At 61.8% G+C, this 114,851-nt stretch carries 103 protein-coding genes and 1 pseudogene (2 of these 104 cut by a window edge); 43 read left to right on the forward strand and 61 right to left on the reverse strand.

The window, feature by feature from the left end:
• A protein-coding gene (locus tag AB7Z56_RS28170; RefSeq protein WP_084795197.1) for a LysR family transcriptional regulator crosses the window boundary here: on the forward strand, positions 1-259 show its final stretch. 944 nt of this gene lie to the left of the window's left edge; the window shows 259 of its 1,203 coding nt (coding positions 945-1,203); the start codon falls outside the window, past its left edge; the stop codon is at positions 257-259.
• A 4-nt stretch (positions 260-263) separates the two neighbouring features.
• On the opposite strand, the gene AB7Z56_RS28175 is transcribed toward AB7Z56_RS28170, so the two are convergent.
• Together AB7Z56_RS28175 and AB7Z56_RS28180 are read right to left on the reverse strand one after the other, a co-directional pair.
• A complete protein-coding gene (locus AB7Z56_RS28175; RefSeq protein ID WP_441256607.1) occupies positions 264-1,607 on the reverse strand; it encodes a 4-hydroxybenzoate 3-monooxygenase in 1,344 nt (447 codons plus the stop codon).
• Positions 1,608-1,684: 77 nt separating this feature from the next.
• Entirely contained in the window at positions 1,685-2,578 is an 894-nt protein-coding gene (locus AB7Z56_RS28180) for a LysR substrate-binding domain-containing protein (RefSeq protein WP_441256608.1), read from the reverse strand.
• A 103-nt stretch (positions 2,579-2,681) separates the two neighbouring features.
• On the opposite strand from AB7Z56_RS28180, the gene AB7Z56_RS28185 reads away from it, so the two are divergent.
• Entirely contained in the window at positions 2,682-3,584 is a 903-nt protein-coding gene (locus AB7Z56_RS28185) for an NmrA/HSCARG family protein (protein WP_063984120.1), read from the forward strand.
• The gene (locus AB7Z56_RS28190) at positions 3,577-3,846 is read left to right on the forward strand and encodes a DUF2798 domain-containing protein (protein WP_084795198.1); all 270 of its coding nucleotides are present in this window, start codon (positions 3,577-3,579) and stop codon (positions 3,844-3,846) included. The genes AB7Z56_RS28185 and AB7Z56_RS28190 overlap by 8 nt, the downstream gene beginning before the upstream one ends.
• Before the next feature lie 888 nt (positions 3,847-4,734).
• Here the strand turns inward: AB7Z56_RS28190 and AB7Z56_RS28195 are convergent.
• The 17 genes from AB7Z56_RS28195 to AB7Z56_RS28275 form a co-directional block, all read right to left on the reverse strand.
• Positions 4,735-5,436: an HpcH/HpaI aldolase family protein gene (locus AB7Z56_RS28195; RefSeq protein WP_085404127.1), complete on the reverse strand. Its 702-nt coding sequence runs from the start codon at positions 5,434-5,436 to the stop codon at positions 4,735-4,737.
• 16 nt (positions 5,437-5,452) lie between these two features.
• On the reverse strand, positions 5,453-6,256 hold the full coding sequence (locus AB7Z56_RS28200) for an SDR family NAD(P)-dependent oxidoreductase (protein WP_085404128.1): 804 nt from the start codon (positions 6,254-6,256) through the stop codon (positions 5,453-5,455).
• Between the two features lie 7 nt (positions 6,257-6,263).
• Entirely contained in the window at positions 6,264-7,946 is a 1,683-nt protein-coding gene (locus tag AB7Z56_RS28205) for a hydantoinase B/oxoprolinase family protein (protein ID WP_085404129.1), read from the reverse strand.
• Between the two features lie 13 nt (positions 7,947-7,959).
• Positions 7,960-10,026 (reverse strand): hydantoinase/oxoprolinase family protein, encoded by a 2,067-nt coding sequence (locus AB7Z56_RS28210; RefSeq protein ID WP_441256609.1) that lies wholly within the window; start codon positions 10,024-10,026, stop codon positions 7,960-7,962.
• 163 nt (positions 10,027-10,189) lie between these two features.
• Positions 10,190-11,128, reverse strand: coding sequence for a nitrogen assimilation transcriptional regulator NAC (gene nac / locus AB7Z56_RS28215; RefSeq protein ID WP_231145246.1), 939 nt, complete (start codon positions 11,126-11,128; stop codon positions 10,190-10,192).
• Between the two features lie 144 nt (positions 11,129-11,272).
• Positions 11,273-12,481 carry an aspartate transaminase gene (locus AB7Z56_RS28220; RefSeq protein ID WP_231145244.1) on the reverse strand — a complete coding sequence of 403 codons (1,209 nt, stop codon included), beginning with the start codon at positions 12,479-12,481 and terminating at the stop codon, positions 11,273-11,275.
• A gap of 55 nt (positions 12,482-12,536) precedes the next feature.
• Complete coding sequence (locus AB7Z56_RS28225) at positions 12,537-13,277, reverse strand: branched-chain amino acid ABC transporter ATP-binding protein (protein ID WP_085404131.1); 741 nt, start codon at positions 13,275-13,277, stop codon at positions 12,537-12,539.
• The gene (locus tag AB7Z56_RS28230; protein ID WP_085404132.1) at positions 13,270-14,040 is read right to left on the reverse strand and encodes an ABC transporter ATP-binding protein; all 771 of its coding nucleotides are present in this window, start codon (positions 14,038-14,040) and stop codon (positions 13,270-13,272) included. Before AB7Z56_RS28230 ends, AB7Z56_RS28225 begins: the two co-directional genes overlap by 8 nt.
• The gene (locus AB7Z56_RS28235; protein WP_085404208.1) at positions 14,037-15,023 is read right to left on the reverse strand and encodes a branched-chain amino acid ABC transporter permease; all 987 of its coding nucleotides are present in this window, start codon (positions 15,021-15,023) and stop codon (positions 14,037-14,039) included. Before AB7Z56_RS28235 ends, AB7Z56_RS28230 begins: the two co-directional genes overlap by 4 nt.
• A gap of 43 nt (positions 15,024-15,066) precedes the next feature.
• Positions 15,067-15,939 carry a branched-chain amino acid ABC transporter permease gene (locus AB7Z56_RS28240; protein ID WP_085404133.1) on the reverse strand — a complete coding sequence of 291 codons (873 nt, stop codon included), beginning with the start codon at positions 15,937-15,939 and terminating at the stop codon, positions 15,067-15,069.
• Positions 15,940-15,960: 21 nt separating this feature from the next.
• Positions 15,961-17,145: an ABC transporter substrate-binding protein gene (locus AB7Z56_RS28245; RefSeq protein WP_441256610.1), complete on the reverse strand. Its 1,185-nt coding sequence runs from the start codon at positions 17,143-17,145 to the stop codon at positions 15,961-15,963.
• Positions 17,146-17,900: 755 nt separating this feature from the next.
• The gene (locus tag AB7Z56_RS28250) at positions 17,901-18,431 is read right to left on the reverse strand and encodes a flavin reductase (RefSeq protein WP_441256611.1); all 531 of its coding nucleotides are present in this window, start codon (positions 18,429-18,431) and stop codon (positions 17,901-17,903) included.
• An 8-nt stretch (positions 18,432-18,439) separates the two neighbouring features.
• On the reverse strand, positions 18,440-19,693 hold the full coding sequence (locus AB7Z56_RS28255) for a Zn-dependent hydrolase (RefSeq protein ID WP_441256612.1): 1,254 nt from the start codon (positions 19,691-19,693) through the stop codon (positions 18,440-18,442).
• 3 nt (positions 19,694-19,696) lie between these two features.
• Positions 19,697-20,578: an alpha/beta fold hydrolase gene (locus tag AB7Z56_RS28260; protein ID WP_441256613.1), complete on the reverse strand. Its 882-nt coding sequence runs from the start codon at positions 20,576-20,578 to the stop codon at positions 19,697-19,699.
• Positions 20,579-20,589: 11 nt separating this feature from the next.
• Positions 20,590-21,735, reverse strand: a complete 1,146-nt coding sequence (locus AB7Z56_RS28265) for a pyridoxal phosphate-dependent aminotransferase (protein WP_063984123.1) — start codon at positions 21,733-21,735, stop codon at positions 20,590-20,592.
• Between the two features lie 7 nt (positions 21,736-21,742).
• The gene (locus AB7Z56_RS28270) at positions 21,743-22,522 is read right to left on the reverse strand and encodes an SDR family oxidoreductase (protein ID WP_063984124.1); all 780 of its coding nucleotides are present in this window, start codon (positions 22,520-22,522) and stop codon (positions 21,743-21,745) included.
• Positions 22,523-22,590: 68 nt separating this feature from the next.
• Positions 22,591-23,304 carry a GntR family transcriptional regulator gene (locus AB7Z56_RS28275; protein WP_063984125.1) on the reverse strand — a complete coding sequence of 238 codons (714 nt, stop codon included), beginning with the start codon at positions 23,302-23,304 and terminating at the stop codon, positions 22,591-22,593.
• A gap of 228 nt (positions 23,305-23,532) precedes the next feature.
• On the opposite strand from AB7Z56_RS28275, the gene AB7Z56_RS28280 reads away from it, so the two are divergent.
• From AB7Z56_RS28280 to AB7Z56_RS28315, 8 genes are all read left to right on the forward strand, one after another.
• Entirely contained in the window at positions 23,533-24,396 is an 864-nt protein-coding gene (locus AB7Z56_RS28280) for an ABC transporter ATP-binding protein (protein WP_085404137.1), read from the forward strand.
• Positions 24,393-25,178 (forward strand): class II aldolase/adducin family protein, encoded by a 786-nt coding sequence (locus AB7Z56_RS28285; protein ID WP_084795200.1) that lies wholly within the window; start codon positions 24,393-24,395, stop codon positions 25,176-25,178. Before AB7Z56_RS28280 ends, AB7Z56_RS28285 begins: the two co-directional genes overlap by 4 nt.
• 23 nt (positions 25,179-25,201) lie before the next feature.
• Positions 25,202-26,218 (forward strand): ABC transporter substrate-binding protein, encoded by a 1,017-nt coding sequence (locus tag AB7Z56_RS28290; RefSeq protein ID WP_441256614.1) that lies wholly within the window; start codon positions 25,202-25,204, stop codon positions 26,216-26,218.
• Positions 26,215-27,030 (forward strand): ABC transporter permease, encoded by an 816-nt coding sequence (locus tag AB7Z56_RS28295; protein WP_441256615.1) that lies wholly within the window; start codon positions 26,215-26,217, stop codon positions 27,028-27,030. Before AB7Z56_RS28290 ends, AB7Z56_RS28295 begins: the two co-directional genes overlap by 4 nt.
• Complete coding sequence (locus AB7Z56_RS28300) at positions 27,027-27,785, forward strand: ABC transporter permease (protein ID WP_063984127.1); 759 nt, start codon at positions 27,027-27,029, stop codon at positions 27,783-27,785. Before AB7Z56_RS28295 ends, AB7Z56_RS28300 begins: the two co-directional genes overlap by 4 nt.
• A gap of 4 nt (positions 27,786-27,789) precedes the next feature.
• Complete coding sequence (locus AB7Z56_RS28305; protein ID WP_231144546.1) at positions 27,790-29,094, forward strand: LLM class flavin-dependent oxidoreductase; 1,305 nt, start codon at positions 27,790-27,792, stop codon at positions 29,092-29,094.
• Between the two features lie 969 nt (positions 29,095-30,063).
• On the forward strand, positions 30,064-30,717 hold the full coding sequence (locus tag AB7Z56_RS28310) for an Arm DNA-binding domain-containing protein (protein WP_283018614.1): 654 nt from the start codon (positions 30,064-30,066) through the stop codon (positions 30,715-30,717).
• Positions 30,657-31,469: a site-specific integrase gene (locus AB7Z56_RS28315; RefSeq protein ID WP_441256616.1), complete on the forward strand. Its 813-nt coding sequence runs from the start codon at positions 30,657-30,659 to the stop codon at positions 31,467-31,469. Before AB7Z56_RS28310 ends, AB7Z56_RS28315 begins: the two co-directional genes overlap by 61 nt.
• A 433-nt stretch (positions 31,470-31,902) precedes the next feature.
• Here the strand turns inward: AB7Z56_RS28315 and AB7Z56_RS28320 are convergent, their stop codons facing one another.
• On the reverse strand, positions 31,903-32,064 hold the full coding sequence (locus AB7Z56_RS28320) for a hypothetical protein (protein WP_187387746.1): 162 nt from the start codon (positions 32,062-32,064) through the stop codon (positions 31,903-31,905).
• Positions 32,065-32,845: 781 nt separating this feature from the next.
• On the opposite strand from AB7Z56_RS28320, the gene AB7Z56_RS28325 reads away from it, so the two are divergent.
• The gene (locus AB7Z56_RS28325; RefSeq protein WP_080669720.1) at positions 32,846-33,232 is read left to right on the forward strand and encodes a hypothetical protein; all 387 of its coding nucleotides are present in this window, start codon (positions 32,846-32,848) and stop codon (positions 33,230-33,232) included.
• Here the strand turns inward: AB7Z56_RS28325 and AB7Z56_RS28330 are convergent.
• Complete coding sequence (locus AB7Z56_RS28330; protein WP_063984129.1) at positions 33,186-33,461, reverse strand: DUF2934 domain-containing protein; 276 nt, start codon at positions 33,459-33,461, stop codon at positions 33,186-33,188. The genes AB7Z56_RS28325 and AB7Z56_RS28330 overlap by 47 nt on opposite strands.
• A gap of 54 nt (positions 33,462-33,515) precedes the next feature.
• Positions 33,516-33,752 carry a hypothetical protein gene (locus AB7Z56_RS28335; protein WP_441256617.1) on the reverse strand — a complete coding sequence of 79 codons (237 nt, stop codon included), beginning with the start codon at positions 33,750-33,752 and terminating at the stop codon, positions 33,516-33,518.
• 169 nt (positions 33,753-33,921) lie between these two features.
• Between AB7Z56_RS28335 and AB7Z56_RS28340 the strand changes: the two genes are divergently transcribed.
• The 7 genes from AB7Z56_RS28340 to AB7Z56_RS28370 all read left to right on the forward strand — a co-directional run bounded on the left by AB7Z56_RS28340 (position 33,922) and on the right by AB7Z56_RS28370 (position 38,086).
• Positions 33,922-34,131 carry a hypothetical protein gene (locus AB7Z56_RS28340; RefSeq protein ID WP_028160561.1) on the forward strand — a complete coding sequence of 70 codons (210 nt, stop codon included), beginning with the start codon at positions 33,922-33,924 and terminating at the stop codon, positions 34,129-34,131.
• Positions 34,132-34,212: 81 nt separating this feature from the next.
• The gene (locus AB7Z56_RS28345) at positions 34,213-34,482 is read left to right on the forward strand and encodes a hypothetical protein (RefSeq protein ID WP_441256618.1); all 270 of its coding nucleotides are present in this window, start codon (positions 34,213-34,215) and stop codon (positions 34,480-34,482) included.
• Between the two features lie 162 nt (positions 34,483-34,644).
• The gene (locus AB7Z56_RS28350; protein ID WP_245285773.1) at positions 34,645-35,175 is read left to right on the forward strand and encodes a septal ring lytic transglycosylase RlpA family protein; all 531 of its coding nucleotides are present in this window, start codon (positions 34,645-34,647) and stop codon (positions 35,173-35,175) included.
• A gap of 113 nt (positions 35,176-35,288) precedes the next feature.
• Positions 35,289-35,552: a hypothetical protein gene (locus tag AB7Z56_RS28355; RefSeq protein ID WP_063984131.1), complete on the forward strand. Its 264-nt coding sequence runs from the start codon at positions 35,289-35,291 to the stop codon at positions 35,550-35,552.
• Positions 35,553-37,047: 1,495 nt separating this feature from the next.
• The gene (locus AB7Z56_RS28360; protein ID WP_063986488.1) at positions 37,048-37,329 is read left to right on the forward strand and encodes a hypothetical protein; all 282 of its coding nucleotides are present in this window, start codon (positions 37,048-37,050) and stop codon (positions 37,327-37,329) included.
• Positions 37,330-37,400: 71 nt separating this feature from the next.
• Positions 37,401-37,790: an NUDIX hydrolase gene (locus AB7Z56_RS28365; RefSeq protein ID WP_441256847.1), complete on the forward strand. Its 390-nt coding sequence runs from the start codon at positions 37,401-37,403 to the stop codon at positions 37,788-37,790.
• A 14-nt stretch (positions 37,791-37,804) separates the two neighbouring features.
• A complete protein-coding gene (locus AB7Z56_RS28370) occupies positions 37,805-38,086 on the forward strand; it encodes a hypothetical protein (protein WP_441256619.1) in 282 nt (93 codons plus the stop codon).
• 126 nt (positions 38,087-38,212) lie between these two features.
• Here the strand turns inward: AB7Z56_RS28370 and AB7Z56_RS28375 are convergent, their stop codons facing one another.
• Positions 38,213-38,686 carry a nuclear transport factor 2 family protein gene (locus AB7Z56_RS28375; RefSeq protein ID WP_063986489.1) on the reverse strand — a complete coding sequence of 158 codons (474 nt, stop codon included), beginning with the start codon at positions 38,684-38,686 and terminating at the stop codon, positions 38,213-38,215.
• A gap of 1,586 nt (positions 38,687-40,272) precedes the next feature.
• Here AB7Z56_RS28375 and AB7Z56_RS28380 point away from each other — a divergent pair.
• Positions 40,273-40,737, forward strand: coding sequence for a Phasin protein (locus tag AB7Z56_RS28380; protein WP_441256620.1), 465 nt, complete (start codon positions 40,273-40,275; stop codon positions 40,735-40,737).
• 984 nt (positions 40,738-41,721) lie between these two features.
• On the opposite strand, the gene AB7Z56_RS28385 is transcribed toward AB7Z56_RS28380, so the two are convergent.
• Positions 41,722-43,281, reverse strand: a complete 1,560-nt coding sequence (locus tag AB7Z56_RS28385) for a hypothetical protein (protein ID WP_441256621.1) — start codon at positions 43,279-43,281, stop codon at positions 41,722-41,724.
• Positions 43,282-44,813: 1,532 nt separating this feature from the next.
• Between AB7Z56_RS28385 and AB7Z56_RS28390 the strand changes: the two genes are divergently transcribed.
• Entirely contained in the window at positions 44,814-45,245 is a 432-nt protein-coding gene (locus tag AB7Z56_RS28390) for a hypothetical protein (RefSeq protein WP_354248909.1), read from the forward strand.
• A 625-nt stretch (positions 45,246-45,870) separates the two neighbouring features.
• Here AB7Z56_RS28390 and AB7Z56_RS28395 read toward each other — a convergent pair.
• The 6 genes from AB7Z56_RS28395 to AB7Z56_RS28420 all read right to left on the reverse strand — a co-directional run bounded on the left by AB7Z56_RS28395 (position 45,871) and on the right by AB7Z56_RS28420 (position 56,051).
• Positions 45,871-47,475, reverse strand: coding sequence for an MASE4 domain-containing protein (locus AB7Z56_RS28395; RefSeq protein WP_441256622.1), 1,605 nt, complete (start codon positions 47,473-47,475; stop codon positions 45,871-45,873).
• 314 nt (positions 47,476-47,789) lie between these two features.
• Positions 47,790-49,433 carry an indolepyruvate/phenylpyruvate decarboxylase gene (gene ipdC / locus AB7Z56_RS28400; RefSeq protein WP_063984136.1) on the reverse strand — a complete coding sequence of 548 codons (1,644 nt, stop codon included), beginning with the start codon at positions 49,431-49,433 and terminating at the stop codon, positions 47,790-47,792.
• A 247-nt stretch (positions 49,434-49,680) separates the two neighbouring features.
• Positions 49,681-50,295: a tetratricopeptide repeat protein gene (locus AB7Z56_RS28405; protein ID WP_063984137.1), complete on the reverse strand. Its 615-nt coding sequence runs from the start codon at positions 50,293-50,295 to the stop codon at positions 49,681-49,683.
• A gap of 1,722 nt (positions 50,296-52,017) precedes the next feature.
• Positions 52,018-52,599, reverse strand: a complete 582-nt coding sequence (locus AB7Z56_RS28410; RefSeq protein ID WP_441256623.1) for a TetR/AcrR family transcriptional regulator — start codon at positions 52,597-52,599, stop codon at positions 52,018-52,020.
• Positions 52,600-52,699: 100 nt separating this feature from the next.
• Positions 52,700-54,154, reverse strand: a complete 1,455-nt coding sequence (locus AB7Z56_RS28415; protein WP_441256624.1) for an amidase family protein — start codon at positions 54,152-54,154, stop codon at positions 52,700-52,702.
• 673 nt (positions 54,155-54,827) lie between these two features.
• The gene (locus AB7Z56_RS28420) at positions 54,828-56,051 is read right to left on the reverse strand and encodes an OpgC family protein (RefSeq protein ID WP_441256625.1); all 1,224 of its coding nucleotides are present in this window, start codon (positions 56,049-56,051) and stop codon (positions 54,828-54,830) included.
• An 844-nt stretch (positions 56,052-56,895) separates the two neighbouring features.
• On the opposite strand from AB7Z56_RS28420, the gene AB7Z56_RS28425 reads away from it, so the two are divergent.
• Together AB7Z56_RS28425 and AB7Z56_RS28430 are read left to right on the forward strand one after the other, a co-directional pair.
• Positions 56,896-57,873, forward strand: a complete 978-nt coding sequence (locus AB7Z56_RS28425) for an AraC family transcriptional regulator (protein WP_063984142.1) — start codon at positions 56,896-56,898, stop codon at positions 57,871-57,873.
• 97 nt (positions 57,874-57,970) lie between these two features.
• Positions 57,971-58,393 (forward strand): recombinase family protein, encoded by a 423-nt coding sequence (locus AB7Z56_RS28430; RefSeq protein ID WP_441256626.1) that lies wholly within the window; start codon positions 57,971-57,973, stop codon positions 58,391-58,393.
• Between the two features lie 146 nt (positions 58,394-58,539).
• Here the strand turns inward: AB7Z56_RS28430 and AB7Z56_RS28435 are convergent, their stop codons facing one another.
• From AB7Z56_RS28435 to AB7Z56_RS28450, 4 genes are all read right to left on the reverse strand, one after another.
• Positions 58,540-58,782 (reverse strand): hypothetical protein, encoded by a 243-nt coding sequence (locus AB7Z56_RS28435; protein ID WP_187387749.1) that lies wholly within the window; start codon positions 58,780-58,782, stop codon positions 58,540-58,542.
• Positions 58,783-58,866: 84 nt separating this feature from the next.
• The gene (locus tag AB7Z56_RS28440; RefSeq protein ID WP_441256627.1) at positions 58,867-59,241 is read right to left on the reverse strand and encodes a hypothetical protein; all 375 of its coding nucleotides are present in this window, start codon (positions 59,239-59,241) and stop codon (positions 58,867-58,869) included.
• A gap of 289 nt (positions 59,242-59,530) precedes the next feature.
• On the reverse strand, positions 59,531-60,349 hold the full coding sequence (locus tag AB7Z56_RS28445) for a BA14K family protein (protein WP_441256628.1): 819 nt from the start codon (positions 60,347-60,349) through the stop codon (positions 59,531-59,533).
• 251 nt (positions 60,350-60,600) lie between these two features.
• On the reverse strand, positions 60,601-61,395 hold the full coding sequence (locus AB7Z56_RS28450; RefSeq protein ID WP_441256629.1) for a class I SAM-dependent methyltransferase: 795 nt from the start codon (positions 61,393-61,395) through the stop codon (positions 60,601-60,603).
• A 1,184-nt stretch (positions 61,396-62,579) separates the two neighbouring features.
• On the opposite strand from AB7Z56_RS28450, the gene AB7Z56_RS28455 reads away from it, so the two are divergent.
• Both AB7Z56_RS28455 and AB7Z56_RS28460 read left to right on the forward strand, forming a co-directional pair.
• The gene (locus tag AB7Z56_RS28455) at positions 62,580-63,593 is read left to right on the forward strand and encodes an AraC family transcriptional regulator (RefSeq protein ID WP_441256630.1); all 1,014 of its coding nucleotides are present in this window, start codon (positions 62,580-62,582) and stop codon (positions 63,591-63,593) included.
• Positions 63,594-63,762: 169 nt separating this feature from the next.
• On the forward strand, positions 63,763-64,107 hold the full coding sequence (locus AB7Z56_RS28460; protein ID WP_014493348.1) for a hypothetical protein: 345 nt from the start codon (positions 63,763-63,765) through the stop codon (positions 64,105-64,107).
• Between the two features lie 1,540 nt (positions 64,108-65,647).
• Here AB7Z56_RS28460 and corA read toward each other — a convergent pair.
• The 8 genes from corA to AB7Z56_RS28500 all read right to left on the reverse strand — a co-directional run bounded on the left by corA (position 65,648) and on the right by AB7Z56_RS28500 (position 77,424).
• Positions 65,648-66,613, reverse strand: a complete 966-nt coding sequence (corA, locus tag AB7Z56_RS28465) for a magnesium/cobalt transporter CorA (protein ID WP_441256631.1) — start codon at positions 66,611-66,613, stop codon at positions 65,648-65,650.
• Between the two features lie 102 nt (positions 66,614-66,715).
• Positions 66,716-67,576 (reverse strand): DUF4118 domain-containing protein, encoded by an 861-nt coding sequence (locus tag AB7Z56_RS28470; RefSeq protein WP_441256632.1) that lies wholly within the window; start codon positions 67,574-67,576, stop codon positions 66,716-66,718.
• Positions 67,577-68,383: 807 nt separating this feature from the next.
• Positions 68,384-68,638 carry a hypothetical protein gene (locus tag AB7Z56_RS28475; protein ID WP_441256633.1) on the reverse strand — a complete coding sequence of 85 codons (255 nt, stop codon included), beginning with the start codon at positions 68,636-68,638 and terminating at the stop codon, positions 68,384-68,386.
• A 26-nt stretch (positions 68,639-68,664) separates the two neighbouring features.
• Positions 68,665-69,999 (reverse strand): TolC family outer membrane protein, encoded by a 1,335-nt coding sequence (locus tag AB7Z56_RS28480; protein ID WP_441256848.1) that lies wholly within the window; start codon positions 69,997-69,999, stop codon positions 68,665-68,667.
• 83 nt (positions 70,000-70,082) lie between these two features.
• Entirely contained in the window at positions 70,083-73,241 is a 3,159-nt protein-coding gene (locus AB7Z56_RS28485) for an efflux RND transporter permease subunit (RefSeq protein ID WP_441256634.1), read from the reverse strand.
• A 20-nt stretch (positions 73,242-73,261) separates the two neighbouring features.
• The gene (locus AB7Z56_RS28490; protein WP_441256635.1) at positions 73,262-74,491 is read right to left on the reverse strand and encodes an efflux RND transporter periplasmic adaptor subunit; all 1,230 of its coding nucleotides are present in this window, start codon (positions 74,489-74,491) and stop codon (positions 73,262-73,264) included.
• Positions 74,492-75,009: 518 nt separating this feature from the next.
• A complete protein-coding gene (locus tag AB7Z56_RS28495; RefSeq protein WP_441256636.1) occupies positions 75,010-75,735 on the reverse strand; it encodes an outer membrane protein in 726 nt (241 codons plus the stop codon).
• Between the two features lie 66 nt (positions 75,736-75,801).
• Positions 75,802-77,424, reverse strand: coding sequence for an outer membrane beta-barrel protein (locus AB7Z56_RS28500; protein WP_441256637.1), 1,623 nt, complete (start codon positions 77,422-77,424; stop codon positions 75,802-75,804).
• Positions 77,425-77,866: 442 nt separating this feature from the next.
• Here AB7Z56_RS28500 and AB7Z56_RS28505 point away from each other — a divergent pair, with 442 nt between their 5' ends.
• The 7 genes from AB7Z56_RS28505 (at position 77,867) to AB7Z56_RS28535 (ending at position 83,667) form a co-directional block, all read left to right on the forward strand.
• A complete protein-coding gene (locus AB7Z56_RS28505; protein WP_441256638.1) occupies positions 77,867-78,442 on the forward strand; it encodes a hypothetical protein in 576 nt (191 codons plus the stop codon).
• A gap of 437 nt (positions 78,443-78,879) precedes the next feature.
• On the forward strand, positions 78,880-80,481 hold the full coding sequence (locus AB7Z56_RS28510; protein ID WP_441256639.1) for a sensor histidine kinase: 1,602 nt from the start codon (positions 78,880-78,882) through the stop codon (positions 80,479-80,481).
• Positions 80,474-81,199 (forward strand): response regulator, encoded by a 726-nt coding sequence (locus AB7Z56_RS28515; protein WP_441256640.1) that lies wholly within the window; start codon positions 80,474-80,476, stop codon positions 81,197-81,199. The genes AB7Z56_RS28510 and AB7Z56_RS28515 overlap by 8 nt, the downstream gene beginning before the upstream one ends.
• Before the next feature lie 362 nt (positions 81,200-81,561).
• Positions 81,562-81,684: a hypothetical protein gene (locus AB7Z56_RS28520; RefSeq protein ID WP_256376419.1), complete on the forward strand. Its 123-nt coding sequence runs from the start codon at positions 81,562-81,564 to the stop codon at positions 81,682-81,684.
• A gap of 291 nt (positions 81,685-81,975) precedes the next feature.
• Positions 81,976-82,740, forward strand: a complete 765-nt coding sequence (locus tag AB7Z56_RS28525; protein ID WP_441256641.1) for an outer membrane protein — start codon at positions 81,976-81,978, stop codon at positions 82,738-82,740.
• Between the two features lie 130 nt (positions 82,741-82,870).
• Positions 82,871-83,071 carry a hypothetical protein gene (locus AB7Z56_RS28530; protein WP_441256642.1) on the forward strand — a complete coding sequence of 67 codons (201 nt, stop codon included), beginning with the start codon at positions 82,871-82,873 and terminating at the stop codon, positions 83,069-83,071.
• 155 nt (positions 83,072-83,226) lie between these two features.
• Positions 83,227-83,667 (forward strand): hypothetical protein, encoded by a 441-nt coding sequence (locus AB7Z56_RS28535; RefSeq protein ID WP_081369286.1) that lies wholly within the window; start codon positions 83,227-83,229, stop codon positions 83,665-83,667.
• A gap of 252 nt (positions 83,668-83,919) precedes the next feature.
• On the opposite strand, the pseudogene AB7Z56_RS28540 reads toward AB7Z56_RS28535, so the two are convergent.
• From AB7Z56_RS28540 to AB7Z56_RS28570, 7 genes and pseudogenes are all read right to left on the reverse strand, one after another.
• Positions 83,920-84,069 (reverse strand): annotated as a pseudogene (locus tag AB7Z56_RS28540) (DUF3088 family protein); the annotation flags it as partial.
• Between the two features lie 28 nt (positions 84,070-84,097).
• Positions 84,098-84,418 carry a 4Fe-4S dicluster domain-containing protein gene (locus AB7Z56_RS28545; RefSeq protein WP_071915201.1) on the reverse strand — a complete coding sequence of 107 codons (321 nt, stop codon included), beginning with the start codon at positions 84,416-84,418 and terminating at the stop codon, positions 84,098-84,100.
• On the reverse strand, positions 84,415-86,043 hold the full coding sequence (locus AB7Z56_RS28550; protein ID WP_441256643.1) for an FAD-dependent oxidoreductase: 1,629 nt from the start codon (positions 86,041-86,043) through the stop codon (positions 84,415-84,417). The genes AB7Z56_RS28545 and AB7Z56_RS28550 overlap by 4 nt, the downstream gene beginning before the upstream one ends.
• Before the next feature lie 24 nt (positions 86,044-86,067).
• Positions 86,068-86,850: a MetQ/NlpA family ABC transporter substrate-binding protein gene (locus AB7Z56_RS28555; RefSeq protein ID WP_063984161.1), complete on the reverse strand. Its 783-nt coding sequence runs from the start codon at positions 86,848-86,850 to the stop codon at positions 86,068-86,070.
• A gap of 41 nt (positions 86,851-86,891) precedes the next feature.
• A complete protein-coding gene (locus AB7Z56_RS28560; protein ID WP_063984162.1) occupies positions 86,892-87,137 on the reverse strand; it encodes a hypothetical protein in 246 nt (81 codons plus the stop codon).
• 29 nt (positions 87,138-87,166) lie between these two features.
• Positions 87,167-87,964 carry a MetQ/NlpA family ABC transporter substrate-binding protein gene (locus AB7Z56_RS28565; protein ID WP_084795384.1) on the reverse strand — a complete coding sequence of 266 codons (798 nt, stop codon included), beginning with the start codon at positions 87,962-87,964 and terminating at the stop codon, positions 87,167-87,169.
• Positions 87,965-87,999: 35 nt separating this feature from the next.
• Positions 88,000-89,319, reverse strand: a complete 1,320-nt coding sequence (locus AB7Z56_RS28570) for an O-acetylhomoserine aminocarboxypropyltransferase/cysteine synthase family protein (RefSeq protein ID WP_283018604.1) — start codon at positions 89,317-89,319, stop codon at positions 88,000-88,002.
• Positions 89,320-89,568: 249 nt separating this feature from the next.
• Between AB7Z56_RS28570 and AB7Z56_RS28575 the strand changes: the two genes are divergently transcribed.
• Positions 89,569-90,975 carry an LLM class flavin-dependent oxidoreductase gene (locus AB7Z56_RS28575; RefSeq protein WP_063984163.1) on the forward strand — a complete coding sequence of 469 codons (1,407 nt, stop codon included), beginning with the start codon at positions 89,569-89,571 and terminating at the stop codon, positions 90,973-90,975.
• 12 nt (positions 90,976-90,987) lie between these two features.
• Here AB7Z56_RS28575 and AB7Z56_RS28580 read toward each other — a convergent pair whose 3' ends face one another.
• Positions 90,988-91,842 carry a LysR family transcriptional regulator gene (locus AB7Z56_RS28580; protein ID WP_063984164.1) on the reverse strand — a complete coding sequence of 285 codons (855 nt, stop codon included), beginning with the start codon at positions 91,840-91,842 and terminating at the stop codon, positions 90,988-90,990.
• Positions 91,843-91,972: 130 nt separating this feature from the next.
• Here AB7Z56_RS28580 and AB7Z56_RS28585 point away from each other — a divergent pair, with 130 nt between their 5' ends.
• Both AB7Z56_RS28585 and AB7Z56_RS28590 read left to right on the forward strand, forming a co-directional pair.
• Positions 91,973-93,595 carry an MFS transporter gene (locus tag AB7Z56_RS28585; RefSeq protein ID WP_063984165.1) on the forward strand — a complete coding sequence of 541 codons (1,623 nt, stop codon included), beginning with the start codon at positions 91,973-91,975 and terminating at the stop codon, positions 93,593-93,595.
• Positions 93,596-93,806: 211 nt separating this feature from the next.
• Positions 93,807-94,772: an aliphatic sulfonate ABC transporter substrate-binding protein gene (locus tag AB7Z56_RS28590; RefSeq protein ID WP_063984166.1), complete on the forward strand. Its 966-nt coding sequence runs from the start codon at positions 93,807-93,809 to the stop codon at positions 94,770-94,772.
• An 8-nt stretch (positions 94,773-94,780) separates the two neighbouring features.
• On the opposite strand, the gene nikE is transcribed toward AB7Z56_RS28590, so the two are convergent.
• From nikE to AB7Z56_RS28615, 5 genes are read right to left on the reverse strand one after another with little or no spacing between them, the layout of a single operon-like run.
• Positions 94,781-96,490, reverse strand: coding sequence for a nickel ABC transporter ATP-binding protein NikE (gene nikE, locus AB7Z56_RS28595; protein ID WP_283018603.1), 1,710 nt, complete (start codon positions 96,488-96,490; stop codon positions 94,781-94,783).
• Positions 96,487-97,401, reverse strand: a complete 915-nt coding sequence (locus AB7Z56_RS28600) for an ABC transporter permease (RefSeq protein ID WP_084795211.1) — start codon at positions 97,399-97,401, stop codon at positions 96,487-96,489. The genes nikE and AB7Z56_RS28600 overlap by 4 nt, the downstream gene beginning before the upstream one ends.
• On the reverse strand, positions 97,398-98,315 hold the full coding sequence (locus tag AB7Z56_RS28605; RefSeq protein ID WP_063984167.1) for an ABC transporter permease: 918 nt from the start codon (positions 98,313-98,315) through the stop codon (positions 97,398-97,400). The genes AB7Z56_RS28600 and AB7Z56_RS28605 overlap by 4 nt, the downstream gene beginning before the upstream one ends.
• Before the next feature lie 3 nt (positions 98,316-98,318).
• Positions 98,319-99,929, reverse strand: coding sequence for an ABC transporter substrate-binding protein (locus AB7Z56_RS28610; RefSeq protein WP_441256644.1), 1,611 nt, complete (start codon positions 99,927-99,929; stop codon positions 98,319-98,321).
• Positions 99,916-100,293: a hypothetical protein gene (locus AB7Z56_RS28615; RefSeq protein ID WP_187388103.1), complete on the reverse strand. Its 378-nt coding sequence runs from the start codon at positions 100,291-100,293 to the stop codon at positions 99,916-99,918. Before AB7Z56_RS28615 ends, AB7Z56_RS28610 begins: the two co-directional genes overlap by 14 nt.
• Here AB7Z56_RS28615 and AB7Z56_RS28620 point away from each other — a divergent pair.
• A complete protein-coding gene (locus AB7Z56_RS28620) occupies positions 100,252-101,592 on the forward strand; it encodes an LLM class flavin-dependent oxidoreductase (protein WP_063984169.1) in 1,341 nt (446 codons plus the stop codon). The two genes, AB7Z56_RS28615 and AB7Z56_RS28620, sit on opposite strands and share 42 nt — an antisense overlap.
• Before the next feature lie 13 nt (positions 101,593-101,605).
• Here AB7Z56_RS28620 and AB7Z56_RS28625 read toward each other — a convergent pair whose 3' ends face one another.
• Positions 101,606-102,697, reverse strand: a complete 1,092-nt coding sequence (locus AB7Z56_RS28625; protein ID WP_063984170.1) for an LLM class flavin-dependent oxidoreductase — start codon at positions 102,695-102,697, stop codon at positions 101,606-101,608.
• 417 nt (positions 102,698-103,114) lie between these two features.
• Here AB7Z56_RS28625 and AB7Z56_RS28630 point away from each other — a divergent pair, with 417 nt between their 5' ends.
• The 6 genes from AB7Z56_RS28630 to epsC are packed head-to-tail and all read left to right on the forward strand — an operon-like array spanning position 103,115 to position 108,359.
• A complete protein-coding gene (locus AB7Z56_RS28630; protein WP_441256849.1) occupies positions 103,115-103,840 on the forward strand; it encodes an ABC transporter permease subunit in 726 nt (241 codons plus the stop codon).
• Positions 103,837-104,565 (forward strand): ABC transporter ATP-binding protein, encoded by a 729-nt coding sequence (locus AB7Z56_RS28635; RefSeq protein WP_441256645.1) that lies wholly within the window; start codon positions 103,837-103,839, stop codon positions 104,563-104,565. The genes AB7Z56_RS28630 and AB7Z56_RS28635 overlap by 4 nt, the downstream gene beginning before the upstream one ends.
• Before the next feature lie 17 nt (positions 104,566-104,582).
• Complete coding sequence (locus AB7Z56_RS28640) at positions 104,583-105,587, forward strand: NrtA/SsuA/CpmA family ABC transporter substrate-binding protein (RefSeq protein ID WP_441256646.1); 1,005 nt, start codon at positions 104,583-104,585, stop codon at positions 105,585-105,587.
• Positions 105,588-105,602: 15 nt separating this feature from the next.
• Entirely contained in the window at positions 105,603-106,835 is a 1,233-nt protein-coding gene (locus AB7Z56_RS28645) for an acyl-CoA dehydrogenase family protein (RefSeq protein ID WP_441256647.1), read from the forward strand.
• Positions 106,836-106,879: 44 nt separating this feature from the next.
• On the forward strand, positions 106,880-107,452 hold the full coding sequence (locus AB7Z56_RS28650) for a flavin reductase family protein (RefSeq protein WP_441256648.1): 573 nt from the start codon (positions 106,880-106,882) through the stop codon (positions 107,450-107,452).
• Positions 107,442-108,359 (forward strand): serine O-acetyltransferase EpsC, encoded by a 918-nt coding sequence (gene epsC, locus AB7Z56_RS28655; RefSeq protein WP_166352076.1) that lies wholly within the window; start codon positions 107,442-107,444, stop codon positions 108,357-108,359. The genes AB7Z56_RS28650 and epsC overlap by 11 nt, the downstream gene beginning before the upstream one ends.
• Here epsC and AB7Z56_RS28660 read toward each other — a convergent pair.
• From AB7Z56_RS28660 to AB7Z56_RS28680, 5 genes are all read right to left on the reverse strand, one after another.
• Positions 108,356-109,222 carry an ABC transporter permease gene (locus AB7Z56_RS28660; protein WP_441256649.1) on the reverse strand — a complete coding sequence of 289 codons (867 nt, stop codon included), beginning with the start codon at positions 109,220-109,222 and terminating at the stop codon, positions 108,356-108,358. The two genes, epsC and AB7Z56_RS28660, sit on opposite strands and share 4 nt — an antisense overlap.
• Positions 109,215-110,072 (reverse strand): ABC transporter ATP-binding protein, encoded by an 858-nt coding sequence (locus AB7Z56_RS28665; RefSeq protein ID WP_441256650.1) that lies wholly within the window; start codon positions 110,070-110,072, stop codon positions 109,215-109,217. Before AB7Z56_RS28665 ends, AB7Z56_RS28660 begins: the two co-directional genes overlap by 8 nt.
• Positions 110,069-111,127: an ABC transporter substrate-binding protein gene (locus tag AB7Z56_RS28670; protein WP_441256651.1), complete on the reverse strand. Its 1,059-nt coding sequence runs from the start codon at positions 111,125-111,127 to the stop codon at positions 110,069-110,071. Before AB7Z56_RS28670 ends, AB7Z56_RS28665 begins: the two co-directional genes overlap by 4 nt.
• A 22-nt stretch (positions 111,128-111,149) precedes the next feature.
• The gene (locus AB7Z56_RS28675; protein ID WP_441256652.1) at positions 111,150-112,076 is read right to left on the reverse strand and encodes a TauD/TfdA dioxygenase family protein; all 927 of its coding nucleotides are present in this window, start codon (positions 112,074-112,076) and stop codon (positions 111,150-111,152) included.
• A gap of 297 nt (positions 112,077-112,373) precedes the next feature.
• Entirely contained in the window at positions 112,374-113,813 is a 1,440-nt protein-coding gene (locus AB7Z56_RS28680) for an FAD-dependent oxidoreductase (RefSeq protein WP_441256653.1), read from the reverse strand.
• A gap of 373 nt (positions 113,814-114,186) precedes the next feature.
• Between AB7Z56_RS28680 and AB7Z56_RS28685 the strand changes: the two genes are divergently transcribed.
• Positions 114,187-114,851 carry the 5' portion of a class I SAM-dependent methyltransferase gene (locus AB7Z56_RS28685; protein ID WP_441256654.1) on the forward strand. 172 nt of this gene lie beyond the right edge of the window, so only the first 665 of its 837 coding nucleotides appear in the window; its start codon is at positions 114,187-114,189; the stop codon falls past the right edge of the window.

The following is a 114,851-nucleotide window of genomic DNA, read 5'->3' on the forward strand; positions in this document are numbered from 1 at the left end:
CGGGCTCGGCGAGACCCGCGTGGTGGTCGAGACTGCCGATCTCGCCATTACCCGAGGAATCCTGATCGGCAGCAACATGCTGACCGCGGCTTCCGCACACCTGTTCCACGAGGACATCGCGACCAGGACGCTGGTCGTGCTTCCCCTGACGCTGCCGGAAACCAGCCGTCCGATCGGGATATTGCAACGGCAGGCGAGCAGCCCGTCGCTTGCCGCCCAGTTGCTGATGGCCAACATCAGGGCAATCGGACAGCTCTGACGGGTCAGGTCAGGTCCAGAGGCGTGCCGACATATTGCTCGGCGATGGTGGTCTGGGCAGCCCGCGAGCCCAGGATGTACTCCAGCTCTGTAAGCTGAAGGTTTCGCTCAAAGGCCGAATGCTCCGGAAATCTGTGCAGCAGGCCGGTGAGCATGGTCGCGAACCGGACCGTCCTCCAGACGCGATCCAGGCACTTCTCGGAATAGCCGTTGAGCCTGCTCTTGTTGCCGGTCCGGTAGAACTCGATCAGTGCAGCCGCCATCACGCGGACATCGGCCACCGCCAGATTGAGCCCCTTGGCACCCGCGGGCGGCGTAATATGGACCGCATCGCCGGCGAGCAGCAGCCTGCCATATTGCATCGGCGAGGCAACGAACGAGCGCAGCCGCGCGATATCGCGCTGGAAGATCTCGCCCTCGACGATCTCGGTCCGGTCCTCGTCGAACATACGCGCGTGCAGTTCACCCCAAAACCGGTCGTCGGACCATGATGTGTGATCGTCGTTGGCATCGATTTGCAGATATAGGCGAGAGACCGCGTTCGAACGCCGGCTGCACAGCGCGAAGCCACGATCGCTGTTCGAATAGGTCATATCGCCGAGTGGCCTCGACCGCGACAACACGCCGAGCCAGGCAAAATCGTAAACGCGCTCATAATTGATGATGTGGCCTGGCGGCGGCGCCTGCCGGCTCACGCCATGAAAACCATCGCAGCCGGCGATGTAATCGCACTCCAAGACCTCGTCACGGCCATCATGGCTGAAGTGGATCTTGGGCCGGTCGCCGTCGAGATCCGACAGCCGCGAGACCTTCGCCTCGAACAACAGCGGCTGCGACGCCTCAAGCCGGGCCCCGATCAGGTCCTTAACCACTTCCTGCTGACCGTAGATCATCACCCGCTTGCCGGTCAGGCCGGGAAGATCGAGATGGATGTTCTTGCCGCGAAAGCGAATGTCGAGGCCTTCATCAACCATGCCCTCTCGCCGCATCCGCGCGTCCAGTCCGAGCATTTCAAGAGTCTCCATCGTGCCCGGCTCGAGCACGCCGGCGCGCACACGCCCTTCGACATAAGGGCGGCTCTGGGCCTCGACGACGACACATTCTATTCCGGCCCGGTGCAGCAGATGCGACAGGAAAAGCCCGGCCGGTCCGGCACCAATGATTCCAACTTGCGTTCGCATCTTCAGACTTCTCACCGCATTCATCGAACCACCGACCAAATGCACAGCTTGGTGGAACAACCGCCGGTGCAGATTTGTTCGAGAAGGACCCACGGCACAAGGCGCAAAGATCAAATACGCCGATCTAACTACATTATTGCAAGGCGACGCCCCAGTTTCCGCAGGCAACGTCTCGCAAGAATTCCAAGGTCCTCAGCGTAGGTCGCGCAGACCGTCGGCAGGCTGCGATCACCGCCACGAATTCTCTAAAGATCGTCCAGTTTCAATCGCAAAGCCAGCAAATCCGTGAATGCTCGTACCTTTGCGGGCGCAAGTCTGTTTTCCAACCAGAGAGCATGAATGGGAACGGGCTTCGGTTCGAAGTTTTCCAACACGACTTTCAGCTTCGATGTCGCGACCAGGTGCTTTATTTGCCAAAGCGGTGAATAGCCGAGCCCCAGGCCGCTGGTTGCCGCAGCGTAAATGGCTGCCATCGTATTCGACCGAAACGTGCCTTGAACTCTGACGAGGCGAGTCCTTCCGTCGATTTGAAACGACCATTGTCCGACCTGTTGATCTATCGTCCGGACAAGACAGTTGTGTTGTCGCAGGTCTTGAGGATGCTTGGGCCGACCGCGCCGGGCAAAATAGGATGGCGCTCCGAAGACCACACGGCGCAGCGTGCCCAGCAGTTTGCTCTGCAAACCAGAGGCCGGGAGGTCCGCGATGCGGATCGCGAGGTCGAGCCGCTCGACCGCCAGATCGCTAAACCCGTCGAAAAGTTGAAGATCAATCTCCGTCTGTGGAAACTCTTTCATATATTCCGCAATGATCGGGACCAGAAAGTCTGGTCCGAACAGTACGGGAGCGCCAATTCGCAATATCCCAGAGGGCTCCAGCCGCCGACTGGCCGCTTGTTCCCGGGCTTCCCGTATTTCCGCAATTGCTGGCTGAACCCTTCTATAAAATTCGCCGCCAGCCTCGCTGGGGCTACAGTGTCTCGTCGTCCTGTGGATCAGGACAACACCGACATCCTCCTCCAAAGAAGCGAGCGAACGGCTGATGGCTTGAAGCGATCGGCCGAGGCGAAGCGCCGCCTCTGTCAAGCTGCCATGATCGACGACTGAGAGAAACGCTTCCAGGTCTTCCAAACGCGTCATGATTATCTCGCATCTCAAGAGAGAGAGTCACTTTTAACGCATATTGTTTCGACATTCGAGACAACGTAACTTCGTCTGGAAAGAAATCGAAGGAAGAATTCGCATGACAAAAACCGTGCCCGTTGTTCTCGTGGTCGGCGCCACCGGCAAATTTGCCCGGCTGGTGATCCCGGAACTCTTGAGGCGAAATTCAATTGTTCGCGCGTTGGTGAGAGATGCCGAGCGCGGCAAGGTCGCGCGGCTCGGTGGTGCAGCGCAAATCGCAATTGGCGATTTGCGAAATGCGGATAGTTTGAACAAGGCAGCCGAAGGCGTTGACGGCATTTTCCACATTGGGCCGGCGTTCGCGCCCGATGAGGCTGCGATGGGCGTTGCGCTGGTTGAAGCCGGCGAGCGAGCCGGCGTGCGCAAATTCGTGTTCTCATCGGTTATCCAGCCGACGAACACGGGCCTCAAGAACCACGCAAGCAAGATTCCTGTCGAAGACGCGTTGTATTCCTCGCGGCTCAACTATACGATCCTGCATCCCGCAAATTTTATGCAGAACATCGGCTTCGCATGGCCGACGATCCTCAGGGAGGGCAAGTTTGCGGAGCCGTTTCCGAAGGAAAAGCGGATTGCGAGAGTCGACTATCGCGATGTCGCGGAGATCGCGGCCACCGCACTCACGGACTCGAAGCTGGACTATGCGACGTTGGAGCTTTGCGCGGGCATGTTCAGCCGTATTGATATCGTGTCGATCATGTCCCGGAAACTTGGGCGGCCAGTCACAGCTGAGGAGCCCAACTTTGAAGAATGGGCAAAGGTTACGCGCCTACCCTACGACGATCACCAGCTCGAGCTTCTATCGAAAGTCCATAATCATTATCGACAATATGGGTTGGGAGGGAACAGTCTTTTGTTATCCGCCGCGCTCGGTCGTGAGCCGCGCTCGATGGAGCAATATATCGGCGATCTCGTGCATCAATCCGCTTCCGAGAACCCGGCGGAGGCAAGCAATGTCTAGAGCACGGCATCCGCTCCTGCAGCTGAGGAAACTTCCACCCTCCTATGGGCGCCTCGTCACGCCCCTGGTTTTGTCTATCTTCATGTCAGGCATCGTCTCAGCGGTCGTCACCGTCAAAGGACTGGGCCTGGGTCCTGGATTCCTCACCAATTGGCTCAGCGCATGGTTTGCCTCCTGGCTGATCGCATTTCCCAGTCTCATGCTCATTTTGCCGATCGTCCGGCGGATAGTATCCACTATCGTCGAACCATCCGCTCGCTGAGCCGGGATCCCAGGTGCGATGCACCTCCGGGGTCGAAGAGGCCTCGTCTCACAGACAAGAACGCACGCCCGATTGGTCTAACAGGGCGCCTCGCGAAGCACCAGAGAGGAGGAGACGCCCATCGGCAAACGCGACGGGAAAAGAAAAGCCCGTATGCGGCGGTTCGACGGGCACTTATCCGGAGCGACGTGATTTGGATTGTTGCGTTTCAACGCACGATCAGCTCTTCACCCGCGCCATTGCCGCTTATCGTCCATAGCCTCGCCTGCTTCGTCGTCGTTCACTGGCAGGTGCAGTTTTACGTTGAGACGTCGAGCACAGCACTATTCAATGTCGACGTCGTCGGGACTGATCGATGGCATGACGAAAACTGGGCTGCTGCCGCGACAGCCGCTGCCTCGGCTTGTTGGAATGACAACTCCGCGAGCCGCTGGAGGTGTGTGATTGTCCGAGTGGTGTGGGCACACCAAGGCTCGAACCCGGGACCCGCTGATTGAGAATCCGTGGCTGTTCGGCGAACTTCGCATGGTGAATCAGATGCGCCGGGAGAACACGAGGCGCCCCAAGACTATTCTTGTCCTCGCTGCAGCTCACACATCTCCTCATGATCGGCCGACCTCTGAGTTCTGCTGGAGGGAGCGCTTTCAAGCGCCCTCACGCGAGTTCTCCGCTCCTGCGGAGACACACACATGCAGTTGCTCTTGTGGACGTCACATCGATCCAAAGAGAGCCTGCCCACACTTGCCTCACATAGATTTTTCATGATCTCTCGGTGCACACGGCGCGCACACGCCGCCTTCTAACCATCTGAAAAACCTGAACTCTCGCTCCAGTCCATCATGGCGAAGTTTAAGCTAGCTTCAGCCACCGAACGCCAACGCGATCCCATCACCGACCGAGCATCCGTTTGACGCCCATCAGTCCGACGCGAAGAAACGGATCCGAGTGGATGTAGAAATACCGTACCCCATGCTCGAGCCAGGACGGCAATTCGTCCGAGGTCACGAGCGTACCGGCGATCTTGCCGGAAGCGCGGATCTTCTTCACTGCAAGCGCGACCCGCTCCATCACGGCCTGCGGCCGCGGCTGACCGAACGGCGGCGCCGGGGGATAGCCCATGTTCTGCGAGAGGTCGCCGGGCCCGATGAAGAAGACATCAATTCCTTCCACCGCGGTCAGTTCTTCGATGTTGTCGATCGCCTGCGGCGTCTCGATCATGGCGATGACCAGCCGCTTCTCGTAGTCGGCAGGACAGGCGTAGCGCACCGCGTCGACGATGGCCCGGGCCTGGTCGGCGGTATCGACCATCGGCACCATCAGCCCATCGGCACCCGCGTTGAGGTAGCGGATCAGGAGAGGCCGTTCATGCGAGTGCGGCCGGACGATCGCCGCGCCACCCGCGCCGCGAATGGCCTGGGCGGTCACGCGGACATCCTCAAAGCTCCAGGTGCCGTGCTCGCAATCGACAAAGATCGCATCGGCCCCGAGCTCTACCAGGCGGACCGCCAGCCCCGACGAGGCGTGATGCGGTGTGAGCATGGTGACCGCCTCGCCCTTGGCGAGGCGCTCGCGCAATTTAGCTCCGTTCATGGGAGATCCTTCTCTGTCAGGTCTTCGGCTTGTCGCTGAGGCCTTCGGGCGCGCCGACCCAGCGGGCGACCTCGATATCGGCCGAGGTGTCGCGCATGAAGGTCGGGCAGATGTGCAGTTCGGGGATCACGGCGCCCTTTTGCAGGCTGGCGCAGAGCAGAACCGCGCGCGCAACGTCGTGCGGATGGAGCATCACGGCCCGCTCGCCCTCGAGCGGCGGCCGGGCGCGATTGTCCATGATCGGCGTATCGGTCTCGCCGGGCAGGATGGTCGTCGCACGGATGCCCTGGTTGCGATATGTGTTGTGTAGGAAGCTCATGAAGTTCTTCACGCCGGCCTTGGCTGCACCATAGGCGGCGCCGCCGAGCAAATTCGGATTGACCACGGCCAGCGACGACACGGTGATCACTGTGCCTTCCTTCCTGGCTATCATGTCCTCCAGCACGGCCTGGGTCAGGTTGAACACCGCGGTGAGGTTGACATTCACCGTGGCATTCCACTCGGCTTCGCTGATGAAGCGCGCGTTCAGCACCTTGCTGGCGCTGCCGGCATTGTTGACGAGGATATCGATCGTCCCGACGTTGCGCTTGACCCAGCCGACCGTCTCCAGAATCGCATCGCGCGATGCGACATCCAATGCGCGGGCAACGGCCTTGCCGCCGGCCTTCTCGATGTCAGCCACGACGTCCCGCAACGGATCGATCCGGCGGCCAGTCAGGACGATTGTTGCGCCTTCCTGCGCGAGCAGGATCGCAGTCTCGCGCCCAATCCCGGTCCCGGCACCGGTGACGAGCGCTATCTTTCCATCGAGCAGACCCATGATGCTCCTATTCGGCGGCGGTCGCCGCCACGTTTGAGCGCTGATAGCCGTAAATCTGCCTCGCGGCCGCCTGCGTAATCAACCCCTCGGCTAGATCGAGCTCGATTGCGGCCGCCGAGCGCTGGGACGTCCGTCCCCATCCGCCACCGCCGGGCGTCTCCACCTCCAGACGGTCACCCGTCTTCAGGACCACCTTTCCCTTGGGAAATTGCGGATCCCCGTTCTTGTACACCTTGCCGGCACTGCCGGACTTGCCGTCGACGACACCGAAGCAGGGATGACGCACGCGCTCAGACGCCAGATAGATGTTCATCGGATTGCGCCCGAGATTGCGCAGCACGACGCGCTGGCCGAGGCCGCCACGGCACTTTCCGGCACCGCCGGAGTCAGGAATCAGCTCCTTGCACTCGGTGAGCGCGGGGACGGCGATTTCGAACATCTCGATCGCTGTGACCTTGCAATTAGATGGGAAGCTCAGGGTGTCGAGACCATCGAGTTCGGCGCGGGCGCCCTGCCCGCCGTGAAAGTTCTGCACCGAACCATACTGCGTACCGTCATCACGCCGTCCCACGCAGTTGGCGGCCCAGATCGGCGCGCCGCCGCTATCGCCCATCACCTTCTCCGGCACCACGCCTTCCAACGCCTTGAAAATCAGCGATGGGATGACATGCCCGATCAGGTTACGCGAATTTCCCGCCGTCCATTCCTCTGGATTGAGAATCGAGCCGAGCGGCGCCTCGTCCGTGATCGGCGTGATGCAGCCTTCATTGTTCGGCGTGTCCGGGTCGAGCAGGCATTTCAGCGCGTAGACCGAATGGGCGTAGCGATAATTGGTCCGGCAGTTGATCGAGTGAAGAATTTGCGCGGATGTTCCGGTGTAGTCGACGTGAATGGAATCGTCGCGGACGATCACGGCCGCCTTCAGCGTCACATCGGTGTCGTAGCCGTCGAGCAGCACCTCGGCACTATAGGTGCCATTCGGCCATTGCCGGATGGCGCGGCGGGTCTGCGCTTCGGAGCGGGTGTGGATCGCGTCGGCCAGCTCGTCGATGCCATCGAGATCATATTCGTCGAGGAATTTCACCAGTTCGCGGCCCATGACATTGTTGGCCGCGACCATGGATTCGAGATCGCCCATCACCTCGGTCGGAAGGCGAACGGAGGCGGCAATGATGTCGAGCACGTCCTGGTTGGGAACTCCGGCCTTGTGCAGCTTCACGATCGGGAAACGGATGCCCTCCTCGAAGATGTCGCTGGCTTCGGAATGCAAGGGAGCGCCACCGATATCCGGCAGATGCGCGATCGAGCCGGCATAGGCCACGACCTTCCCCTTCTTGAAGATCGGCGTGATCATCGTCACGTCGGGCAGGTGCCCGGTGCCGATCTCCGGATCGTTGGTGGCGAGCACGTCACCGTCTTGCAGGGTCCCGGCCGGAAACTTCGGCAGGAAATACTTCTGTGCGGCAACCGGCAGCGAGGTGATGAATACCGGGATCGACCACGTGCATTGCGCCAGCGCGCGGCCGCGGCTGTCGAGCAGCACGGTCACGTAGTCGTGGTTCTCGCGCACGATCGGCGAAAATGCGGTGCGGCCGAGCACGATGTCGGCCTGGTCGGCGATGAAGATCAGGCGATTCCACATCACCTGCAAGTTGATGGGATCGTTGAAATCGGCGGCGTTCACGGACATGGGTGCGTCGTCCTCAGGCGATGTTGATCACGAGATTGCCGTTGATGTCGACGCGAGCCGTGCCGCTCGGTCCGACGACCGCGGTGGATTCCCGCTGCTCGACAATGGCCGGACCCTTGATCTCTTCGCCGACCGGCAGCTTGTAGTGATCGTAGACCGGCGTTTCGACAAAGCCGCCGCTTTCGCTGAAATAGACCGAACGGTTACCTTTCTTGGCCTCGGCAGCATGCCGCGTGTGCGGACGGGTCACCTGATCCTTCTGACTACTGGAGCGCAGGCGCCAGGTGATCACCTCGACCGATGAACCCGAGACCGTGCGGCCGAACAACTCGCGGTACAGCTTGTAGAAATTGGCGAGAAGCTCTTCGTGGAACTGCTTCGGCGACAGGCTGCGATCCGGCAGCGCGACCGTGATCTCGTGGCCCTGACCGACGTGACGCATGTCGACGGTGTAGGTGTTGGTGATCGTCTCCGGCGCAACCCCTGCAGCACGGACGACATCCGCCCCATGCGCTGCGAGATCGCCGAGCAGGCGATCCATCGCGACAAAATCCCAACTGTCGACCTGCATCGGAAAGCTCGCGGAGAGATCGACAGCCACCGGCGCGATCAGCAGGCCGATCGCCGAGGTGACGCCGGCGCCGGTCGGACAGATGATGCGCTTGATGCCGAGCTTGCGCGCGATGCCGTAGGCATGCACCGGGCCCGCGCCGCCGAAGGCGACCATCGGCAGGCTGCGCGGATCGACGCCGAGGTCGGTCGCGTGCACCGCCGCCGCTTTGCTCATGGATTCATTGACGAGATCGTGGATGCCGAAGGCGCAGCGGGGCACGCCGACGTCGAGCGAAGCCGCCAGCTTTGTCATCGCCGCGAGTGCGGCGTCCTTCGACACCTTGAACGAGCCGCCGACGAAGGATTCGGTGCCCATATAGCCGAGCAGGATATCGGCATCAGTCACAGTCGGTTCGGTTCCGCCGCGCTGATAGGCGGCCGGCCCCGGCATCGCGCCCGCCGAGCGTGGCCCGACATCGAGCAGGCCCAGCGGGTTCTTCGCCGCGATCGAGCCGCCGCCGGCGCCGATCTCGATCATGCGGATCGACTGGATTTTCAGCGGGAAGCCCGAGCCCTTGCGAAAGCGATGATAATGCGCGACCTCGAGATCGGTGCCGACCGCCGGCTCGCCGTTCGGGATCAGGCACAATTTGGCGGTGGTCCCGCCCATGTCGAAGGACAGCACGCTGCCCTCGCCGGCGATGTGGCCGAATTCGGCCGCAGCGACGGCGCCTGCGGCCGGACCCGACTCAATCAGGCGCACCGGCAACTCCGCGGCGCGGCTGCTTGGCACGAGGCCGCCCGACGAAGTCATCCACAGCACCTGCCGACTGATCCCCTTGGCGGCGAACTCACGCTCGAGATGTGCGACGTGTCCCGACATCTGCGGCCGCGTATAGGCGTTGACGACGGTAGTCGAGGCCCGGTCGAATTCGCGCACCTCCGGGCAGACTTCGGAGGATAGCGACACAAAGATATCGGGGTCTTCTTCACGCAGCAGTGCGGCGATGCGCTGCTCATGATCAGGATATTTGTAGGCGTGCAGCAGGCAGACGGCGACGGATTTGATGCCCTCCTCGCGCAGCCGGTCGGCGATCCCGCGGACCGTCTCCTCATCCAGCGCCGTGATGACCTCGCCATCGGCAGCGATACGCTCGACCGCGCCAAAGCTGTTGGCGCGCGTCACCAGCGGGTCGGGATATTTCAGGTTCAGATCATAGAGATCGTAACGGCCTTCGTTACGAATACGCAGCATGTCCTGGAAGCCGGCGGTCGAGATGAAGCCGGTCTTGACGCCCTTGCGCTCCAGCACGGCATTGGTGACCACGGTGGTGGCGCCGAGCACCTGAAGCCCGTCGAGAGCGACGTCGTCTCCGAATTGTTCGAGCAGCTCGGACACGCCACGAACCACGGCCTCGGCTGGGTTGGCCGGCGTGCTCAGCACCTTGTGGAGATGCAATTCGCCCTTGTCGTCGAGCAGCGCGAAATCGGTGAAGGTTCCCCCGGTATCGAATGCGAGCTTGGCCATCTTTGTCCTCGAAGCGATTGCCTTCGAAGGTAGAAAATGCGGTTGCGGCCGACCACCACAACTCCCGTCTGCCGCCATAGGTTTTGTTTATGGCCTGACGAAACCGGCGCGATGCAGCCGCCGCGCACGGCGTTGCCCGGACTCTGGCCTGCAGCCGTGTTGCCTAGACCGCTTTGATGCCCTGCGGGTGGCTGCGCATCAGCTTCTCGACCACGGTCAGAAGCACCGAGCGCGTGGCGAGCGCGGGCTCCGACAGCGGCAGATGGTCCGAAATACACAGGGAGACGGTCGCCTCGATCGCGGGACGTACCAGCCGCCGCACTTCGACCCCGCCAAAGCTCGACGCGGTCGCTGCGACCGAGGCCGGCAGGATGGTCGAGCCGAGGCCCTCGGTCACGGCCGCACCGAGCGCGGAGACGGATTCGATCTCGGAGGCGACATTCGGCTTCACCCGTGCCCGCGCCAGCGATTCATCGATCAAGCGCCGCAGGAAATGCCCCTGGCTCGGCAGCAACAGCTTTACGTCGGCCAGCGCGGACAGCGGCAGCGGCTCGTCGGTCGGCTTTTTCGCGACAGGCCCCGCCGGCGAAACGAGATACAACTCCTCACGGAACAGCGGCTGCAGCTTCACGCCTTTGATCGGGCCGGAGCCGTAGATCATGGCCATGTCCATCCTGCCGGTCATGATCAGCTCGCTCAACACATGGCCAAAGCTGTCGTTGATATGGACGATGATCTGCGGATGCAGCGTCGACATCTCCTTCAAGATCGGCAGCGACAACGTGCTCGATGCCGAATAGGTCGCAAGCCCGATCGACACCCGCCCGGCCAGCGCCTTGGTCGATTGATCGATGTCGATCTGTGCCTGCTCGATCTGCTTCAGCAGCAATTGCGCGTGGCGGTAGAGGATGAGGCCGGCCTCGGTCGGGACGATGCCGTGATTGCTGCGCAGCAACAGCTTGTGCTTGAAGTGAGTTTCAAGGGCTGCGATCTGCTGCGACAGCGCCGGCTGAGCCGTGCGGAGCAGCCCGGCGGCGCGCGAGACGCTGCCGGCATCGACCACCTTGACGAAGCTCTTCAGCTTCCTGAAATCGACGCTCATCTGTGTCGAACGCTGGTCCTGAACCGGACGGGCAACGCCCGCGCGGCCGTTCATGAAAACACGATCTGGATCGACACTATCCTTTATCTACGCCGTTGATTTCAATCGGTTTCGTCGCCTGCGCGCCGATTTGCTTGATTGCCCTCAGCGCAGCGCCCGGCAGGCCTTCTCAATGCGGTCACAGGCGTCCTTGATCGCCCCCATCGAGGTCGCGATCGATAGGCGGAAATACGGCGAGAGCCCATAGGCAGCGCCCTGCACCGCGGCTACGCCGACATCGTCGAGCAGATAGAGCACGAAATCGAGATCACTCTCGATGAGCTTACCATCAGGCGTCGTCTTGCCGATCACCCCAGCGCATCCGGGATAGAGATAGAAGGCGCCATCAGGCACCAGGCAGGACAGGCCGGCGATCGCGTTCAACCGCGCGCAGGCATAGTCGCGGCGCTCCTTGTAGAGCTTGACGCTATCGCGAACGAACGACTGGTCGCTGGTCAGCGCATGCGCGGCGGCCGCCTGGCTGATCGACGAGGGACAAGATGACATCTGCGACTGCAGCTTGTTGATGGCGGCGACCAGTGGCGCAGGACCCGCGGCATAGCCGATCCGCCAGCCGGTCATTGCGTAGGTCTTGGACACGCCATTGGCGAGCAAGACGCGGTCCTTCAGAGCCGGCACCACGGCGGCAAGGGTAGTCGCGGGCTCGTCGCGGTACCAGATCTGGTCGTAGATGTCGTCCGACAACACGAGAACATTGGGATGGCGGAGCAGCACGTCGCCGATCGCCTTGAGGTCTTCGCGGGAATAGGCCGCGCCGGTCGGGTTCGAGGGCGCATTGAGGATCAGCCAGCGCGTGCGCGGCGTGATCGCAGCCTCCAGTGCCTCCGCCGTCAGCTTGAACCCCTGATTCTCGGAGCAGCGGACGATGACAGGCTTGCCGTCATTGGCGATGACCATGTCGGGATACGAGACCCAATACGGCGCGGGAATGATGACCTCGGCCCCCTCCTCCACGCTCGCCATCAGCGCGAGAAACAGAATCTGCTTGGCGCCGCCGCCGACGCAGATCTCGTTGTCCGAATAGTCAAGACCAAGGCGGCGCTTGTAGTCCGCGATAATCGCGTTTCGTAGCGCGACGGTGCCATTGACCGCGGTGTATTTCGTCTCGCCGCGATCGATCGCCTCATGCGCCGCCGCCTTGACGTGATCGGGCGTGTCGAAGTCGGGTTCGCCGATCGCCATGTCGACGATGTCGCGGCCGGCGGCCTTCAGCTCGCGCACGCGCGCGGACGCGGCCGTGGTCGGGGATATCTTGATGCGCGAGACGCGCGCGGCCGGCACGAAGATCGTCACTGTGGTCGTCCTTTGCGTTTTCGATGGTCCACGCCCGTCAAGCAGGCGCTCCTTGTCAATGTTCGACATCGGTCTCGCCGCGCATGCGGCCGGTGAGGAAGAGTTCGCCGAGCTCGTCGTGGGTGATGTCGGCGGGACGGCCGTCCCAGATCACCTTGCCGAGCCGCAGGATGACGGCGCGCTGCGCCACCGCCATCGCTTTCTTGGTGTTCTGCTCGACGAGCAAAATGGTCTGGCCGGCCGCGTTGATCCGCAACAGCTCATCGAAGACGATTCCGATCGCGGTCGGCGACAGACCGACAGAGGGCTCGTCGACCAGAAGGATCTTTGGCCGCTGCAGCACCGCCATCGCAACCTCGAGCAACTGCTGCTCGCCGCCGGACATGTTGCCGGCCAGCGAGTTGCGACGTGTCTTCAGGATCGGAAAGAGATCGTAGACATAGTCGCGCTCGGCCTTCACCCTGCTGTCGCGCAGCGTATAGGCCGCCATCTGAAGGTTCTCGTCGACCGTCATGACCGGGAAGTTGCAGCGGCCCTGCGGTACCCAGGAGATGCCTTCGGCGAGGATCGCGCGAGATTTCAGGGCAGTGATGTCCTTGCCCTGCCAGTCGATGCTGCCGCCCTTGACGGTGGTCATACCGTAGAGCGTCTTCAGCAGCGTCGACTTGCCGGCACCGTTCGGCCCCATCAGGGCGACGAACTGCCCCTGGGGCACGTCGAGATCGACGCCATTGAGGATGTCGAGCGAGCCGTAACCCGCGCGCAGGCCTTTAATTGAGAGAGAAGGTTCAGCCACCGAGATAGGCCTCCCGCACCGCCTGGTTCTGGACGATTTCGTCGGGTGTTCCTTCCGCGAGCTTACGCCCCTGGTCGAGCACGACCACGCGCTTGCACAGGCTCGTGACCACGTCGATGTTATGCTCGATGATCAGGAAGCTGACGCCGAAGGAGGTATTGGCGAGGCGGATGCTCTCGACCACACGCTCGATCAGCTTCGGATTGATGCCGGCCATCGGCTCGTCGAGCAGGATGAGCTTCGGTTCCGGCATCAGCATCGAGGCGAACTGGATCAGCTTCTGCTGGCCGCCGGAGAGCTTGCCCGCGGGCTGGAACCGCACGTCCCAGAGCCCTGCGATCTTGATCAGCTCGCGCGCTCGCTCGCGCAGCGCCGCGACGCGATTGCGGGCCGCGGCGCCGATTCCGAAGGTCGACAAGATACCGGGGAAGGTGAACATCTGGCCGGCGATCACGAGGTTCTCCTCGATGTCGAGCGCAGAGAACACCACGGTCTTCTGGAACGAGCGCAGCATGCGCCCCTCCCGCGCGATGTCGTTCAGCGACCAGCCGGTGATGTCCTGACCGTCGAGCTTCACCGCGCCCGCACTCGGCCTCGCAAGCCCGGTCACGCAATCGAAGAAGGTGGACTTGCCCGAGCCGTTCGGGCCGATGAGACCGCAGATCTCACCGCGATCGACGTGCAGGTCGACGCCATCGACCGCGCGCACTGCGCCGTAGGATTTGCAGAGGCCAGAGATATCGAGAATTGGCAGGCCGGTCATTTGCGCCTCTCGAGGAATGACCAGAACCGGCCGATCAATGGCGCGAATCCGCTCGGGAACCAGAACACGAGCCCGAGCAAAAAGAAGCCATAGGCAATCATGCGCAATTCCGGCGCCACGCGTAGGGCTTCCGTCAGGCCGACAAACATCAAGCTGCCGAAAATGACGCCCGAGATTGTCCCCGCACCTCCGCCGAGCACGATGATCAGCATCGTCGTCGAGTAGTACATCTGGAAGGTCAGCGGGCTGACGACCGTCAGGTAATGCGCATAGAGGCTGCCGCCGAGGCCGGCGAAGGCGGCGCTGATCATGAATACGACGAGCTTGTAGTGCCAGGTCGGGATGCCCACGGATTCAGCGAGCGTCTCGTTCTCGCGAATGGCGATCATGTTGCGGCCGGCCGGCGATCGCACGATCAGATAGATCGCCAGTGTCGCCAGGGCAGCGATGACGAGGACAAGATAATAGAAGCCGACGGTTCCGGAGACCGTGAACGAGGCCGGCCCCAGCGCGAAGTAAGGCTTGGGAATTGCCGCCAGCCCCATATCGCCGCGCGTCAGGCTGATCCAGTTCTTGGCGATGGCCTGCCCGATGATGACGAAGCCGAGCGTGCACATCACGAACGACGTCGCACGCAGCCTCAGGGCTGGAATTCCGAGTGGCGCCGCAACCGCGCCGGTCACGAGGCCGGCGGCGAGGAAATTCAGATAGAACGGCGTGCCGAAATGGACTGCCAGCAGCGCCGAAGTATAGGCCCCGATGCCGAAGAACGCCGCCTGCGCCAATGACAGAAGACCGGTGTAGCCGAGCAGCAGATTGAGACCATGGGCCGGCAGCAGGAAGATCAACGCAATGATGATCGCATGCAGCGGATAATTCCCGAGGAACAGCGGCGCGACGCAGGCCAGCGCGATGAGCGCGAGGCCAAACGGAATACGGAGATCCCGCCCCGTGGCCGCAACCGGGCTTTCGGCTGGTGTCATGGTCTGCTCTCGGACGATCTCAGTCATGTCACATCCATGGCGATCAGAAGCGCGCCTGCGCGGAGAACAGCCCATGCGGACGCCACATCAGCACCAGCATCAGGGTCGCAAAGCCCACGGTGTCGCGGAACTGCAGTCCGACATAAGTCGCGACCAGGCTCTCCGCGATGCCGAGGATCATCGCCGCCACGAACGTGCCGCGGACGTTACCCAACCCGCCCATGATAATGATCGGCAGCGTCTTGAACGTGATGAGCTCCCCCATGCCGCCGTAGACGCTGACGTTCACGGGCGCTGTGAGCACGCCTGACAGGCCGGCCAGCGCCGCGCCGAGGATGAAGGTCCAGAGCGCGATATGGCGGACGTCGATGCCGACCACCGCGCAGCACTCGATGTTCTGCGAGACCGCCCGCATCGCCTTGCCCATCCGGCTATAGGTGACCATCAGCTCGAGGCCGACGAACACGATCAGGCCGATGACGATGATCAGGATGCGCTGCTCGGCCAAAGTGAAGCCGAACAGAGTCACCGGCTCGATATAGCCGCCGGAGAAGAACTTGTAGCCGCCGCCAAAGACCAGGATGACGGTGTTCTGCAGGATCAGGGCGACGCCCAGCGTCGCGAGCACGCCGGCCTCGGCCGGCGCCCCCACGATCCGCTGCATCACGAAGTTGCCGACCACCACGGCGATCACCGCGGTGGCAACCACGCCGATCACGACCGCCACCGGATACGGCAGATCGAAATACTCGATCGCGAACCAGGCCCCGAAGGTGCCGAGCATGTAATATTCGCCATGTGCAAAATTGATGGCGCGCAGCACGCCGAAGATCATCGTCATGCCGACGGCAACGATCGCATAAACCGATCCGGATACGATGCCGTTAACAATCTGCTCGATGATCGTATAGAACATGTGGTCTGCCGTCCCGTTGCCTTACTTGGGATAGTCGATCTCGGCCGAATAGGCTCCTTTGATGGCCGGCTTGCCGTTCTCGATCTCGAGCAGGATCATCGGCAGGCGCGCCTGATTGTGGTCGTCGAAGGTGACTTCGCCGACCGCGCTCGCATAGTGGATATTGGAGAGCGCGGCACGAACCTTCTCGCGGTCGATGCTCTGTGCCTGCTCGATTGCCTTGGCCAGAAGATGCGTCGTCTCCCAGTGCACATAGGCGTGATTGTTGGGCGCTTCGCGATACTCGGCGGTGAACTTGTCGACGAAGGCCTTGCTCTTCTCGGACTCATAGGCCGGAAGCCAGGCCGCGGCCTCGATTGCTCCCTCGAGCGCCTTCGGCGCCGCCTTGATGGAGCTCGCTGTATTGAACTCGGCGTTGCCGATCAGGGGGATCTTGCCGGCAATCCCGGTTTCGATCATTTGACGACCGACGATGGGTGTAGAATCGGCATTGCCATACATGATGATGGCCTGGGCGCCGGAATCGCGGATCTTGGACAGGACGCTGCGGAAATCGACCTCGCCTTCCTTGTAATAGTCTTCCGTCAAGATCTGACTCTTGAAGCGCGGCAGGTACTTCTTGGTAAACTCAATGGCCGCACGCCCGTAGTCGGTGTCGACCGATAGCACGGCGTATTTGGTAAATCCCTTCTTCTCGGCGGCGTATTGCAGCACGACGAGGGCGCGGTTTTCGTCGGTCGGATAATTACGATAGGTCCATTTGAATCCGCCGACGCCCGCCTTGTAGGTGATCTTCGGATTCGACGAGGCGGCATTGAGGAGAAGCACACCGGCGTCCTCCGCGACCGGCTGCATCGCGAGCGTTACCGAGCTCGAGACGTCGCCAATGATGAAGTCGACCTGGTCCTGATCGATGAGGCGCCGGGTTGCCGAAACACCCTCGACCGGGGTGCCTTGGCTGTCGCCGGCCAGGATGTTGATCTTGCGCCCGCCGACGCCGCCAGCGCCGTTGATTTCCTTCGCAGCCATCTGGGCGCCGCGCATCGAGAAGGCGCCGTAGCGGGCGTTCGGACCGCTCATCGGAGCGACAAGACCGAGCTTCACGGTGCCGTCCTCGCTTCGGGCGAAGGCGCCGGAGGAGACGGTCTGAAGTCCGATCAGAGCGGATCCGACACAAAATCCTCTGCGGCTTAGGTAGATCGTCATTTGCCCGCTCCGTTGCTGCTACAAAATAATGCGTCCGCGAACTCCCCCACTTTTGTGGTCTTGCCCTGGGAATTTTTTTGCTGCGGCCGACGGTAAAAAATAGATTTACGTTCGATGACAGGGGAAGCACGACTGCGGTCTGCCGCCATAGCGAATTCTTATGGCGCCCCTGAGTTCTGCCGATTTGCCGCGCTCGATATGCAGCCAGCGCGCGCGAGAGACTGCAAAGAAATGCCGCTTGAATCACGTTTCGCGTTGTGATCGCTTCCGAACGGCCTCTTTCGCCTCGCGCGCGGAACCGGAGCGAAAGGCGCTTCTGCTACTCCGCGCCTCGACCGAAATCGTCGAACAGTACAGGCGGACGAACAGTCCAGTGCCCCGGTGCGGCGCCACCCACATCGAAAGGCCTGATCACGTTAGCTGTGATGAGATTTTTCTTGATCTCCCGGTGCACACGTCGTGCACACGGCGCCATCTAACTAACTGAAAATCTTGAACTCTCGCTCCAATCCATTACTGGCCAATTTCAGCAAGCTTCGGCCAAACGCCTCCAACTAGAGCAAGCTTCAAAAAACAGTCGACGGATGGCTACGGCGTAGTGTGCCGACTTTGCACGTCGATGGTCATTTCTGAAACGGCGATGGCCAAAACGCGGCCGGCAAATACATCCCCGCAAGGGATACGCTTGCTCGGGTGACGAACTCTCTCCAGGACATGGAGGCTGCAGGAACGGTTGGCGATAGCCGCCGGCCCCATCAGGATCGGGCAAGAGCGAATTCGGGTCCAGTCTCGGCTGGATCGGTCACCCCGACCGTATGATAGGCGCGGCCAAAATAGATCAGATTGTCGGTGCAGCCGGATCGTTGCAGGGCCACGATGCGGCAGAGCAGCACGTCATGCGTGCCGACATTGACGATATCGGCAATCCGGCAGTCGAACGCGGCGGCGCAGTCGGCTAGCACCGGCGCACCGGTTTCGAGTGTCGACCACGCGGCCGCGGCAAACCGTTCTTCGGCGGGCACTTTGCCGCCGAACAGCCGGGACAATTGCTCGTGCCGGGCCGACAGCACGTTGACGCAGACCGCCTTGTTGCCGATCACGCTGGCATAGGCCGAGGAGGCGCGATTGATGCAGACCAGCAGCGTCGGCGGATCGTCGGTGACGCTGCAAATCGCAGACGCGGTAAATCCGGCACGGCCCGCGCTGCCGTCGGTCGTGACGACGCTGACGGCGGCACCAAGACAGGCCATCGCGTCGCGGTAGTCCTGAGGGGCCACGTCCTGCATCGGCGTCCTCACGTCTCGATGGCAGGCGCGAACGCCAGCCCGCGCAGCACCTGCGCCAGCACGGAAGCGCCGGCGGCAACATGATCGGGCTCGGCCCATTCGTGCTCGACATGGCTTGCACCGTCACGGCACGGGATGAAGATCATCGCAGCCGGAAAGATTTTTGCGAGATGACGGGCGTCGTGACCGGCGGCGGAGAGGATTTCCATGGCGGAATGCCCCTGCTCTCGCGCGGCCTCTGCGATGCTTGCCCGCAGGCGCGAATCGAAAGCGTTTGACGGTGCATTGACGAGCGGCGTCACCGTGACCATGCAAGGTGCAGCGTTCTCCTGGCAAAGAATCGCGATACGCACACCCGCGGCATCGAGCACCGCATTGTCAGGGTGACGCAGATCGATGCTGAAGCTGACGCGTGACGGCACCACCGACGGCGCATTCGGAACCACGACAACGCGGCCGATGGTGAACTTGATCTCGGCATCGATTGTGCCGATCTCCGCATGGAGCGCCGACGCCATCCGCGCAAAGGCCGCGAGCGCATCTCGCCTCTCCCGCTGCGCCAGTGTGCCAGCGTGTCCCTCGGCACCCTCGACCACCACCTGAAAGGTCTTCTTGCCCTGGATGCCGGTGACGACCCCAATCGTGCAGCCGGCCGCCTCCAGCAGCGGTCCCTGCTCGATGTGCAATTCGAGATAGGCACTGGCGGCGAAACCGAGCGGCCTGTGCGGCATAACAGGAAAAGCCTCGTGGAAGCGATCGAGCGCCTCGCCGACGCTGACGCCGTCGGCATCGCGCGCGGCGCGGATCGCGTCCATGTCGCGCTCGCCGGTAAAGGCCTCCGAGCCCATCATCCCCGGGGCGAAGCGCGAGCCCTCCTCGTTCATCCAGGCGACCACGATGATGTCGCGCGCGGGCGCGTCCCCTTGCTCCGCGAGTGAGATGACCGCCTCCAACGCCGCCATCACGCCGGCCGCACCGTCAAATTTGCCACCGGTCGGCTGGCTGTCGAGATGACTGCCAATGAGAAACGGCGGCGCGGCGCGATCGCAGCCAGCCAGCGTCAGGAACATGTTGCCCGCCGCATCGGTCGACGGTGTCAAATCTGCCTCGCGGGCCCAGCCGATGACGCGACGCCATGCGGCAATCTCGCCGTCGCTCAGCGCCTGACGATTAACCCCGCCGGCCGGCGTCGCGCCGATCTCGGCGAGCGCCATCAGCCGCGTCCAGAGCCGATCAGCGTTGATCAGGGGCTGGCTCGTCATCGACTACTTCGTGCGCATGATCTGGCCCGGCAGCGCGCGCGGATCGCGTGGCAGCCAGCGCCCGACCTCGACCTGGGCGATGAACTCGGCGAGCAGCGCGTTGAACGCCGCCGGCTCTTCCAGATTGAGCGTGTGGCCGGTCTTGGGGAAGACCGAGAGACCACAGGCCGGAATGGTCTTCTTCAGGAAGATGCCGGGCTGGAGGCAGTGATCGTCCTCGTCGCCGACGACGACCAGCGTCGGCACCATCATTGTCTTCAGGCCTTCTTCGAGATCGTAGAATGACGGCCGCCGCGCCTGAACACCGCGCATAGTGTTGGCAGCGCCGCGATCGGAATGGGTGGCGAGGAGATCGGCGAATTCCTGCCAGCCGCGCGGATCCTTGTTCTGGAACTGCACCCGGCTCCCACCGAGCGCGTAGATCTTCGCGAATTCCTTCGCACCCTGCTTCTCGAAATTGTCGGCGACCTCGAGCGAGACGCCGCGAAAATACTCCTCGAACTCCTTCTCGCAGCCATAACCGGCACCGGCCACGGTGAGCGACAAAGCGCGCTCCGGCGCGCGCAGGCCGAAATGCACCGTGCAGAAGCCCCCCATGGAAAGGCCGACGATGTGCGCCTTCTTGATCTTGAGCGCGTCGAGCACGGCGATTGCATCGTCAGCGGCAATCGCCTGCGAATAGGCCTCCACGCTGTCTGGCACATCCGACGGCGGATAGCCGCGCGCTGCGTAGGTGATGCAGCGGTGGCGCCGGCTGAAATAGCGCAGCTGCGGCTCCCAGCTTGCGTGATTGCCGCCGAACTCGTGGATAAAGAGGATCGGCGTGCCCTCGCCCGCCTCTTCGACATGCAGCTTCACGCCGTCCTTCGCTGTGATCATCGTCATCGGCATCGTCCCTAGAATTGCGGCGGCAGGTCGTTGAGCATGCGCGCCTGCGCGACCATCTCCGGCAGCAGTGTGCAGAGTTTTTCGACCCACATTTGCGGCACGGAGGTGCTGATCTTGACGAAGCGGTCGCCGAAGCGCTGCGTATGATACGTGCCCTGGCGGATCATGATGCCCTGCCGGCGATAGCACTCGACCAGCGCCTCGGGACGGATGCCCGCCGCGATGGTCTCCAGCACCAGAAAGTTTCCGTGCGAGGGCATGATCGGCAGCGCCAGCCCTTCGATCGTGGCCGCCGCCTCCTGGATCATCGCCTTGTTGGCGCGGTCGGTGCTGCGCACCTTCTTCATCCATTCGGCCTTGACGGAAAGCCCCGCCTGCGCCGCACGCTGGGCGATGACGCTGGCACCGAGCACGCTCGTGGAGGTCTGCGCCAGTTCCTCGAACAGATCAGGCGCGGCGACCAGAGCGCCGATGCGCAAGCCAGCGAGCCCGAGCCATTTCGAAAAGCTGGTCGAGACCACCGAGCCTTTCGGGGCGACATGGAGCGCCGGCGTGTGGCCGTCGGCAAAGTCGCGGTAGGTGCAGTCATGCACCAGCAGCGCACCGCAATCGCGCGCGATCGCGGCAAAGCTCTCGATCTCCTCGCGGGTGTAGCGGATGCCGAGGGGATTGTTGGGATCGACGAGATAGATGACCGCGGTACGCTCATCAACATTCGCCTTCAACGCCTCAGGCGTCAGGCGGTAGTTGCAGGCGGGATCGTAGATCGGAATCTCGATCACCTCGGAGCCCTGCTGGCGCGCGAACAGGCACGGCCACTTCCAGGTCGGATCGGTCGTCACCAGCGTGGTGCCGGGCTTGCAACGCGCACGGCAGATCATCGCCAGCGCGTTGACGCCCCCCTCGGTCACCAACGCTTCTGCGTCAGGCACACCGAGATCGGCGACGATCGCGGCGCGCAACGCCTCGAAGCCGAGCGGCGGGGCATAGGCATTGAACTCGCCCGCCTCGATCGAGCGTAGCATCGCCTCGCGCACGGCGGGATGGCTCTCGATGTGATTGGTGTTCTGGCCGAGCCAATAGAGCCCCGGCGTCGCCGAGAGCTCGTCGAAATAGCGGTTGCGGACCAGTGCCGTGGATTGAGGCTTCGACATCGATGCCTCAGATCACCGAGCCGCGCGCGGCAATGCCGCCGTCGATCGTCACGACCGTGCCGGTGATGTAGCCGGACCGCGGCGAAGACAGGAAGGCGACGAGATCGGCGACTTCTTCCGAGGTCGCGGGCCGCTTGCCCGGATATTTGTCGAACAGTTCCTCCCAGCGGCCTTCGTCACCAAGCATGTCGATCGCCTTGCGCTTCATGATCTTGAGCATGCGATCGGTTGCAACCGGTCCCGGATTGACCGCGACGACGCGGACGCCGTGATCGAGGCTGCGGCCGCCGAGCGCCTTGGTGAAGGACATCAGCGCCGCGTTGCCGGTGGAGCCTGCAATGTAGCTGGCGTCCCAGTTCTCACCGGAATTGCCGATGATGTTGATGATGACGCCGTCCTTGCCCTTCATGCGCGGATAATAGAGACGCGACAGCGTGATGTAGCCGAACACCTTGAGATCGAAGCCGCGGCGCCAGGCGGCGTCGTCGAGGATCTCCAGCGAACCGGCCGGGATGTCGCCGGCATTGTTGATGAGGATGTCGATGTCGCCGACTTCGGCCGCGAGCTTCTCCATCGCAGCCGTGCTCGACAGGTCGAGCGCGTGGATGGTGATCTTCACGCCAAAGCGGGCTTCCAGGTCGCGCTTGGCCTGGAGCATCGCTTCGCCGTTGCGGGCGGCGAGATGCAAATGACACCCCTCCGCGGCGAAGAGCTCGGCCACCGCAAGTCCAATTCCTTTCGACGCGCCGGTGATCAGGGCGGTCTTGTTCGTCAGCTTCAGGTCCACTCCGGGTCTCCAGGATGCAAGCTAGATATACAAGGTCTAGCAATTTGCATACCAAGCGACATCAAGGGTCATTCGAAGGCGGCCAGGAAGTCCAGGAGGTTGTCGCCAAGCAGGTTGACGTGGTCGCGCATGGTGCTGTGCGCCCGCTCCGGATCATGGGCCAGGATCGCCTGCATGATCGCCTCGTGCTCGCGGACAGTGTCGGCGATCCGGTTCGGCATCCGCGTCACCCGGCGGCGATAGGCGGCCACCTGGTTACGCAGCTTGCGGGTCTGGTCGGCGAGGAAAGTGTTGCGCGAAGCCTCGTAGATCGCTTCGTGGAATTCCTGGTTGATGTCGTAGAAGACGTCGATGTCGCCGGTTTCGCCCGCCGCCACAAGCCGCTGGTGAATCTCGCCAATTTCAGTGCCCCAGGCCTGCGAGACGCGCCGGGCGGCGAGCCGCGCGCAGAGCCCCTCCAGCTCCGCCATGACCTGGAACATCTCGATCAGCGCTTGCGCCTTGATGCTGCGGACCGTTGCCCCCTGCCGGCCGCGCAGCTCGACCAGATTGTTAGCGGCCATCAGGCGGAACGCCTCCCGCACCGGCGTGCGCGAGACGCCGAAGCGCTGGGCGATCTCCTGTTCGTCGAGCCGGCTGCCCGGCTCGAGATGACCCGCCGCGATCGCGCCCTCGAGCTTCTGGCGCAGGTTCTCGGCGAGCGTCATGCCGGGGCTCGGCGCCAGGGACTCCTGCCCGTTTTTCGCGCGTCTGCCTCCGACCTGTGCACCAATATCCGCCATTATGTTTCTCCGATATCAATATAAGTATACAAAACGGCACCCATCCTCCAGCGAAACGTCTGATTTTCTCTCGGAAGCGCGCGGAACTCCGCCATATTCGCCTGTCGATCTCGCAAGTCTTATGCCGGATTTGCCCAGGAATCGCACTGGCACACGAGTTGCTAAGAGATTTCGACGCGGTCCGCTTTCGTATGCGAATGGCCGCCTCCATTATACAAGGACATCCCGGTGCAGGCTGCCCGCCTCCCCAATCCCGGACCGGCCACCGAAGCCCCGCAGGCCCACCCGAAGCCTGAGCCGCTGCTTGAACTGCGTGCGGTCAACAAGACCTTCGGCTCCGTCACGGCGCTTTCGGGACTTGAGGCGAGCGTCGCCTCCGGCGAGTTCGTCACCGTCGTCGGCCCAAGCGGCTGCGGCAAGAGCACCCTCTTCAACATCGTCGCTGGCCTCGAGGAACCGGACGCCGGCGGCATCCTGCGCTTCGAAGGCAAGAGCTGCCATTCGGCCGACCTGCTCGGCCGCGTCTCCTTTATGCCGCAGCGCGATTTGCTGTTCCCCTGGCGCAACGTGGTGGACAACGCCATCCTCGCGCTCGAGGTCGAAGGCATGCCGCGCGACCAAGCGCGCGCCAAGGCGCTGAGGATGTTGCCCGAGTTCGGGCTCGCCGGCTTCGAGAAGCAATATCCCAACCAATTGTCGGGCGGCATGCGCCAGCGCGTCGCCTTGATGCGCACCTTCCTGTTCGAGCGCGACCTGATGCTGCTGGACGAGCCGTTCGGCGCGCTCGACGCGCTGACGCGGGCGATGATGCAGCGCTGGCTGCTCGACGTCTGGCAGAAATACCGCCGCACCATTCTCTTCATCACCCACGACGTCGACGAGGCGATCTTCCTTGGCGACCGCGTGCTGGTCATGACCGCACGTCCTGGCTCGGTGAAGCTCGAACAGGTCGTCGATCTTCCCCGCCCGCGTCGACCCGAGATCGTCACCTCTCAGGAATTCGTGCGCCTCAAGCGCACGCTGCTCGATGCGATCGAGGAGGAAAGCATGAAATCGTTCCAATCCTCCATCGCGCAGGAGAAGACGCCGTGACCGCGATGTCAGCGAGAGAGGCCGCACCGCGCGGTATCGAACCGGCCGAATGGGATGCCCGGATCAAGCTCGCGGCCTGCTATCGCATGGTCGCCAAGCTCGGCATGGACGATTTGATCTATAACCACATCTCCCTGCGCGTGCCCGGCCACGACGACCAGTTCCTCATCAATCCCTACGGCCTGCTGTTCGACGAGATCACGGCGTCGAGCTTGGTGAAGATTGACACCAGGGGTAACAAGCTCGACGACACGCCGCAGGCGGTGAACGTCGCAGCCTTCGTCATCCATGCGGCGATTCACACCTCGAACCACGACGCGGCCTGCGTGCTGCACACCCATTCCGACGCGAGCGTCGCGGTCTCCGGACAGGAGAAGGGCCTGTTGCCGCTCAGCCAGTTCGCGATGCGCTTCTACGACCGCCAGGCCTTCCACGACTACGAAGGCGTCGCCATCGACCTCGACGAGCAGGTCCGCCTGGTGCGCGATCTCGGCCCGCACAAGGTGATGCTGATGCGCAACCACGGCATCCTCACCGTCGGCCGGACGCCGGGCGAGGCTTTCATGCTGCTTTATTATTTCGAGCGTGCCGCGCGGATCCAGCTCCAGATGCAGGCGGCGGCTGCTGCCGGCGCCAAGCTGGTAATGCCGCCGCACGAGGTCTGCCAGAAGGCCGCGCGTCAGTTCTGGGAATTGCAGGGCGACATCCTCGTGCCCGGCGAACGCGAATGGCCGGCGCTGATGCGCCAGCTCGACCGCACCGATCCATCCTATCGCAATTGATTTTCACCGCCTGGAGTATGACCATGTTGAGCCGACGCCACGCCATCTCCGTCCTCTCCGCCATCGCACTGGCGACCGGCTCGCTTGTCACGGCTGCGCCCGCAGCCGACTTGCAGAAGGCGAGCCTGCGGTTGAAATGGCTGCCGCAGGCGCAGTTCGCCGGCTTTTACGTCGCGGCGGCCAAGGGCTATTACAAGGCCGAGGGCATCGACCTCACCATCAATCCCGGCGGGCCCAACCTGCTGACCGAAAACCTTGTCGCGACCGGCGCCGATTCGTTCGGCCTGTCCGGCGGCACCGACAGCGTGTTCGCGGCGCGCGACAAGGGGCTGCCGATCGTCTGCATCGGCGTATCGCACCAGATCACCCCCTTCATCTTCGTCACCCGCAAGGACGGGCCGGTGAAGACGATTCAGGATTTCAAGGGCAAGACGGTCACCACCTGGTTCACCGGCGCCAACCATGTGCTCAACGGCATGCTGGCCAAGGAAGGCATCAAGCCGGATGAATTGAAGATCCAGCCGCAGCAGGTTTCGGTCACGCCGTTCGTCGACGGCAACGTCGACGTCATCACGGCGACCTATTACAACGAGTACTACACCATCCAGTCGCGCATGCCGAAGGATAGCCTGAAGATCTTCGTCGCCGAGGACTACGGCATCACCTTCCCGCGCGACACGCTGATCGTGGCCGAAGCGACCGCCAAGGAGAAGCCGGAGCTGGTCAAGGCCTTCCTGCGGGCGTCGCTGATGGGCTGGAAGGACGCCTTCGCAGACCCCAAGGGCGCTGTCGATACCGTGATGGCCGCAGCCCCTACCCTCGATCGCGCGCAGCAGGAATTCATGCTCACCGAAGTGAAGCGCCTGATGACCGCTGGCACGGCGGCAAAGAACGGCATGTTCTGGATCGATGCCGATGCGGTGAAGACCGCTCACGACTTCTTCCTGAAATATGGCGTGATCTCCAAGCCGGTCGATCTCGCCGCCGCCTATGATGCAAGCTTCATCCAGAGCATCCCGGCGGCGGACCGGCTACCGTGAGCAGTCCTGCCGCCACATCGCTTGGTGATGGCCGCGCGGCTGCGCGGTCGATCGCAATGCCGGATTCGCTGCGCAGGCTGATCCGGCTGCTGGTCGGGCTCGCCATCGCGGCAATGATCTGGGAAGGCGCGGTGCTGCTGTTCGGCATCCGGCCCTATTACCTGCCGCGCCTCAGCACGATCCTGACGGCGATGGCGGCGACGCCGCGCGCCTATGTCGACGGTTTCCTGCGTACGCTCGCGGAGACGCTGATCGGCTTTGCCTCCGGCGGCGCGTTCGGCGTGCTCATGGGTGTCGCGTTTTTCCGCGTCCGCGCGCTGCGCGAGATGATCTTTCCGATTTTCGTGGTGTCGCAGACCATTCCGGTCATCGCCTTCGGCGCGCTGGTGGTGCTGTGGTTCGGCAACACACTGCTCGCCAAGGCGATCATCGCGTTCTACCTGACCTTCTTTCCGGTGACGGTGAACACGCTGCTGGGCCTCGAGACCGTCGATCCCAGGCAAGTCGACCTGATGCGCAGCTTCGGCGCCTCCAATCGCCAGCTCCTGCTTCGTTTACAGCTTCCGACAGCACTGCCGCAGATCTTCGTGGCGTTGCGCCTTGCCGCATCGCTGAGTCTCGTCGGCGCCATCGTCGGCGAATGGTTCGGCGACACCACGGGGCTCGGCGTGCTGCTGCTCCAGGCGATGTTCACCGAAAATGTCGTTGCGATCTGGGCTGCCCTGCTGGCTGCGGCCCTGCTCGGAACCGGGTTCTATGCGGTGGTCGCCGCGGTCGAGCGCCGGCTCGTGTTCTGGAACGCCGAGCAATGAGCCGCGCCCTTGCCTCACCCTCGCTCGCCGTCCAGCGCGGCATTCTGGGTGCCGTCCTCCTGGTCGCATGCTGGGAAGGCGCCGCGCGCGGACTGCATCTGCCGGCCTATGTTCTCCCCGCCGTCAGCGACATCCTCGCGGGCCTCTGGTCCAAGCGGGCAACGCTCATCGACGCCGCCGGCTACACCCTGCTCGAAGCGCTGGTCGGTTACGGGCTCGGCTGCCTGATCGGGATCGGCCTCGCCGTCGCCATCGCACTGGCACCGGCTCTGCGAACCGCGATCCTGCCGCTCGCAACGGCGATCAATTCGGTACCGGTGGTCGGCTATTCGCCGCTGATCCTGCTCTGGTTCGGCATCGGCGTCAGCTCGAAGATCGTGATGGTGGCGATGGCGGTGAGCTTCACCATCCTGCTCTCGATGCTGGCCGGGCTCGACCGGGTCGATCGTCGCGCCGTCGACCTCATGAAGAGCTTTGGCGCCAGTCGCTTCGGCGTGCTGTGGCGCCTGCGCCTGCCGACCGCGTTGCCGCTGCTGCTGGCCGGCATGCGCGTCTCCACGGTGCGCAGCGTGATTGTTGCGATCGTCACCGAAATGCTCGGCGCGCATGGCGGGCTCGGCTGGGTGATCTACCAGGCCGTGCTCCAGATCGACTTCGTCCAGGTCTGGGCGGCGATCTTCGTGGCGTCCGCCGCGAGCCTCGCCTTCTTCGGCCTGATCGGCTTCCTCGAACGCAAGATCCTGTTCTGGACATGACGCCATGAAACGACAGATGCATCTCGGCCTGTTCATCCTGGGCACCGGCAGTCATGTCGCGGGCTGGCGCTATCCCGGCGCGGTCGACAGCTTCCAGGACTTTGCCTCGATCCAGCAGATCGGCCGCACTGCCGAGCATGGCAAGTTCGACCTGATCTTCATGGGCGACAATCTCTATGCCGATGCGGCCGCCCATCCCTCCTACACGCTGCGGCTTGAGCCGCTGACCATGCTGGCCGCACTCGCGACCTCGACCAGCCACATCGGCCTCGGCGCGACCGTCTCCACCACCTACAGCGATCCATTCTCGGTCGCGCGCGTTTTTGCATCCCTCGATCACATCTCGAAAGGCCGCGCGGCGTGGAACGCGGTGACGACCGCCAATCCGGCAACGGCGGCGAATTTCGGCACCACCCATCCCGACCACGCTCGCCGCTACGAGATGGCCGGCGAGTTCCTGGACGTGGTCAAAGGCCTGTGGGACGGCTGGGCGGACGACGCCATTGTCGCCGACCGCACCAGCGGCGTCTACATTGATCCGGCGAAGCTGCGCGCGATCGACCATGACGGCGCGTTCTTCAAGGTGAAGGGCCCGCTCAACATCGGCCGCAGCCCGCAAGGCCGCCCCGTCGTGCTGCAAGCCGGCGGCTCCGAGGCCGGCCAGGCGCTTGCCGCGCGGACCGCCGATATCGTGTTCTCGGTGGTGCAGGACATCGAGGAAGCCAAGGCCGGCTATGCCTCGCTGAAGACGCGGCTGCCGGCGTTCGACCGCAGGCCGGAGGATGTCACGGTGCTGCCGGGCGTGATGCCCGTCGTCGGGCGCACCGACAAGGAGGCGTTCGAGAAGCTCAACGTGCTCCAGAGCTTTGTCAGCGGCAGCAACGCACTCGCCATCCTGTCCGACCGCTTCGGCCAGGACATGTCGGCCTACGATCTCGACGGACCGATCCCGGACATCTCGCCGTCCGACAGCTATCACAGCTTCGCCAGCGTCATGCTCGCCAAGGGCCGCCGCGAGAACATGACGCTGCGCGACCTCTACAATCTCACCGCCGCCGCCCGCGGCCATTGGGTGCTGTGCGGCTCCGCCGAGCGCATCGCCGACACGCTCCAGCTCTGGTTCGAGGAACACGCCGCCGACGGCTTCAACGTCATGCCGCCCTATTTCCACGAAGGGTTCGAGGATTTCGTCCAGCTCGTGGTTCCTCTTCTGCAGGAACGCGGTCTGTTCCGCGCTGAGTATGAAGGCACAACATTGCGCGATCACCTCGGCCTGCAGAGGCCCGGGAATGCGTTCTTCGAGCCCTAGAGTTCGATGCAGATCGCAGACCTTCCGCACCAAGGTTGCGTAGGATCCATTCCCGCGACCTACTTGCGCTTTCCTCTTGGGCCAGACGCGCAACTTCTGCGGAGTCATATCAATACAAGATATCGACCCACACTGGCCTTCAAAGGATTTTTCTTGGTCTATCGGTGCACACGTCGTGCACACACCGGCTTCTAACCAATTGAAAAACTTGGGGTCTCGTTCCAATCCATCATGGGCAAGTTTGAGCTAGCTTCAGACGAACGGCGCAAATCAGAGAAAGCTTCATCAAATAGCTAGTCCGCGCTCCGTCGCTAGCCTTGCATCGACGCCTGGCAGCTTTTTTGGGGATCCGCCACGAGAACGTGCTTGGCAACGGCCGACGGAGGTAGCCGCACGTATGACCACAGGGAAGCAGGCTAGCTGTATCCTGGCGCGAATGAGACACACACCCGCGTTCTCGCGGCAGATTTCTCCCGAGCTTTGCATCTCCGCCTGCCCTCTCAGTCAAGAGGGCGCAGGGAAGGTCGGTGCCGGCTGGCACCCGCGGTCCGCTGCGCGAAAGGACACGCAGGAAGAACCGCACAGCAGCATACAGGTGAAGCCCAACACACAGCCTTCCCTGCGCAGTGGTCGGACGGCTTATGCCGCGCTCTCCCGGGAGCCGAGTTCCTTCTGGCCTCCCTCGCCCCAGCGAAATTCACCGGCATCGCGCCGGTTGACGCGATTGTCGCCTCCGCAAGAGCTTGCAACGACGGCCAGGACCACACGTCTATATTTTGGCGTTCGGTGAAACACGCTGAAACTGGGAAAACTCTTTAAAACGAGTGCTTTTCGACTAGCCTGATGCGGGCTGTTTCAGCGGGCTTCACCAAAATAAGGGCCCGGCCCTAAGCCTTTCAGCGTCCGCACGACAAACTGAAAGCCTCAAAGCCGAGCCCTTTGGTCCCAAGCCTTAGGAGCCGAAACCACATGGATACTACCATTGTCCCCTCCCCCGCCGGCAAGCGGGGCCGCAACAGCAGCGTCATTCTGACCGACCGCATGTGCGAGAAACGCGTTGCCAAACGGACCAAGCTCTACGACCGTAAGTGCCCTGGTCTGTACGTAAGCATCACCACGACCGGGGTGGCAACCTTCTCGTTCAAGTTCACCGACCGGGAGACCGGCAAGCAACGCACCGGCTGGCTTGGCGTCTACAATGCTGAGACCTTCACGGTCGAGGACGCCCGTAGCAAGGTCTACGGCCTCAGGGCCAGGGGTGGCGAGGCGCTTGCCGAGACCTTCCGCGACCAGAAAGCTGCGAAGGCGAAGCGCGGCAAGACCGTCGCCGAGATCATCGACGAGCGCATCGCGTGGATGAAGACGTTGGTCAAGAAGCCCGATGGCGAGATGCGCCCCCGGCTCGAAAGCTGGCAAAACACCGCGAGCCACCTCGACCGCCTCATCCGCCCACGCCTCGGCAAGAAGCTGGCCATGGAGGTCACCAAGCACGACATCGCCACACTCTCGAACGACATCGTCGCGGCAAGTTCGGCAAGCCCTCGGTCAGCAACGCGCGCCATATGCGCAAGGCGGCCTCGGGCCTGTTCACCTGGGCGGCGGAGGCAGGCCGCGACTATGTGACCGCCAGCCCCTGCGTCAACCTGCCAAAACTCGATCCCGAACATCCCCGCACCCGGGTCCTCTCCGAAGACGAGATCAAGACGTTCTGGCACGGACTGGACCGCAACGACCTTCCCTATGACCGCCGGACCCGGCTCGCACTCAAGTTCGAACTGGTCACCATGCTGCGCTCGCGCGAACTGCTCGGCGCGCATCGGGATGAGCTGTTTGACCTCGACGGCGAGCATCCGCGCTTCGACGTGCCGCTCAAGCGGGTCAAGAAGCGGCGGGTGATCCAGCAACCGTTATCCGATCTGGCGGTCGAGATCACCAAGGAGGCGCTCGCCTCGGATGATCAGCAATTTGTTTTCGAGAGCCCGATGTACAAGGGCCAGCCAGTTCACCGTAAAGCGATGGCCGACGCACTGCGTGGCACCAAGCACGAGAAGAACAAGGACAAGTCGAAGACCGCCGGTCTCTGCGAGCTGCTCGGTCTCAAGCCGTTCACGCCGCATGATCTGCGCCGGACGGCGGCAACGTTGGCGGTCGACCTTGGCTTTGACGATGCATGGATCGCAAAGTGCCTCGATCACGCCGCGAGCAAGAAATCGGAGCAGATCGTGCCCACCTTGACGGGGAAGGTCTACAATCACTCCAAGCGGATGAAGGAGAAGCGCGCGGTACTGGACGGCGTCGCGGCCGAGCTGCGGCGGATCGTCGGCGGGCCTGTCCCTAAGGCCCTGGCGCAGGAGGGGCCACGGCTCGCCGCCTGATTGCATCTGCCGACCGATTCTGAGTTAGGTCACAGCTCCCGCGGGCCTCTCTTCCCCTGCGCAGGAACGTACACAGCCAAAAAATGCTTTACAAATCAATGCGCAGGGCCAGTCGTGTATGGTCGGTGTCAAAAAGCGCCGCAAGTCCTGCACACCCCGTAGGGGGGCGGCCCGACGGCGTCCCGCAGCCCGAAATCCGCGACCTACGCCGGCTGCGCCGGTACAAGGCACCGCGCGCGCCGCGCCTGCGCGTGTTGGTGCGATGGGCCTTGAAGTGCAACAGCGCCGAGCAGCTCGGCCATCGTATTCCAGCGCTATGAGCGCCAGCAACGACGCCACGGCATCGAGCCGGCCGACACCCGCGCCGAGGCCAAGTTCGCCGAACAACTCGACAAACCGTTAGCCGATAGGCCAGACCAGCAAGGGGCGAACGTCACTGCAAATCGCGGTAGAGTCCAATCCCGATCATGAGCAGCGAGGCAGCTGCAAGAACTAGCGGGCAGATAAGCGGCAGCTTTTCCAGCACAGCGATAACGGCTGGCCGTCCGATAACAGTTCTTTTCACACGCGCGAAGCGCCAGCCTGCGACACCCATTCGGACGACTCCGTTTGGCCCCCAGCAGCGGCGGTCTGACTACTATCAGCGCGAAAGCGCTCGCCTGGCTAGGACTGGTCGGGCCGGAACCAAAGTGAAGGTAAAGAAATCCTTTCAACTTTGATGCGGGCCATCGTTGGCGCAAGCTCACAAACTTTTGGCGTGAATTACCAAGATAGAAATCGGCCTTTCTATTACGGCGTTCCAGTCGGCCCAACGAGCGGCGACCAAGGATCGATGACCAACCAACCACCATTGCGCGTCTTTTTCAGTTGCTTATTTTGCGGGGCGCTTCATAGCGCGATCCAAATAATGCGGCCGGTCGTGGGAAACGGACGCTTCGATTGTGAAGCGTGTGGGCGGTCCCTTCATCGATGGTGGAGCCGATACGACTTTACAGATTGGAAAGGGCCGCTCGACCCGTAAGGCCTCACCGGGTTACCGCACCTCGTCGGCCCCGCTAAAATGCGCCCATGACCGAACTCGGATTAGAGCCGGAGGTGATCCACTCACAGCCTAGGCGGAAAACCGCTGAACAACCTAACCTACTGATTGGGCCAGCGATTGTGAGCCCCACGACGTGCGTCAACTGTGACGATCACGGCTGGGTACCGGGACAGAACATCACCCTGATCAGATTTGGGCGACACAATCAATGAAGGTTGGCCCGAACGCTTCTTGCAATGCGCGCGAATGCGATCGGCCTTCAAAGAATCAAAAAGAACTTAGGAGCCAGTGAGCCCTTCTCACGTTGTTGAGGAAACAACCCAAGGAGGAACTCATGCGTCGCATCGCACTTGCAGCGATCGTTCTTGCCGCTGGCTTTACGCCGGTCATAGCTCAACAGAGCTCGCCATCGCAAAACCTGCAAAACGAAGCCGATAAAGGCATCAAGACTCACAACTCCGGTGCGTCGGGCTACGTCGGTGAACAGGACAGGCCAGGTTCCGCGGCGCAAGCGCCGGGCAGCAACTCCGGTCGCGCCGATTCCACGGCGACGGCGCCTAGCGCTCAGAATTCCGGGACCGGAATTGCCGGAGCACCTGGTAGCGAAAGCGGTCCCTCTCCCACCGGTACCGTGGGTCAGAACATGTCGACCCAGCAACAGGACTCATCCAATGTCAAAGGTCTGCCGGGAAACAAGAGCGGCCCGCCCGCCAAACGTTGACGGCTCGTTGCTCGAAGGCGCGTGGCGCAATCGCCACGCGCCCTGATTGCTCATATACCGGCAAATTATCGGTCATGCCGGGCGGAAGTTCATCTGCTTGCGACCGTTCCGCCAGAAGCTGTTTCTCGGCTTCAAACCAGAAGGCCTCCATGTCCCCGTTTGGCTCGCCCGCTGCACGCCAAAGCTCGTAGGCACGAATACGAATGTCTTCCTGACTTAAGTTTGGCATCGGTCGCTCCTCCTATTGCGCAAACCTTGCTCTAAAAGTTCTCGCGATCGATCTTCAGTGCCGCCGGAAAAGGTATCGACGCTTAAGTCTTGCGGTTGTCGTCCGAGCGGCATACTCGATGCGATCTATGTCGGCGTTATCGGCCGCAGTAACGTCCAAACGCCAATTCATGTCGTTCGGATAACCTTCGTCGCATTCGATTTCGACCGCGATGACTAATTCGCCCCCCGGAAAGCTCCGGATCTCCCGCAGTGCTATCAGCTCCAGATCCTTCCTTGACACGCTGATCATTGCGAGGCTCCGCCCGCCATTTCCTCCGACAATACGTTGTGTTATTGCCTCGTTCCTAAAGTGTGAGACGAACAGCATGCCGTCTTGTCGCACTGTCAGGCACAGCAGACCCCCTCAGTTCTGGAGGAACCAGGCTCTCCGCGGTTCATTGTCGCTCGAGGAGGACGCCATGACTGACACGCCATCCCAAACCCAAACCTCAACTTTCGCTGCCGCCAACGAAACGGTCCGCGAGGTCGCACGCGATGTCCGCGAGGGGCTCGGCGACGGCAAGCCGCCTGGCCAGTGGAAGGCTATCGTCAGCGACCTAACGCGCGAGGCTCCGCTCGCATCGCTCGGAATCGCCTTCCTGATTGGATATGTATTGGCGCGCCGTTGATCGCTCTCCGCTCTTGGCGTCGAGGAGGAGGAACGTGCGGCCCTTCGAAGCCGAGGCCGCAGCCAACGGCAAGAACGCCGAATGCGTCAAAGCGCGCTGGCCAATTTCCACGATAACCGCGGCACAGCCGCGACGCTGCTCGCTGAGGCCGGCGCAGAGATCGCCGAGGCGCTATGCTGGAGCGTCGACAAGGCGCAGAAGGTGATCGATCTCTACCTCGCCAGACGTGGCGTGCTGGCGGCCAATGCAATTTCGAGATCGAAAGACTGCACCACCGGAGTAGAAGCCAAGCAGCGGCTGCTGGAGGCGAATATGATTTGTGCCTTCGGTTTTGCGGCTTCTACGGCGTGATGCGTCGCAGCGATGGCGTCTGGTGCGCTCTAAACACTCTTGGAACCACCCATCGGACCATCGGTATGCATTCACCTTTGTTCTGCACGTGGATGCGCGTGCAGGAACACAGGCCGATGAGTTCGCATTGTCCATCAGTTTCATTTGTGCGTGAGGCCGATCATGCAAGTTCTTTGTAGAATGATCGCGATTGCAACAATCCCAGCTTGGATGGCGATCTACTCAACTCCTGCTGTCGGACAAAACTTCGATGACAGGTGGTCCATCATTCCAAGAGCTCACGCGGAGCCAGCTCCTGAAGGAAGCGACCAGACAAAGAAGGACGAAACGCAAACGCAACCTTCGACCACACAGCAAACGCAACCTCAGACTTCGGAAGAGCCCTCGAAAGATCGTTCAAGAGCTCAATCTCAGAATCGAGTCTTCTCCGGCACGGCCTCCTACTATTCTTATGCCAAAGGCAAGACAGCGAGCGGTTCATCGTTTGATCGTAATCGGCTAACAGCAGCGCACCGCCGCCTGCCCTTCGGTACCAAGTTGCGCGTCACCCACGGAAGCCGAAGCGTCATCGTCATAGTCAATGACCGCGGTCCGTTCGTCCGCGGTCGTGTCCTCGACCTTTCGTTGGCCGCGGCGCGGAGCTTGGGTATTACGGATCGTGGCGTGGCTCAGGTTCATGCGGAGGTGTTGTGAACATTCGACCACTCGAGGAGTATCGGACAGATCGCTTGTGCAGATAGATAGGTGACGAGCTACCAGCACCGCGCACACATCACCGCCGCGCGGGCGGCCAATGGGATACGCCGATGAAGCACACCGAAGAACGACCCTATGCTGACCCGGAAGCGGCCGCGCGCAAGCTCGTCGAGCTCGCAGCGAGCGTCGACCCTGTCCAGGACGGCCGGATCTATATCGAGAGGATCAACGCGCCCTTCTTGTTCAAGCTGAAGGGCAGCGGCAGCGAATTCGGCGCCGGGCTCAAACACGCGATCGAGCGCGGCTGGCTCCAGATGCACGAGAGCGGGACTTACGTGCGCTTGCTAGGCCCGGGCGGCCTACTCACTCAATAGATCAGGGTAAAGGACAACCAGCCCGAGAGAAGCGCGCAAAAACCAATTCCCACATAAGGCAATGCAAGGCGCATCGGGTATTCCCTCCGAGACGCGAAATATGCCGTCAGTCTTTCATGGCGGTCGGCCGACGACAACGAATCTGAAGTTGTATTCTTGCGCTTCTTGCGCCGCGCGCCACCTGCAGCATGAAAGAGGCCGCCAACCGAGGCGGCCTGCCTTAATGCCTGCTGATCGGCTCAAATCTATCGAGCCTGGTTGCGCCTTCCCAAAGCTCTACCGTGTACCCGTCTACAAGCAATTTGGCTCGCTCCCTAGCCTCCGCCTCATCGTGTACCTCAAGGTCAACTCGGAGCGTTATGTGCCCCTCATCATCGATTATGTATGCGCGAAACTCTCGCATGACTCCGCCCAAAACACCGCCTCGTTCCGAAGCAGGAACGCTATCGAAATTAGGCGACAATTTCAAACTAGGCCACTGAGCCCGGAAACCGGCTAATGAACAAAAATGAGGTACAGGAGGGCTGCCGCCAGCAGGACGCCCAAAACCGTATTGGCATTGGGACCCATCTTTGAATCCTCTGCCCGTGGAGGCCCCAGCATCGGGCCGGGGGGCGTAATGATGCTGGGGCTTCCGGACAGGCTTCTGTCTCGTGGGACCGAGACCGTCACCGCATAACACAAGCCGGGCGCGACATAGACGTTCCCAGCCAAGTTCTAAATCTCCCCTGCGTGTGGCTGTTTCACACAGCGCTCGCTCGGCCGATCGGGGTCCAGCTTGGTGCTACCCCTGCACCGTTGACGTTTTGCGCCGCGGGGATTCTGCCGAGCCAGGAACATCGTGGTTTTTGCCAAGTTTTCCCGACGCCATCGGGCTCGCCGAAGGCAACCTCTAGGCCCCGGCTCATCCCCATTTGGGCTGGGGCCCTTTTTTGGGAATTGTATAGGCGCCCGCACGACGAAAAGTTTCGCAAGAGTTCCTTCACCTTGATCTAGGGATACGGCCGGTGGGCAATAGCGGGAGATCGCTTCGCATGGAAGATGGCGCTCAGCCGTTACCTCGGATGCGAGATACACGAAAATGTCGGGCATAACTTTCGTTGTTTACAATCCGCCCCAGCTGGGGCTCCCGTACCTTGCCGTGATGATTGCACCGAACGGCGAAGTCGTAGCGGTGCCATTCGAAACTCCAGCAGAGGCCGAAAACCACAACATTGAGAGCGCTGCCAAGACTACGCGCTATGCGCCCGCGAGCAGTCGCGAATGACGCCCGCCATCTTGGGGCCAGCGCTACTCGTTAAGCAAACACGCGCAGCCTCGGCTTCGGGACGGGGCCGTGTGGGAGATGCACGGCCTTGTGCTTGGGGTGAGGGCCCGCCAGCTCAGCCAGCCCCGGCGGGCCTTCCCTCACCACGACGCGCAGTGGCTCGCGTTCGTTCCGCGGACCAAGGGATTGATAATTTGCGACGCGCTTGGATGCCGCTTTGATCGCGGCATGCTTTGCCCTACCCGCCGCCACACGCCTACGCACCCCGACGGGCGACCACTCAAGATCACCTTCGGCGAGATGCGCGAGATGGGCTTGCGTGGCGTCCTCATCTATTGCCACTGCGGCCATCACGTTGCTTTCGGCACCGATCGCTGGCCCGACGATGTCCGGCTGTCAGATGTCGAGCCGCGCTTCGTCTGCACCGCCTGCGGCGGGCGCGGCGCAGACGTACGACCGGACTTCAACTGGAACGCCAAAGGGCCAATCGGTGGCATGGGGTATCGGTAGGCACCGTTTGGAACAAAGGGCCATCCAGCTATAATCGCTGACGATTCTTCATGGAGGCTCATTCAGCTGAAATGGCAAAGGCATCTAAGCTCGTTGCAGCCAAACGTGGCAAAGTTCTTTTGGTGAGGCGCCGGAGCGATGGTTTGTGGATGTTTCCCGGCGGCCGGAAGCGGTCGCGAGAAACCGAAAAGGATTGCTTGCGACGGGAGATCAAGGAGGAGTTGCCGCGGCTGAAGCTCGGCCGGCTGAGCCTCTGGAGAGAGGTGAAGATCAAGAACAAGTACTCCGGCCGCAAGATGAGCGACGCGATCTTCATCGCCAAGGGAGCCAAGGGCAGGCTCGAGATCGGCGACAAGAAGGAGATCGACCGCGCCGTTTGGCAAAAGCCCCGTGGGGTGCGCCTGACGCCAACATCACGCTTTATTCGCGACCGGCTATTTCCGAGAAAATCGAAACGGTGAATGACTGGCCGAGGATGGCGTCGGCCTTTCGAGGATCCCATCTGTATCGGCGACCGCGTACTGCGACGCTGCTCGACGCCGGCGAATACATTGCCGCACTGCCGAAGAAAGAGCACGCCGCGCCGGAATGGCAAGCAGCGATGGAAGCCTTGATCCTGGTGGCGGAAGGTGGCGGCCCGACGATGTTTGCCCGCATCGGGGTCGTGCGAGCCCTAAACCGGCACTACGTCCCAGAGCTCAACCCGAAGGGCAAAGAGCCGCACTGGGGGTGGCGGAAGCTGAAGAGGGATCAATGAACCGAGGCCGCCAATTGAGGCGGCCTCTATCCGGATCTTAACGTGAGGCAGAATGGTACAGATACCCCTGCGGGTGTCCTAATTAGGACAGCGCCGTATGACTTCCTTGAGCAAGCGCAACGGATGCTAAAGCCCGAGGTCGGATAGGCTGGGATGATCCGCGGGACGCGGGGCGCTACGGTCCCAATGATACTTGCGCTCCGATGCCTTGATTGGGAGGTCGTTGATGCACGCGAACCTGCGTCGCATCAGTCCATCTTCGTTGAACTCCCAGTTCTCGTTCCCGTACGAGCGGAACCAATTTTCCGAGTCGTCGTGCCATTCGTACGCGAAGCGAACGGCGATCCGATTTTCATTGAAGGCCCAGAGCTCCTTTATGAGCCGATAATCCAACTCCTTAGTCCACTTCCTAGTAAGAAACGCGACGACTTCCGCGCGTCCTTTCGCGAACTCGGCCCGATTTCTCCAATAGGTATCGGTCGAGTACGCCAAGGCGACCTTTTCTGGGTTGCACGAATTCCAGCCATCCTCGGCCTGCCGTACCTTGATGATGGCGGTTTCACGTGTGAACGGGGGAAAAGGGGGGCGGCTCTCGGACATTTGGGGCTCCATTGGCGAGATTAACTAGAGACCTTCACAACAGTTACTGTAGTGGCATCAGGGCGGCCGTCGAGAACCGACCTTGCAAATTTGCACGATCCTTTTTGACGCACCCTGTTACCACATTGTCCCGACTTGGCGTCGGGCACGGTGTGCAATCAAGAAGCTGCTCTGGCGGCTAAGCGGAGCCCTCCTTCAGCACGTGCATTTAACAAACTGCCTGTTTTTCCCGGTGTATCACAACCACGTGCACGAAATTCTTTGATGAGCCCACGAAACACAGTGGAAACACGCCAGGCCTAACGCTCCCCGCTTGGAATTGAAGAGGGGAGTTCCAAATGACGATTTTCGAAGTGATTGCTGTCGCACTTTCCGCCGGCGTTCTGCTTTCGGCATATGCCTCAGACCTGGGCGCTGACGTTGTCCTAGCGATTGTCTCCTGCCTTACGTGATGAGAAGGCCCGCCAGCGTGAACCGGCGAGCGCAGTCACAACCTGTGGCACGCCCATTGCAAAATTAGCGCTAACTGGGATTTCAGTGCTCAGTTTGAGAATGAGACGCTGCCGGGACATGTATTTCGAGCTCGGCAGCGTTCTATTTTGAGACTAGTGGGACAGCCAGCCATGCGTCATCATCCACTGGTGGGCTCCCGGGAGTGCTAGGCCCGCCAGCGTGCACTGGTGGCCCCTGAAACCTTCCTAGGTTTCGTGCGTAGGACCTATATCCGAGGTTTTTGTTAGGTCCCATCTCGGGGCTGGAAATGAACACCGCCGCCGGGACATGTATTTGAGCCCGGTGGCGTATTTCCTTCTCTGCTTCCTTCTTCTCCTAGCATGCCGTCAGTCGCTCCCAGTCACGCTTCCTGTGCGTTCAGCGCCGCCGCTTCATGCTGCCCCTGCTTGAACCCGGCTCCTACGCCCGACTCTACTCGGATCTGCTCCTAGATGCCGGCGCCGGTGAAGGCGGCGAAGGTGTCGCGAACACGCGCGGACATAGCCGACCAAGATCCCGCCGTCTCGATGAAGCTGCCGAAACCAGGCCCTGTCGCTGCACCTCATGCAGGCTGCGCTCTCGCCGACACCGACGTCCAGTTTAGCGAGAGTTCTGAGATCGACGGGGGCGAGATGTTTGCCCATGCTTGCAAGGTCGGGCTCGAAGCCGTCGTCTCCAAGTGCGTGACAGCAATTGTCCGTCGCGAAGCTGAATTGAGGGTCGGCCAAAAGATGCACGCGGCTTTCGAAGCCTCTGCAAGTCTAATGGCTGGAGCTTCGGGCAATGAAATAGTCCGTCAGTATCGACGGCATGTCGCGGCGAATGCGAAGCGACTGGGCGGGCTCAATTCGGGTCGGAGTCGAAAACGTGCGCTCAGGCGGATCGCTGTCCAGACGGAACTAGCTTAACGGCATTAGGTGAGAGAAACTGACGGATTAAAAGCCGTCAAAGACGTTCGAAGTTGCAAAGGTGCGACAGGGGATCAACGAACATGAGATGTCGGCCTCAGTAAGTGGGACTTTCGGAACGTCGCGCTGCATAGCAGGTTGTCGTCTGGCAACGACCTTGGTCGATCGTCATCCTTGGAGTGTCAGATGAGCAAACGTAAACCGGCAACGGCGTCAAAGCACGCCCGCCGCCCGAGAATGGTCGCGAAGGCCCAACGGACTGCGCAAGCTATTATCAGAAGCCCGAAAGCGGGCGTTCCGCCCGTGAGCGCAGATTCGCAGCAAGACGCCCTCCCCGTTAGGAATCCGCTTCTTGTCACGGATGCAGCCCTACAAAATGACTCCAAACAGATGACGGAAAACAATTCAAAGAGAGGGGTTGATATTCTTTCTTCAGCCAACGCAAACGTGCGAGCTTATCAAGCGCAGCTACTGGAAATGGCACAAACCAACATGCAATTTGCTTTTGAATTCGCTCAAAGGCTTGCGATGATTAAGGCGCCCCTTGAATTTCCCGGTGTAATCGCAGAATTCACAAACAAGCGGATCGCCATGTTCCGGAAGCATTCCTCGGAGATGGCTGAACTAAGTACCAAATCGTGGACTTTCTAAAAGCCAAGCTCACCCCAATTAAGGACGTTTCCGCTCTGCACCGATAGCGGCCTTTCGGATAGTTACTATTGGCCCATGCCCGAACCAGCGTGTTCAGAGATGCTTCTGAACCCGAAGCGGGACGACGAGAGTAGTATCAGGCTCTACGTCAGACGTATCCACTGACGCGCAACACCCGCATTGAATAGATCAGCTCTTCAATTCCAGCGAGAAACGACTGCGAGAACTGCGCATGCCGGAAGGCTTTCGGGGTGGAGGTCGACAAGAACGGCTGGCGCCCACTGAGGCGCGTGTACGGGTGAGTGGCCCCAAGCGCCTCCGGGGCTCGAGAGGAGCGGAGACGCCGGGACCGCCACGACGCACCGGCTCAAGGCTGGGCGTCGGTAGATATTCTCCGCCCCTGGATTCATCGCAGGCTCTAACAAATGTTGAGCGTTCGAGATTAACTTTGCCGAGAACTCTTCTCTCATGTCGGCGCACGAGCCAACCGTCTATCTGGTCGCCAACGACTTTGGACAGGCTGGCCGTGCCTGGCGCGAAGCCGACCTTGAGACTACGAATCTTGAAACCGTCATTCAAGATCTCCTCGTCGGCGATATTGCAGGTCGATCAAGGTCGTCGCCGTCAACATGGAGAGCGCTGGTCCGAGAGGGATGTTGCATCGCTGCAATCTGCAACTGAGCGACGTCCCGTCGTATCTCAGGAGTTCATAAGCCTGCGCCTCGTATAGCGATGGCCTTCCAACGGAAAAAGCTGGAAGCGCATGGCATCAAGGCGCCGTTTCCCGTTTCGTGCAGCCGGTACTCGCCTCCGCGATCGAGCGATGGATTCACGAAATCAAGTTCGACGGCTATCGGGCGCAGGTCCAGATGCCCACGAAGTCGTCAAGGTCTTCACGCGGTGCGGCCACGGGCTGGACCTGTCGCATCCCTAGCCGCTTGCGCCGTCGGCCGATCGCGACCATGGTAACGAAGAGGAGCGCTCTCAAACAAACAAAAAGTCATTCGCCGTCATCAAGTCGGTGAAGTTTGCAAGCGTTACCTGATCAGCTCCCGCCATGATAACGGTGCTAGTTCCGCTCTGGGTGATGACAAGGTCACCAAACGAGTGCACACCCGCAACGTCAATGAAAGCGATCCTATCATCCTGGCATTGGCTGAAATCTTGGATGAGATTGTTGGCTCCAACAGTCATTAGACCATTGTCCTTGAATACAAACGTATCGGAACCTCCATGAGCATTGCCGCTCAGTTCACCATCTCCCCACATCTCATTGCTGACTGTGCAACCTTGCCCAGCCGTCCCCGCGTATAGGACATCGCTGCCGCCCTTAGCACGACCTGAAATTTGCGCCGCATCGCCCCATAAGAAGTTGTCGACCCGGCCGCTGTCAACGGCGTGGCCCCCGAAGATAAGATCATCGCCTCCTTGGGTCGCCCCGCCCATGACTTGCGCGTCTCCATAGAGCTGGTTCACAACATCCGTCACCGAACTGTCGCCGCCGCTGAGACTGTCATTACCTCCGCTGGTAGCGTCGAGCATCGTAACAGCATCGCCAACGGCGAAGTTCTTGGTACCCAGCAACGTCGCAAGGTCGTTCCCGCCTTGCGCATGGCCGGACATTGTGGCGCCGGCGTCCCCGTAAAAAGACACCGTGGAGCCGCCCTCGTTTATGAAAGTATCGTTGCCACCCTTGGCAAAGCCGGAGATGTCACCGCCGGCATCGCCATAGAAGGTCTTTGACATGATCGCCCCACCGGAGCCCGTGAAACGGTCGTCGCCTCCCTCAGCATGGCCGGACATGTTGCCTCCGGCATCACCGTAGAACACCTGCGTTGCGAACAAGGCCCCGTTGAAGGTGTCGTTGCCACCTTTGCTGTGGCCGGTCATGTCACCGCCGGCATCCCCGTAGAATGTGTTGCCTGAGTCCGTTCTGGCGGTGAATGAGTCATCGCCGCCCTGGGCGTGACCGGACATGTTGCTTCCGCTATCACCAAAAAAGAGGTTTCCAGCCTGCCTAGAGCCCTGAAAGCTGTCGTCCCCGCCCTTGCTATGGCCAGACATGTCGCCGCCCGCGTCACCGTAAAAGGTGTGGGTGCCGCCCTGTACCGTCTGAGTTATGAAACTGTCATCGCCGCCCTGAGCATGACCCGACATGGCGCCGCCAGCGTCGCCGAAGAACGTATTGATTTGCTGTCTGCCGGTACCACTCAAGAAGGTATCGTTGCCGCCCTTACTTTGGTCCGACATGTCGGCACCCGCGTCGCCGTAGGCAGTGACACTGGTCGCGGTGAGTCCGTTAAAAATGTCATCGCCGCCCTGAGCAGAATCGAAAATACTGCCGACCACGTCCCCATAGAATGTGTAGTTGGAAGGTCCGATTTCATCGAAAGTGTCGTTCCCTCCCTTCGAGAAGTCGAACATGCTGCCACCAGCATCACCGAACGAGGTCGGTGCGCCTGGGGTGCCTATCAGGTTGTCGTCGGTGCCGAATTGATGATTGACCAGGTCACCCGGGGTAAGCGGAACAGGCTGCCTGCGCATCGGAAGTCCTCCTCGGCTGCATCCAATACAATCTTAGGCTGTTTCGTCAGGCCAGCGAACCAACTATAAGTGGGTACATCCTTTAAGCCATCCCGTCCTAGAGGCCGAAGACGTCGCGTCTCGCTTCATCTAACCGGGATGAGGTATGGGCGGCTAGATCCGCTTTGGGTCACACGGCGACATGCCGAGATCTCGCCACGTGACAACTACGTGCCGTAGCTTGCTCTTCCTGGTGCGGCTCCGAGACCCATCAATTCCCGATAGCGCAACAGCACGGCTTCGCGTAGCGCACGGCTTGAGCTCGATACGGAGCCGACTCCTAAGACCATCAGCAGCAAGCCCAACCAGGTCACCGCCCAGCCCCTCCCCTCATCGCCGGCCCCCCTAGGGCCCATGCCCACCGGCAGAACCGGGGGCATCGAGGCAGCAGCGGCGTCACTCGCAGCCGCAAGAAGCTTCTCTACGTCAACTTGGGGCGGCACGGAGAACTCCGACGTGAGCTGGTTGGTACGCCGATGCAGGTCGGGTACCGCTGGTATCGGGGCCGTCGTGCTCGTTCCAAGTTCGGAAGCAGCCTCAGCTACTTTGAATTCAGGGACAGGCGGCTGAGACTGCTCGGCCGGTCTGGGCCGCAGCAACTCTGCGCGCGCGTCAACGACCGGGCTCCGCTTACGACTAGCCACGGGATCTTTAGCTATGCGAGAACGAACGGGCTTCTTCACCGTCGCAATGCCCTCGGCCAGGAACCAACATTTGCGGCGACCATCGACTCGATAGACCCAATGCTGGCCATCGGGGACCGAGTCGCCGGGCCGCGCCAAGCATTCCGCTCGCGCCGGATAGGTCGGAGCACGTGCGCGCGGAGCGATATTGAACAAGTCGTCAAGAGGGTCGGAGGACGCGGGCGTCGTTGAAAGAATTCCAGCGAGAGCAAAACCAGCGAAGCAAAATCTCAAATAACCGGACATCGAAAACTCCCGGCGTATCGTCCCCACCCCCTCGACCCTTCGCGCCGACATGGGCGGCCATACGGCTCAAAACTGGCGGCGCAAGGGATTCATTGTGTTCGTGACTAGTCCGGGTCCGAAGCAGCCGCAGCTGCGAAGTGCAGCAGCCTGCCAAATCTCTTTCGCCGCGGCACTCGGACCGTGGCTTACGACCGTGGATGAGCTGAGGATTTGGCCGATCAGTTGCCATATCCCTTTGCACGTGCGGAAGAATGCGGCCAGGGTGCGAAGGAGTGGATATCCGCAAACGTTAATGGATCGGCCTGCAGGCGCTGTTTTCCGCGTTTACTGTTCGTATGTGCGTTGCAGAGCTACTGCCGTTGGGGCATCAGCGGAGGTGAGTCCTACCCTAGCTAGCCTGCTCAGTCCGCTTCAACCTGGGCCAGGAGCCGACTAGTTGGTAAGATTCGCGTTTGAACTCTCCCGCGCCGTCATTACTGTGACTGGATTGCCAATTGCCTTTCCCGCCGCGCGGATGGTGTCAATGAACAGCTTCGCGGCCGGGTTCAAACCAATCGGACCACCATGTCCTCTAGCTCCAAAGCTAGTATCGCCAAGAAAGCGCGCACGAAGGCTGAAGCGGATTTTGCCACCTGGCTCATGATGGCCAAGCTCGGTGGTTTCGATGACCTGCCGTCCAGCGCCCAAAGCTTTCTGACTAACTATCGAACTCGGCTCGAGACAATGAGCGAGGCCGAGTCCACGGCCCTAGCCGTTCGCGAGGTCTACAGCGCTTATTACAGCGAGATGGGAGGCGTGGGCGCGCCCCCGGAACCAAAGGCTCGCACACCAATGACAGAGGGCAAAGTCGTGCGGCTCAAGAAACGGCCTAATCAGCCCGGTCTATCGGCTGCACTGCATTCGACGAAGCCAATGATCCGAGAACCCCTTCCAGCACTGCTGATTTTCGCGAGCATGGTGGCTCTGATTGTCGCATATAGATTTCTGGCGCAGTAACACTGCCCGCGGATTGTGGGGACGAAGTGCCGCTCACAGTAACCGCGGACATCGCTGCACTTCGCATTTGTGCCAAAGGCGGAAGTGATCCCGACTCGCGGCGTCGCGAAACGGCGATTGTGCGACACATTGAGAATGCGGCCGCCGCGCCGGCCCCTCCCCATTTTGGCTGCGGGGGCGAGCCACGTCCTCGTGTGCCGTCGGAGACGGGCAATGACCATAAGAACCTTTTGCACGCTCGCCGCCGCCATCTTTGCCTTGAGCCCGCTTTTGCAGTTGATCCGGATTGTGATGGATGGTCCGTCACCTTGAATGGCGTCGATGTGCCGTTTTGGGTGAGCTGGATTGCCGTCACCGTGGCGGGCGCGTTGAGCTTCGTCGGTTTCCGCGCCGCCATGCGCAGCTAATTGCTGGCAGAGCCCACCCGGGCCGATCTGTCGCCGGGCAGCGGAGCCACTTCCCTACTCGCGGATATCGCGCCGTCGTGCTGTACCGCGACAGCGGCTTAGTGCAATTCGCGTCGGTTTGGCATACCTGCATCCATGTCCGGTCTTCCCCGAACAGCCGACGCCGAAGTGATGGGTACGCTTCGACGCTAAGGGCCAAAGTCGGACTCAGGCGGCTACTAGGATGGGCTGTCCGAGTCTACCGGAACCGTGAAGTGAAAAATGGCGCCGCGGCCTTTATCGGCGGTCACCCATACTTGTCCTTCATGCGCCTCGATGATCGACCGGCAGATTGACAGCCCCATGCCCATGCCATCCGTTTTGGTCGTGAACATCGGGTTGAATATCCGATCCACGGCGCCGCCGGGCTCTAGACCTTCCCCCGTGTCTTCTACCGATACCATCACGTATCTGGAGTGATGGACTTCAGACCTTATGGATAGGACCCGCTCCCCATTCTTCGTGGCCATGGAGTCAATTGCGTTCGTAATCAAATTCACCAGCACTTGCTGGAGCTGAACCTGTTCGCCTCTTATCCGCGGCAGCCGTTTGTTAACGTCGGCTTGAACGGCGACCCGATGTCTCCGCAATTGGTCACGGACGACGGCCAGAGCTTCCTGGATGACATCGTCGATATCGAGCGAAGTCCGGGTCCGTGCACCCGTCTTGAAATGCACCCGGATATTTTCGATCACGGCGTCCGCACGGTGTCCGGTGGTCACGACGCGCCGAAATGCATTCCTGGCACTATCGAGGTCAGGCTCGACACGATCAAGCCAGCGCAATCCCGCGTTGGCACTGGCTATGATCGCCGTTAATGGCTGTTTGATTTCGTGGGCAATTGAAGCCGAGACGGCGTCGCCGGTCATCAGCCGCGCCTCACGTTCGCGACGTTGCGCCAGGACCGCGCCGAGCAGCTGCGCGTGAAGCGTCGTTATCTCATACAGCAGGACAAAGAGTACAAGAATGCTGGACACGAACCCGAAGACCCGGCCAGCATACCAGCCGGCGCTGAACCGGGCAAAACCGGGAAACGAGACCAGATAGATCTCAATTGCATATGCGCAAACAACCACCATCAGCCACAGATCGAGCACCGAACGCTGGCGCATCCAGAGCAAAGTGAGCGCAACTGCGTTCCACAGGATTAGACAACTGGCAATATAGAGCGCGAGGGTAGAAAAATGGACCGGGTCGAGCATGATGCGGGGCAAGTATGCCTCACCCACTATGACAAGAACTGTCACGGCACACACAACGGCTGACGTCATCGCAACACTCGAAAGAATCGTCGCGCCCACTGAGCCCTCCCACAATCGCTTGGGCGGATCGGCAACCTTCAAAAGGGTATATGCGATGACGAACGTAGGAAAACCGGCGTACCTCAGAGCGTTGAGCCAATCCGTGCTCTGTAGCCCCGCGCCAAGCAGGCCAACTGGCGCGAACGCCCCTGGAAAGACCAGCATCCAGGGGACAAGCATGAGCCCCGTGAAGAGATACCCGGTTGAGATTGCGAGGAGGGCACTCGAACGCAGGGTGGCGAACTGGTTGAACAGCAGGACCGCGGTGATCATGTCATTCACGAACATCGCCGTGCCGTAGGCCGGGACGAAGCTATCGATCCGCGCCAGCTGGACGTTCGAGAGCGCCCCTGCCAAGATTAAGACGACGCCCAGGAAAGCGAGCATGACCGCAAGGGCAAGCCGTTTCTGCGCCCGGCCGGGCGGTAAGGTCGCAAGGGCGAAAGACTGATCCTCCGGGATAATGACGGCGGGCTTCATCATCGGAGCGAATCTTCCCAGCGGCTGGAACGCGCGGCACGAAGCTGCCCTGAGTTTCGTCTGGACGGAGCGTATGTTTTCGAGACGATGTTTTCAACTTGCCGAAGACGCGCTTGCAGGGTTTCAGTGGCCTGCTGCTAGTCCGGACCGGGCGGCACTTAAAGGTCCGCTTCGGGTCAAAAAGCGAAAAACTCAGCGTAAGCAAACCTCGTCCGCTGCGCCCCACTAAGCTGACCACAGTGAGCGGTGTCACCACTTCGCTGATGGCCAAAACCTGATCATTTAGCCGCCATTTTTCGCACTCTTCGTGCAGCCCCTTACGCCTTCGCCATGCGCTCGCGGACGGATTTGAAGCCGGAAACGAAACGCGCCAGCGTGTCCGATGTCGCGCCGCGAGGCAGCATCACCTCGACCAGCGAAAACTGCCCGCGCCGCTTGACCGCGCGATCGAGCGCAGCGGCAAGCTCGCGGCGCGTGGTGACCCGTTCGCCGACACCGCCGATCGACGCCGCGATATCGGCAAAATGCCAGTCATCGAGATCGTTGAAGCGCGATTCCGGCTGGAACACCCGCAGCATCTCCCAGCTCTTGTTGTTGAACAGCACGACAACCGGATCGAACCCGTAGCGGCGGCAATTGCCGAGCTCCCAGCCGGTCATCTGGAACGCGCCGTCGCCCACCAGGATCAGCGGCCGCAATCCCGTGGCCGCGACGCCGATGCCGGCGGGCACCCCAAAGCCCATGCCGGCATAGTAGCCGGGCGCGGCGAGTGCTGTGTTGTCGATCTCCATGCTGGTGAACAGGCAGTCGCCGATGTCCGACGTCATCGACATCTTGCCATGGCGGTCGAAAAGGTCGTTGATCGCAGTCGCGACATCTGATGGCGAGATCGGTGCGTCATCGGCAGGCAGGCCCCGCGGATAGACGGCGCGCTGCTTCAGCGACAGCAGATGGGACCGCGGCCCGTTTGGCTTGGCGCGCGCCTCCAACCCTTCGATCAGGCCGGCGAGCGGCATGTTGCGGAAGCAATGATAACCGATCTGCACCTCGCGGCTTGAGGCTAAAATGGTGCGGTGTGGATCAGGCGCCCGGTTGGAGAGCGCGAAATTGGTGTCCGAAAGGATGACGCCTAGCATCAGCACTAGGTCGGCATCCTCTACCAGCCGGGTGATCGCGGGATCGCCAGCCGCGCCGAGATAGGTGCCGGCTACGACGTCCGGAGCGTGCTCGAGAAGTCCGCGTCCCATGAAGGTGGTCACCAGGGGGAGCTTCAGCTTGCGCGCCAAAATAGCGATTTTGTCCTCTAGGCCATAGCGCCGGATTTCGACATCGACTACCGCGACCGGAGCGGCAGCCGCCTGGATGCGATCGAGGATTTCTTCGACGCATTCGGCGAGCGCACCAGCAACCGCATGCCGCGGCGGCAGCGCTACGATGGGCTCGACCTCGGCCGCCGCCATGTCACGAGGAAATTCGAGATAAACCGGCAGCGACATTTCCCGTGCGCTGCGCAACACCCACGCGATCTGCGCAGGTGCGGTTACGGGATCGGTCAGCACCGCCTGATCGCAGGTGATTTCCTTGAACACGGCTAGCTGCGTATCGACAGTCCGCCCCTGATGATGCAGAAGAAAGCCACTGGTACGCTCGCGCGCGCCTGGCGCGCCCGCAATCACCACTACCGGTGAGCGCTCCGCATATGCCCCCGCGATTGAGTTGACGATATTGAAAGCGCCGGCGCCGTAGGTCACGGCGGCAACGCCGAGGCCGCCGTGATATCGCGCCGACGCATCCGCCGCAAAACCGACCGCCGGCTCATGACTCAGCGTGAAATTTGGCAGGATGTTGCTTTCTTCGATGACCTTGAACAGCGGCAACACGAAATCGCCGGGAATACCGAAAATCTCGTGGGCGCCGTGGTCTTTCAGCGCCGCGAGCAACGCAAGGGCAAGCGTGGGCATGGGGGCGTCCTGGGAGCTAGAATATATTCAAGCATGATCGCCTTCGTTCCGTGATCCCGCAAGACAAGAAGCCGCGATGACCCCTTTGGGTCAGAATGCGAAGAACTCAGAGTGAGCAAAGTCAGTCCGCTCTACCCCACCAAGCGGACCTCAACGAAAGGTGTCGCCACTTCGCTGATGGACCATGAACAGACATAGCCTCACCCGTCGCGTTAGCGCCGAGCTCTGACCGCCGCTGCAAAGCGTGCTAATAAACCAGGCTAGTGCCGGGCGGCTTCTCTAGCGCGGCGGCCAACGACCGGTACTCCTCGCAGCCAGTCCCGCAAATCGTCGCGATTCGACTCAAATGATATTGCGCTTGATCGCGGTTGCCCTGTTCGATCTGCCATAGGCCGTAATATTGCCAGGTCAGCACATGGTTCGGATCTGCTTTCAGGGCGCGCTCGTACCAGACCTGCGAAAGCTTGTAGTGGCCGAGCTTGCGATAGGAGTAGCCGATCAGATTGGCCACATTCGGGTGATCGTCGTGGCCGAGCGTCTTCAACTGCTCAATCGCAGAGGCATAGTCAGTGCGGTCGTAGACCGCCGAATAAGCTGCGCGGTACCCATGAGCAAAGGCGGGGTCGTCGAACAGGGACTGCTTGGCTTTTTTGGCCTTGGGCTGGTGAGTGGCCTTGTTGCCCGACCGCTTCGGGTATGACGAAGGTGGATAAGCGGAGCGTTGCCCCATTCCGCTATAGTCTGCCTCACTGCCACCTGGCTCAGTGCCCGGGGCCGCAACAGCCGGAGTGACCGAGAACGCAGCGATCAGCGCAATCGAACACGTTGCCAGCGTCACAATCCTGATCATCAAGTTGGCCATAGAAATCTCCTGCAAGCTACGCCTTCGAGCTCCCAATCCAGCCGAACATGTTAACTCCGGCTTACCTCATTCCTGGAAAGGTGATTAGAAAAAACGAGATTTGGTGTGACAGCAATGTTGTCTTATGAGCCGGTCAATGTCCGCAGCGGGTCAAAACCGGCTGTATCGGCCAGCCTTGTCGTGCGTCCGGTCTTCCCAGAAGAGCAGACGCAGCGGCCATCCCCCTGAACGGCAGCTAAGGGACAGAAGGTGACGTAGCAGGATGGTGAGCACGAAAGAGGCCGCCAACTGAGGCGGCCTTACTCACTCTTAAATTCCGCAATCTTTCGATCTTGACACCATAGCTCTACGTCGCACCCGTCAGCTAAGGATCTGGCGCGCTTCTTGGCTTCGGTTTCGTCCTCACACATTAGATCGATGCGAACCTCGATATGTCCGTCGAGGCCCATAATATATGCGCGGTACTCTTGCTTCTGCTGCCGTCCAATGCTTGAAGCCCGTATTTTGAGTTACTGCGTGTTTACATACACTCGCGTTCGCAAATCGTTCGATGAGTCGAATTCATTGATCTATTCCTCGGTTGGCCTGAGACGGCCTTATTCCTCCGGGGGTTGTAGGCCCGGCGACGTTAGCCATCCGTCTATATGAGAAACGGTTTCGAGCTGGCGCAGTTTGAGTTCGAGAAGATCACGCTGCGGTCCTGGCGGCGTATTTTTCAGTTCCGCTATGATGCGGGATCTTTCCACGTCCAGATTGTCGTCAATGTGGGATTGTGAGCGTCGTCCCATGGCACTCTCCTTTCCCTGCGTGAATTGGGCGGGAGCGCAACCGGCGTTCTCATCACCGATCAAAGCACGCTGCCGAGCGGTGAGAGAACCAGTGTGCACCCGGAACCAGAGCGACGCCAGAACAAAAGTTAACCCAGTAAACGTCTGCCGGGGTCAGAAGCCGACTTCGGGCCATCGGCCGGGATGCGGCTGCTCTGGGCCTTGGCGGATGACGCGGCCGAGAAGGCACGTGGTGAGACGAGGAAGATCGAGCGGCGGCATACCTGACAAGATTAGCGGAAAAGCCGCCGCCGGGTTGAGCGCGGCGACGGCTTCTTCTTTACGCGCTCAGACGGCCGCGACTACCCGTCGCGTCGCATGAAGGAAACGGTTAGCGGGCGCTGCGACGCCATCAATTGGATGACGCTCCTGTTTGCGCAATTCATCGACTAGACGTTCGAGGTACTGCGGCAGAGGCGAGGCTTCGAGAGATAAGTTCTGTTGCAATCTGTCACCCACCTCGTCACAGATCGACCGGGCAGTCTTATGATCGATGTGGTCCGATATTCTGCTGGTCGGTTCCATATCGCGACCTTTCGATTAGGCCCCACGATTAACTCAAGTTACAGGGATGCGAAAATGTTTCGCGCACCTTCGAAAAATGCCGATGGCTTCATTGAATGGAACGAAGACACTGTGCGTCAGGCCGATTGCCCTTGTCAGCGCTGATACCTGCAACCCGCCGAGTTAGTGAAACTTGGCGCGCGACTTTCAACACTCAGAATGTCCGTTCCGGGTCAATCGCGTCACTTTGGCCGCATGCCGTTCTCTTCCGGTCTACCCCTGTGACCGGACATCGTCAGACCGCCCCGGCATGTCTCACACGGGCTAGAGGCCGACCTCGGATTTTTCGCGGATGACGATCTCCATGCTGAGCCTCTACCGGCTTCCTAGTCTAGGAAGATGCAACTCGTGCCAAGTGCAAGGCGGCCTCAACGCCGCCTTCCAAGATCTGCTCTGCCTGCGTAGCATTGGGCATAGCCCGTGCGAACTGAAGGGTGCCCACCATGAGGCCGAAGATGGCGGTCGCGCGACGGCGGCTCGCTCCTGCATCTGCGTCAGGAAGCAGCGCGGCCAATGTTGCAACGTAGCTTCGCAGCCCTTTCTCGTAGTCTTTCCTGGTGGACAGGGGCTGTCGGGCGATTTCGGGGAGCAATGCCGCCGAGGGGCACCCGCCCGTCGGGTCTTCGAGGTGAGCGCGGTTCAGGTATCTCCGAATCGCGCCCTCAAGGTCCAGGCCCCTCCGGTGATCCTCATCGAGGCGATGTTGCTGGTCGCTGAGCGCGCTCGCCAGCGCCTCGCGAACGAGCGCGTCTTTGGACTCGAAGTGCGGAGAGAATGCGCCCTTGGTCAGGCCGGCCTCGCCCATGATCCCAGCGATCCCGGCGGCGGAGATACCGTCTCGGCGCATGCACTTCGACGCCACATCGATGATGTGCCGTCGCGTCGCTGCCTTATGACCTTTCTCGAAACGCATCTTTTCTCCAGTTCACCAATATCCCGCAGCCGTTAGGCTGCAGCCTCTTCCAACAGGGCCCCCTTCGCCACGCGAAGCGGCCACGACGTTAGATCGCACTCTATTTGGCGCCCAAGATGCCTTCGATGCCGCGGGCGAGGTTTAGAAGCCTCCGGTCGCTACCTAAGGGGGCATCCAGTTCGAGCCCAATCGGCAGCCCCGCGCGAGACAAGCCAACAGGAAGGCTGATACCGGGCAGCCCCACGCTGCTTGCCGACACGGTGTGGTTCGCCAAAGCGAGGTAGCTAACATCCTGCCCCGCTATATGGACGGTCGCCTGCTCCTCGATCAAAGGCGCTGTGCAGGGCGTGGTCGGTTGCAGAATGACCAGCGCCCCATGAGAGACGAACGCCGTGTTGAGTCGGCGCTGGATTTCCGGCCGGCTCACGTCGAGCGCAGTCTGATAGGCCTCTGCCGAGGTAGCACCTGCGCCACCCGGCAGCACGATGTGCCCCCACGCCTGCCGAAGTTGGGGCTTAAGGCCCTCATAAATGGCCTCGAACGTGGTCGGAATGTCATGGCGGCGAAGAAATTCCGAAATTTCGCCCATCGTCTCATGAGCGAAGATGCCCCATGTTGCGGTTTGGACGAGGGAATTGAAATCGTCGCCAGGATCTACTTCAACGATCTCGGCGCCGGCGTCCTGCAAGCGCCGAACCACCTCGCGGAAGCGGGTCTCGACTTCCGAGTCCACCAGATCCAGGAACTGTCGCGGCGCGAAGGCCAGCCGGACTCCCTTCAGGTCGTAGCCGCCGTTGGAGAACTCCGCAGCTTGTTCACCGGTCACGACCTGATCCACCAAAATGCAGTCCTCGACGTTTCGGGCGAACACGCCCGTCGTATCGAGCGTATGGGAGATCGGCGCAACGCCGTCGCGTGGCCAACGTCCAGTGGTTGGCTTGAAGCCCACGACGCCACAGAACGATGCTGGCACTCGGATCGACCCAACGGTGTCACCGCCCAAGGACGCGGGAACGAGGCCGGCGGCCACGGATGCGGCCGAGCCGCTCGAGGAGCCGCCCGACACGCGATCTGGTGCGTGCGGATTCTTCACCTGGCCGTAACGTGCGTTGTGACCGGTCAAGCCGTACGACATCTCGACGAGGTTGTTCTTGCCGAAGACCAAAGCGCCCGCACCCTTAATGACCCGGACAGCGTCGGCATCCTCGCGCGGCACGAAATGAGCGAGGCCTTCGACGCCCAGGCTGGTAGGCAGCCCTTTCGTCAAATAACTGTCTTTCACCCCGAGCGGCACGCCAAGTAGCGGAGCCGCCAATCCGGCCGCACGCGATTTGTCCGCGTCCCTTGCGGCTGCCAGCACCGCGGCCTCGTCGATGGTGATGAAGGCGTTCAGCTCGGCAAGCGCTCGGGCACGCTGTAAAAGCGCCGCGGTGTAGGACTCCGAGGTGATGTCGCCGTTGCGAACCGCTGCTGCAGCGGTTGCGAGCCCAAGCGATTCGACATCTGTGGTTTCTCGCAATGCGATGCGGGGTGAAGCTGTGGTCGTGTCATCCATGAAATCCTCGCAAAGGAGCTGTTGGGCGGCACCCCGCCGCCGCCCAACGGCGGCTCAGCCGAATGCCATTACGGTCATAATATTAAATTACGATCGTACTTCAATGGAAATGTCGGCCTCGCCGGACACATGAGCGTGAGGTGTGAGGTGCCGGCGGACCGATGGATTGCGGGCGCATTGCTTTCAACAGCGACTTCCGCTTCGGGTCATAAGCCGTCGACGACGACTACGGAGGGCGACTGCCGCTTTAGTCCCGATAGCGGACATAGTGAGTGCCCTACCCCATGCGGCAACAGCCCCTTCGAAGAAGATGGGTCACCGTCCGCGATTCGAGAGTCAAACATTTTGCCGCGGGCGTGGCGGAAGTACTGATAACCGCGGCAGGTACTTCTCCTTTCCCTGTTAATAAGCGCTACCAACTCGTTCTGGGGGAAGGACTGCGTCAGTCAGGCTCCCAACGCAACTTGAGCGGCAAGCCGGTCTCGGACGAGAGACGCTCGGCCAGCGCATGCGCCTTGTCGGAGCTGCCGACGACAGTAGCCATGTCCGACCAGCTGATCGATGAGCGCATTGCGGTTATGAAGGCGAAAGGAGCGGGAGACGCTCCGCACCCAGGCTCTCTTAGTCCAAGTCCGAAACGGGTCAAAAGCCGACACCGTGACCAATACGTCAGCTAAGGGCCAAGAGCTTCCCTGCGCGCTCCATCCGCAACCTGCCAGCTAGAAAACACCGGCGCGATCTTCTTGGTCGACTGCGTCCACCCGGGATAATGACTGCGTCTGACGCTGATCCGGTTCAGCAGCATCGCGACGACAATCATCGCGAGGATTCCAGCAAGACTGAGCACGATCTGCATCGCAGGCCGGCCCGAAATGTCAAGCAGCGTCAGGTGGCTGGCCAGCGCCAGGAGGACGCCGAGACAGTAGATTGGCAGCGAATTCTCACCGCAGCACCTCGCGCAGCGCATGACTGGCGTCGATAGCCCGCGCCAATCGTGAGGAACGAACCGTAGCACCACAATTGCAAGAGCCAAGAAATGCAGCAGCCGGAGCGGACTGAGATTCGATTTATCCAGCGGGAAGAGCAGGGTCGTCAAATTTTGCGCGACCAGCGGTTTGCCGCTGCAACTCAGCGTCAGGACCAGGCCAAAAACCAGATAGACAACAGCAAGAGTAAGCGTCGTGCGCGACGTCACCCAGGGCCAGACCCTCTCCCCTTCGATGACGCACCACGCGCCCAGCACGATCAAAAGCTGCCAAGCCAACGGGTTGAAGAACCAGGCGCCGTTGGGCCAGGCTGGAACGCTCCAGCCGAAGATGTGCACGAGCGCATAAAGCAACAGCGAAACACCAAGCGTAACGTTTGGTGCTCGCAGCAGCAGCCACAACAGCGGCGCGAACAACACGTGAAAGATGACGAAAGTCGGCAAGACGTCGGTGTTGACAGGGCGATATTGCAGGATTGCGGCATGCGCAAGCGTCGCGCCCGGATGATCGAGCAGAATCCGCGTATTGCTCTCGTCAGCAAGCCGATCGCTGCCCGCGAGGTAGACGAGGACGGTGCAAGCGAGCGTGAGCAGCAGAAACGCGGCATAGATGTCCCATCCCCGCCGCAGCGAACGACCAATCATGCCGCTCCAGCCCTCGCGCTGACGTGCCCTGCCGTAGGCCAGCGCGCAGGTCACGCCCGAAATGAACATGAATATTTCGGCGGCATCGCAGAAGCCGTAGTTGCGCGGTGTCAGCCAGCTTCCGATGTTGTTGGGAACATGATCAAGAAAGATCCACCATAGCGCGATCCCGCGACAGACATCGATGCGCAGGTCGCGGCCAGCCCCCCTGAACTCCGGCGGAGTTTCGCCGATCAATCGCTTCGAGGTGTGAGTTCGATCGTGCATCTGTTTGACCTGCCGGCGTACTCGCACATCGGTCGATGAGAGGCTCTGCTGCTCCGGGCTGGGGTGCCGAGCGGGGTATCCGACCAAACGATGCGGTTACGAGCCCGAGCTACCTGATGGTTGGAGGCTCTTTCGTTGGCCAGCCGGTGCTTTGATTGCCCGGGCCGGAAGGTTCGCCGTCCTCCCAAAACGTTTGCAATATGTCGTCGCTGGCAACCGGTATCAGAAGCTGCTTCCGCATTTCGGCGAGGCGGGCACGACAATACTCACGGTAAAACATCTCCACTAGGGTGGACATGATCGAACCCTCGCTTGATCATCACCATTGACGATAGATTTCGACCATTTCAACCGGCGGTAAATATCAACGGCGCCGGAGTAGTTTGTGTCCGACGAACTCGGATGACGACGATGTGGCCGACGAGGCGCGACACGAAATCGGTATCAGAGAACGTCTAGTGCTGCAGGACAGTCTGTCCGCGGATCGTTGAGTTCGATCAATCGCGAGAGTCATAGAAGCGGAGCTTACGGGTTCACCCCGCCAAGGATATCTAAACTAGATCCGATAACGGCAATCAGAAATAGAGCCATCACGACCGCCTCCTCTTAAAGGAGATTTTTTGACGCCACGGCCTTCGCAATCACTATAGACCTAATTTCTGGCCGCTAAGTGAACGAGTTCACATCAGCATTGAACTTAGCTGAGCGAGACTAGCAGGCCAATGGCGTAGCTTCTTGGACTCTTGCGCACAGATCAAACAAGTTCGGTGCGCGAACTGCAAAATGCAGATACCGGTGAGTTTGTCGCATTTTATCCCGATGTCCAACAAGGCTGGAGGTCCCCATGTCTATGGACGCAGCCAAATTCGTATCACATCGATTCTCGACGCGGGAGTTTCCGGAGCGGATGCGAATCCCGCTATGGCGCGAGGACTTTGGGCGAGGCATAGTCCACGCTGATATTGAGCCTCTATCGAACGCACCGTTTCAGGCCTACGCAACGCTGCAAGCGATCCGAGGTTTGCGCAGGCTCGCGCTGAAAGGCTCCCCTATGCGTTTCAAGCGCTTGCAGGCGAGCATCGCTGATGGTGATGACTCGATCGGAGTCATCCTCTGTTCTCCCGGCAAAAGTCAACTATCGCAGCGCTGTCAAGAAATCGAGCTTAACGCCAGCGACGCCATCGCAATTCTGCATTCCGAGCCGGTCACCGTCACCTATGTCGACGGATTGCTATTCGGTCTTGCCGTACCGCGCGACGCGCTTGCACAGCGCGTGACGAACGTCGAAAGCCGCGCCATGCGGCCGATTTCTCACCGAAATGAAGCGCTCCGACTTCTCATGGCTTATCTCAAGTCGGCATTTAATGAGAGTGTTCTGGCCACCCCGAAGCTGCGAGATGCAGTCGTGACTCACATCCACGATCTCCTGGCGCTCGCAATCGTCGAGTGCGCTCCCTTGGGCGAGAGCAGTGCGAGCGCTGTCGTGACTGCGCGCCACGGCGCCGCCCTTGATTACATCGAGACACACTTTCAAGAACCAGGACTCAGCGTCGAGATGGTAGCTCGTTGCCAAGGCATCTCACCTCGCTATCTGCAGCGCCTGATGGCATCATCAGGATCATCGTTCACCGGGCACGTGAATGAGTTACGCCTCCAACGAGCGCTCAAACTGCTGACCGATTCCAGCGCCAGCGCGCGGCTAATTTCCGATATCGCCTTAGAGGTCGGCTTCTCGGATGTTTCGCATTTCAATCGCTTGTTCCGAGCTCGCTTCGGCGATTCGCCGCGTGGCGTTCGTTGCGCCCGAAGGGATCCTAGCTGATCCACGTGCCCCTCGGCGAGTGCGAGTGATGGTCGCCCAATGACCGCCTTGGGTCATAAGCCGTCGATGACGACTACGGAGGTCGACTGCCGCTTCAATGCCGAACGCTGACATAGTGGTTGCCCAGCGCAGCGGTCTCGGCCGGGAAGCGCAACATTCTGCAATCAAGGTGTTCTGCGCACAGCACAGCTACAGCATCGCGGCGGAGCACCGCGAAGTCGATACTGGCAAGGGAGCCGACGCTTTGGAGCGTCGGCCTGAACTCGCGGCAGCCATGAATCGAGCTCGTAAGGTCGGTCGAGGTGGCAAGACAAGCGCAGCCCCGATCATCATCGCCAAGCTGGACCGGCTGAGCCGCGACGTTCACCTCATCAGCCGGCCTCATGGAGCATCCGGCCTCATGGTGCATCGCGTGTCATTTCTGGTGGCAGAGCTAGGCGCGGACGTCGATCCGTTTGCGCTAGCCGGTTCGGCGTGTACAGGCGCACTCTGGCCAGAAGGCTCGAGAAGCGGCCGGTGAAGTGATTGCACAGCAATGATTGCGGGTGGGTTAGCCTAACGCCTTCCCACCCACGATTCATGCCTGGTGGATACCGAGCGGCGGGTTACGCGTCCACTTTCGGTCTTCGAGTCCCGGCAGACAATCGCTAACCCGCTCTGCGATTTCTACTGCGTGGCCACGTTCCCGGTCGCATCGCGATCATTCTTCGGGTTGTAACCTGAGTCGTGAAGATTTTTGAGATACATGGCGTGATCGTTTGCGTTCATACCACCCGCCCAGCCCATGGGCGATGGCGATTCCGGAACAGCGGCATGAGTGTTCATCGCGTGGCGATGATGGTGCGTTGCCGAGGCGGCAGTAACGGAGAGAGTGAGAACAGCGAGAGCGACGAGCAGTTTTCTTGTCATAGTTAGCTCCTGTTGGGATTCCCCCCTGGAGTGCTACAACGCATAACATAGTCAGCTCACTTCAGGTAGCATCACCTTCCGTCGTCACCACAACGTGACTTTTTCGGAGCAAGCGTGATTGGCGCGGGCGCGCTCCTCAACTTGAGGCAACACCAAATCTCTAGAGACGTCCCAGCGAACAGACCGAAGCGCGGCCTTGAGCTGCTGCCAGTTCGATCGACGGCTGGTTAAGCTAATGCCACCTTCCTCCTGAACTTGATAGGGCTGAAGCGGCGGTCTCGCGACGATGTACGAAAGCGTCCGCGGTACTTTGATCTCGGAGGACGCCGACAGGCAGCGAGTAAAAGCCGCGATTTCGGGTCCGAGGAAACTCGTGATTGGAGAGAGCACGCGGCCAACTTGGAAAGTGGGATGCTCAGAAGGGCAACGTTTTTCGAGATCACCAACTGGTACGATCATCTCATTCGCATAAGCATTCTTTTCCGCAACTTTTCCCTCCCCTCCCCCTCGGTCAAAGAACGCCTTGGCTCGCTTGTGCGCAACGCAAAACCTTGGCCTCGTGCCACGGCGCGCGCATCCAGACATCGCGTTCTTCAACGGTGGTCAGGATCACCGGCTTCGGATGGATCGACAAGACGACACGTTCGGTGACGTCGTCAGGAAGCCGCAGCAGACGAGTGAGGGCGGCTGCATCTCGCTGCCATAGCGGCAGGTCAGCTAGACTTGTTGCCGAAACACCGCCCCGCACTTATGGGCAGGAACGCCGCCGTCCGTCATAGCCGATGTAAGTTCCGGATGCAGGATCGTAAGTCTGAAAGTGCTGGCAGCCGTAGCCCCCGCGCGGTTTGTGTTCAACGCGAGCTGGTTCGCCTGGTTTAATTGCCGATTTGCTGTTCTCCGTGGCCACGTCCGGTTGACCTGCGGTCCGGGCGGGGTTCACGAAGGCGGCGTAGCTGTTTGCCCAAGCAGGCAAGGAGACACCGGGCGTCTCTTCCACAACGGCAGGTTTCTGTTCCATGGAGCGCCGCGCGTCCGCCAGTTCGGTTGCAAGCGCTTCGGCCCTGTCGTGCTCCTGCTGCAGAGACTGCCACAGTACCGCCGTCGCGCTGTCGACCGCTTGGCTGAACTGGTGCGCCTCGCCGTTGGGCCTCGACAGCAGTTTCCCGACGTACCGCCATGCCTTCACAAGTTCTTTTTCGAGCGCCTCAGCCCTGGCGTGCTCTTGCTGCAGAGACTGCCGCAGTTCCGCTGTCGCGCTGTCGATCGCCTGCTTGAGCTGCGCCGCCTCGTCGTCCTTCGACAATGGCGTCTGTTGCGCCATGACCGGCGGGACGATCGTGATGAGCTTAGACAACTCCTGCTGAGTGGCGTATCGCGCCACATAGGCGACGACGTCGGCGTTGAGACAGAACCCGATGAGTGCCGCCGCGACGAGGGTTCGGGCGATCCAGGAAATTGCAAATCCCCGCCGCGCGTGTGACGCCTCGAGGATGACGACGTTTGGTGCGGTCTTAATCGTATGGCGCATGTAAACCACCGCCGGGATATCAGGCCATTGCTTCTTCACTTCGCCGGAAGCCTAACCCCACCCGTTGTGCCCCTCAAGTTTGGTGTTACTCCTCGGTGATAGCTCCGGCTGCGCGGCGATGCGCCGCCCCGAGCGGGAGAGGCAAGCCGCTACCGATTGCGGTGGACAACGTGCCGGACACAACGGAGGCCCCCGCGTTGACGCGCTCGCGTCGAGGTCGATGATGGGACGCTTGGTCGACTGCGGATGCGTTGCGCAGGATGGCTGATGGGCACGCAGTGCCGGGTGCGTTATTTTCGAGTTCCAATCGTACAGAGATAGTCGCGCGGCAGGGCTAACCCGACCGGCGAGCGGTGCTTCTCATGCATCGCGATGAAGTCTCGTTGAAGTGCCGTGCGCCTTTCAGGGTCGAGCGATGCGGCCAGCGTTTTTGTCGGACCATAGCCAGTCACAAATATGTCCCATACCGTTTGGCCGCTCGGCATGCGGAGTACCGTGGTGCCAGGTTCAAAGGCCAGATCGAATGTATCGCCAAGCAATTCCCGAACGCGGCCTTCCCGGCCCCACGCAAATGGCGAAGGAGGAGGATTGTCAGGCGGTGGCGGCATGTATGGCCGCATTGTCTGGAATATTTCTTCAACCGCACTGCCAGGCAGCCAAGTGACCAACCCCAGTCGCCCGCCCTTGCGCGTGACACGTGCCAACTCGGCAGCTGCAGCCTCGGGGCGCGAGACAAACATGACACCGAACGTCGAAGTCACACAGTCAAAGCTTTGATCCGGAAATTCCAGCGCTTCGGCATCGCCGACCTTGAAGTCGATCTCCGGTGCAATCAGTTTCGCCGCCTCGATAACGCCTTCACCAATATCGATACCAGTCACCTTTGCGCCTCGATTAGATAACCGCCGCGCAGTCCAGCCCGTGCCTGTCGCAACGTCAAGGATGCGCTCTCCCGGTTGCGGCCAGATTCGATTCACGACGTGATCAATGGCGTCTGCTATACTTTGGCTCACGGTATCGTAGGACGCGCCGCCGGAACCCCAAGTCGCGGCGGGTTTGAGGTTATGAGCAAGAATTTGCGCCATGAAATTTACTCCTCGATCTCGATGGAATAATCAGCTCAGTCGCTTGAGCCCGGCGTGATGAGAACATTGGCACGCAAGACGAACCTCAACCACAGTTTACAAATCGGTTGCGGCACAATGTCTCAGTTCAAGGTAGACCGCCTAGCGCGATGATATGAGCGCGCGTCCGAAACAGATGCATGTCCTCTGCAACTGCAACCACGGATTTTCTCGCGCCAGATATTCTCGATAGGTTCGGTCGCACGGTCCCCGCGCTTTTCGTCGCCCTCCATAGGACCCTCGACCATCCTGTCGTGTCCGTGCGATGCACGACGTGGAAGCTATAGCGTCCTGCGAGGACATCAGTTTTGACGCATCCGCTAAATTGGGTCTGGATCGCTGCTTCATAGTTGGTGACTGCTGCGTTATAAAGGGACGATCCGCTACGTGCGGCGAACTCCCATTCACATACCCATTTGCATGCGAAATTGATTATAGCTGCGCACGCGCGCGTCATTGGTTGTGAGGGGTTCAAATCATGACGAAGCACTTTTCGAGGCGCATCATGACTGATGTGCTCGTAGTCCTAGTATCTGTAGTGATGATCACGATTGCAGTAACATTTTTGGGCGATCCCATTCGGGCCCGCATCGCTGCTTCTATCCCAACCCCATTCGATCTTGCGATGGTCAAGACACTCGCAACCGCTGAACCGAGCAAACTGAGCCTTCCGCGCGCGCAACCGAGTTGCCGGCTTCGTTCCGCTCCTCTGCAATGGAACGTAGACTGGCTTTTCCGGCCGCCCGCAGCTCGCGGATGATGTGGGCTTGCTAAAGAAGCAAGCCGTCTCGGTTGGCGGCCTTTAGGCACGGCGTTTTCTTCACCTTTTGAGGAGGGACGCCAGTCGTATCGGCTATGGATCACACATGCGCATTCTGAAAGTTGCACACGCAAATTCTTCGTGCCCTTGCGGCATTTCGCGCATCATAGCAACCTCGATGCGAACCGTGTCAGCATCGAAAGCCTGACGGGAAATTCCTCATCATTTTCTTGAGGTCCCTACCTCCATTTGTAATCCACCTCACACCTGCAGCGAAGCTGCGGTCCGATATTGTCTCAGTCTTGGCGTCATTCGAGGAATTTACAGATTTCGTTCGGGCGCTCGGTCGTTCTTGCGTGGTTGGGCACCGAAACGGGAGGCCGGCATGCCAACGTCATCTCCCCTTGTGCGATGGTCGACTGAGATGCTGCCGGAGCGAACAAGGTTCTCCACGTTCCGTGAAGAGTTTACGCGGCTGAACCTCGCCTTGGACGTGATAGATCACAGCGGCGGCCGCCCGCGTATCAATGTCACCTACTTGCCGCTCGGCCCGGTTGGCGTTTGTAGCATTGTCACCACGCCGGTGGAGTTTATCCGTCACAAACGCCACCTCAAGGATAGCCGTGACCAATTCGGACTTAACATCGTCGAAGCTGGCCCGGTCCAATTTGCAAATGCTGGCCAGGAACATGTCTATGATGCCGGCGCCGCTTGTTTGGTTGACCGGGGAAGGCTGCTGCGAGTATTTGGGTCGCGTGGCGCCAGCGTCAAATTCGTGACCGTGCCGGCTGCCGCCCTTAGGTCGCTGGTTGCACAGCCGGAAGATCTATCAGGTCGGCCGGTGCGTCCTGGACCGGCGCTTCGCCTGCTCCACCTCTACCTGCAATCGCTCGCATCCCTCAAAGAACCTCCGTCATCAAAACTCGCCTCCACCGTCGGCACACATCTCCTCGATCTTGTGGCCGCGACGCTCGGGCCGACCGTCGAAGCTGCAAACCTCGTTACGGAGCGTGGTGTGAAGGCAGCCAAGCTGCAGGCGATCCTGGCGGAGGTCGCGCAACGCTTCGGCGATCCCAATGTCGATCTGAACAATGTTGCTGGAGCGCTCGGTATGTCGCGGCGATACGTGCAAAAGTTGCTCGAAGAGACCGGAAAGTCGTTCACCGAGCACCTTGCAGCGTGTCGGCTTGAGCGTGCCTTCGCGATGTTGACTGACCCGCACCATCTGCATTTGGCCATCATCGATATCGCGTTTGCAGTCGGCTTTGGTGATGTTTCTCATTTCAATCGCTCGTTCCGCCGACACTTCGGCGAGACGCCATCAGGCGTGCGCGCCGCATCGATGGTGCGGCAGAAGTCATCCTGCGCCCCCTCACAATGCGCGGGCGACGGCCGTTGAAAACGCGGACTGTTCGGCCTCGCGGGACGGCAGGCAGCGCGCACCGGGCTACAGGGCTGAAAGAGTTCCTTCACCTTGATCTATGGAACACGCGAACTGGCCATAACCGGGACCGCTTCGCGCTGAAGAATGATACCGTCGCTGCTGGGGGCCAAACGGAGACAATCCGATGAACACTCGGACACTTGCTGCAGCGCTCGTGGGAGCAACTCTGTTCGGCCTTACCGCCGCGCAGGCCGCGCCGAAGCCCAAGGCGAAACAGGCGGGCGCGGTCACCGTCACCGTGACGAACTCGCGCAAAGCGGATCTAGTCCAGCTGGAGGCGGCCAAGTCCGGGTCGCCAGACTGGAAGGAAGTACTGGGCCCGCTGAAATCCGGCAAGCAAGCGTCGGCTAAACTGCCACAGGCCAGCGATTGCCGCTTCGATCTGCGCGGGACGTTCGACGACGGCCAGTCGACGGATGCCTCCGGCATCAACGTCTGCGCCGATAAGACGCTCAACCTGACCGATTGACACAGGCTCTTTTATCGCGCTCCGCATCAGCACGACGCGGCAGGCGCAAGGCCACACGAAGGCCGCACAGCGCAACCGGGCTACAGGGGACGGGACCGGCCCGCGCCAGCGCCATGTGAAACTAGGGCCTATTAGGGCCCGGCCGGTTCGAGGGGGCCGTTCGCTAGCCAGGCGACAACCGAAATATGCTTTTATTTTCCGTCACTTCGACGATTTCAACAGGCCAAAAATACTACTTGCAGCAAGGACCACACGGTTTTGCCGTACGCGCGGCTCGCCATGTTCGCCGCAGATTTTCAGCCCTGTCGACGGAGCCCGAAAACTACTGGCGAGACGGGCCTGTCAGCGCCGTTCGTCCGCACGAAGCCTCGGGCTCACGCAGAGCAATCCGGCCCGCCTTTTGCCATTCGCACCCGACGCTGCCGCGTCCACCGCAAGCCCGGCTCGCGACACTGACGACCACATGATCATCCCTCAAGGATGAACCTGGATGGGCGACACATACGCCATTTTCTGAATTTCGGTAACGTGGAATATTTTGTACGATGGGATTGACATGTTTGCGGTGTTTTGCGCGACGGAAATTCTGTAGCCGACGGAGCATATTTCGCCGAGAATGCCTCGTTCGTTTCCGCCGCCGCTGCGGCGCTTCGGGCGTGCCGCCGCGATGCGTGTGAAGAACCGGCTGCAACAACGGCTCCAGGCGTGCGGCGATATCTTTAGCGAGCCCAGGAGACTAACGCTACCAGCGCTTCTCGGCAGCGACAGGCAATTGCCGTCGTTGAGCGCAGCCACGACGAAGCTCGAAACGCGCTCAATGGGGGCACGTTGCTTTGGTGGCCTGAGCGCGGCTGACGGCCGCGTGTCGGTCGATCCAGAGACTTTTCTCAGACCAGAGATCGTCCCCTCCTTCGGCAACGACCGAATAATTCCCCAGCGTCTGCCCCATCCATTCGGCCTGACCTGCTTACAATCTCACATTGGCCGTGATGAGATTTTTCTTGATCTCCCGGTGCACACGTCATGCACACGCGTCCCTCTAACTAATTGAAACTCTTAAACTCTCGCTCCGGTCCATCATGGGCGCCACGGAAAATTTCCAACGCAAGTCATTCATTTTATTGAACTATTTTATCTAGGATCGACCCCCGTATGTGACTGGATCGACTGAGAAATTTGGCACGACGAGGCTTTCGCAGATTGCTCCTTCTAGGCTCATCTATGTCCGAATTGGAAGCGAAAATCTGGCCTTCGGATTCTCACCACGCACACGAAAACCCCATGTACACGTCACTCGCGCAGCGCTAACCCTTTACGCGGGTCACATTGAAGGCGAATTCGCGCAAACCGGGTCGACATTTGGCCGGCACGTTTTGCGGGAGATCGCAAGTGGGAAGAGGTGGTACGCAGCACTCACGGCGATCTTGTGTTGGTGGCAGATGTCTACGAGTCGCGAGCTCTCCGAATTTCCACAACTAAGCTTTGCCGCGGTGCGATCTTTGAAATGGCCCAACTCGGCAAATGCGACGAGCCACTAGCGTCAGAGCCATCGAGCGCGCTTGAAACGCAGGTAAAGCACACCGCACAATACGACGATAATGCCAACGACGACAAAGTAGCCGTATTGCGTCTTCAGCTCGGGCATATTTTCGAAGTTCATGCCGTAGATTCCGGCAATCGCGGTGGGTACGGCCAGTATGGCGGCCCAGGCGGCCAACTGCCGCGTGATCACGCCCTGACGCTGCTGCTCCAACAGATTGCTCACCTCGAAAACCGAAGTCAGAACGTCTCGCAGGGAGTTCACCATCGCTTCGACGCGCCGCACATGGTCCAGGACGTCCTGGAAATAAGGACGAGCGTTGGCGTCAAGACACGGCGTCTCGAGGTGCACGAGCCGGCCACAGACCTCCGTCATCGGGCCGATAATTCGCTGGAAGCGGATCAATTCTTGGCGAAGCCCGAAGAGCCGTTTGACGTCCGCGCGGCTAAGAAAGCTGTCGAGCGCGCTTTGCTCCATGTTGAGAACGCGTTCCTCGATCGTCTCGACCACCGGAAGATAGCCGTCGACGATAAAGTCGAGGATGGCATGGAGAACGTAGTCGGGGCCATAGCCCAGCAGGCTGGGGGCTGCTTCGAGCTGGGCGCGGAGATTGCTATGCGCGCGCGCCGAGCCATGCCGAACCGTGATGATGAAATTCTTCCCGACGAAAATTGCGGTTTCACCATAGGCGATGCGGTCGTGCTCGAGATGGGCTGTGCGCGTCATCACAAACAGCTGGTCGCCATAAACGTCGACCTTCGGCAATTGGTTCGCTTTCAGCGCATCTTCAATCGCAAGAGGATGAAGCCCATAGTTCTTCTCGAGCTGTTCAAGCTCTCGTTCCGGAGGCTCGAATAACCCGATCCAGACAAACTCGGATTTGCCCTTGCAATCGATGGGCTCGTCCAATGAAACGGCTTTTGCCTTCTTGCCATGACGATACAAATGGGCTGCTACGACGCTCACAACGAGCTTCCTCCAAACCTGTTGAGCGGTGTGCACCACCCCGTCACCTTAAATCGCCTGCCTTCATTTTGTTGCAGGCTTGGAGCGCGGGATGATTCGGATTCAATCTGACGGTCGGGCATCGCGTTTGGCCCGCGCATGTTGACGGTCAAGCACCAAGGCTAAGATGCGCACGACGACGTCGATCTGCGCATCCGGTGACGAAGGGCGTTCATCAGGGTCGAATGCGATTCCAACCACGGCATTCCGGCCTTCGTCCGTCTCCACGGGCCAGAAATCAAAGCGGGAGGCCAGATTGGGGTAGATGCCACTGCGTATGACAGTTCCAGTCGCCAGGGACGATCGTGCCGCCTCCAACTCGGCCTCCTGCGGCTCCACGTCTCCGACTTGCTCGAGGGAAACCACCCTGCCCTCCGTAACCAGCATCACGATGACGGGAACCTGGAAGAGCGTTGCCAGTGCCCGGGACGTAACCGAGACGATTGCCTTCGTATTGTCGGCCGCGACGACATCACGGCAATAGCCTTGCAGCAAGGTCGCGCGCCTTCTTGACAGCCTCGCTTCGGTCGCCCTCTGCCAGGAGGTGAAGGCAACTGCACTCACGATGACCCCGACCACGAACAGCAGTCCAATCGCCCAGATGTTCGCGGGGTCATCGACCGCCAATGAGTAGCGTGGCTCGGTCAGGAAGAAATTGAATGCCAGAGCACCTAATATCGCCGAACAGAGTGACGGAACGAGGCCGAGACTCACACCTGCGATGACCACTGGAAGTACGAAGATAAGCGACAGGTTGGGGATAGTGACGCTGCTGTCAATACCGACAGCGATGACCGTTGCGGCGGCGGTCATGGCGATTGAAACAAGGTAGCGCGCCAGTTCCGATGCTACCGGACCCAGAAGGGGCTCGGCATCAGGCGCCGGCGTGATGTCCTGCGGCAGCTTCGATTCAACATCCGTCACCACTTGAACTCCCGCCTGGCAGGCGACACACGTCGGCCGAAAAGCAAGCCCGTCAGAGTGCGCTCGCAGCGCTGATGGCTGACCGAGCATACAACAACTCCATCCACATGTGAGCCGCATGAAAGGCAAATTCAACGTCGCGCGAAGCGCGCCGTCGCCCAGACTGTCAGGTATTTGATCTTCCGGCTGGCTGAGGCAGCGCCGCGGGTCAGCCATGAGCGCGCGATCATTCCTGTCGAGGACGCGAAGAGGTGATCGACCGCGTGGGGGGAGAGACAGACTCGGCCAGATATTTTGCACGCCATTTCGGCCCTGGGCCGCGCATGTAATGATTTTCCGGCCGGTATCTGGCGGACGGTCCGTACCAAGCCGGAAACAGGAACGTCATCAGCACCTCAAGGGCGCGATAAGTGAGGAGCATCAGCCTAGCGAACGCTTCCCTTGCCATATTGCCTCCGAAGATTCGCCAGACGCCGCCGATACCCGCGTTCGCACTCTTGGTTCGCACTCCTGGGAGTGAGATCGCGGTCAATCCGGAATGAATTGGTTCGATCCTCGAGAGCAGACCGGCTGCGATGGTGATCGCCACCTAGCCATTAGTCTCCACGAACGGATATCGCATGGAAGCATGTAGGTGATCGGATAGGAAATCGAGATAGACCGGCGTCCGCTCATATAGGCGCCGCATAGTGGGCACGACTGGCCGAGAACCGGAGTTTCATCAGTTGCCGTCGCGAGCAACGGCAGACGTTTAGCGGCCGTGACGGTCGTCGCAATGCTGGCAAACGGTCGTCGGCCGGCGGTGCGCTAGTTCTTCTTCTTGGACGCCTTTGTATCCGTGGCGCGAGCGCCACCCCAGGGATCGTACTTCTCGTCAGGGACCGGAATCCTGTCCAGCGCGGCCTTGTAAGCCTTCTCGTCGACCTTTGGCCGGCTTTCGACGGGCGGACCTGAGTTGCCGCGGCCTCGGCCAAAACCCTGTGCGTGGGCCATGAAAGTGGCGGCCAACATCGCCGCGACGGCAACAACGAGAGCCGGGAGTGCGCGCCTTCCGCCGATCATGCTCATTCCTCCTGCGGCGCGAACGCCTATTGTCCGGATGGTGTGCGGACGCCGTGCCAAGCGTCGCGCACCTGGTGATAGTGGGCCTCCGGCAGATAATCCGGCGTATCGAGATTGAGCGTGCGGACATCCAGCCGGCCGACGGCGCTGAGCAGCGTGTAGGAAGCGATCACCCGGTCGCGCTGCGCCTGGATCTGACGCGAACGGGCCGCGGTGAGGTCCTGCTGGGCGTTAAGCACGTCGATCGTGGTGCGCTGTCCACCGGCCGCCTCGCGGCGCACCCCCTGCAATGCGACGTCTGCTGCCTTCGCCTCCGACCCGGCCGCTGTCAGTGCGACCTTGGTGCCCTCATTGGACACCCACGCGCCGACAACGGCCGTCCGCGACTGGTTCCTGACCTGCTCAAGCACCAGACGGCTTTGCGAGGCGAGTTCCTTGGCCTGGCGCGTCTGGGAGGCCGCGGTACCGCCGTCATAGATCGGCACATTGATCTGGCCCAGGATCGAGGCCTGATTGGTCGCAAACGTGCTCAGCGTCGAATCCGAGTCCTTGGAGCGGCTGGCGTTCGCCTGTACGGCAACCGTCGGGAGCAGACTGCCTTCTGCGACCTTGATCGTGGTCTGCGCGACATCCACATCGTAGCCCGCACCGAGCACCGCCGGATGCTCGTGATTGGCGGTCTCGATCGATGCCGGCATCGTCACGGGTGATAACCGATCGACTGGCGTGGCCGGCGTCAACTGACCGGGCGCCCCGCCGATCACCTGGACGTAGGTCGCCTTGCTGATGGCAAGCGTCACCTCAGCGGCATTGAGATCGGCAAGGCCCCGACTGAGGCGCGCCTCGGCCTGGGCTGTATCGGTCGGCGTCACATCGCCCGCATCGAGACGCTTCTTCGTCGTCGCCTGGATCTCACGCAGCACTGCGACGTTGGTGCGCTGCGCCTCAACCAGGGCCTGATTGGCCAATACGTTCATATAGGCCGTGACGGCGTCGAGCAGCACGCCCTGCCCGGTGTTACGCAGCGCCTCGCGCCCCGACAGAACCTGATACTCGGCGACGCGCACGCTGTTGGCGGTCTTGAAGCCGTTGAACAGAACCTGGCTGACGGTCACGCCAATCGTCCACGGACGCAGCGTCGCGCCCTGGATCGTATTGTCGGGCAGCGTATTCCTGACCGCCTGCAAACCCGCGCTGAGGCTCGCGACCACCTGCGGCCGGTAGCCGGCGAGCGCCTGCGGCACGTTCTCGTCCGTGCCGCGCTGCCGGGCACGATCGGCGTTGAGCTGCGGGCTCGACTGATAGGCCCGGACCAACGCCTCGGACAGCGTTTCCGCGCGCGATGGCACGCAAACCGTCATCGCCGCCCCGGCAAGGAAAAGTACCAGTGACCGGCCGGACGCTCGCACAGCCCCCCTGACGATCTTGTTACGCACGCCCCACCTCATTCTGCCGGCGCCAACTGAGGCTGCGCCGCCAGGCCCGGCCGGGTCCGCCGCGAGAACATCGAGATCAGCGCTGGCAGCGTGACCAGAATGACGATCGGCGCCAGCATCATTCCCGCGACGACCACGACCGCGAGCGGCTTCTGCACCTGCGAGCCGATGCCGCTGGAGAGCGCCGCGGGCAGGAGCCCAATGCCCGCGACCACGCAGGTCATCAGCACCGGACGAAGCTGAAGCTCGCCGGTGCGCAGGATGGCGGCACCGCGTTCCATACCCTCGTCGATCAGCGCGTTGTACTGGGACAGGATGATGATTCCGTCCATCACCGAGATGCCGAACAGTGCAATGAAGCCGATTGCCGCCGAGACGCTGAAGGGAATGCCGGTCACGAGCAGGCCCAGGATGCCGCCGAGCACGGCCATCGGGATCACACTCATGGTCAGGACGGTGTCGATGATCGAGCCGAAATTGAACCAGATCAGCATGGCGATCAGCGCGAGGCTGATCGGCACCACGATCGACAGCCGTCGGATCGCATCCTGTAAATTGCCGAATTCGCCGACCCATTCGAGATGCGAGCCCGCCGGCAATTGCACGTTGGCCGCAACCTTCTCCTGCGCCTCCTGGATGGCGCTGCCGAGATCGCGCTCGCGCACCGAGAATTTGATCGGCAGATAGCGTTCCTGCTGCTCACGATAGATATAGGCGGCGCCGGACAGGACCTTGACTGTCGCGACTTCGCTGAGCGGCACCTGCGTGACGCCGTTCGGCCCCTGCGCCCCAATTCGCAAATTCTGGATTGCCTCGGCGCTCTTTCGGAACTGTGGCGCAAGGCGGACGATGATCGGGAAATGCCGGTCGGAGCCCGGCTCGTAGAGGTCCCCGGCGCTGTCGCCACCAATCGCGGTCTTGATCGTCGCATTGATATCGCCCGGCGACAGCCCGTACCGCGCGGCGCGGGCACGGTCGACATCGATCTGGATGGTCGGTTGGCCGAGCGAGGTGAAGACCGCAAGGTCGGTGATCCCCTGAACGGTGGCGAGCTGCGCCTTGATCTTGTTTGCGGTGTCCGTCAACGCCTGGAGGTCACTGCCATAAAGCTTGATCGAGTTCTCGCCCTTCACGCCCGACACCGCCTCCGAGACGTTGTCCTGGAGATATTGCGAGAAGTTGAACTCGACGCCCGGAAACTTTTCCTGAAGCTGTCCCAGCAGTATGGCGGTCAGCGCGTCCTTGTCCTCGCCCTCAGGCCATTCCTTGGCGGGCTTCAGCGGCGCAAAGAATTCTGCATTGAAGAAGCCGGCTGCGTCGGTACCGTCGTCTGGCCGGCCATGTTGCGATACCACCGACTCGACCTCTGGCCGGGCAGCGATCACCTTGCGCATCTGGTTGACGTAGGAGTTACCCTCCTGGAGCGAGATGGTCGGCGGCAAGGTTGCGCGGATCCAGAGATTGCCCTCCTCCAGCTTGGGCAGAAACTCGAGCCCGAGCAATCGTACGGCGACGACCGTGATCAGGACCAGGACGGCGCCGCCCGCCAGAACGACGCGGCGATGCGCGAGCGATCGCGCCAGCACCGGCATATAGAGCCGATGCACCCAGCGCATCAGAAACGTCTCGGTCTCCTCGACATGGGCCGGAAGGATGAAGGCGCTCAGCGCCGGCGTAACTGTGAAGGTCGCAAGCAGGCCGCCTGCAAGGGCATAAGCATAAGTCCGTGCCATCGGACCAAAAATATTGCCTTCGACGCCGCTCAAGGTGAACAGCGGCAGAAAGGCCGCGATGATGATGGCTGCGGCGAAGAAGATCGAGCGCGACACGTCGGAGCCAGCCGTCAGGATGGCATGATGCTTCATGTCCATGACGGTGCGCGACGAGATCGTCGCCCGCTCGCCCGGCGTCAGCCGCTCGGTATGCGACAGGCGCCGGAAGATCGCCTCCACCATTATCACGGTCGCATCCACGATCAGCCCGAAATCGATCGCCCCGACCGATAGCAGATTGGCGGATTCGCCTCGCAGCACGAGGATGGTGACCGCGAAAAACAATGCAAACGGAATCGTTGCGCCGACGATCATCGCGCTGCGCAGGTCCCCGAGGAAGATCCACTGCAACAGCACGATCAGGCCGATTCCGACCACCATGTTCTCCAGCACCGTGTGGGTCGTGGTCTGGATCAGGTCCTTGCGGTCATAGATGCGCTCGATGCGCACGCCAGGGGGCAGGATCGACGAATTGTTGATGCTGGCGACGAGCTCTTCGACGCGCGAAATTGTCGGCGAGCTCTGCTCTCCGCGGCGCATCAGGACGATGCCCTGGACGATGTCGTCGTCCTGATCCTGGCCGGCCATGCCGAGCCGCGGTTGCTCGCCGACGGTGACGGTCGCGACGTCGCGGACCAGCACCGGCGTGCCGCCATTGGAGGCCACCATCGTATTTTCGAGCGCGTGGATCGAACGGATCAGGCCGACGCCGCGAACAACGGCGGATTGCGGGCCGATATTGACGGTGTTGCCGCCAACGTTGACGTTGGCGTTGTTGATGGCCTGTTGAAGTTGCGGGAGCGTCAAGCCGTTCGCCACGAGCTTGTTGAAATCAGCCTCAACCTCGTAGGTTTTGGTCTTGCCACCCCAGCCAGTTACATCGATCACGCCCGGGACAGTGCGGAAGCGCCGTTGCAGGACCCAATCCTGCAATGTCTTCAGATCGAGCACGGAGTAGTTGGGCGGCCCCACCAGCCGGTAGCGATAGATCTCGCCGATCGGGCTCAGCGGCGAGATCTGTGGCTGCGCATTGTTCGGCAGCGGCGGCAATTGCGAGAGGCGATTCAGGACCTGTTGGAGCGCCTGCTCGTAGGTGTAGTCGAACGAGAACTGCAGCTTGACGTCGGACAAGCCGTACAACGAGATTGTCCGGATCACCTTCATGTTCTTGATGCCGGCGACCTGAGTCTCCAGCGGGATCGTGATGTAGCGCTCGATCTCCTCGGCCGACAGCCCCGGACTTTGCGTCACGATGTCGACCATCGGCGGCGTCGGATCGGGATACGCTTCGATGTTGAGCTGCTGAAACGCGATCAGGCCGCTGACCAGCATGGCGGCGAACAGGCCGACCATGAGGAAGCGACGGCTGACTGCGAAGGCGACGAGACGTTCCATGTGAACCGGCTTGCCTTGAGTTAGCTGCCGGAGGCGGCACGGTCGATGAACAGGCTTCCGCGTGTGACGATCTTTTCGCCGGCCTTCAGGTTGCCGCGTGCCTCAACGAGGTCGCCATTGGTCAACCCGATCTGGATTTCGCGCAGCTCGACGGAACCGTCGTCGCGCGAAACCCAGACCCGGACACGATCGCCCTCGAAGATCAGAGCCTGCTTCGGCACGCCGACCGAGGGTCGGTTTTCGCCGGCATAGACGGTAGCATTGGCGAACATTTCCGGCTTGAGCGATCCGTCCCTGTTGTCGATGGTGGCGCGGACCATGAGACGCCGCGTCGACGGATCGATCGCGGCGGCGACGTAATCCACACGCGCCTTGAACTCGCGACCGGGAAGCGCCAGCACCGTAAAGGCGATATCCTGTCCGATGGCGATGTCCGCAGCTTCGCTCTCGCGCACGAAGGCCGTGAGCCAGACCGTCGAGAGGTCACCGATCACGAAGACCGGATCGCTGGCGCTGCTGCTGATGAACTGGCCGGGACCGATCTTGCGCTGCACGACCGTGCCGCCGATTGGCGAAGTGATCGGCGTCTCGGCGCTGATCTGGCGCGTCTCCTGGAATTTGGTGATCTGATCCTCGGACCGCCCCAGGATGCGCAGCCGATTATGCGCCGCCTCGAGCGCGGTCTCCGCCGAGCGCATGTCATTCTGCGCCGTGATGAGATCGGCTTGCGCCTGCTGCCAGTCCTTCAGAGGCACCGCTTTGCCGGCGTAGAGATCGTTGGCGCGCTTCTCGACGATCTGCGCGAGGTTGAGCTTGGAGCGCGCAGTATTGAGGCTGCCGAGCGCCGTCACGAAATCGTTCAGGCCCTGCACGGTGTCGGTGGCTTCGACCACGAACAGCGGCTGCCCGCGTTCGACGACATCGCTGGGCTTCACCAGAAGTTTCACGACACGGCCCGCATAGGGCGAGAAGATCGGCGTGGAGCTGTCTTCGTTGACGGCGATCTTGCCCTCCGTGACGTGCTCCGCACGAAACACCCGCTCCGTCACCGGCGCAATCGAGAGCGTTGCCAGCTCAGATGCGGTCGGAACGTAGCGCGGTGGCTTTACCTTGGCCTGGCTCGACATCTCCATGGATTTGCCATGCGACGCGAGCATTCGTGTCGCGCCGACGGTCGCAATGGCAAGCGCGATCGCCGCAGCCGCAAGCGTAACGATTCTTTTCCGGCTAAGGCTCGAACCGGCGATCATGATGCAAACGTGCGCATTGACTCATGCACTCCCGTGCCTCCTGCGAGGCCTTGGCTTACTCGCCCAAACGGGGCTCAATTCTGAACGCGGTCGCGCCACATCGGCGATCTCGACCCGCGGTAGTACCGCATCGGACCGTGATTGCCGGACATGCCGTCGGCGATCCGCCGTGATGCTCCCAGGCTGTCATGGCGTCGGCAGCGCGTAGCATGGTTCGCTTGCACAGAACTGACAGCACGTCCTGTCAACATCACACTCGCGGCAACGGATGTCACGATCCGCACGGCGTGTCCGCTCACAGGGCACGCCGTGCCAATCGATCTCATTGGCTCGGCCACATCGGATATTTGGGCCCGCCGTAGTAGCGCATCTGGTGAGTACCCGGCGCATCTGTTGCAGTGGCGCTGAGATCGCTCACGCATCCGGCAAGGCAAGCGCCAAGCCCAACGAGAGCGATCATCGCCGCAACTTTCAGTCTTCGTCTCGAGCCGATCATGCAGCCCCCCTGCCTCCTGGCGTTAATACTTCGCGACCACCGCGTTGCCGCCGAACTTGAAGTCGAGCCCGACCATTACGGTCGAATAGGTGTTGGCCACCGTGTACGGCAGCACACCGTTGGTCGGTGCATCGCGATGGAACGTGCCGTTGTCGAAATAGCGATACTCGAACTTTCCGATCAGATTGTTGGTGAACGCATAAGCGATGCCACCGCCGGCGGTCAGGCCGCTCCGTGTGGCCTTGAACGTGTCCACCCCGACGCCGGGATTGGTGTTGGTGTGCGTCAGCTCGCCATAAGCCCAACCGCCCGTGAAGAACAGCAACAAGCGGTCGACCGCGATGCCGCCGCGTCCCCGCAGCGTGGCACCCCAGCCCAGCTTTGTCGCGTCGTTCCAGCCGAGCGCGAAATTGTCGTTGCCCTTGATGTCAGCGCCAAAGCCGTCGGCTTCGATACCGACGACGATGTTGCCGCTCTGCCAGTTGGCGCCGATCTCGCCGCCGCCGAAGCCACCCGTCGATTCGTAGTTCGCCGTGAAGTTGGCGAAGCCAACCGGGCCGGTCGCGTTGTTCACGTTGTGATTGCCGAGCCCCCAGCCGCCGAAGACGCCGACATAGAAGCCGGACCAGTCATAGGCCGGCGCCGCGACTGGCGGAGCCTTGCCGTAGATCGGGAGATCGGCGCCAAACGCCGGCGACATCGCCGTCAATGCGCCCAATGCAACCGTTGTGAGAAGAATCTTTTTCATTGCTTGCCCCTGTCGAGTGTCTCTTTGCGAAGCGGGTGGCGCTCGCGGCGCCACCCGTCCGCATAATCAGAAGTGGATGATGATGTCAGCCGAACCGATGACGGCCGTCTTCTTGTTCGGGGGAATGCCGAAGTTGGCGTTACCGTTGAACGCCGGCGCATCCAGCGCGTGATACACCGACACTTCGGGCCGGATCTCGATCTGCGGCGAGAACCAGTGCTGCCAGCCGATCCCGGTTTCGACATAGCGTGTCTTCACGCCGGTACGCTGTCCCTGCTTGTCGTCGAACCACTCGAGACGATAGGAGATGTTGTCCATCTTCGTCGGGCTGTAGTTCACGTAGGTCAGGAAGGTCTGGACCGACGCCGTGCACGACAATTGAGTTGCGTTGCCGCAATGCGCGCCGAACGGTGCGTTCCAGGGCATGACGTCGAGCGAGAACGGTGTACCGCTGGCCACGAGCGCGACCGAGGCAGGATTGTCGAGGTTGAGCACGTTGTTCTGGTGCTCGTTATAGGTCTCGAACGAGATGTGCCACTGATCGTTGAACTTGTGATAATAGGTCAGCCCGTACCACTGGAGATTGTTGTAGCCCCAGGTGCCGTTGTTGATGCCGTTGGCGATCACGTAGACGCCGTCATTGCCGCTGTCGGTTACATAACGAACGGCCGCACTGAAGGTCGGCTGCGCGCCCGGATCTTTCAACATGGTGCTGTCCGGGAACAGCGGATTTGGATTCGCATTGGCGATCTTGGCGCCGACATGCCACGGCATTGCTTCGGTGCCGACCGAGAAGCCTCCCTGGATCATCCAGTTCTTGTTCAGCGCGAGCGAGGCGTTGATGCCGGTGTTCGTGTAGTTGTCGAACGTATACGTCATCGAATGCGTATACATGTAGTTGTTCGGCGCGAGCTGCGCCTCGATGTCCGGGATCGAGATGTAGCGGCCGAACCTCAGCAGAAGGCCGTCGGCCAGATAGGGAATGAAGACCTCGCCATAGGCCATCGGCATGTCATAGCCGTAGTTCCTGTTCTGCTGGAGGAGCTGATTACTCCACAAGCCGTAAGCCGTGGTGTAGCGATAGTTCTCGCCATAGATCGGCGCGATGCGGAAGCCCCAGTCGATGTGGTCCTTCTGGACTGTGTCGGGCAGTCGCTCGATATAGACCACGGCCTGATCGAGCTGAACCGTGTTCGGATTGTAGTCGTATGCCGCCGGCGAATTGCCGCCGCGGACGGTGCTGTTGCTGAGGTTGCCGCCGGCGTTGACCCAGCCATAGACCTGAATGTGCGCGTCGTTCATCCACTGCCCGACGGCCGTGTTGCTCATCGCGTTCATCAGCGGGCTGTCGACCGAGTTCGGACGCGTGACGCCGATTGCGGTCGCACCGCCATAGGGCCATTCGGTGAACGGCATCGGCGGAATGCTCTGCGGTGTCGCAGGCCAACCGTCGCGGCGCGACGCCGCCGCCTTCGGATCGGACGGCGCGGCCTCATGGCCCCATTCGAGCCGATAGTAGTTGATGAAGCGGGTCATGAAGTCCTGACCCAGATAGGAGTCCATGCACGCATAGTTCTTGTAGGGATCGCAGAACGTCTTCCCCACGGGCGGAAGCGTGTCCGCTGCATTGGCGGCGCCGCCAATCCCCATCGCGACCAGCGATACGCCCGCCAAAAGATAGTTTCTCATCATATTGCCCCAAGCTGTTGGACCGACGCCTTCCAGGCGCTCTTTCGGTTTGGTTAAGCTTCAGGTGCAATCTTTCGTGAGGCGGGCAAAAAAAAGCGATGCGGTTTCCGGCGCGCGTTCGTTAAAATAAAATAGCGCGAGGCGCCTCGCGGGCATCATTTGCATTCGTAAGCATCAGATGCTCACCGCGTTTGCTCAAATCGTCAGCGAAAAAGTGGTCTTTTGCCGTTAGAACGATGATGCAGCGCAAACGTTCACTTCGAGCTGTGTCATTTTCGTCATAGTGCGCGACGCGCTGTGCTCGACTTACTCGCAACCAAGCGCCGCTTGCTTGCCGCAGCTATTATTTTGCTACGTATGTGCGCCAGATTGTCGATCGAAGATATATGCCTGGACTCGCTAAGCTCGCCACGTGGGCAAATTTGCTTCGCGAGGTTTGATCATGGAAGCAGTGACTTGTGCAGCGCGCGCCGGCGACAACACAACAGCGGACGGTGTCGCGTTCGACCTCGGCTTCCTGCCGAAGAACCTGGCGCGGCAATGTCGCAGCCTGATCGAATCGTATCACGAGGTTCACGGCTTCGCCTCGTTGCCCAATATGCTTTGGCACTTTCGCTTGGGCCCGCTGATCGAACGGCACACTGAGCTTCGCCGAATCCTGCGCCGTGCCTCGACGACCCGCAGCTCGAAGAAGGCCAATGACGGCTTCGTGCAGATCGCGACCACGATTCTCTCCCTGGAGATTCTGGCGAGCAGCTTCGCCGGATGGAGCGCGATCTATCCGGTCGCCGGCGAGACCGCGCGTGACGTCCTGAAACAGAGTGCGCACGGGCCGCATATGCCGCTGATGGACTTCTATCTCTATCCGCCCAAGCAGATCAGCGCAGTGGCGGTCGCGGCCCTTGCGCTGCCTCAGACTCGCTCGGCCGACGAAGCCGGCCTCTACCGGGCATCTAGGCCGGAGCTTCTCGGCGAGAAGCGCGCCCTGCAATATGCGAGCTTGGTTCGGCAGGCATAAGACGCCTCACAGCCACGAATCGCGGCGTTGCCCTGAGGCCCGGTACAATCGTTGAGGGAATCAGAACCCGACTTCGCCTGACGCGGAGTCCGGAGCGAACTTTTCCGTAAAACTACGGAGGCTGTGGCTATTTCTTTTTTATGTTGGACCACTCCCAACATCATAGATTTTCTACGTCGATCTGGAACATCGTTCCTTCGCCGGGTAGTTGACGACATCGAAGAGTCTGCATCACGACATTGAACGGGTTCTGGTGCGCGCCGTTGGTCGACGCATGCCGATAGCAATCGAATTTCCGAGCATTGTCCGATCGGGTCTTGTTTGACCATTGATCCCGTTGCGGCCGACGCGGCCGGAGCCGGATCTTTCGATGTCGCCGTCGGTAAGGGCATGTACGTATTTTGATTCTTTATCCACCTCTGGGCCGCATGTTTTCGATGACGAGCGTGCGGCAGACCGGCTCCAAATTACCATCCTCGGGGATACCGGCCCTGGATGAGGTCGCGTCGCTGCGTGTCGTCGTGTGGCGCAACGTGATCCCAGTGTTGCTGTCGGTTCTGAGCATCGGACTGGTCACCACAGCGCTGTTCGCACTCAACACGACATTGGCGTCAAGCCTGGTCCCGATCGCCTACCTCGTTCCAGTCATGTATGCTGCGACTCGATGGGGCGTCTGGCCGGCAATGACGGCATCGATCACGGGCACGGCGGCCGCGGATTTCTTCTTCTTCGAACCTCTTTACAGCTTTCGCGTCGACAACCCGCAGGAGGCGGTCGATCTCCTGCTGTTCCTGATCGTTGCGCTGGTGAGCAGCAATCTGGCCTCGCGGCTGCGCAAGGAAACCGACACGTTGCGACAGCGCGAGAAGGAGATGCATGCGCTCTATGACTTCTCGCGTCGCCTCGCCTCCTGTTTTACGGTCGCGGACTTGATTTCCGCCATCCGTCAACATTTCGAGGGCGCCTTCGGCCACGCGGCAACTTTGTTCGTGACGACCGCGGACGGGCATTTCGAACCGCCTGAGTCCCGCTTCGCGCCACTTTCAGTGCAGGCAACTGCGGCAGCGATGAATTCCGGAGCGGGTCCAGGGTTGCAGACCATCGTCGACGAGCAGCGCGGCGAGATCTGGCTGCTCAGGGCGATCTCGTCAGATTCCGCTATTCACGGCGTGATCGCGGTCAATATCGGTCTGGGTTCCCAGCCAGCGATTGAACGGCGGACTCGACGGATCCAATCAATCCTCGACGAGACCGCGCTGACGCTGCAGCGCCTCGACATCGGCAAGGTGATGGAGAGCGCGCGATTGCGCCTGCAGGCGCAAATGTTACGCGACGCCTTCCATGGAACACTGTCGCACGAGCTTTGCACGCCGCTCGCGGCGATCCAGGGTTCGGCGAGCGTGCTGGAGACCATTCCAGCCATACGTGGGGACGCGCGCATACAAACGCTGGTCGAGGCGATCTCTGACGAGGCGAGCCATCTCGACGGCTATATCAGCAACCTGCTCAGCGCGACTCGCGTCACCGCGGGCGGACTGAGTCCGCGCCGCGAATGGGCGGACCCGAGGGATATCGTCAACGGCGCCATCACGCGCCGCGCGCGACGGCTTTCGGCGCATCGGATAGAGGCAACTTTCGCAGATGATCTTCCCCTGCTCCACGTCGACTCGGGCCTGGTGGAGGAGGCTTGCGGGCAGATCCTGGAGAACGCCGCGAAATATTCGCCGTCCGGTTCAACGATCACCGTGGACGTGCGTTACGAGCCCCGTCGCGTGCACGTCGTCGTGTCCGATCAGGGCGTCGGCATCACCGCCGATGAACAGCAAAAGCTTGGCCAGCGATCCTTTCGAAGCGCGCGACATCAGGCGTCGGTGCCGGGGTCGGGCCTCGGCTTCTGGATCGCCTCGACCTTCATCCAGGCCAATGAGGGCATGATCACGGTTCATAGCCGCGGCCAAGGACAGGGAACAACGGTATCGATCTCCCTGCCCGCGCTCGAGCCATCCACCTCCGAACCGATCGCGCTGACAGATGAGTAAGCCGGCAAACATGGTTCTCCTGATCGACGACGAACCGAAGATCAGGCGCTTCCTCCGCGCCGGCTTCGAACTCAACAGCTTCGCCGTGCTCGAGGCCGAAAACGCCACCGAGGCGTTGAAGCTCGCGACCTTCAGTTCACCTGACCTCATCGTTCTCGATCTGGCGCTACCCGATCTTCACGGCGCGGAGGTGCTGGAGCGGATCCGTGCGTGGTCCAACGTGCCGATCATCATCCTTTCCGTCGCTGCCGGCGAGGACGAGAAGGTACGTCTGCTCCAGGCCGGCGCCGACGATTACGTCGTCAAGCCGTTCGGCATGGCCGAACTGCTGGCGCGAAGCGAGGCCGCCTTGCGGCGGTACTTCAAGTCGGCGACGGAAAATCCGGTCGTGGTCGCAGGCCCGCTGTCGGTCGATCTCGTGACCCGTACGGTCTCGCTGAACAACAATCTGGTCCGCCTGACGCGCAAGGAATATCGGCTGCTGCACGTTCTCGCCATGCATGTCGGCCTCGTCGTCACCCACGATCAGCTCCTGAAGGATATCTGGAACGGCAATCAGCGCGACAACATCCAGTACCTTCGGATCCTCGTGCGCAAGCTTCGCCAGAAGATCGAGGCCGACCCCAACCAGCCGCGTCTCCTGGTCACCGAGTCCGGCGTCGGTTATCGGCTTCAGAATCGGCTGGATGCGCAACCGGCCATGGCTCGCGTAACCTGATGCTGCGCCCTTCGCCACGACGGTCCTTTTACGTCGTCGTGTCTTGGTCCGGCGATGCATGTCAGGATTGGTCCTGGGAGATCCGGCGCAAGCGCAGGCCGATGGGCATCAGGCTTCGTGAAGCCGGGTTTCGCTCGCACCGGGCTGCACACGAGGCCGGACGCATCGCGCTCGAAGATTTCCTCAACGGACTGGTCATCGAGCGCGCCTCGCGATCCGCGCTCTGACCAGGGCTGCCCCATACCTTGCGCCGCCCGCGAGTGCTGGCATGCCTGCGCACGACGCGCAGAACACCCATCGTATAAAAATAATATATTTCCATTCCCGAACCGCGTAGCTTGCCCAACAAAAGGGCGAGTGCCGTGGACTTCCTCATTCAAACATTTAGCGTTTTTGGCATCGACGCCCAGTACTGGATGCTTGCGGGCGCGGCCGTTGTCGCAATCTTCATCATCTTCGCCTGGCGAACGCGCGACAGGGATTGACGGGATTGCGCACCGGACCACCGGCACAAACACAGTGATACAATCTCAGGCGACCTTCGACGTATCGCGCGGCCATGTCCGGCGTCTCAATTTACCGAAACCACTCCGCGAGTCCGGAAGCTATTTTTCCTTAATTCTTTTCGGCATTTTGCGATGTCGCGAGCGTACAACGCGCGCGCAAAAGCGACCTCTGCGCGCTCAAGCAGCCCTTTCGGCATCGCGGAATCCGTGCGCTGTCCCTAACATCATCTCCGAAGATGAATTGGCCTCATGGCCATGCAGGGGGCTCGAATGTACGGACGATTGAAATCTCTTGTTGTCGCAAGTGTGCTGATCGGGCTCGGCGCGGCGAGCGCCGCAGTCGCTGCCGATCTGCCGTTGAAGGCGCGGCCAATGGCTGCCGCTCCGCTCTACAACTGGACCGGCTGCTACCTCGGCGCCAATGTCGGTGGCGGCTGGACGCGGCTGAATACGGCCCGCGCGCTCGACGTCGGCGGCGCGGCTGCACCGAACGACTACGGCCGCGAGAAGGACAGCGGCGTGATCGGCGGCGGCCAGGTCGGTTGCGATTTCCAGACCGGCAATCTGGTGTTCGGCGTCGGCGGCAGCTTCGATTTCGGCAATATCAAGGGCAGCCACGCCTTGACCGACTTCCCCGCCTTCTCCGAAGCGAACAACCTGAAAGAGATCTACACCGCGACCGGCCGCATCGGCTATCTCTGGACGCCGCAATTCCTCGGCTATCTCAAGGGCGGTGCGGCCTTCATTCGGGAACGCAACCAGGTCTTTGCGCCCGGTGGCGCGCTGATCGAGTCCGCAAGCTTCATGCAGCCCGGCATGACCATCGGCATCGGCGCCGAATGGATGTTCGCGCCGAACTGGTCGGTCTTCGCCGAGTATAACTACATGTGGTTCCTCGACGACAGCGCGCGGGCGTTCACACTGGCCGGCGGCGGCGCGGGTGAAGTCATCAACGGCCAGCAGCGTGCCTCGACCGCGCTGGTCGGCGTCAACTACAAACTCCATTGGGATGACCCTGTCGTCGCCAAATACTGAAGTCTCTCGGCACACCTCCAACCACTTGAGCCCCGGTACGTCCGGGGCTCCTTTTTTGAGCGAGGCTTCGGTTCAGGTCAGCCCTCCAATTGTCCGATCTGTGCAACGCCACCAGGGATGGGGAAGTCTCATGGGTTTGCGCTTTTGGCTTCTCATTCTGGCGACGGCCGCCTTCGCGCACATCGTTCTTCATGCCTTGGATCGCCAGATCGACGCCGGCATCCATCGCCTGTCGGAGGCAACGATCAACCATCCTGGTGCAGGCAGCAGTGCGGAGCTCGACCTGAGATCGGTGACGGCACGAAGCGCCTACATGCGCAACGAACGTTGAACGCACCTCAACCTCGTCCCGATCCTATGCCGTTCCTATGAGATAAGCCTGCCTGTCCCCTCGAAATCATACCGGCCGCGAACGATATTGGTCGCGCCATTCAGGGCAAATTCTCGTTCCAGTGCGCCCGCGCACCCACTGTAAGGAGTATCTTCGTGCTCCACCCCGCTCCCTTCACCGATCGCGACCAGGTGGTCGAGACCATGATCTCGCTCACCCATCTGTCGAATCTCAATCGCGCGATCGTCGCGGGCCGTGGTAGCGCCGAACTCTATCAGGCGCTGCGCCAGCGCGGCTTCACCCGAATTGGACTGCCCTCCATCTTCTTGCGCAAGCCGGCCTTTTCCGTCGGCCTTATCACCGTGCAAGACATGTTCAGTGAGTTCGAGATGGCGCTGTCCCAGATCGCACCATCTCTCGGCACGACCGCTGCAATCGCGGTGCTGATCAAGTCGAACGAGGCGGGCTTCGCGCTCAAGGTCCGCAAGAAGCTCGAACAGCTCGGCTTCCGAATCGAGGCCGGGGTCAGATGCCGTCAGGGCTTCGTGATGTCCGCCTACCGGCAGGATTCTGCCCAGATGAAACGGGCGGCCTGAAACGCGGAGCTGCGGCTGATTGCGTCTATATGAGTTTCGTATGCGGCGACGCCGCAGGCGCTCTCGCTTTCCTACATACCGCACGTCATCATGCTGCAGCAGGCACGTTGCGGCGAACGATCGCGATGTATTGGGAGCTTCATGACGTCGCCCTACTACCTCGCCATGGCCGCCTTGTTGGGCCTGGTGACAACGTCCTCCTCCCTGATCGGCGCCGCGATCGGACTTCACGCTCCCTTTTCAAAGCGTCCCCAGGCGCCGCACCTCAATCTGTGTTGCCAGCCCTGGAAACGACGCCAGCAACCCCTCAATCGCATTGCAGTGCGAGCAGACGAAGAAGCGGCCCGGCTGCTCCGGATCCTCAAATCTGGGCTTCAACAGGAACAGGCGATCTCCAGTCATGTCCGATCTCCCGAAGTCGATGTAAGCTTCAATGGCCGAACAGCCGGTAGCTTCGATCCGCATCGCGCAAGTGCCGGCTCTCATTGGTCCAGCCTACTGCACGCCGATAGCTGCCGAGCACTGCGGCTTCCTTCAACGCGGCGACGTCGACCTGTTGCGGCGCGTCGGCGAATGGCGAGACGAACAGCGCATCCTCGGGGCAGTAGAGCTCGCACAGGAAGCAGGTTTGGCAATCGCTCTGGCGCGCGATCCTGGGAATGTCGTCGGTCTTGTCGAAGACATTGGTCGGGCACACGTTGACGCAGATGTCGCACGCCGTGCAGCGCTCGACATCGATGACCTCGATCATTCCGCGGCCTCCGCGTACTGAGAGGAACGCAGCGGGCGCGCCGAGGTCCAGACGTCGTCGAGCCCTCCGGTCGTCACGTAGTGGCGATAGCGGTCGTCCTGCTCGGGATAGTCGTCGCGGCGATGCATACCCCGGCTCTCCTGACGCGCCAGCGCGCTCCGATACATCCAGCGCGCCGTTGCGAGCATGGCCGTGGCCTCACGTGCGCGAACCAGATCCTGCTCGTCTGACGCGTCGGCATTCGATGCCTCGGACCAGAAGCCGTCCAGACGCCATAACGCCTCGCTGAGCCGCCCGGCTTCGCGGAAATAGTTCAGCTCGTACGGAAACACCTCGTCCTGAACGTTCCGGGCGAGCTTGTCAGCCTGAAGCGGTCGCCCACTGCCGGAGCGAAGCGCAACGCTGCCGCGCCGAAATGCCTGTCGTCCGCTCGCGGTACCCAGCTGTCGCGCGAATTCGGCGGCGCCCTGGCCGGCCCAATACCCCGACGACATCGCCCAGGCCGCATTGTGGCTGCCGCCCCCGGTGAAACCACCGCAGATCAGCTCGCGGGTTGCCGCGTCGCCCGCAGCGTAGAGACCGGGAACGGTAGTCGCGCAGCTGTCGTCAACGATCCGCAGGCCACCCGTGCCGCGGACGGTCCCCTCGAGGCGAAGCGTGATCGGAAAACGCTGCGTGAACGGATCGAGGCCGGTCCGGTCGAACGGCAGGAAGAAGTTCGGCTGAGATACCCTCATATGCCGCTGGGTCTCGGCGTCGGCCTCGTCGAGCCGGGCGTACACCGGGCCCTTGCGCAACGCCCGAGCAATAATCGACCGGCCGCCCTTGGATGACGCCCCTGGGATCACACTGCCTTCCTCGTCGGTGAAGCTCGCCCAGCTGTAGAACAGGGTCTTGGTCACGGAGCCGAATGCCGGCGAGATAGCATAGGCGTTGGAGAACTCCATGCTGGTGAATTCCGCGCCGGCCTCGGCTGCCAGGAGATAGCCATCGCCGGTCAGAACGTTCGAGCCCAACGTCTTGCTAAGGAAGGCGCATCCGCCGGTGGCGATCACCACAGCCTTCGCATTGACCACCCAACGGTCGCCTTTCTGCCGTCGCAGGCCTGCGGCGCCGGCCACCACGCCGTTCTCATCCACCAAGAGCTCGAGCGCCGGCGAGTGATCCAGAATGGTGACGCCGGCTTGCTTCGTTCGCTTGCGCATCAGCCGCATGTATTCCGGACCCTGGAGTGAATTCCGCTGCGGCTTGCCGTCGTCATCCGAAGGATAAGGATAGCCCCAATCGGCGAGCTGGTTGCTCTGGGCGTAGGTCCGGTCCAGCACGCGCGCCATCCAGCGACGGTCCTGGAGGTGGCCACCGAGTTTCTCACGGCTGGCCATCGCGGCCTCGCGGCGCTCCGGAGCGGGGTCGACGTACCAGACACCGGTGCCGGCCGCCGCGGTCGCGCCTGAGGTGCCGCAAAACCCCTTGTCCGCCAGCACGACGCGCGCACCACGCTCGGCGGCACTTATTGCGGCCCATGTGCCCGCGGGACCGCCACCGAGCACCAGCACATCCGCATCGAACACGACGGATCCTGCCGAACTCGATAGCTTCTCGGCACGGCCAGGTGGGTTTGTCATCGCTCGTCTCCGGATTGAATCTGTTCAGAACGCGGGTATCTGACCCGGCAGTTTGTCCTTGATGGTCTGGCGGACCGTATCGTTCTGATAGGCACGCACCAGCTTCGCGACCCAGGGAGCATCCTTGTCCTTCTCGCGAACGGCGATGAAGTTGCTGTAGGGATTGTTGACCGAGGATTCGATTGCGATGGATTCCTTGCCGGGAATGAGGCCGGCGGGGACGGCGTAATTGGTGTTGATGACCGCAGCATCGACGTCGTCCAGGCTGCGCGGCAGTTGGGCGGCGTCGATTTCACGGATCCTGAGCTTCTTTGGATTTGCGGTCACATCGAGCGCGGTCGGCAGGATCCCCACGCCGTCCTTGAGCTCGATCAGCTTTTCGGCCTGAAGCAGCCGCAGGGCCCGGCCACCGTTCGACGGATCGTTGGGGATGCCGATCGACGCCCCCTCCTTGATCTCGGCAACCGACTTCGCCTTGCGGGAATAGAGCCCGATCGGTGCGACGATCGTCTCGCCGACGGCGACGATCTTGTATCCCCTGGTCTTGATCTGGTTGTCCAGGAACGGCTTGTGCTGGAAGGCATTCGCATCGAGATCGCCGACATCCAGCGCGGCATTGGGCAACAGATAATCGTTGAAGACGACGACCTGCACATCGAGGCCGTCCTTGGCCGCGATCTCCTTCACCTTCGCCCAGATGATTTCGGCATCGCCGCCCGATATCCCGACCTTGATCTTCTGATCCGCGAAGGCCGGCGCGGTGAATAGTGCAAAGGCGGCCATCACGAGCAACAAGCGACGTCTCATGGTCTACGATCTCCTTATCGAGCGATAATCTGTTCCGACGTCTAACCGACGCGGGCAACCAGGACGTCCGCCGTGGCATCCGCGAACTCAGACGACATGTCGTTGAAGAGAGCAAGTTCCTGAACCGTCGCAGCACGCGGACGATGGTTCGAACCCTTGGAGCCTTGAAGGAAGAAACGATCCATAGCCTGCACAAACCCCGGCGAGCCTGCAATCTCCGATGCGTGCCTCTCACTTCCCGCCACGAAGGCAAAGCTCATCTGATTGACGTCGACGACATAGATCATGGTGCAGTTTCCCAACGGACGGCGCTCTCCTAGCTGCTGAACCCCGCCGGGATGAAGGCCGGGATCTTCTCCTCGATGAACTGCTTCACTTCCGGCGAGTTGAACACCTGGATAAATGCCTTCAGGCGCGGATCGTCCTTCTTGTCGGGCCGGGCCGTGAAGCGCAGCACGAGCCCGTCATCAACGGTGCGGTCGACGATGAGCGCAGATTTGGGATCCCCGCCGGCCGGAATGAGGTAGGTGATGTTGACGAGCGCCAACGTTACGTCGTCGAGCGACCGATAGGTTTGGGCGGGGTCGAGCTCGACGATCTTGAGGTTCTTTGGATTCTCGATGATGTCGAACTTGCTGACCGAGAAGCCCTTACCGGGCGCCAGCTTGATCAGCCCGGCCCGCTCGAGCAGGATCAGCCCGCGTGCGCCGTTGAGCGGCTCGTTCGGAATGGCGACGCTGTCGCCGGACTTGATGTCGTCGAGCTTCTTGATCTTCTTCGAGAACAGGCCGACCGGCGCAATGACGCCGACCTTGTCGACCTGCACAAGGTTGAAGCCGCGTTGCCTATTCTGAAGCGCGAGATAGGTTGCATGCTGGAACAGATTGGCGTCGACATCGCCGCTGTTCACGACCTCGTTCAATGCCACCCAGTCCGACAGCTCGACGATCTTGACGTCCTGCCCTTTCTCCTTGGCGAGCTTGGCGGCAAAGGACGCCAATTGCCCAACCGGGCCGGCGCTGGTCGCGATCTTCAGCGGCTCGCCGGCGAAGGCGGCCGCCGTGAGAGCAAGCCAGAGACCTGCGGCCTGGGCGGTGCGACGAAGAATTTTCATGATCTCAAGTCCCATTACGATTCAGATGATGTGCCTTACGCAGCCTTGCGCGCCCCAACGTCGGCCTGTGCGAGCGCCTGACCGAGATCCGCCAAGATGTCGTCGGGATGCTCGATCCCCACCGACAGGCGTACGTAGCCGGGCGTGACCCCGGCGGCGAGCTGCTCGGCTGCGGTCAGTTGCTGATGCGTCGTCGATGCAGGATGAATGGCTAACGACCTGGCATCGCCGATATTGGCGACGTGATAGAACAGCTTGAGCGCGTCGACGAAGCGACGGCCGGCCTCGACGCCCCCCTTCAGCTCGAAGCCGACCAGCCCGCCATAGCCGCCCTTCAGATAGGCGTCCGCCCTGCGCCGGTTCTCTCCGTTTTGCAGACCGGGGAAGATCACGTTCGAGACCGAGGCGTGCTTGGCGAGGAAGTTCGCGACCTTCACCGCATTCTCGTTGTGCTGGCGGATGCGCAGCGGCAGGGTTTCGAGGCCCTGGATGAACTGGAAGGCATTTTGCGGCGCGATCGATGCGCCGAGGTCGCGCAGCAGCTTGACGCGGGCTCGCAAGATGTAGGCGATCGGGCCAAGCGGCTTCGCGGCCTCAGTCCAGATCGCGCCGTGGTAGGCCTCGTCGGGCTTGTTCAGAAGCGGAAAGCGATCGGCATGCGCGGCCCAGTCGAAGTTGCCGCCGTCGACGATGGCGCCACCGATCGCGGTGCCGTGGCCTCCGATATACTTCGTGGTCGAATAGACCACCACCGCAGCGCCATGCTCAAACGGGCGTGCGATCAGCGGCGACGCCGTGTTGTCGAGGATCAGCGGCACGCCAAGCGAGCGGCCAATGTCCGCGACCTCCTTGATCGGGAATACGTGTAGCTTGGGATTCGGAAGCGTCTCGCCGAAATAAGCGCGCGTCTTGGCGTCGGTCGCGCGACGGAAGTTTTCGGGATCGGCGGGATCGACAAAGCGCACTTCGATGCCGAACTGCTTCAGGGTCTGCGATAGCAGCGTCCAGGTGCCGCCGTAGAGAGCGGTCGAGGACACGATATTGTCGCCGGCCTGGGCAATGTTGAAGATCGCGAAGGCGGAAGCCGTCTGTCCAGAGGCAACTGCGAGGGCGGCCGCCCCACCCTCGAGTGCAGCAAGCCGATCCTCAAAGGCCTGCTGGGTTGGATTGCCGATACGGGTGTAGATCGGTCCGAGCTGCTCGAGCGCGAACAGGCGCGAGGCGTGATCGGCATTCTCGAACTGGAACGACGTGGTCTGATAGATCGGAACCGCGACCGCGCCGGTGGCGGGGTCGGAGCGGTAGGATCCGCCATGCAACGCCAGCGTCTCGAAGTTCCGGGTCTCCAAGGTCATCTGCAATCCCTTTCGATCTCGAGAGCGCGCCATGCGCGGCAAGCCGTGCTTGTCGACGAAAATGATGCGGTCGGATTCTGCTGCTGTCGAGCGTGTCTGAAAAATAGCGATGCGCGTGCTGCGTCATTGCAGCTTCGCAACGCGTTTGTTCCCGGTCCTTCACCGAATTGGAAACAAACTCGCTCGTGCAAAATGTTAAAAATGCTCACGCGAACAGATGTTCTTTGCGATTGACGATTGGGCCCGACCATGACGAGACCGCGCGAGCTGCGCTTTAACGCTTTCAACATGACTGCGCCCAGCCACAATTGGGCGGGCCTGTGGTCTCATCCGCGCGATGCGTCCATCGACTACAACACGCTCGATTATTGGGTCGACTACGCCAGGACCGCGGAACGCGGACTTCTCGATGGCATCTTCCTGGCAGATGTGTTCGGCGTTTACGACGTCTATGGCGGCACGGCCGATACCGCCGCCCTGCATGCGGTGCAGCTTCCGAACGCGGATCCGACGCTGCTCGTATCCGCCATGGCGCTCGTCACCAGCAATCTCGGCTTCGGCATCACATCGAACCTGACCTTCGAGCATCCCTATCAACTCGCGCGTACGTTTTCGACGCTCGACCATCTCACCAAGGGCAGGATCGGTTGGAACATCGTCACGGGCTATCTCGACAGCGGCGCGCGTGGGATGGGCCTTCCGGCTGGTCGCGCCCATGACGAGCGCTATGACGCGGCCGAGGACTTTCTGACCGCGGCTTACAAGCTATGGGAGGGAAGCTGGGAGGACGATGCGGTTCGCCGCGACCGCGGCAGCCGCGTCTTCACGGATCCCGCCAAGCTCCACCGGGTTCTGCATGATGGTCCCTACTTCAAGGTCGACGGCATCCATCTCGCCGAGCCCTCGCCGCAGCGAACGCCGTTGCTGTATCAGGCCGGCACCTCGAAGCGCGGCCGCGCCTTCGCCGCCCGGCACTCGGAAGCGATCTTTCTCAACGGTCAGACCAAGCCAATCCTCGCACGCGCTGTCCACGAGATTCGAGAAGCGGCCAAGACCTATGGCCGCGATCCCTACGACATCCGCCTGTTTGCCGGCGCGACCGTGATCGTGGCGCCGACGCGGTCTGAGGCGAATGATCTGCTCGAAGACTACGCACGGCATGTCGATCAAACCGGCCAGCTCGCCTTGTTGTCGGGCTGGACCGGCATCGACTTCTCGACCTACCGGCCCGACCAGCCGATCAAATATGTCGAGAGCAACGCCATCCAGTCGATGGTCGAGAATTTCACGGTCCGGAGCGACCGGCCGGTCAATGTCGGCGACCTCGCCAGATTGAGCCGCGCCGGCGCCCGCTCGCCCTTCGTGGTCGGCTCGCCGCAGGACGTCGCCGACGAGCTGATCGCTTGGGCTGACGAGACCGACGTCGACGGGTTCAACCTGTTCCGCCTGGTCGCGCCGGAGTCGCTGAACGCCTTCGTCGACCTCGTGGTGCCGGAGCTGCAATCGCGCGGCGTCTACAAGACCGCCTATCGCGACGGCACGCTACGCGAAAAGCTGTTCCCGGGACGCGGCCCGCGGTTGCACACGACACATCCTGGCGCGAGCTTCCGGCGCGCGCCTTCGACGACTGCGCTCCAATCCGACGCCGCCGAATAGCAAGGACGGAGCTCACGCCTGCGTGCGATGCTCGCGGAACGCGGCTGCCAGCGCCCCCAAGGCGGCCCGTGACCGCCGATCGGTCAAGGACGAATGAAGCACGACCTCGGACGGCGGCAGCTTGGGAAGCCCAAGCTTCTCGCCGATGTCGATCGTGCCACTCGGCGCGATCCGATACGACAGCGGCGCGATGGCGAGCCCCGCCACGACGGCGGCGTGAACCGCCGAAGAGCCGCCTCCCAGGAACACCTCGATCCATTTGATGCCGACCGTATCCAGCGCCTGCGTGGCTACGTTGCGCACGCCGCAGGTCGGAGCCAGCGCAGCCAGACGTAAGGGCTCTCCCGGCCTGTGCTCGAACCCCTGCGCCGCAAACCAGCCGAAGCGCTCACGCGCCAGCGTCTCGCCATCACGACGATCGTCCTCGCGCTGGACGATGGCCGCATCGAGCCGTCCCTGGTCGAACAGGTCGAGGAGGTTGCGCGAATTGTCGAGCTGGACCTCGATGGTCAAATTCGGATCGTGCGCGTGGAGACGTGACAGCAGGGCTGGGACTTCCGGCCCGGCGATATGCGCAGCGATACCAAGTCCGAAGTGACGCGGAGACGCATTGAGCCCCGCGATCGCGCGTTCGTGAGCAACGATCAGCTCCCGCGCGCCCTGCAGAAAAGCCGTCCCTTGCGCAGACAACCGGACCGATCGCGGCGTCCGCTCGAGCAACCGATGCCCGATGCGATCCTCGAGCCGCTTCAGCTTGACGCTGATCGCGCCTTGCGTCGTCCCCAACGCCTTGGCGGCGCGCGTGAAGCTGTGAAGGTCGGCCACCATCACAAAGGCTCTGACGGCATCGACATCGAGCGAGAGCATTCCATCATCCGGCTTTGTTGTCTCTGAAATCTATATCGATCGGATTTTGCTGTGGTCAAGGGCCCCCTATGTTCGCTCAGCCTGACGCGGGCCTAAGCGCACGGGACGCCAATCCCTCCCGGAGCGAGCGATGGCGCATGCGTGCTGGCAATCGACACCATGTTTGGAGGTCACAGCCTTGACGGTCTTATCATCACGACGAAACACGATCGCCCTTGCCGCAGCGTGCCTCGCGTCCCTCATGTTCGGCCTGGAGATATCCAGCGTACCGACGATCCTGCCGACGCTCGAGACGGTGCTGCACGCCAGCTTCCAGCAGCTGCAATGGATCATGAATGCCTACACCATCGCGGTCACGACGGTGCTGATGGCAACCGGCACGCTGGCAGATCGCTATGGCAGAAAGCTTGTATTCGTGGTCAGCATCGCCGTGTTCGGCCTCGCCTCCCTGATCTGCGGCCTGGTGGAAGACGCGCTCCTCCTCATCGTCAGCCGCTTCTTCCAGGGCATGAGCGGTGGTGCGATGCTGATCTGTCAGGTCGCGGTTCTCTCCCATCAATTCCGGGAAGGCCCCGAGCGCGCACGCGCCTTCGCCGCCTGGGGGATCATCTTCGGCATCGGTCTTGGTTTCGGACCGATCATCGGCGCGACGATCGTCGCGGTCTCCGGCTGGCAATGGGTGTTCCTGATCCACGCATTCATCGCAATCGTCACGATCGCGCTCGCCGTGACCGGCGTGCGGGAGTCGCGCGATCCCGAGGCAAAGCACCTCGACATCGCAGGCATTGCGACGCTCTCGACGTCGGTGTTCTGCGTCGCCTTCTATATCACGGAAGGCCCCGACTTCGGCTTCACTGGCCCAACCGGCCTTACGGTCGCCGCGACGGCCGTTCTGAGCTTCATCGCCTTCGTGTTAGCGGAGTTGCATAGCGCCCGCCCGATGTTCGACTTCTCCGTGTTCCGGATACGCGCCTTTTCGGGCGCGCTGCTCGGATCGGCCGGCATGAATTTCAGCTTCTGGCCCTTCATGATCTACCTACCGATCTTCTATCGCAGCGCCCTTGGTTACGACAACGTCGCAGCTGGCCTTGCGCTTCTCACTTACACGCTTCCGACGCTTGTGATTCCGCCGCTCGGCGAACGGATATTGCTGAGGTTCGGCGGCGGCATCGCCATTCCGGTTGGCCTGTTCGTCATCGGACTTGGCTTCATGCTGATGTGGGCCGGTAGCGGCGTTGAGCATGTTACCTGGTTGACACTGGCGCCAGGATGCCTGCTTGCGGGGGCTGGCCTTGCTCTCACCAACACACCGGTGACCAACGTCACGACGGGAGCGGTGTCGAGCACGCGAGCCGGCATGGCATCGGGCATCGACATGAGCGCCCGCATGATCGCGCTCGCCATCAACATCGCCTTGATGGGCTTCATCCTGATCGCCGGCATTTCCTCCCGGCTGAGCAGCGCGCTTCCCGGTGCGCTCGATGCCAGCCATCTGCAACACCTTGCGGAGCGGATCGCCGGCGGCACCGCAGGCATGTCCGACTTCCCCGAGCTGAGCCTCCTGCCGGCAGCGGAAACTGCCGTGCAAAATGCGCTGATCCACGGCTTCAGGCTGATGATGCTCTATGGCGGACTGTCCGTCTGGATCATGGCGCTGGTAAGCTTCGCGATTTCCGGCGAGAGCTACGCCGCACGGAAGCGCTCCGCGCAGAACAGCGATGAGCCAAGCTGTGTTCCCCGCTCATCGCCCTGATCGGATGCGTCCAGGCAGTGCGCTACGACAACATCCTTTCCGCGCCGATAACTCCATTCTCAATTCCGGACGCACGAGAGAATGTTCGTTCCCTTCTGCGCCCGACTGCGAAATTGCCACGCGGACCCGTTTGCCGGCAAAGTGAGCCGTCCAGTCTCCCCCAAACAGAGCTCGAGACGGCAAGGCAGTTTCGTTGAACAGGATACCCGAAATGCATCATCTCACGTTCCGCCTGCGAGCCCTTGCCGCGGTTGCGCTCGGCCTCTTGGCCGTGGCGTCCGTTCAGCCCGCGAGGTCCGAGGAGATCCGCATCGGCTATCAAAAATCCTCGACACTAACGGCGATCCTGAAGACGAACGGGGAGCTGGAGAAGGCCCTCGCGCCGCTCGGCGTCACCATCTCCTGGCACGAATTCAGCAGCGGCCTGCCGCTGCTGGAAGCCATCAACATCGGCAGCATCGATTTCGGCGCGGACGTCGCCGACACCGTGCCGATCTTCGCGCAGGCCGCCGGCGCCAAGCTCGCCTATGTCGCGGAAGAAGCCGCCTCGCCGGCAGCGCAAGCGATCGTCGTTCCACAGTCTTCAACTATCAAGACCATTGCTGAGCTCAAGGGCAAGAAGATCGCCGTCACCAAGGGCGCCGGCAGCCACTATCTGCTGCTTGCGGCGCTGGCGAAATCCGGGCTCAACTTCAAGGACATCACGCCCGCTTATCTGACACCCGCCGACGGCCGCGCTGCGTTCGTTAGCAACAACGTCGATGCCTGGGTGGCCTGGGATCCGTTCCTGACCAGCGCCTTGCACCAGACAAAGGGCCGCATCCTGACGGACGGCAGCAACGGTCTCGCGAGCTACAAGCGCTACTATCTCGCTTCGGCCGCGTATGCGGACAAGCACGCCGAGGTGCTCAACGTGATCTTCGCAAAACTCTCCCAGACGGGAAAATGGGTCAAGGCCCAGCCGAAGGACGCGGCCACATTGCTCGCCGGGCTCTGGGGTATCGACGCCGCGACCGTCGAAGAGGCCAACAGCCACCGTTCCTATCAGGTGGGCGCGGTGACCGGCCCGGGCCTGTCCGAGCAGCAGCGCATTGCGGACGCGTTCCACGCCGAGGGCCTGATCCCCGTGAAGATCGATACCACGGCGATCAAGATCTGGGCGCCGAAGGGGTCCTGACTTCCAGCTTAGGCCGCGCTCAAGCCACGCTGGATGTCCGGCACGGATGCCAGCAGGCTCCTTGTGTAGGCGTGCTGCGGTTGCCTGAGCACGGCCTCGGCGCCACCCTGCTCGACGATGCGGCCGTTCTGGAAGACCAGCACGCGGTCGCACAGATGCTCGATGACGCCGAGATCATGCGAGATGAACAGCAGCGCCGTTCCGAGCCGCGATTGGAGCTCGGCCAGGAGATCGAGCACCTGGGCCTGGATGCAGATGTCGAGCGCCGAGACCGGCTCGTCGCAGACGATGATGGCGGGTTCAGCCGCTAGCGCCCGCGCGATCGACACCCGCTGACGCTGGCCGCCGGACAATGATCGCGGCACCCGATCGAGATGATCGGCACTCAGGCCGACCAGTTCGAGCAGCGACACGATCCGGTCCAGGCGCGCCATGCGGCTATCGGCGCCCGGAAGATTTTCCGCAATGATGTTCCTGACGCGATAGCGCGGATCGAAGCTGCTAAGTGCGTCCTGCGGGATGTATTGCAGCTTGCGACGAAGCCGGCGGCGCCCGGCTTCCGCGACCGAGGACCAGGGCTCTCCGAGCAATGTTACCTCACCGTCATCCGGGTGAAGCAGCCCGAGCACGATCTTGGCACAGGTGGATTTTCCCGAGCCGGATTCGCCGACGATGCCGACGACCTCGGCGGCCCTGACATCGAAGCTGATGTCCTGCAGGACCACCGACTTCGCCCGTCCGGCGGCTTTCGGCGCAATGAAACTCTTCGAGATCTCCTTGACTTCGAGCACGACCTCGCCTGCCGCCTGTCGCTGCGGCAAGGGCTCCCGCACGATGGAGACCGCCGTCGCATCACCCGCACCGGGCTCGAACCTCGCCGACGCGAGCCTGGACCCGCGCGACCGCCCCGACGGAACCGCCGCGATCAACTGCCGCGTATAGGGATGGCGCGGATGGGTAAGGACATCGCGAGTCGGCCCGCTGTCGACCACCCTGCCGTCACGCATCACGATGACACGGTCGGCGATGCCGGCGACCACCGCGAGATCGTGACTGATGAGCAGGAGACCCGCCCCCTCCCGGATTCGCTCCGCCAAGACCTGGAGCACCTGCGCCTGGACGGTGACGTCGAGCGAGGTCGTCGGCTCGTCCGCGATAATGAGATCGGGGTCAGCCGCGATCGCCGACGCGATCAGCGCACGCTGGCGCAGGCCACCGGACAATTGATGCGCATATTGCAGGGCACGATCAGCGGGGTTGGGAATGCCGACCTTGCCGAGCGTCTGCAGCGTCCGATCCCGGATAGCGCCTGCATCGGTCAGAATGCGATGGCTCGAAATGACCTCGGCAACCTCCTGGCCGATCGTGCGCAAGGGATCGAGCGAGACCAGAGCATCCTGCATGACGAGCCCGGTCACGGTCCCGCGCAGCTTGCGCCAGTCGGCTTCGCCGAAGCTGCGAGCGTCGCGTCCCTTGATCTCGAACCGGTGCGCGGCGGTCTTCGCACCGTCGCCGGCGAGATTGAGCAGGCTTCGCGCGGTGATGCTCTTGCCCGAGCCGGATTCACCGACCAGGGCAACGCATTCGCCGGGCCCGATCGTCAGATCGAAATCAACAACGATCGGCTTGCCACCATTGGCGCCGGCAAAGCCGATGCTCAGTCCCTGCACCTCGACGATCGGCGCTGCCAGATCTATCTGCGAACCTACGCTGCTCATGCGAGCCGCCCTTCAAATCTCTGTTGTAGGTGATTGCCGATCACGCTGAAGGCGATCACCGTCGCGGTGATGGCGAGGCCCGGGAAGACTCCAGGCCACCAGGCGACGCGCAGCACATCCCGGCTCTCCGCCAGCATCACGCCCCATTCCGGCGTCGGCGGCTGCGGTCCGAGCCCGAGGAAGCTCAGGCCGGATACGATCAGGATCGTCGAGCCGATATAGACGGTGGCGATGATCGGGATGGCAACAAGGACGTTGGGCAGGACGTGCCGGATGAACACTTGGCAGCGGCTCAACCCGTAGATCGCGGCCTGCGTCACGTAATCGGCATCGCGTATCAGCTGGGTCTGCGCCCGCACCACGCGACCAAATTTCGGGATGCCGGCGATGCCGACCGCGATGGCGATGTTGAGCATGCCTTGGCCGAGGAAGGTCACGATCAGCATGGCGAGCAGCACGCCGGGAAATGACGACAGCATATCGAACAGGCGCGACACGGCCTCATCCAGAATGCGATTGCGCTGGCCCGCGATGATGCCGAGGACAATGCCTGATCCGAGTCCGACCGCAACACCGCCGAACCCGATCAGGAGCGAGTAGCGCGTGCCGAAGACGGTCCGCGCGAAGACGTCGCGGCCGAGCCGATCGGTCCCGAACAGATGCGCCCAGCCCGGCGGCTTCAGGCCCTCGCTGAAATCGCCGACGAGCGGATCGAAGTGCGTGAACAGCGAAGGCGCGATCGACGCCGCGATCAGGAACGCGACGAAGACGAAGGACAGGACGAGCCCGAACGGCAGACGGCGCCGAACAGCGATTGCAGCCAGAGAATGTGACGCCTCAAAGCCAACGAGGTCTTGCGGGGCCTCGAGCGGTACGGCCGTGTCGAAGGAGCGATGCGACGGCGCGGTCATTGGGCCCTCAATCTCGGGTCGATCAGCACATAGAGGATGTCGAGCAGCGTGGACGCGGCGACGTGGATGAAGGCTGCGAGCAGCACGACGGTGAGCACGACCGGCACGTCGTGGGTCAGCACCGCGCCCAACGTTACCGTGCCGAGGCCTGGCCGGCCGAACACCTTCTCGGTGATGACCGCACCGCCGAGCAGGCCGCCGATCAGCCAACCGCCTAGCGTCACCGCCGGCAAAAGAGCGTGCCGCAACACGTGACGCCAGCGAATGACGAGTTCGCCGACGCCGCGCGACCGCACGGTCGTCACGAAGGGCTGGTCGAGCGTCTTCTCCATGGCTTCACGCAGAACCTGCGTCAGCAGGCCGGCGGTCGGCAATGCCAGGGTGATCGCCGGCAGCACGAGGGAATTCCACCCCTCCGCGCCCGATACTGGAAACCAGCGCAGATTGAACGAGAATGCCATCAGCAGGAGGATGCCGAGCCAGAAGACGGGCGTCGAGGCGAACACCAGTTCGACGAACGAGGCCAGCTCGCGCGAGAACCGCCCTCGCCCCGCAGTCAGCAGCGCGATAAAGCCGGCAATCACGATCGCAAGCACGCCGGCCGTGAGCGCGAGCTCGACGGTCGGCAGAAGCTGCGATCCGACGACCTCGATCACCGGCTGGCGTAGCACATAGGACGTGCCGAAATCGCCGCGGAGGATGCGCGACAAGAACTCGACGTACTGCTCGGGCAACGAGCGATCTAGGCCCCATTCGGCTGCGATCGCCTCACGGAGGCCGGGATATTCGACGTCACCGGCGAGGATGTCCTGAATGCGGCCGGGCAGCGCATGCAACGCGAGAAACGTTGCTGTCACGCTCGCCCAGGCCACCACCAGGCTGGTGAACAGCCTGGAGACGATGCGGGACCACATGGCCTACTTCTTCGCGATCCAGAAATCGTAGGCGCTGGACGGCGAGTCGAGGCCGGCCTCGAAGCCCAGACCGTTGACGTTGCTCTTCGCCGCCAGGAACCAGCTCGGCGCGAACAACGGCACGATGAAGGCCTGGTCCACACCCCGCTTCTGAATCGCGTCGGTGAGCTGCCGCTTGCGGACGGGATCGGTCGTCCGCAACGACTCGTCGATCTGGCTCGTGATCTCCTGGTCTGGATTGGGAATGTTGGAATAGAGGAAGCCCTTCGACCCCAGCATGTCCCAGAGCTCGCGGGCAGGATCGGACGGATTGTCCGTATTGGGATAGATCACCCAGGTGCCGTTGGCGTTGTTCTTGGCGTATTCGCCCGCCGTGATCAGGCGCAGGTTGAGATCGAGGCCGACATTCTTGCGCAACGCCGCCTGGACGCCCTGGATAAGGATGTCGCGATTGTCGCGCACATAGGGCTGCGGATAGCCGACCTCGACCGAGAGGCGCTTGCCGTCCTTGGTGCGGAAGCCTTCGGAATCGCGGCCGGTCCAGCCGGCTTCGTCGAGCAGCTTGTTGGCGCCAGCAATGTCGTTGCCCCAGGAACCGACCAGTGCCTTGTTATAGGCGGGATTGGCCGGGCCGATGATCGACCAGGCGCGCGGCACGGTGCCGAGATAGACCTGCTTCACGATCGGCTCCAGATCGAAACCGTCGCGCAGCGCGCGGCGCACGCGAACATCGTCCGCCGGCGGGCGCGTGTAGTTGATGTTGAAGGTGAAGGACGTGCTGGCGCCGGACGGGCCGGTCAGCAGCTTGAAGCCCGGCTGCTCCGCGAACAGCGGCGCATCGGTCGGCTGCACGCCCTCGATCAGATCCACCTGCCCCGAGGCCAATGCGCCCGTGCGAACGGCATATTCGGGGAGGAAGCGGAAAGTGACGCGGTCCAGATGAGCAGGTCCGTTATGCGCGGCATTGCCAGGCGCCCAATTATAGGCCGCGTTGCGCGCGAACACCGCGGACTGGCCGCGCGTGTAGCTCTCGAACACGAACGGTCCCGTGCCGGCCAACCCGCGTCCACCTCCGCAGAGATCACCCTTCACCAGCGATTTCGGCGAAATCAGGCCGAGCTTCACATTCGACGTCGACTCCAGGAAACTCGAATCCGGCGTCGACAACACCAGTTTGGCCACATAGGGCGAGACCACTTCGGCACGATCGTAGGCCTGGAGCAGCGAGACCGCGGTGACCGCGTTCTCGGGCTTCTTGACGAAATCGTAGTTGGCTTTGACCGCTGCAGCGTCGAACTTCTCCCCGTCGTGGAAGACGACGTCTTCCCTCAGCTTGTATGTGTATTCCTTGCCGTCGGTCGAAATCGACCACTCGGTCGCAAGCCAGGGTGCGAACGTGCCATCCGCCTTCTTCGCGATCAGCGAGTCGATGTAATTGCGGGCCACGAAGAACGCGGCCTGCTGTGACGAATAATGCGGATCGAAGCATGATGGCTCGGTCGTCACGCCCCACCGCAACGCGCCTCCGGAAACCGGCTTGTCTTCGGCATACGCTACATTCGACGCAAGCAAGGCAATCGCCACGCCGCTCACCAGCAAATTATTCTTCTTCATCCGCGTCACTCGCAATCGTTTCTGCTGCTGCCCCTGCAATCGGCGCATCGAACATCATCAATTGAAGGATGACGTTCGTTTGCGCTTCATCCGATCTGCACGAGGCGTTATCTCTTGTTGCATCGCGATGTAATTCGTCGTCGCGCGCAAACGCAACATGCAAACGGTCGCGACCACGGCTGCACATGAAGTTTGAAAAATTATTCGAGCCCTCACGCCGACGGTGGATGAAATCGACGACATCGAACGCCAATCCGACAATTCGATGCTGCACGATCGTTGCGCATCGTGACCCGACAACCAGCTGACCTTTGTAATCCCCATGTCGCCACGCCAATTGCACCTGAACGTCAACCTGCTTCACTCCGGCGTATATCCGTCAGCCTGGCGACTGCCCGACAGCGATCCACGCGCCTTCTTCGATCTCGGTCATTATGTGCGCGTGGCTCAGATTGCCGAGCGCGGCAAGTTTGACGCTATCTTTCTGGCGGACTCGCCAGCCGTGAACGACCGCATCGACTACCGGTCGTTCACGTCGATGGAGCCGACCATCGTGCTGGCAACAGTTGCCGCAACGACCAGGCACATCGGTCTGATTGGGACCGTGTCGACGACCTACAACGAGCCCTACAACATCGCACGCCGTTTCGTGACGCTCGACCACGCCAGCGGCGGCCGCTCGGGATGGAACGCGGTCACCACGGCAGATGCCGCATCAAGCCGCAACTTCGGCCTCACGGGTGCACTGGAACACAAGGCACGCTACGAACGCGCCAAGGAGTTCACGGAAGTCGTCCACGCATTGTTCGACAGCTGGGAGGACGACGCCTTTGTGGGCGACAAGGCGAGCGCGCGATTTGTTGATACGTCGAAAGTGCACCCGATCGCGCACCGCGGCCCGCATTACTCGGTGGCAGGACCGCTGAACGTCCCACGCTCACCACAGGGGCGACCGGTCACGGTGCAGGCGGGTGGCTCGAATGACGGGCGCGATTTCGCGGCAGCTTATGCAGAAGCCGTATTCACGCTGGCGCAGAGCATCGAGGAAGGCGTCGCGTATGCGCGCGATCTGCGCGCACGCGCCGCGTCCTATCGTCGTTCCGGCGATTCCATCGTCATTCTGCCCGGGCTCGCCACCGTCATCGGCAGCACCGAGGCCGAAGCCAAGCGGCGACAGGACGAGCTCTGGGAACTGGTACCGATCGAATACAGCCTGGCGCGGTTGGCCGGCACGCTTCAGATCGACCCTACCCTCCTCGAGCTCGACAAGCCCCTGCCGGATCCCCTGCCGCTTCCGGTCAATGCCAACCACACCATGTTCCAAGGCACAGTGAATATCGCACGGCGTGGCAATCTCACAGTCCGACAGCTGATCCGCGCGCTCGGAGGCGGCGTCGGACATCGCATCATCGTCGGCACGCCGGAGCAGATCGCCGACGACATCGAGGCTTGGTTCAAGGCGGGTGCCGCCGACGGTTTCAACCTCATGCCAGACGTACTGCCGTCCGGTCTGGAGACCTTCGTCGATACCGTCGTGCCCATCCTACAGAGTCGCGGGCTGTTCCGCACCGAGTACGCCGGCTCGACGCTGCGCGATCATTTTGGCCTGCAGCGACCAGTGAGCCGATATGCGAAGCGGTCGCCGGAGGTCGCATCAGCCTAGCTGTCCCGACTATCTATCCCAGAGATCGAGCCCACCCGTCGGCGGCCTTGGCCGATCGCCTGGCCCGCACGCGCGGAATTACCTCGAGTGCAAATCGCCGCATCTCGGCCTCGAACGGCTGGAATTGCAGCATGAAGAGCTCGATGCCGGCCGCATGGAACGCCTCGATGCGCTCCGCCACCTCGTCATAGCTCCCGACCAGCCCCGCGGCAGTACCGCCATTGCTGCCAACGCGCGGCGTCTTCTGCATGGTCTGCATCATCACGACCTCAGGGTCGGTGTTCTGCTTCTGGATCGCCTTCATCGGCGCATCCTTTGCCGCGAGGCTCAGCAACCGCTCGTAAGCGGCCTGCGCCAGCTCCCGGGTTTCGCGTGCGACGACGAAGGCCGACAAGCCGAAACGGAGCGGCGGCGCGGCATCGCGCGGGCGCACTGCGACATCGGCAATCAACCCAGCCACATCCTCCAGCGGCTGGCCATTGATGAACCAGACGTCGCCGTGGCCTGCAACGAGGCCGCGCGCCGGCTCGGACTCACCGCCGACATAGATGGCCGGACGCTTGCGATACAGGCTGGTCGGGCGCAGGGCATAGTCCGTGACGTTGAAATGCTCGCCCGCATAATTGAGACGTTCGCCTTCCATGAGACGCGAGACGACAGATATCCACTCGCGGCCGTAGGCATAGCGAGCGTCATGGTCCGGGAAGCCGATCCCGGCCTTCTCCAGTTCGGGACGGTTCCAGGCATTGACCAGATTGATCGCAAACCGGCCACCGCTGATATTCTCGATCCCGAGTGCGAGCTTCGCCAGCACGACGGGGTGATAGAGATAGGGCTTGATCGCAGCAATGATCTCGATGCGCTTGGTCAGCGCCGCGATCGCTGCCGCGGCACTCCAGGCCTCGAGCTGATCGAGGTCTTCCTGATGCGGGTTGATGGTGTGCTGCGCGATCAGCGTTGAATCATAACCGAGCTCTTCGGCTGCAAGGATGAGATCGCGATTGCGCTCCCAGGACGCATCATAAGGCTCTTCGGGATCCTGATGCGCCGCGCGCGGCCCATGCACCAGCGCCCAAATGCCGAAGCGAAGAGGTGCAGTCGCCATCGTGCTCTCCTGTAACTTTCTTTGGCCATGCTATCGATCGGTACCTGTTCTCGCCAACGGCTGATGCGAGATCAAGCACATCCGCCTCAAAAGATTTTCTTTGTCGTGCAGCGGCGCCGCAACGACAGCAGATCACTCCGTATCGAATGACAATTGAAATAGCGCTCTATTTCTGTCGGGCCGATTTCGTGGGACATTTTCCGCGGACGGCAAGTCATTGGCGTCGCACCTCCCGGATCGGATGCAGGAGGTGGAACGAGGTCTCGCGTCTTGAGCAATATCGAACTGAGCCAAATCGACAGTACGGCGATCGGCGCGGCTAACGCGCCGTCAACGCAGGGCAGCGTTCAATCGCCGGCGCGAGCAAGCAAGCTTGGTGCTCGCGGCCTTCAGCTCCTGTCCTGGATCGCGCCCGCGATGCTCGTGATTGTCTGGGAGGCGCTTGCACAGGCGGGATGGCTTTCGCCACAGGTTCTGCCCGCGCCGAGCAAGGTCATCCGGACAGCGTTCAAGCTTGCGACCACCGGGAGCCTATTGAACGACCTCGGCGTCAGCCTCCTGCGTGCCGCAGCCGGCTTTGCGATCGGTGCCGCTGTTGGCGCCACGCTGGGCGTTCTTGTCGGCTTCTCGCGGGTAGCGGAAGCCGCGATCGACCGCAGCGTGCAGATGATCAGGGCCATCCCCTTCCTCGCCGCGCTCCCCCTCGTCATCGTCTGGCTGGGCGTCGGCGAAGCGGAAAAGATCTTCCTTGTCGCACTTGGCGTCACGTTCCCGATCTACATCAACACCGTGCTCGGCATCCGCCAGGTCGATCCGAAGCTGCTCGAGTTGGGACGGGTCCAGGGCCTAAGCTCGCTCCAACTGATCCGCAGAATCATCCTTCCAGGCGCGCTGCCGTCGATCCTGACCGGTGTTCGTTACGCTCTTGCCACGGCGTGGCTCGCGCTGGTGGTGGCTGAAACCATCGGTGCCCAATCGGGGATCGGCTTCCTCGCCATGGACGCACGCGAATTCCTGCGCACCGACGTCATCGTCCTGACTATCGTAATCTACGCGCTGATCGGCGTCGCGGCCGACGGCATTGCCCGCTTTCTCGAACGTCGCCTGCTCGCCTGGCATCCGAACTACGGAGCGGCGCGATGAATTTGCACGTCGCTCCGCAGCCCTCCGCGCCGTTCGAATCCGGACCGGCCGTCGTTGTCCGCAACCTCGTCCGCAGCTACGGCAGCCGCGTCGTGATCGAGAAGCTGAACCTGCGCATCGATCGTGGCGAATTCGTCGCCTTGCTCGGCGAAAGTGGCTGCGGCAAGACAACATTGTTGCGGGCGTTGGCCGGGTTGGATCCCATCCAAGGTGGCCGTATCGCGGCGCCCCGCCGGCCGGCCGTGGTGTTTCAGGAGCATCGGCTGCTGCCGTGGGACAATCTCTGGCGCAATGTGGCGCTCGGCTTGCAGGTTCCGGATCCTCGCGAACGCGCCGCGGAAGCGCTCACCGAGGTCGGCCTCGGCGACAGGCTCGACGACTGGCCCCGCAATCTGTCCGGTGGGCAAGCCCAGCGCGTTGCCCTCGCCCGCGCGCTGGTGCAGCAGCCCGAGCTTCTGCTGCTCGACGAGCCGTTTGCCGCGCTCGATGCGCTCACCCGTATCCGCATGCACGAACTGGTCCGCGAGCTGGTGGCCAATCATCAGCCCGGCGTCCTGCTCGTCACCCACGATGTCGACGAAGCCATCGCGCTTGCCGATCGGATCCTCGTGATGCGCAACGGCGCGATCGCCTTCGACCATCGCGCCGTGCGTGACGGCTCGACACCCATCTCGCGCGCCGAGCTCCTCGGCGAGCTTGGCGTGGTCCCCCATTCTCCCAGCTAGTCATCCGGAAGGCCAACATGTCCGACTCTTCATCTGCCAAACCATCCCGGCGCAGCTTCCTCGGCTCCGCAGCTTTTGGCATTGGCGCGCTCGCCGGCATGAATATCAGCGAATTCGCCCAGGCCGCGCCTGGCCGTACTACCGACACGGTCCGTCTGACCTGGGGCCTGAGCGGCCTCAATCTGATCGCCAAGGAGCGCGGCGAGTTCGAGAAGGTGCTGGCCAGGGATGGCATCAAGGTCGAGTGGCTCGGCCCCTTCCCGAATCATGCGCCGACCTTGCAGGCGGTGACGGGCGGCAGCGCAGATTTCAGCTTTGGCGGCAGCACCACGCCTGCGCTCGCCGCTATCATCGCCGGCTCGCCGCTGGTGTTCACCCAGTTCGTGGTCTACGAGCCCCGCACCACAGCGATCATCGCCAAGGACGGCTCCGGCATCGACAAGGTCGAAGACCTCGTCGGCAAGTCGGTCGCGGTCAATCGCTCAGGCCTCGGCGAGTTCCTGCTGGTCGCGGCGCTCGAGAAACACAAGGTCGACCGCTCCGCGGTGAAGTTCGTCTATCTCAATCCTCCTGATGCGGCGCCGGCGCTCGCCTCCGGCAAGGTCGACGCCTGGTCGATGTGGAGCCCTGGCGTCGACATCGCCCGGCTCGAATACAAGGCGCACGACATCTTCCTTGAGGGGCGCGATCTCGAATTCCAGATCGACTACACGTCCTATCTGACCACCCGCAAATTCGCGACCGACAATCCCGCCCTCGTCCGCGCGGTGAACGACGCCTTCCGCGCCGAAGGCAAGTGGATTTCGGAGAACAGCAGGGATGCCGAGTACATCGCCCAGAAGGCGGGGAAATACAGCGATCAGGTCCGCGACCAGTTCATCGCGATGAACCGCAAGTATCGCTACTTCGCGGTCAACGACGAGCAGTTCGTGGGCGAGCTGCAAAGGGCAGCCGACTGGCTCGCGGCCCGCAAGGTTCTACCCGAGCCGGTCAAGGTGACCGACCATCTCGCCCAGCTCTAATAACAGGCCAACACTATGAACAAGACCGTGTCCGCCCCCTCCCTCGGCACACCCGAACCGCTCAAGACCGGCTCGCCGGAGCTGGAGGCTCTGCTCAACCAGATCGCCGAGGGGGCCAGCGACCGCGAACGCGACCGCGTCCTGCCCTTCGAGGTCATCGATCTCATCCGGCGGGCACGCTTGGGCGCACTACGACTTCCGGTAACCGCCGGCGGTGCTGGCAGCACGATCCGCGATCTCTTCGCCTTCGTGATCCGGCTTGGCGAGACCGACGCCAATGTCGCGCACATCCTGCGCAACCATTTCAGCGTGGTCGAGCGCCTGGTGCGTACACCCAAGGACGAGCAGAGCCGACAATGGCAGAAGGCGGTCGCCGAGGGCGCCATCATCGGACTTGCGACGACCGAGCTCGAAAGCCCGCGCGTCGGCAATGTCACGCCCGGGACGACGTTCACGCCCGACGGGAACGGCGATTATCTGCTGAACGGCACCAAATACTACAGCACAGGCACGTTGTACTCGGATTATGTGCTGGTGCGCGCGGCCGATCCGTCCGGTGCGACGGGCGCCACGATCGTGTCGATCAAGCGCGAGGGCATCGAGCTGGTCGATGACTGGGACGGGCTCGGGCAGCGACTTACCGCGACCGGCACGACGCACTTCCGCAGCGTCAAGGTCAGGCGCGAGGAAGTGGTGTTCGATACGCCGGACAGCGGTTATGGCGTGCCCTATTCCAACACGTTTGCACAGCTCTTCCTGACGGCGGTCGTTGCCGGCATCGCACGCGCGACGCTGCGCGATGCGACAGCCCTGGTCCGCTCGCGCAAGCGCTCGTTTTACTACGCGCCCACCGAGATCCCGACCGACGATCCGCTCCTGCAACAGACGGTCGGCCAGATCGCCAGCGGCGCTTTTGCGGCCGAGACGGTGGTGCTGGCGGCCGCCGAGGCGCTCGACATTGCAACCGATGCGTTCGACGCCGACGCGGCGAACGCTATAGAGGCGGCGCACACCGCCGCGCTGCTCTCGGCAAAGGCCAAGATCATCGCCGATGATTTCGCCATCCGAGGTGGCAGCCTGCTCTTCGATGTCGGCGGCGCATCGGCGACCAAGAAAGTCACCAACTTCGACCGTCACTGGCGCAATGCACGGACGCTCTCGTCGCACAATCCGACCACCTACAAGGCGCGCTCAATCGGAGAATTCGAGATCAACGGCACGCCATTGCCCGCGAAGGGCTTTTTCTGAGAGAGAGCAGGCCGATCCACGGCGTCCGATGCGAGGAGCGACAGATGGGAAAGTCCGACATTCATCTGGTCAGCGGCGATGACGAGGTCGAGCATCAGTTCCGAGCCGTGATGCGACGCCTGGCAGGCGGCGTCACCATCATCACGGCCGGCCGCGACGAGGACATCGCCGGCATGACGGTGACGTCCCTGACATCGCTCAGCGCCAGTCCGCCCCGGCTACTAGTCAGCGTCAACCGGCAGGCCTCGTCCTTTGCTCGAATCGCGCGTTACAGCGTATTCGGCGTCAACATTCTGGGATCGGATCAGCAGGCCCTCGCCGGGCGCTTCAGCGACGGCAGCTTGAAGGGCCACGAGCGCTTCGACGGGATCCGATGGTCCGCGGGGACGGCCGGCGTGCCGCTGCTTGGCGACACCCTCGCAACCATCGAATGCAAGGTCGAGGAAATCATCGAACGGCACTCACATGGCATCATCATCGGCAGCCTGTTGAGCTTCGAGCTGTCCCGCGAACTGTCGGGCCTGGTGTACTGGAACGGCCAGTACATCAGGATCACCCATGACTTCGACCTCGACCTCCTCGCCGAGATCAGCATTCCGTTGGCCCATGTCAGATAACCCGCCGGAATCGCCCAGCGGCGGGCGCTGGCAGCTTGACAGGATTGTCGCCGAGCTTCGCCTCTCGCGCGAAGAAACACACAGCATAAGGCGCGACGGAGAGGCGCGACGCGCTCCCTCGCGCGAGGCGCTTCAGGCCATTCTGGATGGCCTCACCGAGGCGCTGTTTCCGAGGCATTACGGTCAGTTCGACCTCGACGGCGAGAATATCGACTATTTCGTCGGCAATCGCCTGAGCATCGCCCTCGACGGCCTTTGCGACCAGATCCACCGCGGCGCGCGATTCGTCGGTGACGAGCTGATCCCGGGCTACCGGCGCGAGGACGCGGTCGAGCTGACGCGGCAGTTCGGCGAGCGCCTGCCGGTGGTGCGTGGACTCCTGATCTCCGATCTGAGAGCCGCCTTCGTCGGCGATCCCGCAGCCAGGAATTTTCCGGAGATCCTGATCGGCTATCCGGGCATGACGGCGATCATCCATCACCGGCTGGCACATATCCTTGATGGACTCAATGCGCGCTTGATCGCCCGACTTGTCGCGGAGATCGCTCATACGAGAACCGGGATCGACATTCACCCCGGCGCCAGCATCGGATCCGGCTTCTTCATTGATCACGGGACCGGTGTGGTCATCGGGGAGACCGCAATCATCGGCGACAATGTCCGGATCTATCAGGCCGTGACGCTCGGCGCGCGCCATTTTCCAACCGACGACGATGGCCATTTGATCAAGGGCGATGCACGGCATCCGATCGTCGAGGACGACGTCGTGATTTATGCCGGCGCAACCATCCTCGGGCGGATCACGATCGGCCGGGGCGCGACGATCGGCGGCAACGTCTGGGTCACCCAGGACGTGCCGCCGAACAGCATCGTGACGCAGGCCACCGCCCGCAACAAGCAGGGCTAGACGGCCGGCGCCTGCCAGCGCATCAGGCGGCGTTCCAGCGTCTCGAGGATCGCGTTGAAGACGAGGCCGATCACGGTAATGCCCAGGATGCCAAAATACATCTGTGGGATCAGGAAGCTGTATTGGCTGTTGATGATGAGATAGCCGAGCCCGGATTTCGCGCCGACCATTTCTGACGCCACCAGGACCAGCATCGCGGATGCGCTCGCCAGACGGATGCCGACGAAGATTGTCGGCAATGATGCCGGCAGGATCACCTTCCGGAACAACTGGCTCGGTGTCGCGCCCATCGTCCGCGCTGACTTGACCAGCAGCGGATCGACCTGGCGTACGGCCGCGATCGTATTGAGCAGCAGCGGCCAGGCGCAGCTATAAACCACCATGGTGACCTTCGAGAGCTCTCCGATCCCGAGGAGCAGGATAAACACCGGCAGCAGAGCCAGCGGCGCCGTGTTACGGGCGATCTCGATGATCTGGTTCAGGAAGTCGCCCAGCCGGGCGTACCATCCCGTCAACACACCCAACGGCACGAACAGGACAATGGCGATCAGGAAGCCGCTCAGGGCTCGAAGCAGGCTTGCACCGACGTCGTCATAGAGTTCACCGCTCTGCGCGAGCTGCCAGCCAGCGGCTATCACCTCGGAGAACGGCGGCAGGAACGTCACGTCGATCAACCCGAGGCGCGGCGCCGTCTCCCAGACAGCCAGGAACACCAGCAGCAGCAGGGATCGTTGCCCGATGATGCCGAACCATCGCACCAGGTTGCCCGTCGCGGCGGCAACCGCGCCGGCGCGTGGTCTGACCCGATCCTTCGGACTCCCCTCGGCGAGTTCCAGCAGCGTCAGGATCTCCAGATTAGACATGAGCCAACTCCTTCTTTCCTGCGCGCTCGCCGTCCGGCGCGGGCACCTGGGAGCCCTGCGCCTTCAACACTTCGTCGCGCAGCAAGGACCACACCTCGTGCCTGACCTGCCCGAACTCGGGCAGCGAGCGGACGTCCTCGGTCTCGCTGTGCAGCTCGGCGGGAATATCGACAATCTGCTTGATCCGGCCGGGGCGCGAGGTCATCACGGCCACGCGCTGGCCGAGCACGACGGCCTCGTCGATGCCGTGCGTGATGAACAGGATGGTTTTCCCGGTCCTGCGCCAGATCCGCAGCAGCTCGCCTTGCAGCGTCTCACGCGTCTGTGCGTCGAGCGCGGCAAAGGGCTCGTCCATCAGCAGCACCTCCGGATCGTAGGCAAGGCTTCGCGCGATCGCGACGCGTTGCTTCATTCCGCCGGAGAGTTCGTGCGGATAGCGGTCGGCAAAGCCGGACAGTCCGACCAGATCGAGATAATGCAGAGCCCGCTCGCGCCGCTCCCCGGCTTTGAGACCCGCGATGTCGAGCCCGAACTCGACGTTCTGAGCGGCTGTGCGCCAGGGAAACAGCGCATATTGCTGGAACACGATGCCGCGGTCGCGCGCCGGGCCCTCGATGACCTTGCCATCGAGCAGGATGCGTCCGCTGCTCGGCGCCGTCAGTCCGCCGAGCAGATCCAGCAAGGTCGACTTGCCGCAGCCGCTCGGCCCGACCAGCGCCAGGAATTCGCCGGCACGAACATCCAGCGTGATATCATCGAGCGCGGTGAAGCTCTGCGCCGGCCCGCCATCCTTGCCGCGGACCAGGAACTCCTTGCGGGCGTGCTCGAAGCGGATCTTGGCCATGGTCATTTGGCCTCCGCGGTCTTGCCGGGGCGGAAATGGTTGAACTCGTTGGTATAGATGTCCGATGGCTTGAGCTGGTCCTGCTTCAACAGACCGTCCTTGACCAGCCAATCGATCCACACCTGGAGCTCAGCATCGCCGATCACCCCTCCCCTGGTCGCGACACCCGTGCTCTTCCAGTATTTGATGGGTGTTGCGTCCTCGTTGCGCTTGCGCTCGGCGATGATGCGTTCGAAGCGGGCGCGGACCTCCTCGGGCGGCGTCGTCTGCGCCCAGGCGATGGCACGGGACACGCCCTCGATCAGCTTGCGGGAGGAGTTGGGGTTGTCCTTGATGAACTTGTCTCGCAAGACATAGGAGCCGCCAGTGAAGTTTCCGAAGATGTCAGAGTCCGAGAACAGCCTGCGGATGCCGCCGCGCTCCAGCGCCTTGTCGCGCAGCACGCCGTTCAGCGTGCTGACCTCGACCTGCCCCTGCCGCAGCGCCTGCTCACCGGTGACCGGCGGGATCGCAACCAGCGTCACTTGCTTCGCCTCCGCCGGCGTCAGGCCATTGCGGGCCAGATACTCGCGCAGCACGAATTCGAGATGCGCCCCCAGCGTGTTCACCGCGACCTTCTTGCCGATCAGGTCGCGCGCGGTCTTGATCGGACTGTCCTCCTTCACGTAGTAGCCGTTGTAGGTGTTGTCGTCCGAGCCATAATAGCCGACAACAGCCTTGATCGGCGCCCTGGCTGCGATCAGCTTGATGATCGCGCCATAGAACGCGCCGCCGATATCGATGTCGCCGGTGACGACGGTCTGGATGTCCTGCGGACCGCTGATGGTGTTGCCGACCCATTTGAGCTTGAGCGGCGCGAGATAGCCGAGATCGTCGGCCAGTTCGATGAACGTCACCTGCCCGGCCCAGCCCTGGTAACGAATCTCGGTCTTTTCGAGCTGCGCCTCGGCCATGGCACTGCTGGCGAGAGCCGCCAGGCCGAGGCCGGCCAGACCGAGTTGCCGCCCTCTTGCCCGCAGGCCGGCAACCAGACGACGCAACGCAGAGATAGCGATCTTCATTGTGTTCACTCCATTGCTCGCTTCAGGCGGCCTTCGCCTGCGGCTTCGCCGCCTTGACGCGGGTCACGCTGCTGCGGCCGTCGATGCTGACCGGCACCTCGCCATCGATGGTGGCACGCCGGACCACGCGGTGCTGGTCGCCGTAATCGTTGACCGCGTAGTGCTGGGTCGCGCGATTGTCCCAGATCACCACGTCACCTTGCCGCCAGCTCCAGCGCACGGTGTTCTCGGGTGCGGTGATGTGCGACTGGAACAGGTCGAACAGTTTCTGGCTGTCGTATTTCGAAAGGCCGACAAAGCGCTGGACGAAATTGCCGAGCACCAGCGTCCGTTCCCCGGTTTCGGGATGGACGCGAACGACGGGATGCTCGGTCTCGTAGACGGTCGCCGTGAAGACCTCCTCGAATTGCTTCCGGTCAGCCTCGCTCGCACGGGTCTTGACTGCATAGTCGTAGGCATTGCTGTGCACCGCCCACAGCTCGTCCGCGAGCTTGCGCAGCGGAGCCGGCAGATCCAGATAGGACGCCGCCGTGTTCGACCAGATCGTGTCGCCGCCGAACTCGGGGATCACGACGCCTCGCAAGACTGAGATCTTCGGATAAGCGTCGACGAATGTGACGTCGGTGTGCCACTGGTCGGCGCGCCCGCCTCCGCGCGCGGAGTCAAGTTCGAGGATCGAGGCCGTTCCCTTGGTGGCGCCGACCGTGGGATGTGGCACCAGCTTGCCGAGCCGATGGGCAAAACGCTCCTGCTCGGCATCGTCGAGATGATTCTGGTCACGGAAGAAGATGACTTTGTGCTCGAGCAGCACCTGGTTGATCGCCGCAATCGTCCGATCCGGAAGATCGCCCGAAAGCTTGATGTTCCTGATTTCGGCGCCGATACGGGCCGATCGCTTGACGATATCCGAACGCGGAATGACGTTGTCGATGTTGATTCCGTCTGTCATGTAATCTTCCCCGAGACCGCGATCCATTTTGACAAGGCTCCGCCGTTCGCCGATCGCTGCTGCGATGGCGGAGTGAAAGGCAGTGATGTTGCGATCGATCCTCTTGCGAGACCGCCGTCTGCTCTGACGACAATCGCGTCTGGCGGGATCTTCCCCAGGGGCTGCATCGATGCAGCCCCTTGTTCAGTCACAGGATGCTAACTCAAGGACTTCGGAAATAGCTTCCAAAGTTCGAGGCCGTTAAGAAACAGGCGCATCCACGATCATGGCGTGTCCAGTTGCTACTTGCACTCTGCTCTATTCTGCCGCGACGATATTCGGCGACCGCCAGACGGCCGACGCGTAAAGGGCCGGCTCGAAGTCGTCGGCGATCGGCCCGTTGATCCGCGCCTCGTGCGCCGGAAGGTCGTCAAGGAACAGATCCCTGCTGATCCGCGCCACGACGCCCGGAATATCGCGCTTGAAGCTCGGCACGTCCCCAATCGGCAGGCCGAAGCTGACGAATGCCGCGGGGTTGAACACGTGGATGTTCCGCAAGTAGGGCGCGCGGCCGGGCTCCTTCTCCAGGAATTCATGGCCCGCACCGAGATAAGGGTGTGCGCCCAGGGCCTCGTCCTGCTCGTCCGCGGTCGGAGAATAGCGGTCGCGCCATAGCAAGATCTCGTCGGAGAAGGCGGCGAGCTCAGGCCGCTTCGCCAGATCGACCTGGTAGCCCGTACCGGCGATGACGAAATCGAATGCGATGTCGCCCTGCGGCGTGGTCGCGAGCAGCCGCCGTCCGAACGGCTTGGCTGACGTCCACGGCGCTGCCAGATGAAGGTGGAAGTTGGGGAACTTGACCGCACGCGCGATTGCATCGGGCGGCGGCGTCGATCCCGCGCGACGGAAGCGAATGGCCTGATGCCAGCGCACCGCGTCCGGGAGCGCCCCGTAATTGTCGTATGCGCCCGGATATCCACGCGTCCTGATCACCGGCTCCGAGGCCACCCTGCCGCGGCGTGCAAAGAGATGCACCTCCCTCGCCCCTGCTTCGAGCGCAACTGCCGCGGCATCGAACGCGGAGGCCGCACTGCCCAGCACCGCGACCGACTTGTCGCGGAGCCTGTCGAAATCGATCGGCTCCAACGTATGCGCGTAAAGCTCCTTTGACAGATTGCGGGAGAGCACGTCGGGGACGGACGGACCGCCGTTGCTTGGGAAACCGCCGGCCAGGATAATCTTGCGGGCGGTCTCGATCCTTGCCTCACCGGCGACGTCGAGATGAAGCCGCAAATGATCCTCCGCCGGCTCGATGCGGAGAAGCTTCGCCCGGTAGCGCACCTCAATACCAAGAGTCTTGCGGTACCAATCGAGGTAGGCGGCCCAATCCACGCGAGCAATGCGATCGATCGCTTCATACGCGGCCGCGCCGTGGCGGGCCTCATACCAGGACTGGAAGCTCAGTCCGGGTAGGCCGAGCTCGGGTCCGGGCAAGCTCTTCGGCGTGCGCAGCTTGTGCATGCGCGCGCTGCTCAGCCATGGACCGGACGACGCCGCGTCATGTGATGCATCGATCACCGTGACCTTGCCGATGCCGGCACGACGCAATGCAAAGGCGAAAGCGCTTCCGGATTGCCCGCCCCCGATGATGGCGACGTTGTGGTCGCTCCCGTGACGATCCGGAACCCAGTTCTGCGGATCTGGACCAATCAGACGCAGGGTTTCTCGAGCCGCGTCATCGACATTAGACTGAAACATGTTGCACCCGGATTTGTCTGCGTCAGATGCGACCAAATCGTAGAAGCCAACGACACTCAGTCAATGAAATGGAATCGGCTTTGTTTGGCGGCCCGAACAACGAACCCACCGCGAGGGCACAGCGTGTTGAAAGATTTGCGTCGACAGCGCGGAGCAAGCCAGGAAGGGCGACGGGACATTCGCTCGCACGTCGGCTTTCAGTTGAAACGATCGGTTCGTGACATCATCTACTTAATTCGTTCCCGCCGCTAGATTCATGCTCGCGTCGCACCGAACAACGCAAATCCATTTCATCGACTTTTCTTACCCCGGCAACATAGAGTTCGTCCCGATCAAGCCGTCTCGACGGCTGTTGGAGATTTTGGACAGCGCGATGTCGACCCACGGCGTCATCAGCCTCGAACGGGACACGCCCGAGCTTGCACGGACCTACGAGCAGGCCGGCATCCTCCAGTTTCACCATGGCAAATTTCTCATCGGACCGCTGGCTTTGAAGTCCGGGGATCGCGTGCTCGATATCGGTGCCGGCACCGGCCGCCTGACCGAATTCGTCGCGGGACTTGTCGGCCCGACCGGGCGCGTGATCGGCATCGACCCGTTGGAGAACCGGGTCGCCATCGCGCGTCTGCGCGCCTCGGGGACGCTGACCTTCGATGTCGGCCGTGCCGAGGACCTTTCGCGCTTTGGACCCGCGGAATTCGACGCCGTCTACCTCAACAGCGTCTTCCACTGGATCGCGGACAAGCGGCAGACGCTGCGTGAGATCGAACGCGTCCTCAGGCCGGGCGGCCGGATCGGGCTGAACGTTCAGGATCCGACCAAACCTCACGAGTCGCGAACCCTGCTCCGCCAGGCGATCGAACAGGCCGGCTTCGGCGAGAGAAGCAGCGAGTCGCATCGCGTGCTCGGAGCAACCGACGACGAGCTCAGAGCCCTGTTCGCCGAGGTCGGGTTCGTCGATTACCGAAGCGACCTGCGCTCGCTCGTCGATCTGCACGGCGACGTGACGTCGGTGCTGGGATGGTCCGAGGCCAGCGC

It is taken from the genome of Bradyrhizobium sp. 482_C4_N1_8, assembly GCF_052075965.1.
GTDB classification, from domain to species: Bacteria; Pseudomonadota; Alphaproteobacteria; order Rhizobiales; family Xanthobacteraceae; genus Bradyrhizobium; species Bradyrhizobium barranii.

Coding starts and splice junctions, on each gene's coding strand:
- AB7Z56_RS28180 (WP_441256608.1), bottom strand. CDS start 2,578: ATGACGCGTTTGGAAGACCTGGAAGCGTTTCTCTCAGTCGTCGATCAT.
- AB7Z56_RS28185 (WP_063984120.1), top strand. CDS start 2,682: ATGACAAAAACCGTGCCCGTTGTTCTCGTGGTCGGCGCCACCGGCAAA.
- AB7Z56_RS28190 (WP_084795198.1), top strand. CDS start 3,577: ATGTCTAGAGCACGGCATCCGCTCCTGCAGCTGAGGAAACTTCCACCC.
- AB7Z56_RS28195 (WP_085404127.1), bottom strand. CDS start 5,436: ATGAACGGAGCTAAATTGCGCGAGCGCCTCGCCAAGGGCGAGGCGGTC.
- AB7Z56_RS28200 (WP_085404128.1), bottom strand. CDS start 6,256: ATGGGTCTGCTCGATGGAAAGATAGCGCTCGTCACCGGTGCCGGGACC.
- AB7Z56_RS28205 (WP_085404129.1), bottom strand. CDS start 7,946: ATGTCCGTGAACGCCGCCGATTTCAACGATCCCATCAACTTGCAGGTG.
- AB7Z56_RS28210 (WP_441256609.1), bottom strand. CDS start 10,026: ATGGCCAAGCTCGCATTCGATACCGGGGGAACCTTCACCGATTTCGCG.
- nac (WP_231145246.1), bottom strand. CDS start 11,128: ATGAGCGTCGATTTCAGGAAGCTGAAGAGCTTCGTCAAGGTGGTCGAT.
- AB7Z56_RS28230 (WP_085404132.1), bottom strand. CDS start 14,040: ATGACCGGCCTGCCAATTCTCGATATCTCTGGCCTCTGCAAATCCTAC.
- AB7Z56_RS28235 (WP_085404208.1), bottom strand. CDS start 15,023: ATGACACCAGCCGAAAGCCCGGTTGCGGCCACGGGGCGGGATCTCCGT.
- AB7Z56_RS28240 (WP_085404133.1), bottom strand. CDS start 15,939: ATGTTCTATACGATCATCGAGCAGATTGTTAACGGCATCGTATCCGGA.
- AB7Z56_RS28245 (WP_441256610.1), bottom strand. CDS start 17,145: ATGACGATCTACCTAAGCCGCAGAGGATTTTGTGTCGGATCCGCTCTG.
- AB7Z56_RS28250 (WP_441256611.1), bottom strand. CDS start 18,431: ATGCAGGACGTGGCCCCTCAGGACTACCGCGACGCGATGGCCTGTCTT.
- AB7Z56_RS28255 (WP_441256612.1), bottom strand. CDS start 19,693: ATGACGAGCCAGCCCCTGATCAACGCTGATCGGCTCTGGACGCGGCTG.
- AB7Z56_RS28260 (WP_441256613.1), bottom strand. CDS start 20,578: ATGACGATGATCACAGCGAAGGACGGCGTGAAGCTGCATGTCGAAGAG.
- AB7Z56_RS28265 (WP_063984123.1), bottom strand. CDS start 21,735: ATGTCGAAGCCTCAATCCACGGCACTGGTCCGCAACCGCTATTTCGAC.
- AB7Z56_RS28275 (WP_063984125.1), bottom strand. CDS start 23,304: ATGGCGGATATTGGTGCACAGGTCGGAGGCAGACGCGCGAAAAACGGG.
- AB7Z56_RS28290 (WP_441256614.1), top strand. CDS start 25,202: ATGTTGAGCCGACGCCACGCCATCTCCGTCCTCTCCGCCATCGCACTG.
- AB7Z56_RS28300 (WP_063984127.1), top strand. CDS start 27,027: ATGAGCCGCGCCCTTGCCTCACCCTCGCTCGCCGTCCAGCGCGGCATT.
- AB7Z56_RS28305 (WP_231144546.1), top strand. CDS start 27,790: ATGAAACGACAGATGCATCTCGGCCTGTTCATCCTGGGCACCGGCAGT.
- AB7Z56_RS28310 (WP_283018614.1), top strand. CDS start 30,064: ATGGATACTACCATTGTCCCCTCCCCCGCCGGCAAGCGGGGCCGCAAC.
- AB7Z56_RS28315 (WP_441256616.1), top strand. CDS start 30,657: ATGCGCAAGGCGGCCTCGGGCCTGTTCACCTGGGCGGCGGAGGCAGGC.
- AB7Z56_RS28320 (WP_187387746.1), bottom strand. CDS start 32,064: ATGGGTGTCGCAGGCTGGCGCTTCGCGCGTGTGAAAAGAACTGTTATC.
- AB7Z56_RS28325 (WP_080669720.1), top strand. CDS start 32,846: ATGCGTCGCATCGCACTTGCAGCGATCGTTCTTGCCGCTGGCTTTACG.
- AB7Z56_RS28330 (WP_063984129.1), bottom strand. CDS start 33,461: ATGCCAAACTTAAGTCAGGAAGACATTCGTATTCGTGCCTACGAGCTT.
- AB7Z56_RS28335 (WP_441256617.1), bottom strand. CDS start 33,752: ATGATCAGCGTGTCAAGGAAGGATCTGGAGCTGATAGCACTGCGGGAG.
- AB7Z56_RS28340 (WP_028160561.1), top strand. CDS start 33,922: ATGACTGACACGCCATCCCAAACCCAAACCTCAACTTTCGCTGCCGCC.
- AB7Z56_RS28345 (WP_441256618.1), top strand. CDS start 34,213: ATGCGTCAAAGCGCGCTGGCCAATTTCCACGATAACCGCGGCACAGCC.
- AB7Z56_RS28350 (WP_245285773.1), top strand. CDS start 34,645: ATGCAAGTTCTTTGTAGAATGATCGCGATTGCAACAATCCCAGCTTGG.
- AB7Z56_RS28355 (WP_063984131.1), top strand. CDS start 35,289: ATGAAGCACACCGAAGAACGACCCTATGCTGACCCGGAAGCGGCCGCG.
- AB7Z56_RS28360 (WP_063986488.1), top strand. CDS start 37,048: ATGCTTTGCCCTACCCGCCGCCACACGCCTACGCACCCCGACGGGCGA.
- AB7Z56_RS28365 (WP_441256847.1), top strand. CDS start 37,401: ATGGCAAAGGCATCTAAGCTCGTTGCAGCCAAACGTGGCAAAGTTCTT.
- AB7Z56_RS28370 (WP_441256619.1), top strand. CDS start 37,805: ATGGCGTCGGCCTTTCGAGGATCCCATCTGTATCGGCGACCGCGTACT.
- AB7Z56_RS28375 (WP_063986489.1), bottom strand. CDS start 38,686: ATGTCCGAGAGCCGCCCCCCTTTTCCCCCGTTCACACGTGAAACCGCC.
- AB7Z56_RS28380 (WP_441256620.1), top strand. CDS start 40,273: ATGAGCAAACGTAAACCGGCAACGGCGTCAAAGCACGCCCGCCGCCCG.
- AB7Z56_RS28385 (WP_441256621.1), bottom strand. CDS start 43,281: ATGCGCAGGCAGCCTGTTCCGCTTACCCCGGGTGACCTGGTCAATCAT.
- AB7Z56_RS28390 (WP_354248909.1), top strand. CDS start 44,814: ATGTCCTCTAGCTCCAAAGCTAGTATCGCCAAGAAAGCGCGCACGAAG.
- AB7Z56_RS28395 (WP_441256622.1), bottom strand. CDS start 47,475: ATGATGAAGCCCGCCGTCATTATCCCGGAGGATCAGTCTTTCGCCCTT.
- ipdC (WP_063984136.1), bottom strand. CDS start 49,433: ATGCCCACGCTTGCCCTTGCGTTGCTCGCGGCGCTGAAAGACCACGGC.
- AB7Z56_RS28405 (WP_063984137.1), bottom strand. CDS start 50,295: ATGGCCAACTTGATGATCAGGATTGTGACGCTGGCAACGTGTTCGATT.
- AB7Z56_RS28410 (WP_441256623.1), bottom strand. CDS start 52,599: ATGCGTTTCGAGAAAGGTCATAAGGCAGCGACGCGACGGCACATCATC.
- AB7Z56_RS28415 (WP_441256624.1), bottom strand. CDS start 54,154: ATGGATGACACGACCACAGCTTCACCCCGCATCGCATTGCGAGAAACC.
- AB7Z56_RS28420 (WP_441256625.1), bottom strand. CDS start 56,051: ATGCACGATCGAACTCACACCTCGAAGCGATTGATCGGCGAAACTCCG.
- AB7Z56_RS28425 (WP_063984142.1), top strand. CDS start 56,896: ATGTCTATGGACGCAGCCAAATTCGTATCACATCGATTCTCGACGCGG.
- AB7Z56_RS28430 (WP_441256626.1), top strand. CDS start 57,971: ATGCCGAACGCTGACATAGTGGTTGCCCAGCGCAGCGGTCTCGGCCGG.
- AB7Z56_RS28435 (WP_187387749.1), bottom strand. CDS start 58,782: ATGACAAGAAAACTGCTCGTCGCTCTCGCTGTTCTCACTCTCTCCGTT.
- AB7Z56_RS28440 (WP_441256627.1), bottom strand. CDS start 59,241: ATGATCGTACCAGTTGGTGATCTCGAAAAACGTTGCCCTTCTGAGCAT.
- AB7Z56_RS28450 (WP_441256629.1), bottom strand. CDS start 61,395: ATGGCGCAAATTCTTGCTCATAACCTCAAACCCGCCGCGACTTGGGGT.
- AB7Z56_RS28455 (WP_441256630.1), top strand. CDS start 62,580: ATGCCAACGTCATCTCCCCTTGTGCGATGGTCGACTGAGATGCTGCCG.
- AB7Z56_RS28460 (WP_014493348.1), top strand. CDS start 63,763: ATGAACACTCGGACACTTGCTGCAGCGCTCGTGGGAGCAACTCTGTTC.
- AB7Z56_RS28475 (WP_441256633.1), bottom strand. CDS start 68,638: ATGATCGGCGGAAGGCGCGCACTCCCGGCTCTCGTTGTTGCCGTCGCG.
- AB7Z56_RS28480 (WP_441256848.1), bottom strand. CDS start 69,999: ATGACGGTTTGCGTGCCATCGCGCGCGGAAACGCTGTCCGAGGCGTTG.
- AB7Z56_RS28485 (WP_441256634.1), bottom strand. CDS start 73,241: ATGGAACGTCTCGTCGCCTTCGCAGTCAGCCGTCGCTTCCTCATGGTC.
- AB7Z56_RS28490 (WP_441256635.1), bottom strand. CDS start 74,491: ATGATCGCCGGTTCGAGCCTTAGCCGGAAAAGAATCGTTACGCTTGCG.
- AB7Z56_RS28495 (WP_441256636.1), bottom strand. CDS start 75,735: ATGAAAAAGATTCTTCTCACAACGGTTGCATTGGGCGCATTGACGGCG.
- AB7Z56_RS28500 (WP_441256637.1), bottom strand. CDS start 77,424: ATGAGAAACTATCTTTTGGCGGGCGTATCGCTGGTCGCGATGGGGATT.
- AB7Z56_RS28505 (WP_441256638.1), top strand. CDS start 77,867: ATGGAAGCAGTGACTTGTGCAGCGCGCGCCGGCGACAACACAACAGCG.
- AB7Z56_RS28510 (WP_441256639.1), top strand. CDS start 78,880: ATGACGAGCGTGCGGCAGACCGGCTCCAAATTACCATCCTCGGGGATA.
- AB7Z56_RS28515 (WP_441256640.1), top strand. CDS start 80,474: ATGAGTAAGCCGGCAAACATGGTTCTCCTGATCGACGACGAACCGAAG.
- AB7Z56_RS28525 (WP_441256641.1), top strand. CDS start 81,976: ATGTACGGACGATTGAAATCTCTTGTTGTCGCAAGTGTGCTGATCGGG.
- AB7Z56_RS28530 (WP_441256642.1), top strand. CDS start 82,871: ATGGGTTTGCGCTTTTGGCTTCTCATTCTGGCGACGGCCGCCTTCGCG.
- AB7Z56_RS28545 (WP_071915201.1), bottom strand. CDS start 84,418: ATGATCGAGGTCATCGATGTCGAGCGCTGCACGGCGTGCGACATCTGC.
- AB7Z56_RS28550 (WP_441256643.1), bottom strand. CDS start 86,043: ATGACAAACCCACCTGGCCGTGCCGAGAAGCTATCGAGTTCGGCAGGA.
- AB7Z56_RS28555 (WP_063984161.1), bottom strand. CDS start 86,850: ATGAGACGTCGCTTGTTGCTCGTGATGGCCGCCTTTGCACTATTCACC.
- AB7Z56_RS28560 (WP_063984162.1), bottom strand. CDS start 87,137: ATGATCTATGTCGTCGACGTCAATCAGATGAGCTTTGCCTTCGTGGCG.
- AB7Z56_RS28565 (WP_084795384.1), bottom strand. CDS start 87,964: ATGAAAATTCTTCGTCGCACCGCCCAGGCCGCAGGTCTCTGGCTTGCT.
- AB7Z56_RS28570 (WP_283018604.1), bottom strand. CDS start 89,319: ATGACCTTGGAGACCCGGAACTTCGAGACGCTGGCGTTGCATGGCGGA.
- AB7Z56_RS28575 (WP_063984163.1), top strand. CDS start 89,569: ATGACGAGACCGCGCGAGCTGCGCTTTAACGCTTTCAACATGACTGCG.
- AB7Z56_RS28580 (WP_063984164.1), bottom strand. CDS start 91,842: ATGCTCTCGCTCGATGTCGATGCCGTCAGAGCCTTTGTGATGGTGGCC.
- AB7Z56_RS28585 (WP_063984165.1), top strand. CDS start 91,973: ATGGCGCATGCGTGCTGGCAATCGACACCATGTTTGGAGGTCACAGCC.
- AB7Z56_RS28590 (WP_063984166.1), top strand. CDS start 93,807: ATGCATCATCTCACGTTCCGCCTGCGAGCCCTTGCCGCGGTTGCGCTC.
- nikE (WP_283018603.1), bottom strand. CDS start 96,490: ATGAGCAGCGTAGGTTCGCAGATAGATCTGGCAGCGCCGATCGTCGAG.
- AB7Z56_RS28600 (WP_084795211.1), bottom strand. CDS start 97,401: ATGACCGCGCCGTCGCATCGCTCCTTCGACACGGCCGTACCGCTCGAG.
- AB7Z56_RS28605 (WP_063984167.1), bottom strand. CDS start 98,315: ATGTGGTCCCGCATCGTCTCCAGGCTGTTCACCAGCCTGGTGGTGGCC.
- AB7Z56_RS28610 (WP_441256644.1), bottom strand. CDS start 99,929: ATGAAGAAGAATAATTTGCTGGTGAGCGGCGTGGCGATTGCCTTGCTT.
- AB7Z56_RS28620 (WP_063984169.1), top strand. CDS start 100,252: ATGTCGCCACGCCAATTGCACCTGAACGTCAACCTGCTTCACTCCGGC.
- AB7Z56_RS28625 (WP_063984170.1), bottom strand. CDS start 102,697: ATGGCGACTGCACCTCTTCGCTTCGGCATTTGGGCGCTGGTGCATGGG.
- AB7Z56_RS28630 (WP_441256849.1), top strand. CDS start 103,115: ATGCTCGTGATTGTCTGGGAGGCGCTTGCACAGGCGGGATGGCTTTCG.
- AB7Z56_RS28635 (WP_441256645.1), top strand. CDS start 103,837: ATGAATTTGCACGTCGCTCCGCAGCCCTCCGCGCCGTTCGAATCCGGA.
- AB7Z56_RS28640 (WP_441256646.1), top strand. CDS start 104,583: ATGTCCGACTCTTCATCTGCCAAACCATCCCGGCGCAGCTTCCTCGGC.
- AB7Z56_RS28645 (WP_441256647.1), top strand. CDS start 105,603: ATGAACAAGACCGTGTCCGCCCCCTCCCTCGGCACACCCGAACCGCTC.
- AB7Z56_RS28650 (WP_441256648.1), top strand. CDS start 106,880: ATGGGAAAGTCCGACATTCATCTGGTCAGCGGCGATGACGAGGTCGAG.
- epsC (WP_166352076.1), top strand. CDS start 107,442: ATGTCAGATAACCCGCCGGAATCGCCCAGCGGCGGGCGCTGGCAGCTT.
- AB7Z56_RS28660 (WP_441256649.1), bottom strand. CDS start 109,222: ATGTCTAATCTGGAGATCCTGACGCTGCTGGAACTCGCCGAGGGGAGT.
- AB7Z56_RS28665 (WP_441256650.1), bottom strand. CDS start 110,072: ATGACCATGGCCAAGATCCGCTTCGAGCACGCCCGCAAGGAGTTCCTG.
- AB7Z56_RS28670 (WP_441256651.1), bottom strand. CDS start 111,127: ATGAAGATCGCTATCTCTGCGTTGCGTCGTCTGGTTGCCGGCCTGCGG.
- AB7Z56_RS28675 (WP_441256652.1), bottom strand. CDS start 112,076: ATGACAGACGGAATCAACATCGACAACGTCATTCCGCGTTCGGATATC.
- AB7Z56_RS28680 (WP_441256653.1), bottom strand. CDS start 113,813: ATGTTTCAGTCTAATGTCGATGACGCGGCTCGAGAAACCCTGCGTCTG.